This is a genomic window from Ensifer sp. BR816 (assembly GCF_000378985.1).
Classification (GTDB): domain Bacteria; phylum Pseudomonadota; class Alphaproteobacteria; order Rhizobiales; family Rhizobiaceae; genus Sinorhizobium.
The window spans coordinates 2409006-2521710 of record NZ_KB905370.1 but is presented as its reverse complement, the minus strand read 5'-3'; the positions used below and the strand labels follow the sequence as shown (position 1 = coordinate 2521710).

Annotated in this window: 101 protein-coding genes, 1 tRNA gene and 5 pseudogenes (1 of these 107 running past the window's edge); 61 read left to right on the top strand and 46 right to left on the bottom strand. The window is 60.5% G+C overall.

Annotation, left to right across the window (positions count from 1 at the left end; translation table 11 throughout):
* The 4 genes and pseudogenes from RHIBR816_RS0112190 to RHIBR816_RS34020 all read left to right on the top strand — a co-directional run.
* Positions 1 to 513 carry the final stretch of a nickel/cobalt efflux transporter gene (locus tag RHIBR816_RS0112190; RefSeq protein ID WP_018236825.1) on the top strand. Its footprint begins 732 nt before the window's first position, so only the last 513 of its 1245 coding nucleotides appear in the window; the start codon falls outside the window, past its left edge; its stop codon occupies positions 511 to 513.
* A 13-nt stretch (positions 514 to 526) separates the two neighbouring features.
* Positions 527 to 1849: an MFS transporter gene (locus RHIBR816_RS0112185; RefSeq protein ID WP_018236824.1), complete on the top strand. Its 1323-nt coding sequence runs from the start codon at positions 527 to 529 to the stop codon at positions 1847 to 1849.
* The gene (locus RHIBR816_RS0112180; protein ID WP_018236823.1) at positions 1846 to 2280 is read left to right on the top strand and encodes a YqaA family protein; all 435 of its coding nucleotides are present in this window, start codon (positions 1846 to 1848) and stop codon (positions 2278 to 2280) included. The genes RHIBR816_RS0112185 and RHIBR816_RS0112180 overlap by 4 nt, the downstream gene beginning before the upstream one ends.
* Before the next feature lie 4 nt (positions 2281 to 2284).
* Positions 2285 to 3006: pseudogene (locus RHIBR816_RS34020) on the top strand (nickel/cobalt transporter).
* 49 nt (positions 3007 to 3055) lie between these two features.
* On the opposite strand, the gene RHIBR816_RS0112170 reads toward RHIBR816_RS34020, so the two are convergent.
* Both RHIBR816_RS0112170 and RHIBR816_RS35270 read right to left on the bottom strand, forming a co-directional pair.
* Positions 3056 to 3427, bottom strand: coding sequence for a hypothetical protein (locus tag RHIBR816_RS0112170; protein ID WP_018236822.1), 372 nt, complete (start codon positions 3425 to 3427; stop codon positions 3056 to 3058).
* A 196-nt stretch (positions 3428 to 3623) separates the two neighbouring features.
* Positions 3624 to 4310 carry a TetR/AcrR family transcriptional regulator gene (locus tag RHIBR816_RS35270; RefSeq protein WP_198294141.1) on the bottom strand — a complete coding sequence of 229 codons (687 nt, stop codon included), beginning with the start codon at positions 4308 to 4310 and terminating at the stop codon, positions 3624 to 3626.
* A gap of 77 nt (positions 4311 to 4387) precedes the next feature.
* Here RHIBR816_RS35270 and RHIBR816_RS35265 point away from each other — a divergent pair, with 77 nt between their 5' ends.
* The 4 genes from RHIBR816_RS35265 (at position 4388) to RHIBR816_RS0112145 (ending at position 8884) form a co-directional block, all read left to right on the top strand.
* Positions 4388 to 5224 (top strand): class I SAM-dependent methyltransferase, encoded by an 837-nt coding sequence (locus RHIBR816_RS35265; RefSeq protein WP_157628159.1) that lies wholly within the window; start codon positions 4388 to 4390, stop codon positions 5222 to 5224.
* A gap of 179 nt (positions 5225 to 5403) precedes the next feature.
* Positions 5404 to 6225, top strand: coding sequence for a sulfurtransferase/chromate resistance protein (locus RHIBR816_RS0112155; RefSeq protein ID WP_018236819.1), 822 nt, complete (start codon positions 5404 to 5406; stop codon positions 6223 to 6225).
* Positions 6218 to 7633 (top strand): chromate efflux transporter, encoded by a 1416-nt coding sequence (gene chrA / locus RHIBR816_RS0112150; RefSeq protein WP_018236818.1) that lies wholly within the window; start codon positions 6218 to 6220, stop codon positions 7631 to 7633. Before RHIBR816_RS0112155 ends, chrA begins: the two co-directional genes overlap by 8 nt.
* 36 nt (positions 7634 to 7669) lie before the next feature.
* Positions 7670 to 8884, top strand: coding sequence for an MFS transporter (locus RHIBR816_RS0112145; protein WP_018236817.1), 1215 nt, complete (start codon positions 7670 to 7672; stop codon positions 8882 to 8884).
* 250 nt (positions 8885 to 9134) lie between these two features.
* Here RHIBR816_RS0112145 and RHIBR816_RS0112135 read toward each other — a convergent pair whose 3' ends face one another.
* The 4 genes from RHIBR816_RS0112135 to RHIBR816_RS38370 all read right to left on the bottom strand — a co-directional run bounded on the left by RHIBR816_RS0112135 (position 9135) and on the right by RHIBR816_RS38370 (position 11920).
* Complete coding sequence (locus RHIBR816_RS0112135) at positions 9135 to 9347, bottom strand: hypothetical protein (RefSeq protein ID WP_018236815.1); 213 nt, start codon at positions 9345 to 9347, stop codon at positions 9135 to 9137.
* Positions 9348 to 9489: 142 nt separating this feature from the next.
* Positions 9490 to 10668 (bottom strand): hypothetical protein, encoded by a 1179-nt coding sequence (locus RHIBR816_RS37940; RefSeq protein WP_198294140.1) that lies wholly within the window; start codon positions 10666 to 10668, stop codon positions 9490 to 9492.
* Positions 10665 to 11447, bottom strand: coding sequence for a hypothetical protein (locus RHIBR816_RS37935; protein WP_198294139.1), 783 nt, complete (start codon positions 11445 to 11447; stop codon positions 10665 to 10667). The genes RHIBR816_RS37940 and RHIBR816_RS37935 overlap by 4 nt, the downstream gene beginning before the upstream one ends.
* Positions 11441 to 11920: a hypothetical protein gene (locus RHIBR816_RS38370; RefSeq protein ID WP_018236814.1), complete on the bottom strand. Its 480-nt coding sequence runs from the start codon at positions 11918 to 11920 to the stop codon at positions 11441 to 11443. The genes RHIBR816_RS37935 and RHIBR816_RS38370 overlap by 7 nt, the downstream gene beginning before the upstream one ends.
* 133 nt (positions 11921 to 12053) lie before the next feature.
* Between RHIBR816_RS38370 and RHIBR816_RS0112120 the strand changes: the two genes are divergently transcribed.
* On the top strand, positions 12054 to 12305 hold the full coding sequence (locus RHIBR816_RS0112120; RefSeq protein ID WP_018236813.1) for a WGR domain-containing protein: 252 nt from the start codon (positions 12054 to 12056) through the stop codon (positions 12303 to 12305).
* 86 nt (positions 12306 to 12391) lie between these two features.
* Here RHIBR816_RS0112120 and RHIBR816_RS0112115 read toward each other — a convergent pair whose 3' ends face one another.
* The 4 genes from RHIBR816_RS0112115 to RHIBR816_RS0112100 form a co-directional block, all read right to left on the bottom strand.
* On the bottom strand, positions 12392 to 13006 hold the full coding sequence (locus tag RHIBR816_RS0112115; RefSeq protein WP_026186907.1) for a hypothetical protein: 615 nt from the start codon (positions 13004 to 13006) through the stop codon (positions 12392 to 12394).
* A 250-nt stretch (positions 13007 to 13256) separates the two neighbouring features.
* Positions 13257 to 13715 (bottom strand): transposase, encoded by a 459-nt coding sequence (locus tag RHIBR816_RS0112110; protein WP_018236811.1) that lies wholly within the window; start codon positions 13713 to 13715, stop codon positions 13257 to 13259.
* Positions 13716 to 14070: 355 nt separating this feature from the next.
* Positions 14071 to 14673, bottom strand: coding sequence for a hypothetical protein (locus tag RHIBR816_RS0112105; RefSeq protein WP_026186906.1), 603 nt, complete (start codon positions 14671 to 14673; stop codon positions 14071 to 14073).
* A 109-nt stretch (positions 14674 to 14782) separates the two neighbouring features.
* Positions 14783 to 15757 (bottom strand): 3'-5' exonuclease, encoded by a 975-nt coding sequence (locus RHIBR816_RS0112100; protein WP_026186905.1) that lies wholly within the window; start codon positions 15755 to 15757, stop codon positions 14783 to 14785.
* A gap of 229 nt (positions 15758 to 15986) precedes the next feature.
* Here RHIBR816_RS0112100 and RHIBR816_RS35890 point away from each other — a divergent pair.
* Positions 15987 to 16381: pseudogene (locus tag RHIBR816_RS35890) on the top strand (MucR family transcriptional regulator); the annotation flags it as partial.
* Positions 16382 to 16479: 98 nt separating this feature from the next.
* On the opposite strand, the gene RHIBR816_RS0112095 reads toward RHIBR816_RS35890, so the two are convergent.
* The 4 genes from RHIBR816_RS0112095 to aspA all read right to left on the bottom strand — a co-directional run bounded on the left by RHIBR816_RS0112095 (position 16480) and on the right by aspA (position 22503).
* Complete coding sequence (locus tag RHIBR816_RS0112095; protein ID WP_018236808.1) at positions 16480 to 17808, bottom strand: sigma-54 dependent transcriptional regulator; 1329 nt, start codon at positions 17806 to 17808, stop codon at positions 16480 to 16482.
* The gene (locus RHIBR816_RS0112090) at positions 17805 to 19604 is read right to left on the bottom strand and encodes an ATP-binding protein (protein ID WP_018236807.1); all 1800 of its coding nucleotides are present in this window, start codon (positions 19602 to 19604) and stop codon (positions 17805 to 17807) included. Before RHIBR816_RS0112090 ends, RHIBR816_RS0112095 begins: the two co-directional genes overlap by 4 nt.
* Positions 19605 to 19741: 137 nt before the next feature.
* Positions 19742 to 21022 (bottom strand): dicarboxylate/amino acid:cation symporter, encoded by a 1281-nt coding sequence (locus tag RHIBR816_RS33995; protein WP_018236806.1) that lies wholly within the window; start codon positions 21020 to 21022, stop codon positions 19742 to 19744.
* A gap of 62 nt (positions 21023 to 21084) precedes the next feature.
* Complete coding sequence (gene aspA, locus RHIBR816_RS0112080; RefSeq protein ID WP_026186904.1) at positions 21085 to 22503, bottom strand: aspartate ammonia-lyase; 1419 nt, start codon at positions 22501 to 22503, stop codon at positions 21085 to 21087.
* Positions 22504 to 22945: 442 nt separating this feature from the next.
* Here aspA and RHIBR816_RS0112070 point away from each other — a divergent pair.
* The 4 genes and pseudogenes from RHIBR816_RS0112070 to RHIBR816_RS35885 all read left to right on the top strand — a co-directional run.
* A pseudogene (locus RHIBR816_RS0112070) lies at positions 22946 to 23359 on the top strand (GSU2403 family nucleotidyltransferase fold protein); the annotation flags it as partial.
* Between the two features lie 153 nt (positions 23360 to 23512).
* On the top strand, positions 23513 to 23794 hold the full coding sequence (locus RHIBR816_RS0112065) for a type II toxin-antitoxin system RelE/ParE family toxin (protein WP_026186903.1): 282 nt from the start codon (positions 23513 to 23515) through the stop codon (positions 23792 to 23794).
* A gap of 27 nt (positions 23795 to 23821) precedes the next feature.
* Positions 23822 to 24121: a HigA family addiction module antitoxin gene (locus RHIBR816_RS0112060; protein WP_026186902.1), complete on the top strand. Its 300-nt coding sequence runs from the start codon at positions 23822 to 23824 to the stop codon at positions 24119 to 24121.
* Between the two features lie 124 nt (positions 24122 to 24245).
* A pseudogene (locus RHIBR816_RS35885) lies at positions 24246 to 24404 on the top strand (IS6 family transposase); the annotation flags it as partial.
* On the opposite strand, the gene RHIBR816_RS0112055 reads toward RHIBR816_RS35885, so the two are convergent.
* Positions 24382 to 25161 (bottom strand): ImuA family protein, encoded by a 780-nt coding sequence (locus tag RHIBR816_RS0112055; protein ID WP_018236800.1) that lies wholly within the window; start codon positions 25159 to 25161, stop codon positions 24382 to 24384. The pseudogene RHIBR816_RS35885 and the gene RHIBR816_RS0112055 sit on opposite strands and share 23 nt — an antisense overlap.
* Before the next feature lie 170 nt (positions 25162 to 25331).
* Between RHIBR816_RS0112055 and RHIBR816_RS38365 the strand changes: the two genes are divergently transcribed.
* Together RHIBR816_RS38365 and dinB are read left to right on the top strand one after the other, a co-directional pair.
* Positions 25332 to 25598, top strand: a complete 267-nt coding sequence (locus RHIBR816_RS38365; protein WP_084811057.1) for a hypothetical protein — start codon at positions 25332 to 25334, stop codon at positions 25596 to 25598.
* On the top strand, positions 25595 to 26686 hold the full coding sequence (gene dinB, locus RHIBR816_RS0112045; protein WP_018236798.1) for a DNA polymerase IV: 1092 nt from the start codon (positions 25595 to 25597) through the stop codon (positions 26684 to 26686). Before RHIBR816_RS38365 ends, dinB begins: the two co-directional genes overlap by 4 nt.
* Here dinB and RHIBR816_RS0112040 read toward each other — a convergent pair.
* Positions 26683 to 27180 (bottom strand): SOS response-associated peptidase family protein, encoded by a 498-nt coding sequence (locus RHIBR816_RS0112040; protein WP_018236797.1) that lies wholly within the window; start codon positions 27178 to 27180, stop codon positions 26683 to 26685. The genes dinB and RHIBR816_RS0112040 overlap by 4 nt on opposite strands.
* A 57-nt stretch (positions 27181 to 27237) precedes the next feature.
* On the opposite strand from RHIBR816_RS0112040, the gene RHIBR816_RS0112035 reads away from it, so the two are divergent.
* The 4 genes from RHIBR816_RS0112035 to RHIBR816_RS0112020 all read left to right on the top strand — a co-directional run bounded on the left by RHIBR816_RS0112035 (position 27238) and on the right by RHIBR816_RS0112020 (position 29626).
* Positions 27238 to 27828, top strand: a complete 591-nt coding sequence (locus RHIBR816_RS0112035) for an SOS response-associated peptidase (protein ID WP_018236796.1) — start codon at positions 27238 to 27240, stop codon at positions 27826 to 27828.
* A 182-nt stretch (positions 27829 to 28010) separates the two neighbouring features.
* The gene (locus RHIBR816_RS0112030; RefSeq protein ID WP_018236795.1) at positions 28011 to 28445 is read left to right on the top strand and encodes a pyridoxamine 5'-phosphate oxidase family protein; all 435 of its coding nucleotides are present in this window, start codon (positions 28011 to 28013) and stop codon (positions 28443 to 28445) included.
* 224 nt (positions 28446 to 28669) lie between these two features.
* Positions 28670 to 28984, top strand: coding sequence for a PepSY domain-containing protein (locus RHIBR816_RS0112025; RefSeq protein WP_018236794.1), 315 nt, complete (start codon positions 28670 to 28672; stop codon positions 28982 to 28984).
* A gap of 36 nt (positions 28985 to 29020) precedes the next feature.
* Positions 29021 to 29626 (top strand): general stress protein, encoded by a 606-nt coding sequence (locus RHIBR816_RS0112020; RefSeq protein WP_018236793.1) that lies wholly within the window; start codon positions 29021 to 29023, stop codon positions 29624 to 29626.
* 49 nt (positions 29627 to 29675) lie between these two features.
* On the opposite strand, the gene RHIBR816_RS0112015 is transcribed toward RHIBR816_RS0112020, so the two are convergent.
* A complete protein-coding gene (locus tag RHIBR816_RS0112015) occupies positions 29676 to 30698 on the bottom strand; it encodes a GlxA family transcriptional regulator (protein ID WP_018236792.1) in 1023 nt (340 codons plus the stop codon).
* A 469-nt stretch (positions 30699 to 31167) separates the two neighbouring features.
* Between RHIBR816_RS0112015 and RHIBR816_RS0112010 the strand changes: the two genes are divergently transcribed.
* Positions 31168 to 32382: a M24 family metallopeptidase gene (locus tag RHIBR816_RS0112010; protein WP_018236791.1), complete on the top strand. Its 1215-nt coding sequence runs from the start codon at positions 31168 to 31170 to the stop codon at positions 32380 to 32382.
* Positions 32383 to 32452: 70 nt separating this feature from the next.
* Complete coding sequence (locus RHIBR816_RS33985; protein ID WP_157628158.1) at positions 32453 to 33328, top strand: LysR family transcriptional regulator; 876 nt, start codon at positions 32453 to 32455, stop codon at positions 33326 to 33328.
* On the opposite strand, the gene RHIBR816_RS0112000 is transcribed toward RHIBR816_RS33985, so the two are convergent.
* From RHIBR816_RS0112000 to RHIBR816_RS0111985, 4 genes are read right to left on the bottom strand one after another with little or no spacing between them, the layout of a single operon-like run.
* Entirely contained in the window at positions 33329 to 34138 is an 810-nt protein-coding gene (locus RHIBR816_RS0112000; protein WP_018236789.1) for an ABC transporter permease, read from the bottom strand. It abuts the gene before it with no gap.
* Between the two features lie 5 nt (positions 34139 to 34143).
* Positions 34144 to 35391: an ABC transporter permease gene (locus tag RHIBR816_RS0111995; RefSeq protein WP_018236788.1), complete on the bottom strand. Its 1248-nt coding sequence runs from the start codon at positions 35389 to 35391 to the stop codon at positions 34144 to 34146.
* A gap of 2 nt (positions 35392 to 35393) precedes the next feature.
* Positions 35394 to 36530, bottom strand: coding sequence for an ABC transporter ATP-binding protein (locus RHIBR816_RS33980; RefSeq protein ID WP_018236787.1), 1137 nt, complete (start codon positions 36528 to 36530; stop codon positions 35394 to 35396).
* Positions 36531 to 36541: 11 nt separating this feature from the next.
* The gene (locus tag RHIBR816_RS0111985; protein ID WP_018236786.1) at positions 36542 to 37585 is read right to left on the bottom strand and encodes an ABC transporter substrate-binding protein; all 1044 of its coding nucleotides are present in this window, start codon (positions 37583 to 37585) and stop codon (positions 36542 to 36544) included.
* 569 nt (positions 37586 to 38154) lie between these two features.
* On the opposite strand from RHIBR816_RS0111985, the gene RHIBR816_RS0111980 reads away from it, so the two are divergent.
* Positions 38155 to 39228 carry a GSU2403 family nucleotidyltransferase fold protein gene (locus RHIBR816_RS0111980; RefSeq protein WP_018236785.1) on the top strand — a complete coding sequence of 358 codons (1074 nt, stop codon included), beginning with the start codon at positions 38155 to 38157 and terminating at the stop codon, positions 39226 to 39228.
* A 352-nt stretch (positions 39229 to 39580) separates the two neighbouring features.
* Here the strand turns inward: RHIBR816_RS0111980 and RHIBR816_RS0111975 are convergent, their stop codons facing one another.
* From RHIBR816_RS0111975 to RHIBR816_RS0111965, 3 genes are read right to left on the bottom strand one after another with little or no spacing between them, the layout of a single operon-like run.
* Positions 39581 to 42049 (bottom strand): ImcF-related family protein, encoded by a 2469-nt coding sequence (locus RHIBR816_RS0111975; RefSeq protein WP_018236784.1) that lies wholly within the window; start codon positions 42047 to 42049, stop codon positions 39581 to 39583.
* Positions 42050 to 42081: 32 nt separating this feature from the next.
* The gene (locus tag RHIBR816_RS0111970; RefSeq protein ID WP_245262578.1) at positions 42082 to 42927 is read right to left on the bottom strand and encodes a M15 family metallopeptidase; all 846 of its coding nucleotides are present in this window, start codon (positions 42925 to 42927) and stop codon (positions 42082 to 42084) included.
* 35 nt (positions 42928 to 42962) lie between these two features.
* Complete coding sequence (locus RHIBR816_RS0111965; RefSeq protein ID WP_018236782.1) at positions 42963 to 43733, bottom strand: PP2C family serine/threonine-protein phosphatase; 771 nt, start codon at positions 43731 to 43733, stop codon at positions 42963 to 42965.
* A gap of 119 nt (positions 43734 to 43852) precedes the next feature.
* Here RHIBR816_RS0111965 and RHIBR816_RS0111960 point away from each other — a divergent pair, with 119 nt between their 5' ends.
* On the top strand, positions 43853 to 44599 hold the full coding sequence (locus tag RHIBR816_RS0111960) for an OmpA family protein (protein WP_026186898.1): 747 nt from the start codon (positions 43853 to 43855) through the stop codon (positions 44597 to 44599).
* A 39-nt stretch (positions 44600 to 44638) separates the two neighbouring features.
* Here RHIBR816_RS0111960 and tssH read toward each other — a convergent pair whose 3' ends face one another.
* Positions 44639 to 47371: a type VI secretion system ATPase TssH gene (gene tssH / locus RHIBR816_RS0111955; protein WP_018236780.1), complete on the bottom strand. Its 2733-nt coding sequence runs from the start codon at positions 47369 to 47371 to the stop codon at positions 44639 to 44641.
* 161 nt (positions 47372 to 47532) lie between these two features.
* On the opposite strand from tssH, the gene RHIBR816_RS0111950 reads away from it, so the two are divergent.
* The 18 genes from RHIBR816_RS0111950 to RHIBR816_RS0111865 all read left to right on the top strand — a co-directional run bounded on the left by RHIBR816_RS0111950 (position 47533) and on the right by RHIBR816_RS0111865 (position 69772).
* Positions 47533 to 49623 (top strand): serine/threonine-protein kinase, encoded by a 2091-nt coding sequence (locus RHIBR816_RS0111950; protein ID WP_018236779.1) that lies wholly within the window; start codon positions 47533 to 47535, stop codon positions 49621 to 49623.
* Positions 49624 to 49723: 100 nt separating this feature from the next.
* Positions 49724 to 50872: an ImpA family type VI secretion system protein gene (locus RHIBR816_RS0111945; RefSeq protein WP_026186897.1), complete on the top strand. Its 1149-nt coding sequence runs from the start codon at positions 49724 to 49726 to the stop codon at positions 50870 to 50872.
* Positions 50873 to 50875: 3 nt separating this feature from the next.
* Positions 50876 to 51412: a type VI secretion system contractile sheath small subunit gene (tssB, locus tag RHIBR816_RS0111940; protein ID WP_018236777.1), complete on the top strand. Its 537-nt coding sequence runs from the start codon at positions 50876 to 50878 to the stop codon at positions 51410 to 51412.
* A 3-nt stretch (positions 51413 to 51415) separates the two neighbouring features.
* Positions 51416 to 52924 (top strand): type VI secretion system contractile sheath large subunit, encoded by a 1509-nt coding sequence (gene tssC, locus RHIBR816_RS0111935; RefSeq protein WP_018236776.1) that lies wholly within the window; start codon positions 51416 to 51418, stop codon positions 52922 to 52924.
* Between the two features lie 29 nt (positions 52925 to 52953).
* Positions 52954 to 53403, top strand: coding sequence for a type VI secretion system tube protein TssD (locus tag RHIBR816_RS0111930; protein WP_018236775.1), 450 nt, complete (start codon positions 52954 to 52956; stop codon positions 53401 to 53403).
* Positions 53390 to 54154 (top strand): type VI secretion system baseplate subunit TssE, encoded by a 765-nt coding sequence (gene tssE, locus RHIBR816_RS0111925; RefSeq protein WP_026186895.1) that lies wholly within the window; start codon positions 53390 to 53392, stop codon positions 54152 to 54154. The genes RHIBR816_RS0111930 and tssE overlap by 14 nt, the downstream gene beginning before the upstream one ends.
* Before the next feature lies 1 nt (position 54155).
* Positions 54156 to 56030, top strand: a complete 1875-nt coding sequence (gene tssF / locus RHIBR816_RS0111920; protein ID WP_018236773.1) for a type VI secretion system baseplate subunit TssF — start codon at positions 54156 to 54158, stop codon at positions 56028 to 56030.
* Complete coding sequence (tssG, locus tag RHIBR816_RS0111915; RefSeq protein ID WP_018236772.1) at positions 55994 to 57061, top strand: type VI secretion system baseplate subunit TssG; 1068 nt, start codon at positions 55994 to 55996, stop codon at positions 57059 to 57061. The genes tssF and tssG overlap by 37 nt, the downstream gene beginning before the upstream one ends.
* Positions 57055 to 58302 (top strand): type VI secretion system-associated FHA domain protein TagH, encoded by a 1248-nt coding sequence (gene tagH, locus RHIBR816_RS0111910; protein WP_018236771.1) that lies wholly within the window; start codon positions 57055 to 57057, stop codon positions 58300 to 58302. The genes tssG and tagH overlap by 7 nt, the downstream gene beginning before the upstream one ends.
* Positions 58302 to 58760: a type VI secretion system lipoprotein TssJ gene (tssJ, locus tag RHIBR816_RS0111905; RefSeq protein WP_018236770.1), complete on the top strand. Its 459-nt coding sequence runs from the start codon at positions 58302 to 58304 to the stop codon at positions 58758 to 58760. Before tagH ends, tssJ begins: the two co-directional genes overlap by 1 nt.
* A 16-nt stretch (positions 58761 to 58776) precedes the next feature.
* The gene (gene tssK / locus RHIBR816_RS0111900) at positions 58777 to 60111 is read left to right on the top strand and encodes a type VI secretion system baseplate subunit TssK (protein ID WP_018236769.1); all 1335 of its coding nucleotides are present in this window, start codon (positions 58777 to 58779) and stop codon (positions 60109 to 60111) included.
* A 4-nt stretch (positions 60112 to 60115) separates the two neighbouring features.
* Positions 60116 to 61435 carry a type IVB secretion system protein IcmH/DotU gene (gene icmH, locus RHIBR816_RS0111895; protein ID WP_018236768.1) on the top strand — a complete coding sequence of 440 codons (1320 nt, stop codon included), beginning with the start codon at positions 60116 to 60118 and terminating at the stop codon, positions 61433 to 61435.
* Between the two features lies 1 nt (position 61436).
* The gene (tssM, locus tag RHIBR816_RS0111890; protein WP_018236767.1) at positions 61437 to 64964 is read left to right on the top strand and encodes a type VI secretion system membrane subunit TssM; all 3528 of its coding nucleotides are present in this window, start codon (positions 61437 to 61439) and stop codon (positions 64962 to 64964) included.
* Positions 64946 to 65491 (top strand): type VI secretion system-associated protein TagF, encoded by a 546-nt coding sequence (tagF, locus tag RHIBR816_RS0111885; RefSeq protein ID WP_018236766.1) that lies wholly within the window; start codon positions 64946 to 64948, stop codon positions 65489 to 65491. The genes tssM and tagF overlap by 19 nt, the downstream gene beginning before the upstream one ends.
* Positions 65491 to 66591 carry a DUF2169 domain-containing protein gene (locus RHIBR816_RS0111880; protein WP_018236765.1) on the top strand — a complete coding sequence of 367 codons (1101 nt, stop codon included), beginning with the start codon at positions 65491 to 65493 and terminating at the stop codon, positions 66589 to 66591. Before tagF ends, RHIBR816_RS0111880 begins: the two co-directional genes overlap by 1 nt.
* Positions 66588 to 67619, top strand: coding sequence for a 3-oxoacyl-ACP synthase (locus RHIBR816_RS0111875; RefSeq protein ID WP_018236764.1), 1032 nt, complete (start codon positions 66588 to 66590; stop codon positions 67617 to 67619). Before RHIBR816_RS0111880 ends, RHIBR816_RS0111875 begins: the two co-directional genes overlap by 4 nt.
* Before the next feature lie 5 nt (positions 67620 to 67624).
* Positions 67625 to 68599, top strand: a complete 975-nt coding sequence (locus RHIBR816_RS0111870; RefSeq protein ID WP_018236763.1) for a PAAR-like domain-containing protein — start codon at positions 67625 to 67627, stop codon at positions 68597 to 68599.
* A gap of 117 nt (positions 68600 to 68716) precedes the next feature.
* On the top strand, positions 68717 to 69772 hold the full coding sequence (locus RHIBR816_RS0111865; RefSeq protein WP_034815235.1) for a hypothetical protein: 1056 nt from the start codon (positions 68717 to 68719) through the stop codon (positions 69770 to 69772).
* An 8-nt stretch (positions 69773 to 69780) separates the two neighbouring features.
* Here RHIBR816_RS0111865 and RHIBR816_RS0111860 read toward each other — a convergent pair whose 3' ends face one another.
* Genes RHIBR816_RS0111860 through RHIBR816_RS0111850 form a run of 3 tightly spaced genes read right to left on the bottom strand, consistent with a single transcriptional unit; the run spans position 69781 to position 72873 of the window.
* Positions 69781 to 70128: a hypothetical protein gene (locus RHIBR816_RS0111860; protein WP_018236761.1), complete on the bottom strand. Its 348-nt coding sequence runs from the start codon at positions 70126 to 70128 to the stop codon at positions 69781 to 69783.
* Positions 70128 to 70553, bottom strand: a complete 426-nt coding sequence (locus RHIBR816_RS0111855; RefSeq protein ID WP_026186894.1) for a DUF6484 domain-containing protein — start codon at positions 70551 to 70553, stop codon at positions 70128 to 70130. Before RHIBR816_RS0111855 ends, RHIBR816_RS0111860 begins: the two co-directional genes overlap by 1 nt.
* Before the next feature lie 13 nt (positions 70554 to 70566).
* On the bottom strand, positions 70567 to 72873 hold the full coding sequence (locus tag RHIBR816_RS0111850) for a type VI secretion system Vgr family protein (RefSeq protein WP_018236759.1): 2307 nt from the start codon (positions 72871 to 72873) through the stop codon (positions 70567 to 70569).
* 389 nt (positions 72874 to 73262) lie between these two features.
* On the opposite strand from RHIBR816_RS0111850, the gene RHIBR816_RS0111845 reads away from it, so the two are divergent.
* The gene (locus RHIBR816_RS0111845; protein ID WP_018236758.1) at positions 73263 to 75401 is read left to right on the top strand and encodes a caspase family protein; all 2139 of its coding nucleotides are present in this window, start codon (positions 73263 to 73265) and stop codon (positions 75399 to 75401) included.
* A gap of 39 nt (positions 75402 to 75440) precedes the next feature.
* On the top strand, positions 75441 to 75965 hold the full coding sequence (locus RHIBR816_RS0111840) for a hypothetical protein (protein WP_018236757.1): 525 nt from the start codon (positions 75441 to 75443) through the stop codon (positions 75963 to 75965).
* Here RHIBR816_RS0111840 and RHIBR816_RS0111835 read toward each other — a convergent pair.
* Together RHIBR816_RS0111835 and ligD are read right to left on the bottom strand one after the other, a co-directional pair.
* Positions 75916 to 78177, bottom strand: a complete 2262-nt coding sequence (locus RHIBR816_RS0111835; protein ID WP_026186893.1) for a glycosyltransferase — start codon at positions 78175 to 78177, stop codon at positions 75916 to 75918. The two genes, RHIBR816_RS0111840 and RHIBR816_RS0111835, sit on opposite strands and share 50 nt — an antisense overlap.
* A gap of 1233 nt (positions 78178 to 79410) precedes the next feature.
* On the bottom strand, positions 79411 to 80388 hold the full coding sequence (gene ligD, locus RHIBR816_RS0111830; RefSeq protein WP_084811055.1) for a non-homologous end-joining DNA ligase: 978 nt from the start codon (positions 80386 to 80388) through the stop codon (positions 79411 to 79413).
* 140 nt (positions 80389 to 80528) lie between these two features.
* On the opposite strand from ligD, the gene RHIBR816_RS0111825 reads away from it, so the two are divergent.
* Entirely contained in the window at positions 80529 to 80834 is a 306-nt protein-coding gene (locus RHIBR816_RS0111825) for a hypothetical protein (protein WP_018236753.1), read from the top strand.
* A 4-nt stretch (positions 80835 to 80838) separates the two neighbouring features.
* Here the strand turns inward: RHIBR816_RS0111825 and RHIBR816_RS35870 are convergent, their stop codons facing one another.
* On the bottom strand, positions 80839 to 81012 hold the full coding sequence (locus tag RHIBR816_RS35870) for a DUF3606 domain-containing protein (protein WP_018236752.1): 174 nt from the start codon (positions 81010 to 81012) through the stop codon (positions 80839 to 80841).
* Positions 81013 to 81454: 442 nt separating this feature from the next.
* Here RHIBR816_RS35870 and RHIBR816_RS0111815 point away from each other — a divergent pair, with 442 nt between their 5' ends.
* From RHIBR816_RS0111815 to RHIBR816_RS0111795, 3 genes are all read left to right on the top strand, one after another.
* On the top strand, positions 81455 to 82993 hold the full coding sequence (locus RHIBR816_RS0111815; protein WP_018236751.1) for a M10 family metallopeptidase: 1539 nt from the start codon (positions 81455 to 81457) through the stop codon (positions 82991 to 82993).
* Between the two features lie 704 nt (positions 82994 to 83697).
* Positions 83698 to 83886 (top strand): hypothetical protein, encoded by a 189-nt coding sequence (locus RHIBR816_RS0111805; RefSeq protein ID WP_026186892.1) that lies wholly within the window; start codon positions 83698 to 83700, stop codon positions 83884 to 83886.
* Between the two features lie 920 nt (positions 83887 to 84806).
* On the top strand, positions 84807 to 85052 hold the full coding sequence (locus RHIBR816_RS0111795; RefSeq protein ID WP_018236747.1) for a membrane protein: 246 nt from the start codon (positions 84807 to 84809) through the stop codon (positions 85050 to 85052).
* 1 nt (position 85053) lies between these two features.
* Here RHIBR816_RS0111795 and RHIBR816_RS38995 read toward each other — a convergent pair whose 3' ends face one another.
* The 4 genes from RHIBR816_RS38995 to RHIBR816_RS0111770 form a co-directional block, all read right to left on the bottom strand.
* Positions 85054 to 85368, bottom strand: coding sequence for a class I SAM-dependent methyltransferase (locus RHIBR816_RS38995; protein WP_157628157.1), 315 nt, complete (start codon positions 85366 to 85368; stop codon positions 85054 to 85056).
* 320 nt (positions 85369 to 85688) lie between these two features.
* On the bottom strand, positions 85689 to 86159 hold the full coding sequence (locus tag RHIBR816_RS0111780) for a hypothetical protein (RefSeq protein ID WP_018236745.1): 471 nt from the start codon (positions 86157 to 86159) through the stop codon (positions 85689 to 85691).
* 34 nt (positions 86160 to 86193) lie between these two features.
* A complete protein-coding gene (locus RHIBR816_RS0111775) occupies positions 86194 to 86487 on the bottom strand; it encodes a type II toxin-antitoxin system mRNA interferase toxin, RelE/StbE family (RefSeq protein WP_018236744.1) in 294 nt (97 codons plus the stop codon).
* Positions 86484 to 86792, bottom strand: a complete 309-nt coding sequence (locus tag RHIBR816_RS0111770; RefSeq protein ID WP_018236743.1) for a type II toxin-antitoxin system RelB/DinJ family antitoxin — start codon at positions 86790 to 86792, stop codon at positions 86484 to 86486. Before RHIBR816_RS0111770 ends, RHIBR816_RS0111775 begins: the two co-directional genes overlap by 4 nt.
* A gap of 270 nt (positions 86793 to 87062) precedes the next feature.
* Here RHIBR816_RS0111770 and RHIBR816_RS0111765 point away from each other — a divergent pair, with 270 nt between their 5' ends.
* The 3 genes from RHIBR816_RS0111765 (at position 87063) to RHIBR816_RS0111755 (ending at position 88241) form a co-directional block, all read left to right on the top strand.
* A complete protein-coding gene (locus tag RHIBR816_RS0111765; RefSeq protein WP_018236742.1) occupies positions 87063 to 87728 on the top strand; it encodes a DUF433 domain-containing protein in 666 nt (221 codons plus the stop codon).
* Positions 87725 to 88138: a DUF5615 family PIN-like protein gene (locus RHIBR816_RS0111760; RefSeq protein ID WP_018236741.1), complete on the top strand. Its 414-nt coding sequence runs from the start codon at positions 87725 to 87727 to the stop codon at positions 88136 to 88138. The genes RHIBR816_RS0111765 and RHIBR816_RS0111760 overlap by 4 nt, the downstream gene beginning before the upstream one ends.
* A 26-nt stretch (positions 88139 to 88164) precedes the next feature.
* Positions 88165 to 88241 (top strand) — tRNA-Ile (locus RHIBR816_RS0111755).
* A gap of 338 nt (positions 88242 to 88579) precedes the next feature.
* Here the strand turns inward: RHIBR816_RS0111755 and RHIBR816_RS0111750 are convergent.
* Positions 88580 to 89434: a DMT family transporter gene (locus tag RHIBR816_RS0111750; RefSeq protein ID WP_018236740.1), complete on the bottom strand. Its 855-nt coding sequence runs from the start codon at positions 89432 to 89434 to the stop codon at positions 88580 to 88582.
* 204 nt (positions 89435 to 89638) lie between these two features.
* On the opposite strand from RHIBR816_RS0111750, the gene gcvA reads away from it, so the two are divergent.
* Positions 89639 to 90547, top strand: a complete 909-nt coding sequence (gene gcvA / locus RHIBR816_RS0111745) for a transcriptional regulator GcvA (protein ID WP_018236739.1) — start codon at positions 89639 to 89641, stop codon at positions 90545 to 90547.
* 509 nt (positions 90548 to 91056) lie between these two features.
* On the opposite strand, the gene RHIBR816_RS0111740 is transcribed toward gcvA, so the two are convergent.
* The gene (locus tag RHIBR816_RS0111740; protein ID WP_018236738.1) at positions 91057 to 91389 is read right to left on the bottom strand and encodes a hypothetical protein; all 333 of its coding nucleotides are present in this window, start codon (positions 91387 to 91389) and stop codon (positions 91057 to 91059) included.
* 302 nt (positions 91390 to 91691) lie between these two features.
* The gene (locus tag RHIBR816_RS0111730) at positions 91692 to 91937 is read right to left on the bottom strand and encodes a hypothetical protein (RefSeq protein WP_018236736.1); all 246 of its coding nucleotides are present in this window, start codon (positions 91935 to 91937) and stop codon (positions 91692 to 91694) included.
* Between the two features lie 139 nt (positions 91938 to 92076).
* Here RHIBR816_RS0111730 and RHIBR816_RS35860 point away from each other — a divergent pair, with 139 nt between their 5' ends.
* The 4 genes from RHIBR816_RS35860 to RHIBR816_RS37920 all read left to right on the top strand — a co-directional run bounded on the left by RHIBR816_RS35860 (position 92077) and on the right by RHIBR816_RS37920 (position 97332).
* Positions 92077 to 92244 (top strand): hypothetical protein, encoded by a 168-nt coding sequence (locus RHIBR816_RS35860; protein ID WP_018236735.1) that lies wholly within the window; start codon positions 92077 to 92079, stop codon positions 92242 to 92244.
* 1123 nt (positions 92245 to 93367) lie between these two features.
* Positions 93368 to 94123: a DUF2726 domain-containing protein gene (locus tag RHIBR816_RS37925; RefSeq protein WP_018236734.1), complete on the top strand. Its 756-nt coding sequence runs from the start codon at positions 93368 to 93370 to the stop codon at positions 94121 to 94123.
* A gap of 110 nt (positions 94124 to 94233) precedes the next feature.
* Entirely contained in the window at positions 94234 to 95142 is a 909-nt protein-coding gene (locus RHIBR816_RS0111715; RefSeq protein WP_018236733.1) for a hypothetical protein, read from the top strand.
* A gap of 285 nt (positions 95143 to 95427) precedes the next feature.
* A complete protein-coding gene (locus RHIBR816_RS37920; protein ID WP_018236732.1) occupies positions 95428 to 97332 on the top strand; it encodes an adenylate/guanylate cyclase domain-containing protein in 1905 nt (634 codons plus the stop codon).
* 70 nt (positions 97333 to 97402) lie between these two features.
* Here the strand turns inward: RHIBR816_RS37920 and RHIBR816_RS0111705 are convergent, their stop codons facing one another.
* From RHIBR816_RS0111705 to RHIBR816_RS0111680, 6 genes are all read right to left on the bottom strand, one after another.
* Complete coding sequence (locus tag RHIBR816_RS0111705; RefSeq protein WP_018236731.1) at positions 97403 to 97825, bottom strand: type II toxin-antitoxin system VapC family toxin; 423 nt, start codon at positions 97823 to 97825, stop codon at positions 97403 to 97405.
* Positions 97822 to 98076, bottom strand: coding sequence for a type II toxin-antitoxin system Phd/YefM family antitoxin (locus RHIBR816_RS0111700; protein WP_018236730.1), 255 nt, complete (start codon positions 98074 to 98076; stop codon positions 97822 to 97824). The genes RHIBR816_RS0111705 and RHIBR816_RS0111700 overlap by 4 nt, the downstream gene beginning before the upstream one ends.
* Before the next feature lie 646 nt (positions 98077 to 98722).
* On the bottom strand, positions 98723 to 99793 hold the full coding sequence (locus RHIBR816_RS0111695) for an ABC transporter ATP-binding protein (RefSeq protein ID WP_018236729.1): 1071 nt from the start codon (positions 99791 to 99793) through the stop codon (positions 98723 to 98725).
* Positions 99794 to 99818: 25 nt separating this feature from the next.
* On the bottom strand, positions 99819 to 100667 hold the full coding sequence (locus RHIBR816_RS0111690) for a carbohydrate ABC transporter permease (RefSeq protein ID WP_026186890.1): 849 nt from the start codon (positions 100665 to 100667) through the stop codon (positions 99819 to 99821).
* Positions 100660 to 101598 carry a carbohydrate ABC transporter permease gene (locus RHIBR816_RS0111685; protein ID WP_018236727.1) on the bottom strand — a complete coding sequence of 313 codons (939 nt, stop codon included), beginning with the start codon at positions 101596 to 101598 and terminating at the stop codon, positions 100660 to 100662. Before RHIBR816_RS0111685 ends, RHIBR816_RS0111690 begins: the two co-directional genes overlap by 8 nt.
* 75 nt (positions 101599 to 101673) lie before the next feature.
* Positions 101674 to 102978: an ABC transporter substrate-binding protein gene (locus tag RHIBR816_RS0111680; protein ID WP_018236726.1), complete on the bottom strand. Its 1305-nt coding sequence runs from the start codon at positions 102976 to 102978 to the stop codon at positions 101674 to 101676.
* Between the two features lie 216 nt (positions 102979 to 103194).
* On the opposite strand from RHIBR816_RS0111680, the gene RHIBR816_RS0111675 reads away from it, so the two are divergent.
* The 3 genes from RHIBR816_RS0111675 to RHIBR816_RS0111665 are packed head-to-tail and all read left to right on the top strand — an operon-like array spanning position 103195 to position 106211.
* Complete coding sequence (locus RHIBR816_RS0111675; protein ID WP_018236725.1) at positions 103195 to 104400, top strand: ROK family transcriptional regulator; 1206 nt, start codon at positions 103195 to 103197, stop codon at positions 104398 to 104400.
* Positions 104401 to 104442: 42 nt separating this feature from the next.
* Complete coding sequence (locus RHIBR816_RS0111670; RefSeq protein ID WP_018236724.1) at positions 104443 to 105543, top strand: Gfo/Idh/MocA family protein; 1101 nt, start codon at positions 104443 to 104445, stop codon at positions 105541 to 105543.
* Positions 105544 to 105569: 26 nt separating this feature from the next.
* Complete coding sequence (locus RHIBR816_RS0111665; RefSeq protein WP_018236723.1) at positions 105570 to 106211, top strand: ThuA domain-containing protein; 642 nt, start codon at positions 105570 to 105572, stop codon at positions 106209 to 106211.
* 1649 nt (positions 106212 to 107860) lie between these two features.
* On the opposite strand, the gene RHIBR816_RS0111645 is transcribed toward RHIBR816_RS0111665, so the two are convergent.
* Complete coding sequence (locus tag RHIBR816_RS0111645; protein WP_026186889.1) at positions 107861 to 109381, bottom strand: EF-hand domain-containing protein; 1521 nt, start codon at positions 109379 to 109381, stop codon at positions 107861 to 107863.
* A 190-nt stretch (positions 109382 to 109571) separates the two neighbouring features.
* On the opposite strand from RHIBR816_RS0111645, the gene RHIBR816_RS0111640 reads away from it, so the two are divergent.
* A complete protein-coding gene (locus RHIBR816_RS0111640; RefSeq protein WP_018236718.1) occupies positions 109572 to 110072 on the top strand; it encodes a hypothetical protein in 501 nt (166 codons plus the stop codon).
* A 340-nt stretch (positions 110073 to 110412) separates the two neighbouring features.
* Here the strand turns inward: RHIBR816_RS0111640 and RHIBR816_RS35830 are convergent.
* A pseudogene (locus RHIBR816_RS35830) lies at positions 110413 to 110722 on the bottom strand (IS481 family transposase); the annotation flags it as partial.
* 385 nt (positions 110723 to 111107) lie between these two features.
* Here RHIBR816_RS35830 and RHIBR816_RS0111620 point away from each other — a divergent pair.
* Positions 111108 to 112394, top strand: a complete 1287-nt coding sequence (locus RHIBR816_RS0111620; RefSeq protein WP_026186888.1) for a diguanylate cyclase — start codon at positions 111108 to 111110, stop codon at positions 112392 to 112394.
* Positions 112395 to 112705 lie beyond the last annotated feature (311 nt).

The window sequence follows — 112705 nt, the reverse complement described above, 5'->3', positions numbered from 1 at the left end:
GACTACGACCTCGCCTTTGTCGAGGGACACGGCCACGATCACATCCACCAGGAGGTTCAGGGGCTGCAGGTTGCGACCGGCGGCTATCAGGACGCCCATGAGCTGGCGCACGCCAACGACATCCGCCGCAAGTTCGCCGATCGGAACGTGACCACCTGGCAGATCATCGTGTTCGGTCTCACCGGCGGACTGATCCCTTGCCCGGCTGCCATCACCGTGCTTCTGCTCTGCCTTCAGCTCAAGGAATTCACGCTGGGCTTCGTCCTGGTGCTGTGCTTCTCGATCGGCCTGGCGCTGACCCTCGTCACCGTCGGCGCGGCGGCGGCCCTGAGCGTGCGCCACGCGACGAGACGCTGGAGCTGGTTCGGCTCGTTCGCCCGCCGCGCACCTTATTTCTCCGGCGTCCTGATCGTCGCGGTCGGCATCTATGTCGGTCTCCAGGGATGGTCCGCCCTGTCGGCCCAGGCGGCGCAAGGCTCGGCCGCGACGTCCCCCCTCACTGTGACCCAATGAACCTGGGCCTGTCATGCTGCAAGTTCTTGGCAACCGCACGTACCGCCACCTCTTCCTGGCCCAGGTGATCGCACTAGTCGGAACCGGCCTCGCCACCGTCGCGCTCGGGCTTCTCGCCTACGATCTGGCGGGGGCCGAGGCCGGGGCGGTGCTCGGCACGGCGCTCGCCATCAAGATGATCGCCTATGTCGGCATCGCGCCCGTCGCCGCTGCCTTCGCCGAACGGCTTCCCCGCCGCGCGATGCTGGTCTGCCTCGATCTCGTGCGCGCCGCGGTGGCGCTGCTGCTGCCGTTCGTCAGCGAGGTCTGGCAGGTCTATGTGCTGATCTTCATGCTGCAGTCGGCGTCGGCCGCCTTCACGCCGACCTTCCAGGCGACCATTCCCGACGTCCTGCCAGACGAAAAGCAATACACCCGCGCCCTGTCGCTCTCGCGCCTTGCCTATGATCTCGAGAGCGTCGCAAGTCCGATGCTGGCCGCCGCCCTGCTGACCGTTGTCAGCTTCCATAGCCTTTTCGCCGGCACCGTGATCGGCTTCCTCGCTTCGGCAGCCCTGGTCGTCTCGGTCGCGCTGCCGAGCCCGAAGGCGGCGGAGCGGCGCGGCATCTATGACCGGACGACGCGGGGCCTGCGCATTTATCTCGCCACGCCGCGGCTGCGCGGCCTGCTCGCGCTCAGCCTCGCGGTCTCGGCGGCCGGATCGATGGTCATCGTCAACACCGTGGTGCTCGTCCAGGCGGATTTCGGGCTCACCCAGCGCGCGACGGCCATCGCCCTTGCGGCCTTCGGCGGTGGCTCGATGATCGCGGCGCTGCTGCTGCCACGCCTGCTCGACAAAACGCCGGACCGGACCGCCATGCTGGCGGGTGCCGCGGTGCTCGTCGCCGCTCTGTTCGTCGGCGTGTTCGTGCCTAGCTTCGCGCTGCTGCTGCCGCTGTGGGTGGCGATCGGCCTCGGCTATTCGCTGACGCAGACGCCATCCGGCCGGCTCCTGCGCCGGTCGTCCCATCCGGAAGACCGGCCGGCGCTTTTTGCGGCTCAATTCGCGCTGTCGCATGCCTGCTGGCTGATCACCTATCCGCTCGCTGGATGGCTTGGCGCCAGGATCGGCCTGCCGGCGACCTTCGCCACCCTCGGCGTGATCGCCGCAGCGGCGATCTTCGTCGCGACACGCCTGTGGCCGGCGCATGATCCCGACGAGATCGAGCACGTTCACGAAGAGCTTGCCGGGGACCATCCCCACCTCGTCGGCGCGGCGCGTGTCGGTAACGGCCACAAGCATAGCCATGTCTACGTGATCGACAGCCACCATCCCGACTGGCCCGCCGAACGATGAGCGACCTCGCCGCATACGCGGGGCTGTTCACGGTGGCGCTTGCCGCCGCCACGATCCTGCCGATGCAGTCGGAGGCGGCGTTGGCGGGCCTGCTGGTCGCCGGCTACTCGCCATGGCTGCTCATCACCGTGGCGAGCCTCGGCAATGTGCTCGGCTCAGTGGTGAACTGGCTGATCGGCCGCGGCATCGAGCGTTTCCGGAATCAGCGCTGGTTTCCGGCAAGCGGAGCCGGGCTGGAGCGCGCTCAACGGTGGTATCACCGTTATGGCAAGTGGTCGCTGCTCCTGAGCTGGTTGCCGATCATTGGCGACCCGCTCACCGTCGCCGCAGGGGTCATGAAAGAGCCACTAACGCACTTTGTGCTGCTGGTGGCGATCGCCAAGATAACACGCTATCTGGCCGTGGCGGGCGTCGCACTGAACTGGGCATGAGGCTTTGCTGCAGACGATCGTAGACATACAGCGGGACATCTATCTCGCCTTCGCCGAGCACATCAAAACCTTCGCGAATGGCGGCGGCTGGACGGCCTTTCTCGCCTTCCTCCCCATGGGCATCGTCTTTGGCGCGGTGCATGCGCTGACGCCTGGCCACAGCAAGGCGGTGCTGGCGACCTATCTGACCGGATCGTCGGCAGGCATGACCCGCGGTCTCACGGTGTCGATCGCTCTGTCGGTTACGCACGTCACCATGGCCGTGCTGATCGCGCTGTTCTCGCTGCCGCTGGTCTCGGTCATGCTCGGCAGCGCCGGTTCGGCCCCACTGCTCGAGGACGTGAGCCGCGGCCTGCTCGGTGTGATAGGAGCCTGGATGCTCTGGAGCGCCCTGTTCCGCCCGCCGCATTTCCACGGCGAGGGGGAGCACGTCGCTGTCGGCTTCATGGCGGGGCTGATCCCCTGTCCCCTGACATTGTTCGTCATGTGACCTTCGCCATGTCGCGCGGTGTACCCGAGGCCGGCATCATGTTCGCTATCGTGATGATGACCGGGGTGGCGCTGACACTCTCCAGCGTCGCGCTGGCGACGGTGTTCTTCCGGACGCGGATCGAGAGGCTGCTTGCCACCAGGCATAATCTCCTCGCGAGGGCATCGAAAACGGTCGAGGCCATCGCTGGAGTCATCCTCGTCGCGGTGGCAATTCACGAGATTTTCATGCGGTGACATGGGCGGTCGCCCTGCCGCCGAGGCCCAAATGGCGGCCCAGGAAACGTCACTCTTGTGAGCGGCGGAATTTCGCGCCCCAGTCCAGAAGCTCCTGCTTCGTACGTGCGACGCCGGCCGCGCAATCGCTGAGACTTGGGTGAAGCCTCTGAGGTGCCGTCTCAACGCTGGCAGCCATTTTTGCCACGGTCGCCATGGCGACGTCGGTCGGCACTCCGGTTAGACGGACGGAATTTTCAGCCGCGACGAGCGCGTCCTTGTAGCGCGAAAGACCGGTGAGGTTGCGGCAGACGTACGTCTGCTCCATATGCCGGAACGACGCTCGCATCAGCCCGTTCACGGCCTCCTGATAGGGATCCGCCAAAGCTGGGATAGCGGGCGCTAAGACGGCCAATACCGCCATGATGCTGGTCAAATTCATGTCGCCGCCCCCGGTGCTCTATGACTTGGAATATCGGATGAACCGAATTCCGAATATGCGACTTAATAATGTCAAAGCGCCATCGGTGTGCACTCCATAGCCTCGCCGATCTTTGGGCAACTCCCTTATCGGCCATTTTTCCCGACTCCCTGATGCTTTTCCGCTCACTTCGATGGCCGCTTGCGAGCATGGCGGTTTAGCTGCCGCCATCGTCACGGGCGGCGAGAGCCGTGCCTACCCCATCGAAGGCCAATTTCTGGAACATCCGGTCGACCTCTTGCGGAGGCAGTCTTCCATCTCCGTCAAGCCACCAGTGCATGACCTCGAAGAACGCGCCGGTAACGAAGCGCGTGGCGATCTCAAGCCTCACCCGATCTTTGCCACCATCAGCGATGCCCACCAGTTCGCGGCGTATTTGCCCGCTGACCCAGTCGCGGATCTCTTGCGGTATTTCGCGCTTTGCCCCGCCCATCAGCCCCCGATGCATCTCCCGCGTTGCATAAGCATGCGCAAATGCCGGCCCGCTGAAGGAGAAGCTCTCAAAGTCTCGCATCGAATGACGCTCGGCACCGCCCGCCTGCAGGCTCTTCATGTGCTCGTCGATCGTAGCCTTTCTCAGGCATTCCTTGTCGGGATAATGCGTGTAGAAGGTCGAGCGTCCGACATCGGCTTCCCTGCAGATGTCCTCGACGGTGACCGCTCCATATTCTTTTTCGGCAGTCAGCTTGAGCAGCGCCTGTTGCAGGCGGCTGCGGGTTCGGGCGACGCGGCGATCGATCGATCCGGCGGCCACTGAAGGCGTCCTTTTTTGGTCACAAGACACCCACCTGTCCAGTATTGGGCGCTGTGGTGCGATGCGGCCAGTAAAACCAATACTGGACACGCCGTCCAGTATCTTATGCTGCCGCGGACAATTCGAAGCTGGCAGGAGACGATGTAATGCACAACGGATTTTTCGAGATGTTTCATGGACGGCGTCCGCTGTGGGCGGTCGTTGCCATCAAGCTAACGCTCGTGATCGCGGCGCTTGCACTGCTGGGGCAGGCACATGCGATCCTCTCCCTGGGAGTTCCTGTTCTGCTGCTTCATGTCGGCGCACTCGCCGTCATCGCCGTCTTGGTGATTTGGCCCCGCGCTCACCGTTCTCTGACCGCCACCACCGAAACATCGACTACCGGAGCGGCGAAGACGCCGCACATTGGCATCCTGCTCCACTCCGCCGCCCTCTACGACATCCTGGCCTGGTTTCTGACCTACGGTCGCGAGCGCGCCTTCCGCGAAAAGATGCTGAAGTTCGCGAACCTGAAGCCGGGAGAAGCGGTCCTCGATATCGGCTGCGGCACGGGCACCGTGGCGCTGCTTGCCAAGCAGAAGGTCGGACCGGCGGGGCGCGTGGACGGGGTCGATGCGTCAGCCGAGATGGTCGCGCGCGCCACGGCAAAGGCGCATCGAGCGGCGCTTAGCGTCAGCTTCACGACTGCAACCGCCCAGCAACTGCCGTACGAGGACGGGGTATTCGACGTCGTCCTCAGCACGCTGATGTTGCATCATCTGCCGAAGGCAGGCCGCGCGGAATTCGGCAGAGAAGCCTTGCGGGTGCTGAAGCCGGGCGGCCGTGTGCTGATCGTTGACTTCGCAAAGCCGGCGCGCCGGAAGCGCTTTTTCCGCTTCCACCGGCACGGCCACGTCGATCTGGATAAGGTCGCGACCGATCTCAGCCAGCACGGCTTCAGGATCGCCGAGCAAGGTGACGTCGGAGCCAAAGGGCTTCGCTACCTGATTGCGCAACCGGCTTGAAGAGCGCGGTCCGTAAACGCGCTCGCCCCTTCGTCAAATTCACGTGCTGACGGACCGATCGATCCGCCTTGACAGCGCCGGTCAAAGCGAGCAAAAAATCGCGCATGGGGTTGCGATCACCCCACGAGGCGACAGCCGAAGCATCGCGTCCATTCAACCGCTCACCCGGAGGACGCGCCATGTCGTCACTTCTTGAAATTTCTCCTGACAAACTCGCCCGCCTGATCGGCACCCCGAAATGCCCCGCGCTCATCGACGTCCGCATTGACGAGGACTTCGAGGTGGACCCGCGCCTGGTGCCGGGATCGGTCCGGCGCGACTATCGCAACGCGCAGGACTGGGCTGCGGAGATCGATAGCGACTCCGCCGTCGTCATCTGCCATCGCGGCAAGAAGCTCAGCTATGGCGTTGCCGCCTGGCTGCGCAACTATGGCATAGCCGCCGACGTGCTTGATGGCGGCTTCGAAGCCTGGGAGGAGCGCGGACATCCGGCCGTGCCCGTCTCCGCGATACCGGAGCGGGACGCCAGCGGGCGCACAATATGGGTGACGCGAGCGCGGCCGAAGATCGACCGGATCGCCTGCCCGTGGTTGATCCGCCGCTTCGTCGACCCGCGGGCGGTCTTCCTGTACGTGTCGCCTTCCGAGGTCGAAACGGTCGGCGAGCGTTTCGCCGCCACTCCCTTCGACATTGATGCTGCCGTCCGCTGGAGTCATAGGGGCGAGCTTTGTACCTTCGACGTCATGGTCGAGGAATTCGGCCTTGCGACGGAACCGCTGCGGCGGCTCGCGACCATCGTACGAGGCGCTGATACCGCCCGCCTCGACCTCGCCCCAGAAGCGCCGGGCCTGCTCGCGGCATCGCTCGGCCTGTCGCGGATGTATGCCGACGACCTCGAACAGCTCGAGGCAGGGATGCTGCTCTATGACGCCTTCTACCGCTGGTGCCGCGATGCCACCGAGGAAACGCATAACTGGCCGTCGCCGAAAAAGGATGCCTGAGATGACCGAGATCGCCGACAAGGCCGCGCCGGATGCGGCCCGGCAGCCCTACAGCCACGGCATCCCGTTCAGCGAAGGCGTCCGCGTCTGGCTGAGGGTGGCGGCCTTGAGCTTCGGCGGCCCGGCCGGGCAGATCGCAGTGATGCATCGCATTCTCGTCGACGAGAAGCGCTGGATCGGCGAGCACCGTTTCCTGCATGCATTGAACTACTGCATGCTGCTGCCCGGACCGGAAGCGCAGCAGCTCGCCGTCTATATCGGCTGGCTCCTGCACCGAACCGCCGGCGGCCTCGTCGCCGGCACGCTCTTCGTGCTGCCGGGTTTCCTCGCGATTCTAGGGCTGAGTTACGTCTACGCCGCCTTCGGCAATGTCACGGTCGTCGAAGGCCTGTTCTTCGGCCTGAAGGCAGCGGTGCTCGCCGTCGTCGTCCAGGCGGTCTTCCGCATCGGCGGCAAGGCGCTCAAGAACCGGCTGATGATCGGCATTGCCGCGGCGGCCTTCATCGCCATCTTTTTCTTCCGCGTGCCGTTTCCGTTGATCGTCCTCGCCGCGGGTATCATTGGCTATATCGGCGGCCGTTCCGGTTCGCCGCTCTTCCGGATCGGCGGCGGCCACAAGGCCGGGACCGGTCCGATCCTCAAGGACGAGGATTCGATCCTTGGTGAAGAGACGCCGATCCATGCCCGCCCGAACCTCGCCTGGTCGCTGCGGGTGTCGGCGGTGTTCCTGGCGCTCTGGCTCGTGCCGCTGGCGCTCATCACGGCCTTCCTCGGCGTCGACAACGTCTTCACCCAGATCGGCATGTTCTTCAGCAAGATGGCGGTCGTCACCTTCGGCGGAGCCTATGCGGTGCTTGCCTATGTCGCCCAGGAGGCAGTCCAGCATTACGGCTGGCTGAAACCCGGCGAGATGCTGGACGGTCTCGGCATGGCCGAGACGACGCCAGGCCCGCTGATCATGGTGGTCCAGTTCGTCGGCTTCATGGGAGCCTATCGCGATCCCGGATCGCTGAACCCGATGACCGCGGCGACGCTCGCGGCGATCCTCACGACCTGGGTGACCTTTGTCCCCTGCTTCCTCTGGATCTTCCTCGGCGCGCCCTTCATCGAGCGGCTGCGCAACAACGTGGCGCTCACCGGCGCGATGTCGGCAATCACCGCCGCTGTCGTCGGGGTGATCCTCAACCTCGCTGTCTGGTTCGGCCTGCACACGCTGTTTTCCGAGGTCGTAACCTTGAACCTTGGCCGGTTCTCGCTCGACGTGCCCGTGCTGAGCTCCCTGGTTCTGCCGTCGCTGGTGCTGACCGTGGCAGCAGGGCTTGCAATCTTCCGGTTCCGCGCGTCGGTCATCGCGACGCTGCTGGCCTGCGCCGTCGCCGGCATGATCTGGACGCTGATGATGTCGTAACCGCTAATGAAGCCCAGCGCAGGAGGGCGCCGCGCGATGGAAGTCGTGAGATCCGTGCGAAGCACGCATCCGGCAACATACCTTTTCGGAGCCCGCGCCTTACGCGACTTCGGCGACGGCTTCGTCGCGATCCTGTTGCCGGTCTATCTGCTCGCTCTCGGATTCTCGCCGCTGCAGGTCGGCGTCATTGCGACGGCATCGCTCTTCGGCTCTGCGCTGTTGACGATTGCCGTCGGCTTCCTCGGCGCGCGCCACGATCTTCGCTGGTTGCTTCTGGCCGCCGCCAGCCTGATGACGGCCACGGGCGTCGCCATGTCCCTGGTACACGATTACTGGCTGCTGCTGGTCGTCGCCTTTGCCGGCACGATCAACCCCTCGGCCGGCAGCGTCAGTGTCTTCGTGCCGCTCGAGCACGCGGCGCTCACCCGCGAAGTGAGCGATGCGACGCGAACGATGATGTTTGCGCGCTACAGCCTCGTCGGGGCGCTCGCAAGCGCCGCCGGCGCGCTTGCGAGCGCGTTGCCGGATTTCTCATCCGCGATCGGGCTCGACAGACTGACCGCAATCAAGCTGATGTTCGTGCTCTACGCGCTTGTCGGCATTGCCGGCGGCCTTCTCTATGTCCGCATACCAAAGCGCCTCGTCGGCCACGAGACCGCCAAGACTGGCGCGCTCGGTCCCTCGCGTGGCATCGTTCTGAAGCTGGCAGCCCTGTTCAGCCTCGACGCCTTCGCCGGCGGCTTCGTCGTCCAGTCGCTGCTCGCTCTGTGGCTATTCGAGCGGTTCGATCTGTCGCTCGCGCAAGCTGGGGTGTTCTTCTTCTGGGCGGGCGTGCTGTCGGCGTTCTCGTTTCCTGTCGCCGCATGGCTGTCGCGGCGCATCGGGCTGATCAACACGATGGTGTTCACCCACATCCCGTCGAGCATTGCCCTTCTGCTGGCGGCATTCGCACCCAGCTTGCCCCTGGCGCTTGCCCTGCTGCTCATCCGGTCGGCGCTCTCGCAGATGGATGTGCCGACGCGCTCTTCCTATGTGATGGCGGTCGTCACGGAGGCGGAGCGGGCTGCGGCCGCGAGCTTCACTTCCGTGCCGCGCAGTCTGGCGGCGGCGGTGAGCCCCGCCCTTGCAGGTGCTCTTTTTGCCGCATCCCATCGTTCTTCGCCGCTCATCATCTGTGCTGCGCTGAAGATCGTCTATGATCTTCTGTTGTTGCTGCAGTTCCGGCAGCTCAAGCCACCTGAGGAACGGTAGACCATTCGATGGTCGATACCGTGGCACTCATGGCCCAAACGAGCGATCGTTTTGGCCATTAGTAAGAGTTCGACTGGATCAGATGGACTTCCGCCTTGGGTAAAGTTCACTCGAGGGCGATGAACGTCTGCAGTGCCGGTAATGCCGACCTTCAATACTTCGCGAGCGAATTGCTGGTTTCCACCCAAAGCAGTCAGGTGGACGATAAGATCGGCGCGATTGACGCCGATCTCGAAAAAAGAAGTGAGCTTTAGAAGGGCCAGAAACCGGCAAGATAGGATGCGGTATCATTCAGCCAAATCATCGTGTCGCGATACCAGGCCATAGCCGAGTCATAGACGACCTGGACGACGCCTAAAAACATCACAAACACGATAATTACACCCAAGAACTTCCCGAATCCTTCGTCGCCTTTTGGGTCGTTGCTCTGGATGACGTATTGTTGGCGGTTATCGTTCAGCATATCCCTTTAACTTTCGCGGTCGTCGCGGTCGCCTTCCCTCTGTTCGATCTGTTCACGCTCCAGCTCCTCGAGTCGAGGAATATGCTGTTGTGCGGGATCTGTCCGTGTCGTTTCTCCGCTACGCTGTGCGGCTTCCCTATCCTTATTTAGACGATCTTGCAGGCGATTTGTAGCATCGACCGTCGATGCAAGCTCGTGAGCCTGGCCCGTCTCGTTGTCGCTCGGCTGCCGATCTTCCTCGTCTGCCCGCAAACCGCGCTGTTGTTCGTCGGCAGTGTCGACTGCTCGGCGCCTTCGCTTCCTCCGGACGATCCGATATGTTTTCCGACTGATCGATCGCGCGTTGCAAATCAGGGTCTTGCTCGGCAACTTCTCGAATGTAGCTGTTACCTTCGATAGCCAATTGCGCAGCTCGCTCAATTGCCTGATTGAGACCGTTCTGGAATCTTTCCTTGCGGTCCGCCGAAAACTCGCCGACCTCGATCCGATCAAGTCCCTCTCGGTAGTGCTCGATTTCGATCATGGCCACGTTGCCGGCCTCAACAACAGCCTCGCCGTGCTTGGCGACCGCAGCGTCCCACTCGTCGTTGGCCGGATCACGCGGCTCGCTGCGAGGCGCTTCGCCACTTTGCTCCGCCAATGCCTCCTTGCGCCGCTCGTAGAGGTCCACCAGCTCACGCTTCTGATTGACGAAATCGCGGGCGAGGCCGGCTATCTCGTCAAAGTCCGCCCGATCGTCTGCCGAGACCGACCGCTCCAACTTGAACAAGGCCGTCTCGACCTTCTTCTCGTAGGTCTCAAACTCTGCTCGTGACATTTCGCGCAATTCCTGACCCTCCAAAACCATCTCCTGCAATGTAGCCAAATTGATGCGGAAGTTCGATCCAAAATCCGCGCGAATGACAGTTCCACTCGTCTCCGTTTGTGCAGTCGAAAGCCCGGATTCTAAGTATTCTCGATGCTGCGCGGCATAGGCCGCGACTTGGCGGTCGGCACCCGCAAGGGCGACCCTCTGCCAGGTTTCCTGCGCCTTTATGATGTACTGCCGGCTCCGATCGCTCTTCGCGACCGTGCGTCGGCCGCTACGCTTGGCGTCGTATCGCGCCTGCGCAGCCTCGCTCGTCCCGACATGCTCTGTGCGGCCTTCGCGGCTCACCGGCCGGACCTGAGTGCGCGTGAATGCCGGCGGGCTGGCAAACTCGCGCCGGTCGGTCATTTCCATCTCAATGCCCTGCTCCCGCGCCTTCTCTGCCATGACGGATCGCCATTCGCGAAACACGGCAGGTGTCGTCTCGATGCGATCACCGAAATCCGATTTCATCGCCACGATCGCATGGGCATGCACATGCGGACGCTTCCCCCCTCCCCTGCCTCTTTGGGGTCACTCGCCGGATCGTGCATAGCGAAGACGTACCGATGCCCAGCAAACTGATGCGCCAGGAAGTCGCGAACCGCACCTTCGAACGCGGCAACGTCGGTTCCGGCCCGAGCCGACATGATGACGTGCATTACGTCGCGGCTCTTGCGACTGTGGAGCTCGCCACGCCATTCCTTCTGCACCAGATCGCCCGCGACCTTCTCATCCGCTATCGACTGGCCGCGATCATCGCGAACGTCGTCATGCCGATCGACCAGCCCACGCAAGCGGCTGGTGCCGAACTCGACGCCATTTCCGTAGCCATGAAAGGAGAACTTCGCCGCAGCCACGCCGGCGGCCGCGCTGGCGTCGTATCGGCCCTGGATGATGCCGGCCGCCTTCACGTCGCCCGTTAGCCGCTCCCCCTGCCCGCTTCGCAATACGACAAGCCCCCGAACGGTCACGGAGCCGGGGTCATTTTTCGCGACCACATAGGCATACCGCCGGTCGCCAAAGCCGCTCGTCAGAGTGCTCCTCACCTGCTCGTGCAATGCCTCGTCCGATGCAAAGCCGGACCCCGCGATTTCGACGGAAAAGCTCCCAATGTCGCGGCTTTCGGCGCGGTTCTGAAAAAGGTGGTCCCAACCGCCACGGATGCGCGCCAATTCCTCCCGCCCCTCGAGGATCCTGCCGCTTTCATTCTCGACCTTCAGCTCGCCGCCACGGGACACATAATTCAGCATCGCACCGACCCGAGCACCGCCGCCATATGACGCCATTTTAACGACTGCCGGCTGGCTTCCCTTTGCGACGGCTGCAAGCCGTGTCTCCATCGGCCGGTTTGCTGCCGTCGCTGGCTTCGCCTGCGCTCGAGGAGCCCCCTCCCCTTCGATGCGGATCCATGAACACCCGAAGCGCCGCCCGAGCCGCCGCCACCTGCAGCGCCGAGCTGAGCCAACTGCTTCAGGCGCCTCCGCATCTCTTCTATACGCATGTCTTCGAGCAGAGCCGCCATGACCAGCCGGTCATCGCTGGTCAACATCGGCCGAACCCCCGCCCCCTCCAGAAGCAGCGACCGGAAAAAGCTGGACACCGTCATGTCGGCGTCCTCGGCGGCCTTCTCGATCGCCGCATGTTCGTGACCCGTAACGCGGACATGCACAGTGCGTTCTTTCTTTGTCGGCTCCAGAGGAGCATTGAATTTCACGTCATCCATTTGGCCGTTGGCCCCCTACTGGCGCTTGCGTCAGATGATCGAGGGCTCGTCCCTCGATTGCAGGATCGATCAGCGGTGATCGATTCATAAATGTCATTGGACGGCGAATCCTGGAGCGGCCAAGCTCGCGGGCATGACCCAGCACTGGTTCCGCCTGTATGTTCAGCGAATTGACGCGACGAAGAACATGGCGCGCTTTTACATGATGTCGATCGAACCGGATCTCTTCGGCGGCGCTTCGCTCGTCCGCCATTGGGGCCGGATCGGAACTCGCGGCAAACAGCGCGTTGATCTATTCAAGGATGAGCGTCAGGCGATCGGGCACTTCCTTGTCTTGGCTCGCCGGAAGCGAGCGCGCGGTTACAGGCCGCAACCGGGCTGTTGATCTCGATATGGCCCGGCCCGCGCGCCGTTATCCGCGAAACTCGCGCCTCAGCGGAATCTTCGCAAAGACGCTATGGTTCGACCGCGCTATTCGGCATCAAATCGCTCAAGCATCTTCTTGAGCCGAAGGTTCTGTGCACGAAGCTGATCAGCCAGCAACCTCTTGAGCCGCTTGTTGTCTGCGTCAAGGGCGGCAAGTTCGTCGAGAGAGATCAGATTGTCGACAGCCCCCTTCGGCGCCCTTAGATCCTGGTGCTCACCCGTCGAATTGCGTGCGATCGTCTGAGCGGGGGCACGCTTGACGCGTTTACGCGCGGTGCTCGGTGGCGCCGGTCGGATCTGCAAGCGCGGGTCACTTTTCTGCACCTGCGCGACAGCCTCGGCGGCCAGAGGGTCGGCCTCAGACCGCTTCGGCGTTTCAAGCTCTGCGCTGTCGGTCGATGGTGTCGCTGCTCGAGCAATTTCGACAGCGTCTGCGGTTTCGCCGGCAGACTCTGCAGTGATCGGATCAGAGGGCATTGCTTCACTCGAGCCAGGTGTTCCGGGTGCTTCATGCTCAGTGAACAGATGTGGGGTTTTCTGTTGAATTTCGCGGGCCAGAGCCTTTAGGTCTGTATCTCCCCAAATCGAGTTCGTCCGCGCCGCTGACTGTCGTCGCCCCGATTTGAATTCAACAACGAAGCTCCGTGGCGGCGTCTTCATCTACTTCTCAATCCTAAGCAAATTGTGAGAGCAACGCCGACCGGCGCCATTGCATTCTGCTGGCGCACCAATACAGCCCTTCCCCGCGTGCTTCAACTCATCGCCAACGCGGAGCTGGCGTGCTTCACCTGGAAAGAGCGGGCGGACAGCAGGGACTTTGGTTTGCGCCCCAATGTCAGCTGGGGCAAGCTCAAGCATCTGGCGTAACACGGAGGCGCAAAAAACGTCGCCCTGCGCTTCCCGGTCCCGATTACTTCAGACCGAGCCTCTTGCGCAGGTCGGCATTTTCCGCCCGCAACTTCTCCGCCAGTTGTTTGCGGAGCCTCTGGTTTTCCTCTTCAAGCTGGACAAGATCTGCCAACTCATCGGCCAGAACGGGTTTGGTGCCCCTCGTGACCTTTTTTTCCAGGGGCTTGGCAGCACCTTTCCACTGATAGTACGTCTGCTCCGATATGCCGGCGCTCTTGATCGCGTCCTTGAGCGTGCTGCCTCCGGTAACTTGCGTCTCGATCAGCTTGAGCTTGTCGTTTCTCTCTTCTTCGCTATACCTCCTGGGTCTAGCGGCCGACGCCTTGGATGCAGCTTGCACCGGTTCGGCAGCCGCTTTCGGACGCCGTGGCGACCTTTGCTTCTTAGCCGTTGGTGCTTTCCCTTCTGCGTCCTTCGCTACAGTCGAAGCAACTGGTCCTGTGTTACTCTCGTCAGCCATCAGCAATCCCTCCTCTGGTGATTGCCTGTTTTCGGCTGAGTGCACCACAGAGTCAACACAACCATTAGCGTCCTGCTTTACGGATAGTTGATGTTGGGCTTGTGCCTGAAGCATGACAATCGTCGGCGGGTGAAAGCGAACGCGCCAAGAGTATTCGCCGTAACGGCTCAGGACAGCCCCGCGACAATACTTCAGCCCAGATCGTCGCAAAGCCCTGCTTGATAAGCCCTGATCAGTTTGGCGGCGAGGTCGCGTGCTTAGCAGGCTCTCGAACTCAATCAATAGTATGGCGGCCAGCGTTTTGCCGCCGAGCAAGGATGACGCAAGCGCGCACCTATCGGGAGGGTCGCCTAGATCAGGAACCTTCAAATCGCTCGAGCATCTTTTTAAGCTGAGCGTTTTGCAGATGAAGCCTTTGGGCTAGTTCGATTCTCAGCGTTTTGATTTCTTCGTCGAGTATTGCCACTTCATGGAAGAACAAATCCCGTGAAGACGGGGGTTGCACGCTTCGACGGTCCTTTGCGGCGGCAGCGCTCTGCACAGCCAGGTCGGCTTTGGCTCTCTTGCCGCGTTTTCGATGCTTCTTTCGCGGTTTTCTTTGCGACCTTGTGTTCGTGCTTTTCGGCGCCAAGGAAGTCACTTCTGCATCCGAATTGTCAGTTTCAAGGCGCGCAGGTGTTTGAGCCTCTTCAGCATAGATCGGCGGGGTTAGTGCCGGCGCGACATCGTCGTCGCCTTTCGCCTGATCGGATGCGACCGGCCCTTGATCAATCGAGACGTCCTCATTGTGACCAGTTGGGCTGGCAGAAACCGCCGAATTGGGCGGAATTGCAGACGTATTCTCCACTTCGCTCTCGAGCGCCTTGGGATCGGTGTCATTCCGAATCGAACTCTGATGCGCTTTCGCCGACGGTCGCCGTGAGGTCAATTGGGCGAGGAATTTCCACGGTGCTTTCATAGTGTTCCAACCTCGAGCCAGCCGAACTGGGGTACACCGCTGACCTCATGATGAAGTTCGGCTTTCCACAACAACCGGCGTCCGAGCCTGGGCGGCAAAGCCATCCCCATCAAGCCTTATATCGATCAAACGCCGTCAGTCTTTTGATCGGTGGGTCGGCCTCTTCCCACCGGTAGATCTCCGACCTCAGGAAAGCGAGCTCCGCGGCGAGCTCCTCCTCATTGATTTCGGTCCACCAGGATTTCGGACGGCCGTCACTGCCATCCGACCAGCGGTATCCCCGAGCCTTCAGATGATTTTTCATGTCGAAGGGGCTGTGCTCGGCGAAGATGCGCACGCGCGAGCGTTGGCTTGTCTCGAGCAGTTCCGCAAAAGCGCTTGGCTCCGTTACCCCGCCGGCGCCGGCGAGCACCTCGAACAGAGCAAAACAATCGTCGACGGCCCGATGACCATCGTGGAAGTATCCGCTCTGGCCAATCAGATAGCCGAGCTTGGTACCCTCGAAACCGCGCGTCGCCCAATCGACTTCCTTGACGGAACAGGCCCATGCCTTGCCGGCGAACATGCTGGAGAATGCCTCGCAGAACGGCCGATCGAAACCGGCATTGTGGGCGATGACGAGATCGGCCGGGTCGACCAGGGCTCCAAGCAGCCCGACATCGATCATCTGCCCTGCAACCATCTTGTCGGAAATCCCTGTGAGGCGGGTGATTTCAGGGGGGATCGGGACAGTCGGCTGCCGCAGGCCGCCGTAGACACCGGTGACGTCGCCGATATGGCCCTCGTCGTTAAAGGTGAAGGCAACTGCGCCTATTTCGATGATCTCGTCCTTGTTGTGGTCAAGACCCGTTGTCTCGGTATCAATGATTACTCCATGGCGAGGAAATCCCGGCCGCGGCTTGTCGACGATCTGGCGGGCGACAAGCTTGCGCAGCACGCGATAGCTGCCGCTCTCCTCCAGTAGCCGGGCCATGCTCTCGTCATCGAGGTGCCTCGGCTCGCGCAGCCTCAAGGGCCGTCGCAGCTTCACAACGACATCATCGACCTCACGCGGCGAGGGAAACATGTCTAGCTGAGATGCCATGGGCCTCCATTGTCCTCGGGCTTCGGCGCACTAGCAGAGCGCGGATCATGCGTCAGGATAGAAAGCGATCCAGACGCTGGCAACGCATGCAGCCAGCAGAACGGGACACACAAGCCAAAATGCCCAGAAATTTGTCAAAAAACGACGACGCCGTCCGCCTTCCTTCCGGCCGAAATACCTGCTCGTTGAGCGAACCCGTCTGAGCGGCAGGCGAACAAAGGTGGCGATGTTGAGCGAATCACGTCCGAGCAATTTGGAGCGAAAGCTGGAGCTGACAAGCCGGATCGTCGCGGCCTATCTGAGCCGCAACGCCGTTTCTGCCAGCGATTTGTCCAGCCTTATCCAGCAGACGTATTCCTCGCTGAGCGGCACATCTCCGCCACATCAAACTTAGACGGCCGTTGAAGAACAGCGCGCCCCGCCGTGCCGATTAAGAAGTCGGTGACGGTCGATTTCCTCATCTGCCTGGAGGATGGCAAAAAGTTCAAATCCTGAGGCGCCAACCGATGGTAAAGTACGGCCTCACTCCAGAGCAAATCGTGAGAAGTGGGGCTCCCAGCCGGCTACCCCATGATTGCTCCTAACTATGCTCGGCATCGGTCTACCGGGCTGGGCAAGAGACGGCTAGAGCACGATCCAAAGCCGGCACTCCCTCGCAAGAGGATAGGCTTGGGAAACCACCGCTATGTCCTCTTATGCGCGTTTCGGTGGCCGTTCGTCAGTCACGCCAAGCCGTATTTGCGGATCTTGTCGTGCAGGGTCGCCTTCGGTACGAGCAATTCCTCGCTGACGCGAGCCAGGCTGTTGCCGTTGCGGCTAAGAGCGTCGGCTATAAGGGCGCGTTCAAACTCTTCGACATATCTTGCCAAGGGCCGAGAGGGGGTGTTCGTCGCCTCGCGGAATGGCGGGAAGCCCGCTGCTATGCCCAGCACGCAGCGTTCAGCGACATTGCGCAGCTCTCGGACGTTGCCGGGCCAATGGTGGGCGAACAATCGCTGGGTTCGCTCGACGTCGGGCGCGAGCTCGCCTCGCTCGTGGCGGGATGCCGCCTCCAGGGCAAACTGCTCGAACAGGAGGCCAATGTCCTCGCGCCGTTCGCGCAACGGCGGCAATGGCAGCATCGCCACGTTCAGACGATAGTATAGGTCCGGCCGGAACCCTCCTTTTTCGGCAAGCGCTGCCAGGTCGACCTTGGTCGCCGCGATGACACGGCAGTCGACGGGGATCGGGCTGTTCGATCCAAGGCGCTCGAGCGTGCGCTCTTGCAGGACCCGAAGCAGTTTGACCTGCATGGCCATCGGCATGCTTTCGATCTCGTCGAGAAATAGCGTCCCGCCGTTGGCGTGCTCGATCTTGCCTATCCGCCGTTTGGCGGCACCGGTGAAGGCACCAGGCTCATGGCCAAATATTTCGCTGTCGAACAGGTTTTCCGGCACACCGCCGCAATTGATGGCGACGAAATTACCGCTGCGTCTCGGACTGGCCTCATGCAGGCATCGCGCCACAAGCTCCTTGCCTGTTCCAGTTTCGCCCTGGATCAACACATCCGCCGCGCTGTTGCCAAGCTCGCCGATGAGGTGGCGCACCCGCTCTATGGCGAGTGAACGACCGATGATGCGAGCCGCGGTCGATTGTTGGCCCAAAAGCTTGGCGCGCAGTTCGCGCACCTCGAGCGTCAGCCTGCGTTTCTCAAGTGCCCGGCGCACGACCTCGACGAAATAATCGGGGGAGAAAGGCTTCTCGATGAAGTCGTGCGCTCCGTCTTTCATCGCCTGAACCGCCAGCGAAACATCGCCATGCCCGGTCATCAACACCACCGGCAGGTCGCGATCCTGCTGGAAGAGATCGTGCATGAGCGCCATGCCGTCATCGCCCGGCAGGCGGATATCGGTGAGGACGATGCCTGGATAGTCGGCGGAAACGAGCCGTCGTGCCTTCTCGGCGCTTTCCACCGCTTCGACATCCATGCCTTCGAGCTCGAGTGTCTGTTGGCACCCGAGGCGGACATTCGGCTCGTCCTCGACGATTAGGACCTTGAGGTTGTCGCTCATGGTGTATCTCCGATACCGGTTGCGGGAAGAGCGACGGTGAAAACGGCGCCGCCCTGGGGATGGTTCGCGCCGGTCAGCGTTCCACCGAAATGATGCACGATTTCCGACGAAATGGCCAAGCCGAGCCCAAGGCCCCTGTTGCTTTCCTTGGTCGTGAAGAACGGCTCGAAGAGGTGTTCGCGCACATGCTCGGGCAGGCCCGGCCCGTTGTCATGGACGTCGATGACGACGCGCGTGTCCTCGCGCCGGCCGCAAAGGCGGAGCGTCGGTGACGCGGTGCCCTCGATCGCGTCCAGTGCGTTGGCAATGAGGTTGACCATGACCTGCTCCAGGCGGTTGGCATCGCAGAGTGCTATCACTTCATCCGCCTCAATCTCGGTAGACACGGCCACGCCCGCGCGGCGCAGGCCCTGGTCGAGCAGGAACAGCGCGTTGTCGACCGCGCGTCGCACGTCGACCGCACCCACCGTGCCCGGGGATTTGCGGGCGAAGGACTTGAGCTGGTTGGTGAGCGTGCCCAACCCGTCGACGATGCTGCCGATGCGATCGAGATTGCTTTCGGCGGTCGCGACATCGCCGCGCCTAAGAAATTTGACCGCGTTGCCGGAGAGCGTGCGCAGCGCCGCCAGAGGCTGGTTTATCTCATGGGCAAGGCCGGCGGAAATCTGACCGATCGTGGCCAGCTTGGCGGCATGGACGAGCTCGTCCTGGGCGGCACGCAACGTCCGTGTCCGTTCCTCCACCTTGCGCTCCAGTTCGTCGTGCGCGCGCTGCAGCGCCTCGCGTGCCCGCAACCTGTCGCGCAGATGCCGCCGCCGTTGGTCGAGCAGCACCAGCACGATGCCAACGAAGGCGCTGGCGGTTGCGGCAAGCGCTGCACGAGTCCAGGCGATGGTGCCGATTTCGCCGGCGGGGGAGAGCACCGTCAGCGACCAGCCGGTCTCGGCCATCGGGGCGGTCTGCGCCAGAAAATTGCCCGACAGCTTGGAACCGCCGTCCACCTCCGCCGATGGCGCGAGCCGCACGAGGGCGGCAGTTTCACCGAGAGCCTCCTCATGCCGCAGGCCGAGTGAGGGAAGCGGGCGAGCATTGTATTGCAGGCCGCGCTCGAGCCGCCGGCGTTCTGCATCCGGCAGCGGGCGCAGCGTGGTGAATTTCCAAGATGGGACGGATGCAAGGATGACGACGCCGTTCTGGTCCGTGACGATGACGGGCACCTCGACGGTCGCCCACGACTGTTCCAACTGTTCGAGGCTGACCTTGACCACAGCCACGCCAACGACCCCGCCATTCGCGAGCAAGGGCGAGGAAAGATAGTAGCCAGGCTCGCCAACGGTAGTGCCTATACCGAAAAGCCGTCCGGGCCGGCCCCGTATGGAATCGTTGAAATAGGAGCGATAGGACAGGTCTTCGCCGATGAAGCTGTCCGGCCGGTTCCAGTTGCTGGCGGCGACCACATGTCCTTGCCGGTCGAGCAGGTAGATCGAGAGCGTACCCGCCCGCTGGTTCAGCTGCTCAAGATAGCGGTTGACGGTGTCGGTGAGCGGTTTTCCGTGTGCGATCAGGTCGATTACGTCTCTCTCCAGCCCGAGAGTGGCGGGGAAATAGGCGTATTTGTCGATCTGCCTGTTCAGGCTGGTGGCGTAGAGCTCGAGCCGCTGCGTTCCCGTTCTTTGCAGTTCGGCAAGCCCCAGGTTCTCGCTGATGCGAAAGCCCGCAATGCCGACGGCAAGCGCCATGGCGACTAGACCGGGAAGCAGCAAACCGTATTTGCGAATGAGAGAGGCGATCGACATGGGAATGAATGGAAGCGGATGCGCACGCCGCAGCAGTGTTGTTGACCCGGTTCCCTACCACATCCGATGAGACCGAGCGAGCATGCGGTGATCTGCCCGCCTTCTCAGCGGCGGGCAGATCTTTGTTGGGCGCCGGCCTATTCAGCCGCAACCAGTCCTTCGCGCGTGCGCTCTTCCGCTTCGTCAGGAATGTCGAGCGCGTTTTCCCACTTGGCAACGACCGTGGTGGCGATCGCATTGCCGAGCACGTTGGTGGCGGTTCGCCCCATGTCGAGGAAATGGTCGATACCCATGATTAAAAGCACCCCTGCCTCCGGCAGGTTGAACATCGGCAGCACGGCGGCAACGACGACCAGCGCGGAGCGCGGCACACCGGCGATGCCCTTGCTCGAAACCATGAGCACGAGCAGCATGACGATCTGCTGCTCCATGGTGAGCGGCAAGCCATAAGCCTGGGAGATGAACAAGGCGGCAAAGGCCGTATAGATCATCGATCCGTCCAGGTTGAACGAATAGCCGAGCGGCAGGACGAAACCGATGACGCGCTCCTTGGCGCCGAAGTCTTCCAGCTTCTCCATCACGCGCGGGTAGGCCGCTTCGCTGGAGGCGGTGGAAAAGCCGACGAGCATCGGCTGGCGCACTTCCCGGACCAGACGGAATACGCTTGTCCCGAGCACGAGGAAACCGGCGCCGATCAGCACGGCCCAGAGCACGACGAGCGTCGCGTAGAAGCTGCCGACGAACTTGCCGTAGACCATCAGGATCCCTAGGCCTTGGACGGTGACGACATTGGCGACGGCGGCAAAGACGCCGACCGGTGCGAAGCGCATCACGTAATCTGTCACCTTCAGCATGACCGGGACTGCGCCTTCGATCACTTCGATGAGGGCGCGCGCCTTCGTGTCCTTCAGACTACCGAGCGCAAGACCAAAGAACACCGAGAAGACGAGGATCTGCAAGATCTCGTTGTTCGCCATCGCCTCGAAGATGTTGCGCGGGAAGACGTGGGTGATGAAGTCCTTGAGATTGAGCGACGTCGTCTTCAATTCGGCCGAGGCCGATACATCGGGCAGCGGCACGCCGACATTGGCGCCGGGTTGGAAAAGGTTCGCAAAGACGAGGCCAATCGCCAGCGACGCGAGCGAGGCCATCAGGAACCAGCCGAGCGCCTTGCCGCCGATGCGCCCGACGGTGCGGGCGTCCCCCATGCCGGCCATGCCGGCAACGAGGGTCGTGAAAATCAAGGGCGCGATGATCATCTTGATCAGCCGCAGGAAAATGTCGGTCACCATCGCGAAATAGCCGGCGATGTCTTTCGCCGCAGCCGGGCTGCCCGACAGCACGTTGCAGCCATAGCCGACGATGACGCCCAGGATCATTGCGATGATGATCCAGGTCGTTTGCTTGTTTATCTTCATGATAGTCTCCTTCCTCCCCCGCCGGATTCATCCGGCGGTTTTTGATCAACAATCTGGATGGTTTAGCTGCGCGCCATGATCGGGCGCGGCTTGGTAAGCGACTCGGGGTGCAAGGCCTCGGCTAGCGCTTCGGGCGTCATCAGCCCACGCGCCTCCACCAGTTCGGCGACGCCCCTTCCGGTGCGGTGCGCTTCCGCTGCGACTTCGGTGGCATTGGCATAACCGATGATGGGATTGAGTGCGGTGACGATGCCGATCGAGCCCAGCACGCTCGCCTCCAGGCGCTCGCGGTTCGCAGTGATGCCATCAACACATTTGTCGGCAAGAATCAGGCACCCCCGGCTGAGGTGGCCGATGCTCTTGAACAGGCTGTGGGCGATGACCGGCTCGAAGGCGTTGAGCTGCAGCTGGCCCGCTTCGGCGGCGAAGGTCACCGTCAGATCGTTGCCGATCACCTCGAAGGCGATCTGGTTGACGAGTTCCGGGATCACCGGATTGACCTTGCCGGGCATGATCGACGAGCCGGCCTGGCGGGGCGGCAGGTTGATTTCGCCGAAACCCGCCCGCGGGCCGCTGGAGAGCAGGCGAAGGTCGTTGCAAACCTTGGACAGCTTGACCGCGACGCGCTTCAAGACGCCCGAAAGCTGGACGAAGCTGCCGCAATCCTGCGTAGCTTCAATGAGATTGGGCGCAGTGATGACTGGTACGCCGCTGATCTCCGAAAGCAGCCGGCAAACCAGCGGCGCGTATTCGGGATGGGCGGTGATGCCGGTGCCGATCGCCGTTGCGCCGAGGTTGATCTCGCGGATCAGCAAGGCAGCCTCGCGCAGCCGCTGTTCGTCTTCGGCCAGCATTACCGCATAGGTGGAGAATTCCTGCCCCAGCGTCATCGGCACCGCGTCCTGCAGCTGGGTCCGCCCCATTTTGAGGATGTCGTGGAATTCGTCCGCCTTGCGCTCGAAGGCTGCCCGGAGATGGGCCATGGCATCGATCAAACGGAAAATGCCGGTATAGGTCGCAAGCTTCAGCGCCGTCGGATAGACGTCGTTGGTGGACTGGCCAAGGTTGACATGTTCGTTCGGGTGCAGGTGCCGGTATTCGCCACGGACGTGGCCCAGAAGCTCCAGCGCCCGGTTGGCGATCACCTCGTTGGCATTCATGTTGGTGGAAGTACCGGCGCCTCCCTGGATGACGTCCACGACGAATTGGTTATTGAGCGCACCGCCTGCGATTTCCCGGCAGGCGGCAACAATCGCCCCGGCCCGTTCGGCGTCGAGCTGCCCCAGTTGCAGATTGGCTCGCGCGGCGGCCATCTTGATTTGCGCGAGGGCACGGATCAGGTCCTGATAGTGGGAAATCGGAATGCCTGTCACGGCGAAGTTTTCAACGGCGCGCAGGGTGTGAACACCGTAGTATGCGTCCATGGGGACCTCTCGGTCCCCAAGCAGGTCGTGTTCAATACGGCTCAAGGCAACAGTCATTTTGGGCTTGCTCCTCTCCATCCACCCGCTGTTGAGCGGGCTATTGGCTGAAGAGAGCAACACGCGTGCCAATTGGAACAGGCGCGAGAGCCGCCGCTAAGCCATTGAAGTAGAAGTACCTTTGTTTGCCCTGCCGTACGGCTGTATTCGGTTTTCCGGATAGAAGAGGGGCAAGCGCGTTAGGAAATCCGAATAAGCCTCCGGCCAGTTTGGCCGACCATGTCGCTATGCTCGAGGCTGGAATTCAATTCGACTTGGTCAAGGTCGCTCTCGAGCTCGGTGAACAGATGTGGGGTATTTCTGTTGAACTTCGCGTGCCAGAGCCTTGACGTTGGCTGACTTGACAAAAACAGAGAAGTTACAATGTTTTTCACATACACATTATAACGGACGTGGTTATAATGTTTTTACAATTACATTATAACCGAGGCTGGCGAGGACGATGAGAGATATCGATCTTGTATTCCGCACGATGTTCGCGGAACTCGTCCAGCAGACATTGGACGCGCAATGGCAGTCGGATTTTCCACTCGAGGGGCGCTTCGTCATGGTTCCCGTGAAGGGCAAAAACTATTTCTATTTCGACATCCCAACTCCCGAGGGCAAGGACAAGCGGAGCTATGTTGGCCCCGCTGCTGATCCGGAGATCGAAGCGCGTGTCAGGCGACATCGCGAGATCAAGGGCAACATCAGGGAGCGGCGACGTTTGGTTTCCACGCTTCTTCGCTCGGGCGGCATGCAGGGTCCCGATCGCTTCGCTGGCGATGTCACCAAGGCGCTCGCGGATGCGGGTTTCTTTCGCCTACGTGGCGTTCTCGTCGGATCGGTCGCCTATGGCTGCTATTCGGGCGTGATCGCCAATCCCTCGCCTTGAACAGAATTGAACCGAAGATCGTCCATTTTCGGATGGCGTAAAAAGGCCCGCGATTGCGAATCTGTATCGGTCCATGATACATATTGGTTGACTTTCATCAGTATCACCATATGATACAAGCATGAAGAGCCAGACGTGATCAGGTCATTTAAGGACGCCAAAACCGAAGCCGTTGCGCGCGGCAAAGCACCAAAAGGCTTTCCTTCAGACATCATAAGGTCGGCCGTTCGTAAATTGACGATCCTGAACAGTGCTGCCGCTCTCGACGACCTGCGTTCCCCTCCGGGAAATCGACTTGAAGCGCTGAAGGGCGATAGAGAAGGCCAACACTCGATCCGGATCAATGATCAATGGCGCATATGCTTTGTATGGACAGATGCCGGTATCGAAGACGTCGAAATAGTTGACTACCATTAAACGCCAGCGTGGCACAGGGAGCTTGAGATGACCCATACCCTTCCGCCGGTCCATCCGGGCGAAATCCTCCGCGAGGAGTACCTACGTCCCCTTAACATGAGCGCTGGTGCCCTGGCGAAAAAGCTCAATGTTCCTCGCACCCGCATCGAACGTATAGCGGCGGAGCAAACACCGATCACGACGGATACCGCTTTACGCCTCGCCAAATATTTCCGCACAACGCCGGAGTTTTGGATGAACATGCAGACCAGCTTCAACCTCAAGACAGAGGAAAGAGCACTTCATCGCGAACTGGAGTTGATCCCGGAAATCGATAGAGCTGCATAGCCTGACCCTGTGGCACATTCCAGTCGATACATTATGCGATCCAAAACGCACAAATCGCGAACAAGCACAGCGCAGGGCACTGTAACGTTAACTGGCGGTCGATTTCCGCCTGCGATGAATGGGCATGAGGAACATTGCCCGTAATCGACTTTATCGCCGCCACCGATTTCCCGCTAATGTGATTGCCCATGCGGTTTGGCTGTATTTCCGATTTCCCCTCAGCCTGCGAATGGTTGAAGACCTGCTAGCAGCCCGTGGCATCACCGTCTCACATCAGACGATCCGTCTGAGCGGGATCGGCGCGCCTGATCCGGTCGGTCGGCAGTGTCGGAAGAAAGACAGATACGACCCTGGCCTTCGCATGCTCCGATAATGAATTCTCCTCCCTCGCCCGCCCTGACCCGCATGAGTTCTGCCAGCCATCGCGCCCGACCGACACCCGGGACGGGAAGCGGCTCGGACGGCAGCACCGAAATCCGCCAGCGCGTTGCCGCGGCCGTCGGCATGCCGAAATCGGAGGCTTCCGTCTGGCGCCGCCAGCGGCGGATCACCAGGCCCAATGTCCCGGATTTTTCCGCCGCAAGCTGCAGCCGGCGCGAGGCCGTCATCGGCAGGGGCACCAGTTCGGCAACGACGGCGCCGAGGCCGCCATAGCGCAAAGCCTCTTCGAAGCTTGTGAGCACCGTCTCTTCCCTATCGCACTCGACGAAGATGACACGGTCGGGATGAAGCCCGACCTGGGCGAGTGCGGGAAAGAACAGATCGAAGCGGGTGAGGCACCAGACCACATTGCCAGTGGTCCGGGCCGCGATGCCTCCGATGAAGAGCGCCGCCGCCGCGCCGTCGATCGCGCCGTTTCCACCGCCGGCAACTTCATGCAGGGCGCCATAGGCCAGGCCGCCTCCCGGCAACTGCCCGTCGATCTCGCCAACCCCGAACGGCAGGACGCTGCGACGGCGCGAGCCCGGGCCTTCCAGGCTGGCGATTTTCTCGCGCAACGCGTCGAGAACGGCATTTGAAGTGGCGACGGCTGCGGTCATGATCTCCTTTACGGCAACCCGTTTTCGGCTTGAGAAGCGGGAATATGTTCTGTATTTGTTCTCCAAGGGAAAATGAGTCCGCATGTGGCGCGCGGAAGTTGAGCGGAAGCGCTCATCGAAGAATTCCGTAAACGGATTCAATTTGATGGCGGGAGTAGGAATTTTTTCGCATGCACCGACGGCAGGCTGTGAATGATGTAGCCCCGAAACTCGAGGATCATCGTGAGCCGGTAATCGAATTCATCTGTCGCCGATGCGATCGCCATTGCGCGCTCGAGCGCAAGCTCCTGGTGAAAGCGTTTGGCGCCGGTGTGAGCTTCGCGGTACTTCGCCGTCGAATGGCTGTAGGGTGCGAGCGCATGCAGACGCCGGAGGGTGACAGATGCGGCGCGCACTTCCCATGTTTGGCTGAGGACCTTTTGGAAGCTAGGCGATGACAAACGACGAAGGCAGCGAGCGGCCGCGCAAGATCGTTCACATCGACATGGATGCCTTTTATGCGTCGGTCGAGCAGCGCGACAATCCGGAACTCAGGGGCCTGCCGGTTGCCGTCGGCTATCCTGCCGCCCGCGGCGTCGTGGCGGCCGCCAGCTACGAGGCACGCAAGTTCGGTGTTCATTCGGCGATGCCTTCGGTGACCGCGAAGCGCAAATGCCCCGACCTCATCTTCGTCAGGCCGCGCTTCGACGTCTACAAGGCCGTCTCGCTGCATATCCGCGCGATCTTCGCCGAGTACACACCGATGATCGAGCCGCTCTCGCTCGACGAGGCCTATCTCGACGTCACCGAAAACCTGAAGGGCATGGAAATCGCCACCGAGATTGCCGCGGAAATACGGGCGAAGATCAAGGCGACGACCGGGCTCAACGCCTCCGCCGGCATTTCCTACAACAAGTTCCTCGCCAAGATGGCAAGCGACCTTAACAAGCCGAACGGCCAGGCGGTCATCACGCCGAAGAACGGCCCCGCCTTCGTCGAGCAGCTTCCCATCAAGAAATTCCATGGCGTAGGCCCCGCAACGGCCGAAAAGATGCATCGGCTGGGGATCGACACAGGCGCCGATCTCAAGGAGCAGACGCTCGAGTTCCTGGTGGAACATTTCGGGAAGTCGGGACCGTATTTCTATGGCATCGCCCGCGGCATCGACAATCGCCAAGTCAAGCCGGACCGGGTGCGCAAATCCGTCGGCGCGGAAGACACGTTCTCCGAGGACATTCACTCCCTTGAGCCGGCACGTGAAGGTCTTCAGCCATTGATCGAGAAGGTATGGGGCTACTGCGAGGCCAATGAGATCGGCGCCAAGACCGTGACGCTGAAGGTCAAATATGCCGACTTCAGCCAGATTACCCGGAGCAAGACGGTTGCGGCACCTCTGCAAGCGATCGCCGATCTCGAGGAGGTGGTCGGCCTGCTACTCGCGCCGATTTTTCCGCCGCGCAAGGGAATCCGCCTGCTCGGCGTCTCGCTGTCATCACTGGAACGGCAGACCTCTGGAGTGGCGCCGCAATTGCAGCTGGCCCTTTAGACCGGCAGTGTCGCCTGGACAGGATTGATCGAATGGCGCTTGACCCGGAATGTCCCTGCCGGCAGCGGGCGAAGGATTTCGTCCTCAGGCACAAGCCCGTCGAGCCACGCCAGGCGTTGATCTCGTGTCAACACAGACATCTGCCGCTCGTGAAACTGCACGAGATCGGCATTCGCCCCGATTGTCAGGATGGCATAGGCCTCCGGCCAGTTCTCGATCGCCGGCCGCCAAATCCCCGCGAAGTAGAACCAGTCACCATTGGCGAGTGAGAAGCTGAAGCTCCTATGGCGAAACTCCGAGGCCGGCACCAGGCAGCGGTGGGTTGGAAATGTCCGTCCCTCCGACCGAACGACGTTCACGGCGCGCGTATCGCCGTCGCGTGGACGCAGCCCCCATGGCAGCTCCACCATCTCCACATCGCCGTCATGGCGCCTTATGATCACGCGGCGCTCGTCAAGCGGGGCGTCGGACTGGAAAACGGTCGCACTCATCATAGATAGAACATACCAGGAACGCCATTGAGAGACAATCAAAGCTGAGACGGAGGACGCATGTGCAATGATTATCGGCTGATGGTGGATGTCGCCTCAATCGTCGAGGACTTCGCCGATCTCAAGATCAAAATCCGTTTCGGCGAAGGCGCGCCGAACCTGGAAGCACGCGAGGACATCAAGATCACCGACCTCGGTCCGATTGTCAGGACGGTCGACCGGGCCCGCGATGAGGCCGAGCTCGTGCAGCGGCGCTGGAGCTGGCCGGGGCCGAACAATCGGCCGGTGTATAATTTCCGGTCGGAGGGGCGGGAGTTCACTTCCAATCGCTGCCTGATCGTTGCGGACGGGTTTTACGAGTTCACCGATCCGAAGGACCCGAAAAAGAAGCGCAAGGACAAGTGGCTGTTCACCAAGAAAGACGAGCCAATCTTCTGCATCGCCGGCATCTGGCGCGAGACGGCGGCCGTCGGGCAGGCTTTCACCATGCTGACCATGGAGCCGGGGGCGGACATTGCGCCGTACCATGACCGGCAGATCGTCATCCTCGAGCGCAACACATGGGCGGATTGGCTCGATCCGTCGGTTTCAGCCAAATCTCTGATCAGGCCGCTTCCCGCAGGCACGCTGTCTGTGGAACAGGTCGGCTAAGCGATCGGGACTATCCTCTGACGGTGCGAACACAAGCGCCCGCAGCCCTACAGTGGTGGAGACACGACATCCCATCGCCGAGCTCGCAATCACGCAACAGCGGAACCTTTCGGCCTGGGCCACATTCCCTATCCGAGGTACGCCTCGCCAAGAGTTCTCCTTAGTTCCGAACGAGGTCTGCCATGACCACAATGACGCTTTCCGATATCGCCAAGAAGCTCAAGAAGATCGATTTTTGCATGTTGGCGACGAAGGCGGAGACGGGTGCGATTTCCCATCGCCCGATGAGCAACAATGGCGATGTCGAATATGATGGCGACTCATGGTTCTTCTCCCATGACACTACCAACAAGGTAGCCGACATTCGTCGCGATCCGGGGGTGACCTTGTCGTTCACCGAACCGCCAGGCCTTCTCGGAAAGCCCGGGATCTTCTTTTCCATTGAGGGACGCGCGACAATAATCCGCGATAGAACACAGTTTCAGGAGCATTGGGTGGAGGGGTTGGAGCGCTGGTTTACCCAAGGTGTCGACACGCCCGGCCTCGTGCTCATCAAGGTGCACGCCGACCGAATTCAATATTGGGACGGCGAGGAAAACGGCATCGTCCAAGTGTAAGCGACACTTTCGGGCCAGTGGGAGAGTCAAAGCCGGCCCAGTGAATTCAGATAAGCTTCGGAAGACGTCCCATTCTGCCAAATCCGGAGGCTATTGGCGGGGGTCGCCCGTGGAGGGCACCGACTACGCCTGTCACCCGAGGCGCAAAAGCGCTCGGGAACCAATCCCGCGTTCACGAGTTTTTTGCGCGAGGATCAATCCCGGTCTTCGAAAGAGGTAAACACATGAAAAATTTGACTGTTGTCGCAGCAGCGCTGATTGGCGCTGCGGCCACGGTGGCGTTTGCGCAAACCACACCATCTTCGGAGGGCAGTACGCCAGCGATCGCAACCCCCGACACGCAGAACCCGGCGGCGCCGGTCGAAGGCGCCAACAGCTTTACCGAAGCTCAGGCGAAGGAACGGATCGAGGCAGCCGGATACGCCGACGTCACGGGACTGAAGCTCGACGACAAAGGCGTGTGGCAGGCGACCGCCATGAAGGACGGCAAATCCGTGTCTGTCGCTCTCGACTATCAGGGCAACGTGACGGCGCAGTAGCGCGCGGACGTCCTGTAACCGAAAGGGAGAACTAAAATGAGAACCGTAACAGGGCTATTTGACGACTACGCTGACGCGCGCAATGCGGTCACTGACCTGGAAGCGGCAGGCGTGCCCTCCGATGATATCAGCATCGTCGCAAACAACATTGCCGACCGCGACGCGACAGACAGTTCCGACGCAGCCGAGGGTGCCGGAACCGGAGCCGGCCTCGGCGCCGTTGGCGGCGGGGTGGTCGGCCTGCTGACCGGGCTTGGCCTGATGGCAATTCCCGGTGTTGGACCGGTTGTGGCGGCAGGATGGCTGGCGTCCACCGCTGCCGGGGCGGCAGCCGGCGCGGTTGCCGGCGGCGCAGCCGGAGGGTTGATCGATGCATTGACCGATTCGGGTATCGATGAGGAAGACGCCCATGTCTATGCCGAGGGCGTGCGCCGCGGCGGCACCTTGGTGACCGCCAGGGTAGACGACAGCCTTGTCCCCAACGCGGAAGCGATCCTCGAGCAACGGGACCGGGTCGATCCCATCGCGCGCCGCACTCTCTACGCCGAGGAAGGATGGACGCGGTTCGACGACAACGCCGACCCCTACACGTTGGACCAGGTTCGACGCGAGCGCGAGCGCTACCGCGCGATGATGCCGTAGCGGCACCCCGCTTACCAAATCGCCCCTATCCGCCCCTCGGAAGGGGCGATTACGACATGCCAAGCGATACACGTGCTGCGGAATCTCTGATCTCCGCGGGCGTTCGGCCGTACGTCCGCCGAAACTCCTTGGTAAAATGCGAGGTGTTCACAAAGCCGACGTCGAGCGCGACCTCGATGATGGGCTTCTTGCTTGTCAGCAGGATGTGCCTCGCCCTGTCCAATCGCAGGCGTCGGAAAGCAAGAGCGGGAGACATGCCCGCCTTCTCGGAAAACAAGCGTTCGAGCTGGCGGCGCGACAAGCCGACGGAGGCTGCAAGCTGCTCGATGGTGATCCCACCTTCGAGATGCTGCTCCATATTTATCAGAGTGGCCATGACACGGTTGTCGTTAACGTAGTCGTGCAGCGGCTGCCGCGTCTGGATATCGAACTGCGACCGGGCCTTTTCGATCTGCAGGACTTCGAGCGCGTTGCGCTCGGCGTCCCGGCTGATGTGCCGCCGCACCAAGGCAGCCGCAAGATCGGCGGCACTGCTTCCCCCCGCACAGGAGCCGCGCTTGCGGTCGAGATTGAACAGCCGGTCCGGTCGGACGTCATGATCGGGAAATCGCTCGCGAAACTCGTGGTAGTGAAGCCAGCTCACGCAGGTCTGGTGTTCCTTCATCAGGCCTGCCTCCGCCAGAATGAAGGAGCCGGTGCACAGGCCGATCAACGGAACGCTTTTCGAAGCCGCCCGCTTCAGAAACCGGATTGTTTCATGGTCGACCGGCTGCTCGACACTGAGAAGTCCACCAACCACGGCAATGTAATCGAACTCGCCGGGATCGACGAAGTCCGATGTAGGAGCGACCTGGACGCCGCAGCTCGAGGTGATCAGGTGCCTCGTGCTGCCGAGGACCTGCCAATCGGCGAGGACGCGGCCCGATCGGTCGAGCTGGTCACTCGCAAGCCGGAGGGTATCGACGCACAGGGCAAAGGCCGACAGCGTGAACCACCGCGAGAGGATGAATCCGATCTTCAGGCGCTGCGCCTGCGGGGCGGCTCTGGCCGTCGATGACTGAACGTCTCCCACTTTAATCCTCTGATCCTTACAGCCCCAGTCAACGGACAGCAGGGAAAAAACGGCGGCCCAAACGCGTAACGGAACAATTTCGATAGCATCACCGCAGACTTGTCGGGTGCTCGAGCGGATAGAAGCTCCGAGTACGTCCTCGAGCACTTTTGCGCCGGGCGCTTCAACGACGATCCGCGCCTTGAGATAACAGTTTGCAGCCAAGGAAGAGCCTATGATGCGCAATGCTGCGGCGCAAATAAGTAGGTATCATGCGGACATGAGCGACGCTTATTGATCAGCGTCTCGGGCTTCTGACCAAGGCGGCTGCGCCGAAAGTGGCCTTCTTTCGAGATCGCTGCCTCCCCTTATGGAACCATTGAAACTTCTAATTTTCCAGCGACGACGAAGATTTCTACCCTTGCGCCTCGTCAAACGGCGGATTGGCCGCGGTGGAAGGAGTTTTCAAATGAACGTGTTTGCGAGAGGGATGCCGAATCAGCTTCTTCGGCTGCAGGAGATGCACAACGGTGAAAAGGTTCAGCCGACATTCTCATCTGATGAAATGATGCGGCGGCAGAACGCGATGCGCCGCATTCTGGAAGAGCTGAAGCTCGACGCGGCGATTCTGACCTCCTACCACAACGTCTGCTACTTCTCCGACTTCCTCTATTGTTCATTCGGACGGCGGTATGCCTTCGTCATCACCCCGGAAAAGGCGACCTCTGTTTCCGCCGGCATCGATGCCGGCCAGCCCTATCGCCGTACCTTCGGCGACAACATCACCTACACGGACTGGCAGCGCGATAATTTCCTCTATGCCCTGCAACAGCTCCTGCCGGCGGTATCCCGTATCGGCATCGAATTCGACCAGGTGAACCTCGATCTTCGTCGCCTGCTGGAAGAGGCCTTTCCGCTCGTCGAATTTGTCGATATCGGCTCGCCGACTATGTGGCTGCGCACGATCAAGTCAGAGGAAGAGATCACGCTCATCAAGGAGGGCGCCGCGACGGCCGATATCGGCGGAGCCGCAGTGGCGGAGGCCGTGGGCGAAGGCGTTCCGGAATACGAGGTGGCGCTTGCCGGTACGCAAGCTATGATCCGCCATATCGCGAACCGCTTTCCCCACGCCGAGCTGATGGACACCTGGGTCTGGTTCCAGTCCGGCATCAATACGGATGGCGCCCACAATCCCGTGACCTCGCGCCGTGTCCGCAAGGGCGACATCCTTTCGCTCAACTGCTTTCCGATGATCGCCGGCTACTATACGGCGTTGGAGCGGACGCTATTCCTCGATCATGCCAGCGATGAGCACCTGCGCATCTGGGAAATCAACTGCGCCGTCCATCGCCGCGGGCTTGAACTTCTCAAGCCCGGCGCGCGCTGCGGCGATGTGGCGGCGGAACTCAACGAGATCTATCGCGGCCACGGCCTCCTCGGCTATCGCTCCTTCGGCTATGGGCACTCCTTCGGCGTGCTTTCGCACTACTACGGCCGCGAGGCGGGGGTGGAGTTGCGCGAAGACATCAACACCGTTCTCCAACCCGGCATGGTGGTCTCCATGGAACCGATGCTGACCATCCCGGAAGGCTTGCCCGGTGCCGGCGGTTACCGCGAGCATGACATCCTCGTAATGACCGAGACCGGCAGCGAGAACATCACGGGCTTCCCCTTCGGCCCGGAGCATAATATCCTTCCCGCCTGACCCGTCCGCGGGCAACTTGAAACGGGCCGCCCGATCGGCCCGTTTCCTTTTGGAAGCGGTGCCGACCTCCGTGAGAAACATCCCGACCGACCTTCTTCGCACCTTCCTCGCCGTCATCGACCTGCGCAGTCACACGCGCGCTGCCGAACAGCTCGGCCGCACCCAGCCGGCGATCAGCCTGCAGATGAAGAAGCTTCAGGAACTGCTCAACGTTTCCCTTTTCGCCAAGGATGCCAGTGCCCAGCCGACCGAGGCTGGCGAGTTGGTCGCGAGCTATGCCCGACAGATGCTGGCGCTGAACGACGAGATGGTGCTGCGCCTGTCGAGGCGCGACCAGCACGGCAAGATCCGCCTCGGCATTCCGAACGACTATGCCGACCATTTCCTGCCGAGACTGATACCGCGCCTTGGCCGCAGCGGTCACGATTTCCGCTTCGAGGTCGTCTGCGATCTTTCCCATATCCTGCTGCAGGGCCTGCGCAACGGCCTCTACGATCTCGTCGTGGCGATGACGCCGGACGGGCCGGCGGAAGGCGCGTTCATGACCTGGAAGGAGCCGCTCGCCTGGGTGGGCGACAGCGCGACCTCTCTGGTGACGGACGACAATGCCAATCTGCGCATCGTCTGCTACCCGGAAGGCTGTCTCTACCGGCGGGCCATGCTGACGGCCTTGCAACGTGAAGGGCGCGGTTACGACCTCGTCTACACGAGCCCCAGCCTTGCCGGCCTCGAGGCGGCCGTCGGCTCCGGTTTCGGCAATACAGTGCTTGCCCGGCGCATTGTGCCGGCAAAGCTCGCAACGCTCGACGACGCCCTCGGCCTCCCCAGGCTCGCGGACGTCGTCGTCGGTATCTATCTCAGCTCCGACCGCAAGCGCTCTGCGGTGGCCGAGAGCTTCGCAGCGCATTTCGCCGACGCTTTTCTCGCCGACACGCGGGACGGCTGATCAGGCCCGCCGCACGCGGCGGATGAGGTTCAATGCCACGAACAGCGCGATGGAGACGGTGGTGAGCAGGCTCGCCGCAGCCATGATCGTTGGGTTAATCTGATCGCGGATGCCGGAGAACATCTGCACCGGCAACGTGCGCTGTTCGGCACCCGTGAGGAACAGCGCGACAATCACCTCATCGAAAGAGACTGCGAAGGCGAGGAGCGCGCCGGAGATGACACCCGGAAGGATGAGCGGCAGCGTCACGGCGAAGAACACGCTGATCGGCCCGGCGCCGAGGCTCGCGCCTGCCCGCGTAAGATTGGCATCATAAGTGGAAAGCGCCGATAACACCGTGACGACCACGAAGGGAATGGAGAGCGCCGCATGGGCGAGCACCAGTCCGGTTCGCGTGTTGGTGAGCCCCAGTGAGCCGAAGAACATGTAGGCGCCGACGGCGACGATGACGACGGGCATGATCATCGGCGAAATCATCAGTGCCATGACTGCCTTACGGCCGGGAAAGCCGGGCCGGCTGATGCCGAGGGCAGCGAGGGTGCCGAACAAGGTGGCGAGCGCCGTGCTCAAAATCGCTGCGACGAGGCTGTTGAGGAGGCTTTGCATCCAGCGCGAATTCCCGAAGAAATCCGCATACCAGCGCCAGGAGTATTCCTGAATCGGGAAAGTGAAGAAGGGATCCTTGGAGACCGATAGCGGAAAGACGACGAAGAGCGGCCCGATCAGGAAGACGAGCACGGCGACGGCGAAGGTGACGACGGCGAAGCGGCAGAGCCGTTCGCTGCGGGTCGCGTAAGCGGGAAGCCACATGGTTCTTATCCGAGTTTGATGCGCTCCGCGCCGAAAAGGCGCAGGAACAGGAAATAGATGGAAAGCGTCATGACAAGGAGCAGGCAGGCGAGCGCGGCGGCCATGCCCCAGTTCAGGTCGCGGTTGATGTAGGTGGCGATGAAATTCGACATCATCTGATCGCGCGGGCCGCCGACGAGCGCCGGCGTGATGTAGTAGCCGAGAGACAGGATGAAGGTCATCAGGCAGCCGGCGGCAACGCCCGGCAACGTCTGCGGTGCATAAACCCGCCAGAAGGCGAAGTGCGGCGGGGCGCCGAGCGAGCGCGCGGCCCGCATCTGCCCTTCCGGAATGGACTTCATGACACTGAGGATCGGCAGGATCGTGAAGGGCAGTTGGATATGCGTCATCGCCGTCACGGTGCCGAAACGGGTAAGCATCAGTTGGAGCTTTTCCGTGGTGAGGCCGAGCGCCAGAAGCGCCTGGTTGATCACCCCGTCCGTCTGCAGCAGCACGACCCAGGCGGTGGTGCGCACCAGCAGCGACGTCCAGAGCGGCAGCAGCACCAGCAAAAGCAGGAAGCCAGCGATGCGTGCGGGCGCCAACGAAATGACATAGGCCGTGGGAAAGCCAAGGACCAGCGTCGCAACCGTCACGAGGCCGGCGATCCAGAGCGTGCGGCCGAGAATGTCGAGAAACACCGCCTGGCTATCCGGCACCCGTTCGATACTGCCGGCGGGGTTCTGTCCGAAGTCGACGGAGGTCAGCAGGTAATACGGCGTCACCGGACTGGCATTGCGCTTGATGATCGCCCAGAGATCGGGGCTCGCCCAGGCGGGATCGAGTGCGGCGAACTGCGGGGCGAGAGCGCCTTCTCGGAATTTGCCGAGCTGACGGACCACGGACATGATGCGGCTGCGCATGCCAGCGCTTTCGTAGTTCAGTCGCTTGCCAAGCGAGGCGGCCGTGTTCCCGTCCTTCGCTCGGGCAAGGTCGGCCGCGAGCGCGGCAAAGACCTCTTCGCCGGGTGTCGAACGTCCGTCCCAATCCTTCAGCGCGGCGATGGTTTGCGGCAGGACCGTGCGGACCTCCGGATTGCGCACGGCGGTCGTGAGGAAGACGCCGATGGGCGCGGCGAAGGTGACGACGAGGAAGAACAACGCCGGCAGTGCAAGGCCCAATGCCTTGAGACGGTTCGGCCGCTCGGCCCGACGCAGCGCTGCTCCGAGGCTGGCAGCCGAAGTGGGCGCCACGAGAGACATGGTCTGTGTCATGGTTACCTCGTCAGCGTTCGGCAATCGGCGGCGAAACAGGTCATGGCGATCCGACTTCCCGGCATGATCTCTGCGCCTTCCGGGGCCGGTACGGCGGCGACGAGGCGCTCGCTGCCGAAGGCTTGCAGCGTCAGGCGTACTCGGTCGCCAAGGAAGGTCCTGTCGAGCACCTCGGCGGCAAAGCGGTTTTCCGCGTTCTTGCGGTCGGGACTGTCGAGGCCAAGCCGTTCGGGTCGCAGGGAGATTGTCAGGTTCGAGCCCGCCTGGCCGGGGGGGCTGGTCGTTAGGAGACGGGTCCCGTCCGGCATCCGCACGACGCACAAGCCATTCTCCACGCCGGCGAACTCGCAGGAAAGCGTGTTGTTGTCGCCGATGAAGCCGGCGACGAAGCGGTTTTCCGGCCGATCGTAGAGGGTCACCGGATCGGAGAGCTGCTGGATTCGACCCTCGTGGAAGACGGCGATGCGATCGGACATGGTAAGCGCCTCCGACTGGTCGTGCGTCACGTAGACCATGGTGATACCGAGGCGCTGCTGGATCCGCCGGATCTCCACCTGCATGTGCTCGCGCAGCTGCTTGTCGAGCGCGCCGAGCGGCTCGTCCATCAGGATGAGCTTTGGATTGAATACCATGGCGCGGGCGAGCGCCACGCGCTGCTGTTGCCCGCCGGAAAGCTGTGTCGGGCGGCGCTCGCCAAACCCGGCAAGCTTAACCATGGAAAGCGCCTCCTCGACGCGGCGCTTTGCTTCCGCCCCCCTGACGCCGTGATAGCGCAGGGGAAAGCGGATATTCTCAGCGACGGTCATATGCGGAAAGAGCGCGTAGTTCTGGAAGACGAAGCCGATGTCGCGGCGTTCCGGCGGCAGGAGTTCCACTGCCTGTCCTTCGAGCAGGATGTGCCCGCTCGTCGGTTGCTCGAAACCGCCGAGCATCATCAGCGTCGTCGTTTTGCCAGAGCCGGACGGTCCGAGCATCGTCAGGAACTCACCCCGCCGCACGCTCAAGTTCAGGTCCTCCACGACGAGCGTGCGTCCGTCATAGGTCTTTTGCACATGTTCGAAAGCGACCATGGTCTCGGCAGCGGTTCGGGGTGACGGCTCGTCGTCGAGCCGCCTCCTTTCCAGCGTCAACGTGTTCATCAACCCGCCTCCTAGTTGGAAAGCCAAGTGGTGAAGCGCTTCCTGATCTCGTCGCCATGGTCTGCCCAAAAGGCGTTGTCGAGCGTGAGGGAGGTCGTCAGGTTATCCCGGCTCGTCGGCAGATTCTTGGCGTCTTCCGGCGCCACTTCGGTGGCCGCCGTCGCGCGTACCGGGCCATAGGGAATGTATTTTGTGATGCCCGCCAGGATTTTGGGCTCGACGGCAAAGCGGATGAAGTCGAGCGAGCCCTCGATGTCGTTCGCTCCCTTGGGGATGACCCAGTAGTTCGAATCGAGAATCTGATTGTCCCAGACGATACCGAACTTGCGGCCCTCCTTGTTGGCGCTGAAGATGCGGCCGTTCCAGGCCGTCGTCATCGTCACCTCGCCGGAGGCAAGCAGTTGCGGTGCCTGCGCGCCCGCCTCCCACCAGACGATCTCGTTCTTGATCGTGTCCAGCTTGGCGAAGGCGCGGTCGACGCCCTCCGGGGTCGCGAGTATAGCGTAGACGTCCTGCGGGGCGACGCCATCGGCCAGCAATGCGAATTCCAGATTGGTCGCCGGGTTCTTCCACAGGCCGCGCTTGCCGGGGAAATTGGCAAGATCGAAGAGGTCGGCAAGCTTTGTCGGCTTTTTCTCCAGCCTCTGCTCGTCATAGGAAAGTATCGTCGCATAGACGATCGTGCCGACTCCGCATTCCGATGTGGTGCCGGCGAGCCATTCCGATTTCGGTCCGACCTTTTCCCAGTTGATTGGCTCGAAGATACCCTCATCGCAGCCCTGCAGCAGGGTCGGCGCGTCGACGTCCACGACGTCAATTGTCGTGTTGCCGCTGTCGATCATCGCCTTGATCTTGGCGATCTCGCCGCCGTACTCCTGCTCGGATACCGCCCGTCCAGTCTCCTGCGAGTAGGCATCGAAGATGGCCTTGCGCTGGGCTTCCTGATAGGCGCCGCCAAAGCTCATGACGGAAATCGGTTCGGCGGCCATCGCGTGACCGAGGGTCAGACCATAGGCGAGCGTCGTCGCTGCCAGAAACATGCGTTTGCTGAACATTGAAATTCCTCTCTGGAGACAGATTTACGTGCCCGTCGCACTGCCCGTCTTGATCGCGGGCTGTGAGGAAAGCCTATGATGCGCAATGCTGCGGCGCAAATAAGTAGGTATCATGCGGACATGAGCGGCGCTTATCGATCAGCGTCTCGGCGAGCCGTCGAAGCTTCCAGTCACCCTAGCTGTGAACGTTCAGGATTTGTGGGCATAGTGACTGAGTGGTGTTGTTTGCTTTTTGCCGAACGTGCGAAGGCAAGCGATTGCTGACTTCAGAAGAGCTGTTCCGTGGCTGGTGAAGGTGAACTTCGTCCAATGGCGACCAGACTCTTCGAGGAGCAGCTCGAGTGTGTGCCGGAAACCAATAGAATGGACGAAGCGCCAATTCCTTGCGGACCGGACTGCGGCTATCAAAACCTTGCACTTGGAGCGCGGAGCGAGGACTCGGTGGGGCGTTTTCTCCAGGCAGGCGGCTTGACAGAAACCCGGGAAGTTATAATGTTTTCCCAGAAACGTTATAACCGGCGAAGTTATAATGTTTTTGCAAACACATTATAACCGAGGCCGGCGGGACAATGAGAGATATCGATCTTGTATTCCGCACGATGTTCGCGGAACTCGCCCAACAGGCATTGGACGCGCAAAGGCAATCGGATTTTCCGCTCGAGGGGCGCTTCGTCACGGTCCCCGTGAAGGGCAAAAACTATTTCTATTTCGACATCCCAACTCCCGAGGGCAAGGACAAGCGGAGCTATGTTGGCCCCGCTGCTGATCCGGAGATCGAAGCGCGTGTCAGGCGACATCGCGAGATCAAGGGCAACATCAGGGAGCGGCGACGTTTGGTCTCCACGCTTCTTCGCTCGGGCGGCATGCAGGGTCCCGATCGCTTCGCTGGCGATGTCACCAAGGCGCTCGCGGATGCGGGTTTCTTTCGCCTACGTGGCGTTCTCGTCGGATCGGTCGCCTATGGCTGCTATTCGGGCGTCCTTGGCGTCCGCTTGCCGACAACCGCGACGCAGACCGGCGATGCCGACCTGGCTATGGATTTCGCGATCTCGCAAGAGGTCGATGACAGCCTGCCACCGATCCTGGGAATCTTGCAAGCCATCGATCCGTCGTTCCGGGCCGTGCCGCATCAGGCCGACAAGGCGCGCGTGACAGCATTCGTCAACCGGAGCAATTACCGTGTCGAATTCCTGACGGGCAACAGAGGGTCGGATGAATACGCGGGCAAGCCCTCCCCTATGCCTGCCCTCGGCGGCGCCTCGGCGGAAAACCTTCGGTTCTTGGACTTCCTGATTTACGAGCCTGTCAGGACGGTGCTGCTGCACCGGGAGGGCGTGAGTGTCAACGTGCCTGCTCCAGAACGATATGCCGTCCACAAGCTCATCGTGGCCTCCAGACGTCTGACGGACGCGCTCGCGAGGGCGAAGCGGGACAAGGACCTGCTACAGGCGGCAACACTTTTCGAGGCCATGCTGCAAATCCGGCAGGGCGCCGTTCTGGCGGACGCATACCAGGAGGCATGGGATCGAGGGTCGTCATGGCAGGAGGGGCTTGCGGCCGGCATCGCCCTGATGCCTGCGAGTGGCAAGGAGGCGCTTGCAGACGCTCTCGGGGTCGCCATGGACGAACTCGGGAAAGGATAGCAGTCGGCAATAGACAGCCGCGGTTCGACCGGCAATCTGATTGCACCGAAGGTAGATTTCAGGCTTGGCGCCCGTTTTGCTGAGTCCGGTTCAACTTCACCTGCTTACTGGGTAGATCCGCGTGACGAGCCGCCCAAGTAGGCATGCCTGCGCCGTGTGCCAGTCGATACATTTTGCGATCTTTTTAGCCTGAACTTAAACATAGCTCGCGACAAGTTGCCTTGACATCCCTTGAGCATGTCCCCCGGAGGACAATCGCCACGCAACCTCACCGCGCCAGAATTTCGCCAAGTCGTGGATCAGTGCCTATCCCTTGATCAACCGATCAAGCCGGACTGCACAGCTTGGAAACTCAAGGTTGAAGAGTGAGCGGACAGGTCAAACCCCGCAGAAGTGCACGCGCAGCTATGGGATTTGCAGCGCTGCCGAAAGACATCTGAAGATAGGCCCGAGCGCCCTTGCCGCGCACATCAACCAGGAAGCGCCGGCCGCCCTCACGTGGCCGCAAATGTGCCCCGTCCAGGAAGCGCAAAAAGCCCCATGGACCGGGTGCGCTCTTCTTCTCGACCACAGTGCCGATGTCGAAGGAAATTTCGAAGCCTTGCGCGGGTGAGGGCCCCGGCCAGTTCAACCTCACGGCGTCGCCCGACGTGACGACCGGAGCATGAGCACCGCCAATCGAAATCGTTGCCGCTCCTCGTTGAGCGAGCGCCTCCAGCGTTACCGATACGTCAGGCGTCGCTCCCTGGCCAAAAAAAGCGCCTCCGACGGCAAGCGCCCTTTGGAAAAAGATAGCGCTTTCGGGTGTGTAGCCAGAGAGGCGCGCTTCCGGCTTCCAGCGCCACGGAGTCGTGGACGTGTCCATCAATTGCGCCAATTGCGCACGATAATAGCTCCCCACAGAGCCGTCAGGTGCGAAGATTCGTGCCACTGCGGCAAGGTCCGCGTCGGGGCCATCGAAGAAAGGATACCGGCCACTCACGACCGCCTGACAGGCGGTCGCGATCTCTGAACCCCATGGTGTCTTTGGTTTCTCCTGTGGTCTCTCTTGGGCTCTCTCCTGCGGGACTGACTCCGAAGTCGCCTCGGGCTCTTTTGGAGCAGCCGTCTGGGCAATCACATCCTCTACTATCTGCACCAGAAGAAGGGGGGCTTGCTGCAATGCTACGATCGAGTTGGCGCGCTCCTGGGCGTCCATGAGCGGTTTCTTTCCAAGCTCGGCATTTGCATCGAGAACGGAAAGGGCCACGTTCAACGACACAAAGAGATGGGAGATCTCCGACATCCGCCCCTGTTCGACAAACTGTATGGCCGGCCCCAATGCTGCTGCGACGCGAAGCTGGTTGGCATGGCTTCGGTTGCGGTCGGTGCCCCCCGACTGACGCCAAGCCTCCCGGATCAGCGCCGAAAGCGGTGAATTGCTGGCGCTTAGCGCACCGCTGATCAGTACGGCGGTGGGTTGATCGGAGAACGGCCGGACGCGAAGATCACCGAGGTAGTTGGACCATTCTTCCAACGTGCGTTTTTGAAGGAGATCCATCACGACCTCCGTCGTTGTCGTCCCCTCAGCCGCTAGAAGCGTTGCAGCCTGCGAGCTCGCCCGCTCGATCGCCTGCTTTGCGCCGCCGGAGCGCGCATAATTCCATCCAGACTCCGTATACAGGCCCGATATCTCGCGTTCGATCGCCAGACCTGAACTGTGTATCAAAATCGAGTCAAGGCCAGGGACTACCTCGTCAAGAGACCATGATGGGAGTTCCGCCGCCTCCTCAGCTCGGATCAGTTCCAGCAAGGCGCGCTCGCTCGCCAAGCCTTCAGAAGCGAACTGGCGTGCCTGGGCGATCGTCTCCGGATCCGCAGATGGGATGGCCGGCGGGGCCCTGGACATAGCGGCAACATGCTGGGCGAGATAAGCGAGTTCGGGGAAGGTCCGGACCCGGTCGGCGACCCAGCCGGCCAGAAAACGCGGCTGCCAGTCCGATGTACCCTTCAATATCGACCAGGCCCGCAGGGAATCGTAGAGCGCATTGGCGTCCCCTTCCGTGGCGAGCGCAACTGCAAGTGCCTCGGCGAGGGGCCCTGCAGCAAGTGCATCCGCCGCCTCGCTGTAGCGGCGACGGGCGGTCGCACCAGGATCGACACTCTCAACAAAATGAATAACGCCGAGCGGTGAGCTCGGCGCATTCTGCTCAACGAGGCGAACCGCTGCGGCGAAGGCATCAAGCTGAGCAGCGCGCGCGGCCGGGGTTGCGGCAATGCCCGCTTCGATAACGCGCTCCACGTCGGGCAATTGCGCTATCAGCTGCTCGCGGAACCGCCATTCGGCCCATGCTGCCCAAGCCACCAATATTGCGAAGAAGCACACGACGCCTAAAAATACCAGGCCGCGATCTGCTCGCGTTCTATGCTTCTCACCCGCCGAATGTGCGGCTTGAACGGCCTCGTCGCAGTGACCAAGGAAACGGGCGAGATCGCGCCGTGCCGGACCGCCCCTCGCCGCCTCCGCCGCCCGTTCTGCGAGACGTTTTGAACCAAGGCTCCGGCTGATTGGAAGCGCGGCCGTAAAAGCACGCTCCCATTGCCGCACTGGCAGCGCCGGATTGTTGCGCGCGCGGGCATCGAGCAAAGTGACGAGCGCGTCGCGTGCGTCCAGGAGCCAGTCCGGCGGAACGTTCATTCGGCGGGCTTCGATCTCGAATGCAGCTACGAGTGTGCGTGCGGTTGCTGCCAACTCGTTTGGGTCCGGCCGTTTCTCGCTTTCGGCGCGCTTTGCGAGCGCTAGCAGCGGCTGAGCCAATTCAGGAAGAACGTCCGCTCGCATTCCATCCTGACCGGGCGATCGGACATGATCTTTCACAGCTTGCCCTCTGCGGCCCATTTGCGAAGCAGCGCTTCGCCGACCTCGAAATGCATGGAATCTTCGCGACTGTAGCCGGCACCCCAGTACCAGCCCGCGTCGTTGAAAAACTCTGCAAGCACGACGAGGCCGAACTGCGTGCTGCCATCGCCCATCCTGTCGAGGTTCCTCTTGAGCGTCAGGTCGACGGCTGCCCCCCAGGCGTGCGAGGATACGGACTTGGCAGAACCGCGCACATAACGTGCGCAAAGCGCACCAGCCGTTCCGATCGCAGCATAGATGTCCGGCTCTTCCTTTTTCAGGCGCTCCAATACCTGGCCCAAAGACTCGAGCGCGGGCCTAATCATCGTCAGTCGGAAGTTTCCAAAATTGCGGGTCGCCAGAGTTCTGACCAGTTTCGGATTGGTCACCGGCTGGCAGGCTGTGGAATAACTGGTTCGCGGCTCGCCCAGGATTTCGCGGAGCACCCCCGGCTTCGGACGGAGGATGCCGTCATTGAAGCGCTTCTTTGCCAACTGCATGGGTTCCGTCAGGTCTTCAGTTTCCTGTGGCGGCGCCATGCCGCCGAATTGGTCCAGCGCGGATGACTGCTCGGTCGCAGGTTGGTCGGGCGGCGGCGCTGGCTGCGTGGGCGGAACGGGTTCAGGGCGGGGGGCGGCCGCCAGTTCTGCAAGCTCTCTCCTGAGTGCGCTTAGTTCGGCGCGCAGCGCCTGAATTTCTCCGTCCTGCTGGGCAAGCTGTTGAGTGAGCCGGTCTATCTTTGCAGCATTCGGATCCGGCTCTACGTTGCGAAGCAGGTCAGCGACGAAGGCAAAAGTCGCCGCCGCAAGAACGATGCTCATGCCGATGACGAGGGCTGCAATCGGGTTCATTGGCCTCAAGGCGCTGCAGCTCCGTCAATGCGAACCACAACCACAGAGACGTTGTCCGGAGCACCGCGATCGAGAGCGGCGGCGACCAGCCGTCGACAGGCAGCCTCAGGCGTCGATACCGATTTCACGCATGAGGTGATCTCCGCCTCTGCAACGCAGTCGGTCAAACCGTCGGAACAAAGAATCAAAATGTCCCCCGGCTCCAGCGCGACCTCGGTCGTGTCCACATCCAGGCGATTGCCAGCTCCGATTGCCCGAGTTACGACATGAGCTTGCGGGTGCTGCCACACTGCGGCTGGCGCGAGGTGTCCGCCATCGATAAGTTCCTGCACAACCGAATGATCGCGTGTAAGCTGCGACAGCTCCCCTCCTCGCAAGCGATAGGCCCGGCTGTCTCCCACCCAAGCGATTGTCGCTGCCTGGCCGTCGACGATCGCGGCCACTACTGTTGCGCCCATCTGCTCTACATTGGCAGAGGCTGCCCATCGCCGTATTTCGGAGTTGGCTGCCTGGAGTGCTCCAACGAGATGAGCAGACGTAATCGGTGCGTGGGGGAGCAATGCAAGCTGCTCGATGACCATGTCAGCAGCGACATCGCCATGGCCATATCCGCCCATTCCATCGGCAACGGCCCAAAGTGCGCCGGAGGGATCAGTGAGAATTGCGTCCTCGTTGCTGTTGCGCACTTGACCGGTGTGGCTCAGCCCCGCTCCTTCCGGCCTCCCCAGCCGGTTAGGTACACGCGTCGATGAACCGTCCCGCGAATCCTGGGTCATGAGCAGATGAACCCTCTCATTCGCTCCATCGCGAAGCCGTTACCTGAACAGTTGCCCCCCAAGTTATCCTATAGTAATTTTGTAGACGGCGAAACCTCCTCGCCAAAGGGAGCCTTGAGATGATGCGCCTGCCGGCAGCGAATCTAGCGGTGTTTCTTGCTCTATTCTTCGTTCCACAAAGTGTCTTGGAGGCACAGGAACTCACCGATTCTACGCTGAAAGAGCGCTTTCAGCGCCAAATTAAGTTGTTCAAGGCTGCAGAGGCATCAAAGCTTGGAGCCACGCGCGGCCTGGTTCTTACCAACCCCGGGCCAAATGCAGCGGCCACGCCGGTGGCAATCGACGCGACGGGTGAAGCAAAAGTCGCTCCGCCATCCCCTCCTGCCACTCAGGCCCAAAGCATCCAATCCGGTCCCGATGAGAGCGAAGTAGCTCAGCCTCCGGCAACCGCAGCAAAGGACTCGTCGCCGACATCGGCAGTTACGGCCGAGACGACCACCGATCCGCAGACCTATTGGAAGCTGCCGTCTTCGGACCAGATAAATGTGCGCGTGAACTTTGCCTTCGATTCCGCCGCCATCGCCCTGGATCAGAAGCCGGCGCTTCGCCAGCTTTGCAGAATCATGGAGGAAATGGACATCAAGCTCGTCCGAGTGATAGGGCACACCGATGCCGTCGGAGGCGCGGCTTACAATCAACAGCTGTCGATGCTGCGCGCGAAGGAAGTGACACGGTTCTTCGCCGACGAATGCCACATTGCTCTCGAACGCCTGGAGGCGGTTGGCGTAGGCGAGCAGTTTCTTCTCAATTCGGGAAACCCGAAGGCCGACGAGAACAGGCGCGTAGAGTTCCAGGCAGTTAGCTAAGGACGCGGTCGCAACAAAAGATCGTCAGCAATGCTGCCGCTATTCGAACGCGTAGGTGAAGCCTTCCGCAGATGCGCCGACCGTCACCTTGGACAGGCGTTTGCCTTCGAGCGCCGAATTCAAAACGCCTTTACTCAAAGCCGGCAGAAGCGAGTTGGTCAGGATCGCGTCGATCATGCGCCCCCCCGATTCAACCTCAGTACAACGCGCCTTGACTAATTGCAAAACGCCATCTTCGATAACCAGCTCAGCGTCATGGCTAGCGCGCAACCGGCGTGCAATCTTGCGGAAGTGATGTCGCGTGATTGCTTCAATCATCAGGTCTGAGAGCGGATAATAGGGCACGACGATAACCCGGCCGAGGAATGCCGGCGGGAATACCTTCAGCAATTGCGGCCTCAGTACGACTTCTAACTCCTCAAGCGGAGGCCGCGTCCGGCCGCTGTCGGTCAGCTTCATGATAGCCTCCGAGCCGACGTTCGACGTCAGAAGGATGAGCGTGTTGCGGAAGTCGATCCGCCGCCCCTCGCTGTCGTCCATCATTCCTTTGTCGAAAACCTGAAAAAAGATTTCGTGCACATCCGGATGCGCCTTCTCGACTTCATCGAGCAGAATGACTGAATAGGGTCGGCGTCTGACGGCTTCGGTCAGGACGCCCCCCTTGCCATAGCCAACATAGCCGGGAGGAGCGCCTTTGAGAGTGGAAACTGTATGCGCCTCCTGAAACTCCGACATGTTAATGGTGATCAGATTCTGCTCGCCGCCAAAGAGGGCCTCGGCGAGAGCCAGAGCAGTTTCCGTTTTACCGACGCCGGATGGGCCGCACAGCAAAAAGACGCCGACGGGCTTCTCGGGAGAACCCAGTCCGGCTCGGCTGGTCTGCACCCGCCGTGCGATCGCTTCCATCGCCAGGTCCTGACCGACCACCCGCTCTGCCAAAACGTTCGCTAGCTGTAGTGCCTTTTCGGTCTGGCTGGTCAGCATTCGTCCCACGGGTATACCCGTCCAATCCTGTACCACTGAGGCTACAGCATTCGTGTCAACTGAAAGCAGTATGAGCGGCGTTTCTCCCTGTAACTCAGCAAGTTCCCCCATAAGTACCCTGAGCCGCACAAGCTCCGACTTCTGTTCAGCGCTCGCTCCAACGCTACCTTCCGACGGGGCTTGATCCCCATGGTCGGATGCCGCGGCATTCTCGCCTTTCCCCTCGCTGGCCAATGCATGGTCGAGCTCAACTCCCTTTCCGCGTAGCTTTGCTCGCAGCTCGAGAATTTCGGATACGATCGATTTTTCTTGTTCCCAGCGAGCCTTTGCGACCAACAACTCGGATTCCGTTTCGGCGAGAACGGCTGCCACCTTGGCCTGACGCTCCTGAACCTCGATGCCGATCACGGCCTCACGCCCGATGATCCCCTTCTCGATTTCAAGTGATTGCTTGCGCCGCAGAAGGTCTTCGACTTCCGCCGGTGTCGCGTGCTGCGATACAGCCACACGCGCACAGGCGGTATCGAGGAGACTGACCGCCTTGTCAGGCAGCTGGCGCGCCGGGATATAGCGATGTGAAAGATTGACGGCCGCCTCGATCGCTTCGTCCAGAATCTGCACTTGATGGTGTTTCTCCAACACGCCTGCCACACCACGGAGCATTACGACAGCGCCGTTCTCATCGGGCTCTTCGACTTTGACCACCTGAAAACGCCGTGTCAGCGCGGGGTCTTTTTCGATGTACTGCTTGTACTCGGCCCATGTCGTTGCAGCGACCGTTCGAAGCTCGCCGCGCGCCAACATGGGCTTGAGAAGATTTGCCGCGTCTCCTGTTCCCGCCGCACCGCCTGCCCCGATCAGCGTATGAGCTTCGTCGATGAAGAGGATAATAGGACTTTCCGATGCCTGAACTTCATCGATTACTGTCTTTAGTCGTCTTTCGAACTCACCCTTGACGCTTGCCCCCGCCTGCATCAAGCCGATGTCGAGCATGTGGAGCGACACCCCTTTTAGCGGTGGCGGCACATCGTCGGCTGCAAGCCGCAGAGCAAACCCTTCGACCACAGCGGTTTTGCCTACACCTGCTTCGCCCGTCAGGATCGGATTGTTCTGTCGCCGGCGCATGAGAATGTCGACGATCTGCCGTATCTCTGGATCGCGGCCCAGGACCGGGTCAATTTTTCCGTCGCGTGCACGCCGAGTAAGATCCACGGCATATTTCGCCAACGCAGAGTCAGAACCTGCCTGACGTCTTTTCCGGGATGGTTCCGGCGTCTCTTCGTTTCGGGCGCCTTCAAGTGATCCAGCGAGCACGTCATCGGACCGAGCGACGATCGAATCCGCATCGATCCGATCGAATTCAGTGCTAATCTTCGAGAGGAGACCGTCAAGCACCGGCACCTTCCTGCAGGCTAACAGGACATAGGCTCCGCGCACCTCTTGAGATCCGAACTGCAGGCTGGCCAGGCTCCAAGCCTCCTGGATCGCGTGAAAGATGTGATCGGAAAATTCCTCGATGGAGGTCGCGCCATAGGGAAGCTTGTCTATCGCTCTTGCCATTTCCGCGGCAAGACGGCCGAGGTCGACGCCCGCGTCCCGGAGGATCAACTGAAAATCGGCGCGGTCGACAAGCGTCAGTTGTTCAATCCAGTGAACGAGTTCGACATAAGGGTTGCCACGAAGCTTGGCCGCGTCCGCCGCTGCCTTGAACGCGCGCAGGCATATCGGGTTGAGCTTGCCGACCAGTTCCTTGCGCTTGAAGCTTGGAGAAGACATGTTCTGCTGCATGTCGGTCGGGCTCCTGCCGGTGTTTTGGAATAGGTGCCTCTAGTCTTGGATCACTAGTCACAGCGTGCCACATTATAGTATTCTTGACAAATAAGCAGGCAGCGCGTTCTTGATGAGTATTGTGGTCGCTGGTTTCCGTTGGGTGCGTTTGGAGACATGATATGCTCGATCCACTGCCCGGGGACATCTTTCGCAAAGGCCAGGTGCTCAACAACACTTATGAGATTGAGGGTGTCCTGGGCCGCGGCGGGACGGGCGAGGTCTATCGAGCAAGCAACCGAATTACCGGCCGTGTGGTGGCGATCAAGGCTTTGAAGCGCGAACTGTCGGCAAATGCCAGTTATCTCGAGCTCATGAAACGAGAGGAAGAGGTGCGCAGCATCTCGCACGACGCGGTCGTTCGCTACACCGACTGCAGTCAAACGGGCGACGGCCACGTATACCTGGTGATGGACTACATAGCAGGCACCCCCCTCAGCGAATGGCTCGAGCGCGGTGGGGCTTCTCCCCGAGATCTGCTGGTGGTGGCACACAGGGTGGCCGAAGGACTTGTCGCAACGCATGAGCGCAAGATCGTCCATCGCGACCTTTCCCCGGACAACATCGTCCTGCGTGACGGCAGACCGGAGGAAGCCGTCATTATCGACTTTGGCATCGCGAAGGACAGCACCGCAGGTGCCCGCACGATCGTCGGCAATGACTTTGCGGGTAAGTACGAATATGCCGCGCCAGAGCAGATGCACGGTCAGGCGGAGCCACGCTCAGACCTTTATGCCCTGGGAGCATCGCTGCTCGCAATTTTTCGCGGGAAGATCCCGGACGTCGGAAGGAGCCCGGGCGAGGTCATTCGCCATAAGGAACGCCGGCTGGATACCTCTGGCGTACCAGAACCGCTCAAGACCTTGATTGACGATCTTACTCAGCCCGAGCCTGCCCACCGGCCGCCAAGCGCCGCCGCCGTCGTCAAGGAAATGGGGCGGTTGCTGCAGCCCGGCCTTGACGATGCGCAGAGGGGGCGCTTCGAAAAAGCAACCGGGAGACCATGGCTCGTCATCCTGCCCCTCGGGACGCTGGCAGCAATCGCTGGGCTTTGGCTTTCTGGGGCATTTGAGGACTTGTCGAGAACGGCCCTCCCGCTCGCGACCCCTTACAAGCTAGTTGCCGGTGTTGATGGAAAAGGACGAACCACGCTCATCGGCTTTGCTCCTGATGCCGACCAGCAACAGGCAATCCTTTCGAACTTCAAACAAACGGTCGGGCGCGCACCACCCGACGGCACCCTTACTCTTGCTGACGGCGCTCCGTCTGAACGATGGGCGCAGGACTTGGCTGCCTTTTTTGCGCTCGCCGCCCCGTTGGACGAGTGGAAGCTGGAAGTTGCTGATCGAACGGTTCGCCTTACCGGACTTGCGGGCGATGTCAAAGGACGCGAAGCCGCGGTAACCCGATTTGCTGCGGCTGCCAAAAAGGCCGGCTATGAGCCGGTCCTACGTATCGCCGCCGGTCCCCGCGATCTGTCGCCGGATCAACTGAAATCCCTGCTGGTGCCGTTGCAGACCTGCGGACCACTCGTGATTCTGCCTCCGCAGACGGGTACCTACCCCCTTGGCGCGATGGTATCTATCCGGGGAAACGTCGCCTCCAGCAAGGACATCCAGGCCGTTCAACAGGCGCTTGCCGCGCATCTTGGGGATCGCGAGCAGCACTTCGACGCCACAGTGCTCAACACCCAGCTATGCGTCGTTCAGGAGCTGCTGCCGGATGCAAGGCAGGGTGCGATGACAATCGTCCTCGGATATGGCGACAAGTCCGAACCGAACATGTCCGGCATCTATTCGGTTGGCGATAACCCGGTCATCGACGTGCTGGCGCCGGCCACGCTTGACGAAGGCTACTTGTGGGTCGCAATCGCCGACGTCACCGGCAATCTCTTTAACGTTCTTCCGAATATCAAGAGACCCTATCATGCGCTTGCCGACCTCGGAACCGTGTCTGAGGGAATGCGAACGATCCGGGTTGCCTATCCGACGGCCGAAGGTGCAGTCGATCCAGCGAAGCTCTCCTTCGCCGTCGACAGCACATTCGGCAGAAGTCTGATAATTGTTTTGCAGACGAACGAACCACTTTTCCCTGAGCTTCGACCCACAACCGAGTCCACCAAGTCCTTTGCCGAAGACCTGCGTGCGGTGATCGCCGCAGGGCGTGTCTCGGTCCTGTCGATCGCCACCCGGCTCATCGATACCAGAAACTAGAAATTCACTCGCCATCGAGTGACGTGGAAATAGAACTGCTTGAAAAACTGTGGTAAAAGTACCTTGAGAGTAGAACATTAGTTGGTAACGGGGGGATCTGTTGTTCGACTCAGCTCTCTGGCTAAGTCCACTGAATGGCAGTAACCCCTCTGGCGAAAGCTTGCGGAATGATGGGCGATTCCACGAACTGGAACGCCTCATGCAACCTCAAATCGAGATCAGCCGAGACGAACGGAACAACCCCGTAGCAAGGGCCGAAGTTCCCGTCGACTGGACAAACGTCCTTCGGAAATCGGAGGAGCTGCGTCAGCACGGGCGGGATCTGCGGCTCCTGGTGATCGTCACTCGCGCCCTTGCAAACGAACAGGGTTTTGCCGGCCTGGCCTCGGGACTTGGCCTGATCGCCCGGACCTTCGACTTGCATTGGGAGACAATGCATCCAGAACTTCGACCGGACTCCACTCCTCGGGATGCGGCGCTGCGCCGGACCAACGCGCTTCTCCAGCTTCAAAACGACAAGGATGGGTTATTGGGCGACCTTCGGAGGGTGACCTTTTTTGCGCCCCACGGTATTGGCCCATTCACCGGCCGGGATTTGGAGCGCGGATCGATCGACACCCGAACGGCTCTTGCCGAGGCTGCACCCGGACTGAGCGAGGCAGAGAAATCGTCACTCGTAAGCGAGCATGACCGCTTATTGGATCGTATGAGAATAGGCTGCGCGGCATTTGCGGAGCAATCCTCGGCCGAAGCGGCCGAGCTTATCACCAATGCACGTGCTGCAGCGGTTGCGTTGGGAGAACTCGAAGCATCGCTTAACCGACAGATGGGCGGTGAAGTGCGCTTCACATTGTCGGATTTGGACCGGTTCCTTCAACGCGTAATTTCGACGCTCGAGCGGGCGCAACCCGGCGCGCGGCGGGAGGTCGCAAGCGAGGAAACCGTCGTTCGTGACAAGACACCTTCGCAAACGAGCTCCGGCGCGGATTCGACCTACACCGGACCTGCTGCAGTCTTTCCGTCGCGACTTGGCTCGCGCGAGGAAGTCACAAGGTGCATCGACCTCGTCATTGACTTCTACGACCGCACCGAGCCGTCGAGCCCCATTCCTCATCTGGCGCGCAGAATTAAACGCATGGTGCCGATGAATTTTCTGGAACTGATGGAGGACTTGGCGCCCTCCGGTCTGAAGGAGTTCCGGCTCCTGGCCGGTGTGCCAGAAAACAAGAAATCTCGGGACGAAAGGTGACCTATGAGCGAGACTAAGGCGAAGGTAATTGAACGAAACCGGGCGCCTCGCGTCCAGATCGCCTATGAGGTGGAAACATACGGCAGCCCGACAACGATCGAATTGCCGTTTGTAATGGGCGTGATGGCCGATCTCGCTGGCGCCTCCCAGACGCCAGAGGCGCGCAAGTCCATACGGGACCGCGCTTTTGTCGAGACGGACGCAAACCGGTTTGGCCGTTTCATGGAGGCCCTCAGCCCGCGCGTCAAAGCGCGGGTGAAGAACACTCTTCCTCAGCCTCCCGGCGAAGAACGCGATGAAGAGCTTGCGGTAGACCTGAACTTTACGAGCATGGCCGATTTCACGCCGGATCGTGTTGCCGAACAAGTTCCGCAGCTTGCCGAACTGTTGAGGATGCGCCGCCAGCTCGAGGAACTGCTCGGCTTCATGGATGGCCGCATCGACGCGGAAAAACGCATCGCCCAACTTTTGAACAATGAGCCCCTCTTAGGAAAGATCGCCGACCAGGCGATCGAAGATAGCAGCAAGTCGGAGGTCTGAGCCATGGCCGAACAGGAAAAAGCCGCCGCTGCTGGTGTGGCGGAAGCGGTGGGAGTCGACCTCGGGGAATTCAGCGAGCTGTTAGAGAAGGACTTCAAGGTCAAGAAGGATGACAGCGAGAAGCTTCAGGCCCTCGTTCGAAATCTGGCGCTTGCCGCGCGGTCCCGCTCGGATTCGGCTGTCATCTCGTCGAACGCAATCAAGTCAATCAAGTCCTTGATCTCTGGCATCGACAAGCTTCTGACCGAGCAGGTCAACCAGATCCTCCATGCGCCCGAAGTGCTCCAGATGGAAGGGACGTGGCGAGGGTTATGGTACCTCGTCAATAACACCGAGACGGATCAGAAGCTGAAGATCCGCGTCATGAACATTTCGAAGGAGGAACTGGCCGATACCCTTGAGGATTACGAAGGCCAGATGTGGGATCAAAGTCCCATCTTCAAGAAAGTCTATACCGACGAATACTCGATGCTTGGTGGCAACCCGTACGGATGTCTGATTGGCGCCTACGAGTTCTCAAATCACCCAAAGGATGTTGCTCTCCTTCGCAACATGTCCGGCATCTGCGCGTCGGCACACACTCCCTTCATAGCGGCCGCCTCCCCGCGTCTGTTTCGTATGGAAAGTTGGCAGGAACTGCCGAACCCGCAGGACCTGCAACAAATCGTGTCGTCTCCAGCCTATGCATCATGGCAGTCACTGCGCGAGAGCGAGGACTCTCGGTATATCGGACTAACCATGCCCCGAGTGCTGGCGAGACTGCCTTATGGAGCAGAAACGGTCCCCGTGAAGGGTTTTGCCTTCGAAGAAGAGGTTCAGGGCGACCATCACCGATATGTCTGGATGAACGCGGCCTTCCCGATGGGAGTGAACATAAACCGCAGCCATAAGCTCTTCGGCTGGGGGACCCAAATTCGGGGTGTCGAAAACGGAGGCGCCGTCATCAATCTTCCGGTCCATACGTTTCCCACCGATGACGGCACGGTAGCGATGAAGTGCCCGACAGAGGTCGCAATCGACGATCGGCGCGAGGCCGAGCTCGCCAAGCTCGGGCTGATGCCGATCCTGCATCGCAAGAACACCGATATAGCCGCCTTCATCGGAGCCCATTCGCTGCAGGACGATGAGACGCGAGCGGGCCGGCTGGTCGATCCGGACGCTCAGGCCAATGAAAGGTTGAGCGCGAACCTGCCTTATCTGTTCCCGGTTTCCCGGTTTGCCCATTACCTGAAGGCAATCGCCAGGGACAAGATCGGCTCATTCAAGGAACGCGCCGACATGCAAATCTGGTTGACGGAGTGGATCAATCGCTACGTTCTCGCCAATCCCGCCTTTGCCGATGAAAAGGCCCGCGCAAAGAGGCCGCTCGCGGCAGCCGAAGTCCAGGTTGACAGCGTCGAGGGCCGGCCGGGCTGGTACAACGCCCGGTTCTATCTGCGGCCACATTATCAGTTGGAAGGCATCAATGCTTCGCTCCGGCTCGTTTCGGAGCTGCCGTCTATGAAGTCGTGAAAACACCAGAGAGCTGATGGAGGTTATTCATGAAAATTGATGGATTTCTAAAGGTCCCCGACATTGCCGGACCGAGCATCCGCGATGGCCACGAAGAAGAGATTGAAGTGCACGGCGTAGAGTTTGAAATGCAGGCTCCCTTCGATCCCAATTCGTTGTCGAGGAGGGGCCGCGTCAGCCTGGGCATGGTGAATTTCATCAAACACTACGACAAATCCTCGCCGTATCTGAAAAAGGCTCTCTTCGACAACACGCTCCTCGACGAAGTCAAGTTTTCAGCGAGAAGAACGATCGAAGGCGAGACAAGCGACTATTTGGTCATAACCCTAAAAGACGCGTCGGTGACCAGCTATGTCATGAAGCCGAGCGAGGAAGAGCCAGACCTCATCGAAGAGCGAGTCGGCTTCGCTTACAAGAACATCAATTTCAACTACGACGATAAGGACGAGGTCGAGATGGATGTCTATGTCGGCAAGTGAACGCTGGCAAAAGAACGGATTTGGAAGGGAAGCGAGACCTCCCGGGGGGAACCTGCGAGCGACGCGCGAGGCAATCCAGCCATCCTTGTGGGATCGGCTGGTCAATGACCTGCCGGGGCTGAGCTCGGAAATCAAGCAGCTTCGGCAGGCTTTGCAGAACGAATTAAATGGCGAACGGCTCGATGCGTTGATTGCCGGGGGTATTCGCCAAATCGACGCAGCTACAGATTTGAGCGTCGAGCAAAAAAAGAGCCTGCACCGCCTGGTCTCGCTGGATCGGCGCCGGGCAGAACTTGAAAGCCGCGGCGTCGTCGTTTCGAGCGATGTGTTGCGTGAAGCAGTTCGGCGAGACATCGAGGCGCTCTTTAATGCCCAACGGTTCGAATCCTCGCCACTCTTGACTGACTTCGAGGTCGATCAGGCTGGTGACAACCCTCCCTCGCTCGAGGATTTTCCGGAAGTTCGCCGCAGCGTAATCAATTATGGTGTGCCGCCCTTCTCCGGCCGCTCGTCTCGCGACTTTGACCGCGACGAACTGGCCAAGGAAATCAGAAGCGTGCTTGCGGCATTTGAGCCTCGACTAAAAGAAAGCGCAACAAAGGTGACTGTCAGTCTCGGCGACAGGGCCACCGGTCTCAGGATCGACATTGATGCGCTGCTGCTCACCGCGCCGGCGCCAGAGCGGCTACGGCTTCGAACCGTTCTCGATCTCGACAACGGTTCGGCACGCACCGAGATCAAGGACACCTGACATGGATCGAGTCTTCCTGGAATATTATGAGGAAGAACTCACACATATCCGCGCGCTCGCCGCAGAGTTTGCGGACATGCATCCCTCGATCGCCCGCAATCTTTCCCTCGATACGGTCCCCTGTCCCGATCCCTATGTCGAACGCCTGCTCGACGGTGTGGCCTATCTTGCCGCTCGCACCCGCCAGAAAGTGGATGCCGAGAGCGCACGTTTCTCCCGAAGCGTGCTCGAGAATTTCTATCCCGATCTCGTCTGCCCGGCGCCGGCAATCGGTATGGCTTTGCTGAAGCCCGGCCAGCAGGTCCAAACAATGGCTGCGGGGCACCTCGTAAAGCGAGGGACACGGCTGATTTCGAGTGCCCGGCCCGGAATTTCGACACGATGCATTTACACCACAGCACAGGACGTGGTTCTCTGGCCGCTCACGATAAGCTCGGCCACCTACATCCAGGATCGAAGCGCCCTCGCGGCGGCCGGAATAGGCCCGATCGGCGGACAATCCGGCGTGGCCGCGTTGAGCATCGTTTTCAGTCGAACCGGCAAAGGCAGACTCAGCGATTTGTCGCTCGATCACCTCGATCTCTATTTCGCTGAAAAGAGCAAGGCACCCTCGCTTTTCGATACGATCTTCGGTGCCTGTTGTGCCACCGGCGCTCGCCCGGAAGGCCGTGATAATCCGCTGAGCGCACTCGCCGAACCGGAGATGGTCGGAATCTCGGACGACGAGGCGCTTTTGCCGCGCACGCGCGAAACTTTCGAGGGCTACAGGCTTCTGCGCGAATACTTCGTCGCGCCAGAGAGATTCCACTATGTGCGGGTGAGAAGGCTGCAACCGGTCGTTCGTCGCTGTGGGGCTTTGCTTGAACTGGTGTTTCTCCTGCGGCGTCCCGCCCCCGAGCTCGCTAATATGGCGACAACTGATCTCGAGCTTTTCGCAACGCCAATCATCAATTTGTTCGAACGCAACTGTAACGTCATCGAACTCGATCCGAGGCGCACACGACAGGTGCTCCATGTCGATCGGACCCGTCCAAGCGATTTCGAAATCTACCGCCCAGTCCGTGTCGAAGATGCTGACGTCGGTGGGCCGGACGCCGAGATCCCGGCGCTCTTCAGCTTGGGCCAGAATCGTGGGAACGGCTTTGTATATTTCACCGAACGCCGCCCGCGGCGACCGAACGAGGACGAGCTGCGCCGGGGACAAACCCGAACCTCTTATAGTGGTGACGATGTCTTCGTGACGCTTTCGCGTCCCTCCCACGCAAAGGCGGCGCGGCCACCGAAACGAATCGAGGTGACGGCGCTCTGCACAAATCGTGACCTGCCTATCTTGGACGACACACCGTCGCTCTCCCTTGAAAGCGGCGATCCGGTCGAGAGTATCCGGCTTCTCGGAGCAGTGCGGCCGCCGGTGCCTTCCATTCCGGCCGCGCTTCCGGCCGGAGCTGTGGATGCCACGCGGGCTGATGAACTAGCCTGGAGGCTTGTGGCGCAGCTCTCGCTCAATTTTCTCAGCCTGGCAGAGGAAGGCCGCGGGGTGGACCCGCTTCACGCCATACTTGAGCTTTACGCGCACCGCGGAGATCCGAGCCTCAGCCGGCATGTACGCGCGATTGCACGAGTGGAGTCGCGGTCTGTGATCGAACGCCTCCCCATTCCGGGTCCGATGTGCTTCGGGCGAGGCACCGAGATTACCCTTCATATCGATCAGTCTGTGCTTGCCGGGCACAGCGCGTTGTTACTCTCCGGCCTGCTGTCAAAGCTTTTTTCCCGCTATGCATCTATCAATGCGTTCGTGCGAACCCGCGCGCGAGTGATCCAGAAGCAGGAGGATGTGCCATGGCCAATGACGCCGGGCAATCGCAACCTGATCTGAGTAAGGACGCCAAGCCGCTCCCGACGGAGTTCGACTTTTTCGAGCTCCTCAGGCGCCTGGAAGAGGGCGGAAGGTTCTTCGGCCAAGCCGGCCGACCGGATCGGGAGCCAGCACGGCTTGGACAGCATGTGCGGCTCGGCTTCGCGGTACAGGACGTCACAAACGTTGAAATGGCAACCGAAAAGGCGCCAGCCAGGGTTACAGTGACAAATATCGGGTTACTCGGACCAGAAGGTCCGATGCCCCTCTACTTGACGCGTTGGGTACTGGATCGTCTTTCGCAGCGCTGGTTCGCAACGGCCGACATGCGTGAGATCAGCGATACGACCTTTCTCGACTTTGTGAATATTCTCCAGCATCGAATGATTGCGCTCTTTTACCGCGCGTGGGCGGACGCTCATCCGGCCGTGCAGGTCGGCCGTCCGGGCGGCGGGCGCATTCGCGCACTACGGGCGGCATTGGCAGGTCTTGGCCTCATTGGACAAGGACACAGTGAGCCTTCCGGGGTTGATCAAACCAAGCTGCGTCATGCGCCTGCGCTCGCCAATCAAATAGAAGGGCCCGAGAGACTCACTCGATTTCTTGTCGATCTCTTAAAGGTCCCGGTTCGCCTTCGGGAATTTGTCGGCACCTGGAGCACGATGCCGGCGCGGCTTCAGTCCCGGCTTGCCGACGCCCATGTTCGACTTGGCCGAAGTGCCACAATCGGCCCGCGCATCTTCCAACGCCAGCAGAGAATAGAACTTTGCCTGGGGCCGCTGACGCTTGCCGACTACATCGCCTTCCTCCCCGGCACCGAACGGCGCGAAACTTTGAAAACGGCGATCGGGGACCTGGTGGGATACGGGCTCGACGTCGACGTCAGGCTCGTGCTCAAGCGAGACGAGATTCCTCCGGCACGATTGGGAGAAGCGCGGATCGGGCACACGGCGTGGGTCGCTCCACGGAAAGATCGCAGTGACGCAGAAGATCTATGCATGCGCACGGTCAATGGCTGGCGGCCCGGAATGCTGGAGGCTGCCGAATGCTGATCCTTACTCTCGAGCAATCGCCCCAGCTGCAAGCCGTTCGCCAGATGAGCCTCGTCGAGGGCGAGCTTGTCATTGGACGCAGCGCGGAGGCCGATTGGCGGCTGGATGATCCCGACATGTATGTCTCGAGGGCTCATTGCACGATCAAATGCGTTCGCGGTCAGTATCTCGTGACCGACACCTCAAGCGGCGGGCTGTTCATCGACGGCTCGCGAACACCACTGGGGGCGGGGAATTCCGCCGCACTGCATGATGGGGCACGGCTGCAACTCGGCAATTATGTCATCCGCGTCGACGTTCAAGCCACTCCTGTGGAGCGGGTTCCTGAACAGACGGCGTCGCCGCCCATAGGCTTTGAGAAGGACACGTTCTTCTCCGAGCGCAGCGAGCCGCCGCCACCTCCCCAACGGCCGACCGGGTTGCCGGATCCATTCGAACAACCCGCCGAAACGCCACACGAAAGTCATGCAGTAAAACGCCCACCGATGTTTGACGATCCATTCAGCCTTGATCCTGTATCGGCATCGGGCCAACACGAGCAGTCCTGGGATTTTCCATGGTCGAGCCCACCACCGCAGCCGGCCGTCTTTGAAACCCAGGCCGCGGCGACACCCGTGCCGGAGCAGCATGCGAAGCCGGCCCCGACGGTGGCGGCTCCCTCCGAGCTCGAACTGCGGGAAGCCTTCCTGCGCGGGCTGGGGCTGAGCGCCGAAGAGTTTCCGGCCTCCGACCCGGCCGCCCAGATGGAGAATTTCGGCCGAGAGTATCGGATGATGCTTGAAGGACTGATGCATCTCCTGCGCAAGCGTGCCGAGGAAAAGAACGAGGCAAGGGTCGTTCAGACAGTCGTCGGAGCATCCGATGTCAACCCTCTCAAATTCCTGCCTACCGTGGACGACGTTATCGCTACTTTTTTGGCCCAGCGTAGCGTGGGCTTTCTTCCTCCGCAGGCAGCGATCAGCGGTTCCATCCGCGACCTCGCCCACCATCATGTGAGAACATGGCGCGGCGTCCAGGCGGCGCTTGCGAGAATGATCGAACGCTTCGATCCGGCGGCGCTCGAGGGCGAGCTGAAATCGCGCTCTGCGCTGGACGCCCTGCTCGCCGGTGGACGGCGGGCGAAACTCTGGGAGCTTTATGAGAGCCGCTATCGAGAAATTGCCAAGAGCGCGACGACGCGCTTCCTCGGCGAGATCGGTAGCGACTTTCGGGACGGTTATGAAGAGAGGGAGAACGACTGATGCTGCATCGACGCGACTTTCTCATGGTGATCGGCGCGACAGGCCTGCTATCGGGCTGCATGAGTGGTCCGCCGAAATCCTCAACCGTGACCGTTGCGGTGGTGGGACAGGCGGGCATGAATCTTGCCGCCGACGGCGGGGAGCGTCCAGTCACCCTCTTGATCCTCAGGCTCAAGGATGTTGGAAAATTCAACGCTGCGGATAGCTTTGCTCTGCAAGATCCGTCTACCGCACTCGGCGCAGACCTTGTCGGATCTGATCAACTGACGATTGCCCCTGGCAAAACCGCCTCAAAGACAGTCGCGTTTCCCCCCGAGGCCACCTACCTCGGTGTTGTCGCTCTGTTCCGAGAATCTGGTGGTCGCACCTGGCGAAGGACCGCCCCGATCAAACCCGAATCGAGTGTGACGGCGAATGTAATCCTCAACCGCGGCGGTATGACGCTCGCGCTCGCCTGAATGGAGGGCGTTCAGCATGACGGACGCGAACAAGGTGGTATGGCTGGAGGGACTGTTCCTCCGCACGCAGCATTTTCAGCAGCAGGATCGTTATACCGAAGCCTTGATGCGAGGCGCGCTGCAAGCCGGTCGGCTCCAGACCTTCGGCTTCGCATCTCTCACGCTCGATGCCGCACAACTCGAAGCCGGACGGGTCGCCGTGTCGTCGGCCCGGGGCATTTTTCCGGACGGCACCCCGTTCGCGATACCTGAAACCATGGACGCCCCCACACCGCTTGCAATAACGCGCGACATGGGCGCCGGTGCGGTGCAGCTCGCTCTGCCGGTGGAGCCTCCTGGCGAAGCGAGCTTCGATCCTGCTCACCGGGAACCGACAGGAGCGCGATATCGGGGGCGGATCGAGTGGATCCGCGACGCCGTCCATGGCGGCGCCGATCCTGAAGAGATCGAGATCGCCCGACCGCAAGCCCTGCTTCTGTCGCCGGCTCAGGCGGCGGGCGGCTACACGGCAATGCCTGTGACGAGCGTCAACGGACTGCTCGCCGATGGAAGCGTTGCGGTCGCTGAAAACTTCCTGCCGCCGGCGCTGACGACCGGTGCTGTGCCCTTTTACGGCAAGCTCCTGCAGGAGGTAATTACCGGCCTCGACCGCATCGCGGAAGCGCATGGAAAGATGGTGCTCGGCGGCGCCGGCCGCAGCGTGGAAAATCTGCTAGTGCTCGATCTCGCCAACACGGCTCGACCCCGATTGGCGCACATGCTTCCACAGGAGGTCTTTCATCCAGCCGAGCTTTTTCTCGAGCTCAGCGGCCTGGCTGGACGAATGGCGACCTACGGATCAGGTTCAAGGCGACTGACGGAGCTTCCAACTTACGAGCATATGGCGCCTGGCCCCGCCTTTGCCGCGCTGGCAGACACCTTGCGGTCTCTTATTTTGAGCTTGCGTTATGTCGAGCCGAAGTCGCGGGCGCTGCCCGTCGTGAAGCATGCGACCAATGTATGGAAGGTACGCATCGACAACCCCGAACTGCTGACGACGAGCCGCATCGTTATACGCGTCGGATGCGATGTCTCCGAGGAAGCGCTCCGCAAGATCTTTGTCGACCAGGTGACCGTCGGTGCCGCGGACGAATTCGAGGCCCTGTGGAAGTCTCGACTCCCTGGCATTCGCCTCAAGCCCCTTCACTCGCAGCCGCGGGAAATTCCATATGACGGGGACCGTCTCTGCCTGGAGCTGGATCAGCGCAGCGAGCATTGGGAATCACTTCTGCGCTCGCCCGGCTTCGTGATTGGCGTCTCCGGTATTTTGCCCAGCGAGCCGCAAGTAGACTGCTATTCGGTCAGCAGGTAGCGCCATGGCAAGTGAGGACCCATTCGGCCTTTCGGAAGATCAGGGCCGCACGCGTATCCGTCCGCCGCCGGGGGCGATACGAACAATCCCGACCGGCCCCTTGACGAGGCGCGCGCGATACCATCCCAACACGCTGATCAATGCCTTCGCCATGCTGCTGGAGTTTGCGCCGGAGCTTGAGAATGCCTTGCCGCCGGGCAACCCCGAAGCGCTCAGAACAAGGCTGATGGAGGAGCTGGTCACGGCGCGCGATGCCGCCGTGGCCTCCGGAGCGAACCTCGCACGGGCAGACGCGGCCGCCTGGGCCGTCGCCTCACTTCTCGATGACCTGGCGCTCAACACGCCCTGGGGAGGCTCCAGCGCGTGGCCGCGCCAGCCTCTCGTCGTAATGCTTCGCGGGGACGTGGATGCGGGCGCACAGTTCTTCGCCCGGTTGGAAGAGCTGGAACGCCACCCCGGCCGCGACCGTGAACTGCTCGAGCTGCACTACTTCTGCCTGGCGCTCGGCTTCCGGGGCAAATATCGCGTGCCGGGGCGTGCAGGCGACCGTTCTCTGAACGCCGTGCGCGCCGCAGCTGCCCGCTTCCTGAGAGACGCGGACGGCGAGAGTTCGAAGCTCTCGCCCCGGTGGGAGGGCGTCATGGCAGCCGACGAACCGTCCCGCTTTGCCATTCCGATCTGGGTGCTCGCAGTCGTGGCGGTGATGCTAGCGACTGCAATTTACGTACCGCTATCGATGCGGCTGGGTGCCAAGGCGGAGGAACTGGCGACCCTCGTTCGGGCGTTGCCGCCGCCCGAACGGGCCGAAATCTACCGACCGAACAAGCGCACGCCAGCGCCGGATGCGCCACCTGTGCAACCGGTCCTCTTCGAGCTCTTGCCCGAGTTTCGGACCGCGGCGCCCGCCGCGCTGCGGCCTGCCTTGAAGGGAAATGAAACCGCCTCTTCGGTCACACTCCTGCTTCAATCCAGCAATCCGGAGCTTTTTCAGTCTGCCCGGGCCGAATTGACGAAAAGCTTCGAACCGCTCGTCGCCTCAATTGCCGCTGTTCTCAAGGACAATGCTGAACTGATCGGAAGTGTCAGGATCGTCGGCCACACCGACAATGTTCCACTGCAGGCTAGCAATCCCTTGGCAAACAACCAGCGCCTGTCCGAAGCCCGCGCCTCGACGATTGCCGCTTTGCTGGTCGCCAGCGGCGTGCCGGCCGAAAGCCTGCGCTCGGAAGGACGTGCGGCGACGCAACCCCTGGCCAAGAACGATACGCGCGAAGGTCGAGCCGCCAATCGCAGGATCGAGCTTCTAATCACAAAGAGGCTCTGAGATGAAATTCTTCCGATTTCTCTGGGCCGTCCTTACCTCGCGCTGGCTCTGGACTTTCATCGGCCTGATCCTGCTGTCACTGATCATCTGGATATTCGGCCCGATCGTCAGTGTCGGAGAGAGCGCTCCGTTGGCATCGGAGATGATGCGGCTGATCGTGATCGGCGTTCTGCTCCTTCTGTTTCTCATCTGGTGGATCGCGGCGCAGCGCCGGGCACTCCGTGCCAATCGTATCTTCGTATCGGAAATCGCGGCTCAACCGGAAGCGCCACCGAGTCCGGCAGAAGATGGCATTGCCGCCGTGGGCGCAAAATTTCGGGAGGTGATGAGCGAACTGAAGCGTCGCAAAGTGGGGGGTCGGAAGTTACTGAGGGAAATGCCCTGGTACGTGATTATAGGCCCGCCGGCGACCGGCAAGACCACTGCGTTGCGGCAGTCGGGACTGAGTTTCCCTATCGACCTCACCGACGATTTGCACGGGGTCGGCGGGACCCGCAACTGCGACTGGTTCTTCTCGGAAGAGGCCGTACTGATCGATACCGCCGGGCGCTACGTTCAACAGGAGAGCCAGCCCGAGGTCGACGCAGCCGAATGGCTGGGCTTCCTCGATCTTCTGAAGAAGCACCGGGGCCGTCGCGCCTTGAACGGCGTAATCGTGGCGCTCTCTGTCGAGACGCTTTCGGAAGGCGATGCGGCCATCCGCGCACATGGCCGCCAAATCCGCAAACGACTGACCGAGCTTCAGGAACACCTGAAGATCCGCTTGCCAGTCTATCTGATGCTGACCAAGGCGGATCTGATAAAGGGCTTCGAGACCTTCTTCGGGGGGCTCTCGACCGCCGATCGCGAGCAGGTGTGGGGAGCGACCTTCCCGCCTGGGGCACGCATCGACGGCAGTGACGTCTCACGGGAATTCGCGGCGCTGACCGGTGTACTGGAACGGCGCCTCATTCCGCGTCTCGAAGACGAGGAGAACCTTGCCGCCAGGGCGGAGATATTCCGTTTCCCCGCTCAGGTCGAGACCCTTTCCGAGCCGGTTCGTGTTCTAGTCGAAACCGTGTTCGGTGAAAGCCGCTACGCGGAAAGCGCCTGGTTGCGCGGTATCTATCTTACCTCCGCAACGCAGGAAGGTACGGCAATCGATCGGCTGACGGCCGCTCTCGCATCCTCCTTCGGCCTGCCGGCACAGCCGGTATCCCCCATGCCGCGGACCGAGAAGCGCAGCTTTTTCCTCAGGGACTTGCTTTCGAAAGTAATCTTCAAGGAAGCGGGGCTCGGGACTTTCGATCCCGCCGCAGAAGAACGGCGTATCTGGATATGGCGCGGCGCCGTTGTAGCCGCAGCCGGATTGGTGCTCGTCGCCGGTCTGATCTTCACGATCTCCTATCGAAAGAATTACGCGGCTCTTGCTGCCCAAGCAGAACAGCTCGAGGCTTTGCAACTCCCGCTCACCCCGGTTGCTGCACGTCAGGCGCCACTTGAACCGCTCGATCTCGACATGGCGCTCGAGGCTGCCACCGAGGTTTCGAATGCCCGTAGCGAGCCGCCGGCTGGAATTGCGGCCTTGATCGGCCCTTCCGCCGCAACCGAGATCAGGCAGGCTCAGGCTGACGCCTATCACCGCGCTTTACGCAATATACTGGAACCGCGAATGGTTGCGCTGCTCGAGGCAACGATGTGGCGCCAGATCCGCGACCCGGAATTCCAGCTCGGCGCACTTAAGACGTATCGCATGATGACCGGGCTATCGCCGATGGACTCCGAATTCGCCGAGCAGTGGTGGACGGACCGATTGCCTGAATTCGCGCCCGTGCCGCCATTCCGGACCGAGATGGCTGCCGATCATCAACTCGCCGCGATCGCCAATATGGCTGCGGATCAAAGTCTGATCTCTCCCGATGAGGCGCTGGTAGGTGAAGCATTGCGCAGTATCTGCTCGATTCCACTGCCAGTGCGCGCCTATAACGCACTGCTCTCCGATCCGGAGGTTAGGGCGCTGAAGGAATGGATCCCCGCGGATCATGTCGGCCCGAACGGACCGAAGGTTCTCGCTCGCCGCTCGGAGAAGACCTTTAGAGTAGGCATCAGCGGGGCCTTCACCTATGACGGCTTCCATAACGTGATCCTCGCCAGGCTGGAGGACGTGGCCGCGCAGGCAGCGCTCGATCGTTCCGTCTTTGCCGGCGGCTGCTCGGAAAGCGCTAGCCCATCGGTCGCTTCGCTTGCCCAGGATATTCTCAAGCTCTATTACGACGACTACATCTCGCAGTGGGACAGCTTCCTACGCGATGTTCGGCTCGCCCAACTGGGAGACCTGCAGACGGCAAGCGAGAATCTCAAGGATCTCTCCAGCGCGGACTCCTCGATGAAGCGGCTGCTGAACGCCGTCGTGCATGAGACGGAACTTACCCGTTCCGAAGCCGACGGTGGCGGCAAGGCACCAGCCGGAGCATCCAAGCTCCTATCGAAGCTTGGCAAGATCGGCAAGCTCGCCAAAAAAGGCGTGAAGCTGATGCCCACTCCGGGCTCTAAGTCTGAAGTGGATCTCTCGGGCGCATTGGTCGCCGAGCATTTCAAGCCGATCAAGGGCGCAATCGCCGAGGTCGACGGCCAACCTCCAGCACTCGACGATGCGATCGCGGCCCTGACTGCGCTTTCGAACATGCTGCAGACCGTGTCGGCAAGCCCTGATGCCCAGGATGCAATCAAGCGACAAGGCGGCTTGGCCGAACTGACGGGGGCTGTCGCAAAGCAGGCCTCGACCCTGCCCGACCCGCTCGACGATTGGCTGGCGGGCATCGCCGGGGACACGAGCGGTCTCACAACGGAGGCGGTGACCTCGGAGCTCAATGCCATCTGGCGCGCCGACGTGCTGCCCTTCTGCCAAGCCGCACTCACGAACCGCTATCCGTTCGTTCCTGAGAGCGCAATCGATGTCAACGTCGTCGACTTCGCCCGTATCTTCAGTCCCGGAGGACTGATCGACAGTTTTATAAATAATCACCTGGTCAGCTATATTGACGTAACCCGACACCCTTGGAAGTGGCGCGCCGACATCCGGCTAGATTCATCGGCTCTGGCGGCTCTGGAGCAGAGTCGGCTGATCCGTGACAGTCTCTTCCCCGGAGGCGCCGGACCGATCTTGACCTTTACACTCGAGGCAAAGGACCTTTCGCCGACCGTTGGCCGCGTAACACTGAACGTCGATGGACAGAGTCTCTCCTATTACAACAACCCAACCCGACCGCAGCCGATGACTTGGCCAGGAAAGGACGGAACCGGCGTTATCACCCTTGCCTTCCAGCCGATCGACGGTTCGCCGGAGGTCATGGTCAGCGAGACGGGAAGCTGGGCACTACTGCGGATGCTGCGTGCCGGCCGCTTGACCAGGACCGAACTTCCGGAACTCTACCGGCTGCGGCTTGCAGCTCAAGGTCATTACGCTGACTTTGAACTCCGGGCCGCGAGCGTTGCTAATCCATATGACCTGAAAATGTTCGCGAGGTTTACGTGTCCGACGCGGCTTTGATCCTGCCGGGATTCTTCGGGAAGCTGCCGTCGACCGGAGACTTCGTCACGCGCGGCCTACCGGCCTCGTTCGTTAGCGCATGGGATCGCTGGATCAGCCGACATCTGGTTCACCGATTTTCGCACAATTCACCGCAGGCGCACCCCGTTCTGCGGTTCCTCATCGGGCGCGAGGTCTTCGGGCCCATGACCGGCGTTGTGATGGCCAGCACCGACCGTGCGGGCCGGCCGTTTCCGCTGACGATTGCTGCGGCACCTCCGGTTGCAGTAAGCGATATTGCGACTGCTGCTCATGAGTGGTTCGATGCGCTGGAGGCAGCTGGAACATCGGCCTGCGCAGGTCAACTCGACGGCGACGGCCTCGCGGCCCACCTAAGCTCGCTTCCCTTTCCAGCGGTCCCGGCCAAGGGCAACCTGGTCCGGCGCATGGTGTTCTGGGTTCGGGGGTCCGAACCGATTGAGGTCAATCCGGACGAACCCGAACTGACCCTCCGCGAACTCCTTTGCGCAGATCTGAGGTGCGGCTGATGCAGATCTGGAACCAGACCGGCTTCCCGACTGAATTCACGATGGCCATGGACAAGGCCGGGCACGAGTACATCCTCATCGTCGTCAAGGGGACATTCGACTTCCCCGAGACGCCGGGCGGTCCTTTGCGCAAATCATCCGAGCAGGTGCCGCTGGTGATGGCCGACAGTCATACCGGCAAACCGGGTTTTTCAGCTACTCTCTGGGAGACGGACTTCGCCTTCCGCAAGCCGCTCTGCGACGTAATCGCCAACGGGTGCGCCTATGCGCCGGGGGCGCGTCCCGCCGAGCGTGTCCGGGTCGGGATCAAGCTTGGTGACTGGTCAAAGGCCTTCGACGTGGTGGGGGAGCGCGAATGGCGCGCGCGCGGGCCGCTCTTTGCCGCAACGGCACCGCTGCCCTTCCTTCGCCAGCCATTCTCCTACGATACGGCCTGGGGCGGCAGCGACCGCCTCGATCCCGATGACGATCTTCCCGCCAGCTACCAGCTCAACCCCGTTGGCACAGGATGGGCGCGGCCGAATAACCAGCATCTTATTCCCGGACTGAAATTGCCCAACACGCAAGCCATCGGCGAGGAGATCCGCTCGCCTTTCGGCGACTACCGGCCAATGAGCTTCGGGCCGTATGGACGTGGCTGGCCTGGCCGCGTCGAGCATGGCGGAACCTATGACGACAACTGGACTGAAAAAATCTTTCCCTTCCTGCCGCCGGATTTCGACGAGCGCTATTTTCAGATGGCGCCAGCCGATCAGCAGATAAACTCACCAAAGGGTGGCGAAGAGGTGGTGCTGGTGAACCTGACCCCCGCTGGCCGCGAGAGCTTTCGCCTCCCCAACACCAGCTTGCCAATGACGCTGTTCAGGGGATCTGAGGCAACCTTCGAGAGCTCGATATTGCCCGACACTGTCTTGTTCGATCTGGAGCACCGGCGCCTTTCGCTGGTGTGGCGGGTTTCGCAGCGGATCCACCGGACAATCCTGGACTTCAGCGAATGCTGGGTTGGGCCGCCGACGCAATCCATGCTGCGGGCACGTGCGACGGGACGACGCTACATCCGCGCCAATGGGATAGAAGAAATAGAGGACGAAGCGGTTTGAGCATCCCGATCGACATCGTCTCCATCGGCATGGTGACAGCCGTCGGCCTCGACGCCCCTTCCGCTTGCGCGGCGATGCGGGCCCATCTGGACGGCTTTCAGGAGACGCGCTTTCTGGGATCTGGCGGCGATTGGCTGATCGGTGCTCCGGTGCCTTTGCCACGCAGCTGGATCGGCGAAAAGCGCATGGCCCACCTGGCGGCAGGTGCCATCTGCGAAGCCTTCGAGTCAGTGCCTGAAGCCCGCGGCAAGACCGCGCTCATTCTCTGCCTTGCCGAGGAGGGCCGACCCGGCCGCCCTGCGCCCGATGGCACGCGCCTCCTCGACTGGATTGCGCAGATCGCGGAATGTCCACCGCACGGCCGCTCAAGGATCGTTGCCCACGGGCGCCCCTCGGGACATGTCGCCCTCGAGCAGGCGCGAAGGATGCTCACTGCCGGCGAGGCTCCTTATGTGATGATCGCCGGTGTGGACAGCTATCTGACGGCAGGGGCTGTTAGGCACTACCTCTCGGATAATCGCCTGCTGACCCTGGACAATCCAAATGGCTTTATTCCCGGCGAGGCCGCCGCCGCCACCCTCTGCGCGCGCCACGGGGGCGGTCTCATGCGCCTCCTCGGCCTAGGCCTTGCCCGCGAGACCGCCTACATCTACAACCACGCCGACCTGCCCTTTCGCGGCGATGGCATGACGAGCGCATACCGCGCCGCCCTCGCCGAGGCAGGCATGGAGATGAACCGCATCGGCTACCGGATATCCGACGCCATCGGCGAAAGCTATTTCTTCAAACAGTCTGCACTTGCGTCGCTGCGACTGGTCAGGGGCCATCACGGCTTCCAGGATTTCTGGAGCCCCACCGAAAGCGTCGGCAATGTCGGGGCCGCCGTAGTCCCGATGATGGCGGGAATGGCAATGACGGCAGCGCGCAAGGGTTATGATGCGGGCGAACCGGTTTTGATCGAAGCCTCGGGCGACGATGGCGCCTGCGGCGCGGCCGTGTTCACCACCGGCAAGACCAGACGGAGATAGAATAGATGACGGTTTTCGCGAACGGGCTGGAGGTGTCCTGCAAGGCGCAAGCAAACAAGGTGATCGCGGCGTTTCCCTATGTCGCTTTCACGCCGCCGCAGACCCCGGCCACTCCGCCCGGCGTGCCCGTGCCCTACCCGACGTTCGGTATGGATTCGGATACTGACAAAGGTACGAGCACGGTCAAGATTGGGGGAGAAACTGTCAACCAAAAGAACAAATCCTACTATTCAAAGTGCACCGGAGACGAGGCGGGCTGTGCGCCGAAAAAGAACATCATAACTTCGAAGATTACAGGCAAGGAATACGCGCACGCCTGGTCCAATGACGTGAAGATGGATGGGGAGCCGGTCAACCGCTTCTCGGACATTGCCTCGAACGACCACACCTCCCCGCAGGGTGGCGGACCGCCGATGATCCGCGCGGGCAGGCCGGGAACGAAGGCTAACGCCGGCATAGAATGCATGGTCGGCAGCTACGACGACATCGCCGCCAAGTGCAACGACGCAGGCGGCGAGGCACATCACATCGTGCCCGACAAGGCCTATCGCACGGGGACAAGAGACCAGGCCGACGACCCGAAGAAGCGCGTTGCCGGCGCGCCTACACTGGGCGAGGGTGTCTGCATCTGTCTATCGCCGAAGAACCACGACAAGATCCATGAAGCGGAACGCGAGGGCATGGACGCGATCGGCAAGGCGGGGGCAGTCGATGCCAAGGGCAAGCCGCTCAAGGGCGAAGCGCTAAAGAAGAAAAAGGAGCAGCTGAAGAAATCCGGCGAGTGGGGCACGGGGACCTCGGAGGAGGTCCACGACGTGGCCAAGTCCACGCTCGACGAGCTCGATCTCTCGCCGGAATGCATCCGCAAGGCAAAGCGGGCTGTCACCAAGCAATCCAAGACGCTCGACGGCGACCAGACGCTGCGGACGTCAAACGCGCTACCCAGCCGGGCCGCCAAAGGCCGCATGATGAATCGCTAGGGCATTTTGCAGTGGGGCGGAATCACCTGACGTCGCACAAATGCGGCAAAAACAAATAGGTAGAGCGGTGGCGCGAACGCATGTGAGCGCATTGCGCTCTGGGAAGGAGCGAAGCTGATGATCAGGATATGGGCGGGGCACGCAGTGTCGCGACAGCAGTTCGCGATCTCGATTGGCGAGCTAAGAGACGAAGACCCTCAGAGCATCGTCCTCATGTACAACGAAGGCCGCGAGATCTTGTGGGGTTATGCGGAATTACCGCGTACGATCAAGTCGATCACCTCCATCGTCGACCCTGGCGACGGCAAGCCGGTCTTCGTTCCGATGAGCAATGAGGGAGACGTATACTTCCTGATCGGCGACATCCCGGTCGAAAAGATAGAGGGCGCCGGCGTGCTAAGCGATGACGCTGAAGGCTATGGAGCAATGTCGCGGATCGCGAGCGACAATGGCCGGCTCTATGCCTGCGGTTACGGTTCGCAGCTTTATGAGCGCCGGCAGCAGGACGACTGGGTGCGCTTGTGCGATTCCGACATGCCGGGGGTTGACGATTGCGCCTTCTTCGGAATGGCGATCCGCCCTGGCAGCGGTCCTCTGGCGCTTTGCGGCCAGAAGCGGGTCCAGTACAACGATCCTACGGCGGAGCAACAGGCGCAGATCGACCGCGCACGCAGGAGCGGCGATGCGGAGGGCGCCGATGCTCTCCAACAACGGTTCCGGACGATCCGCGTGCCGCCGTCAGCCGCGCTATACCTTCGCGATGGTGGGTGGACGGAAGCCCCGACGGACGCTCGCGGCGGCCTGAACGACTGTATCGTCATGCCCGGCGGTGACATCGTTGCGGTGGGTGACCACGGCATCATCGTGCGCGCAAGCGGTCTCAACGCAACGGAGGACCTCTCCTCCACCGGCCTGACCGACGATTTCTATACCATCAGCCCGTGGCAGGGCGAAATCGCGATCCTGGGCGAGGCGGGAATTCATGTCTTCGACACGGCGTTCGCCTACAGGCGGTCGATAGAGCTGCCCGCCGATCTTACAACGCCGAACCGCATGGACGTAGTCGGACGCGATATCATCCTCTTCGACTATGGCGGCGTCGCTGTCTTCAAGGAGGATCGTTGGGAGCGCATACCGATTCCCGACGACATGTGGGCCCTCGCCAGCGAATAGCGCTGTCCTCAGCGTCGCAAAGCCCCGTTTACCCTGAGATATTCCCTGACTTTCTCCAGGTCCAATTGCCTGATCGGGATAGGCTGTGCTGCCTTGAGCATTCGGATCACGAACAACTCGCCGGCCTCCGGGTATTCGGCGTAGCGCTCGCTGGCAATTTCCAGCCCGGCCTTCCCCGCCACGCGCAGACCGTCGAGATGCGCTTCCAATCGCTCGATCAACCGGTCGAGCCGCTCCTCGTCCATGTCGGGATTCTCATCCGGATGCAGCAGATGCCAGTCGTAGACCGTCCACAGGAATGCGGCCATTTCGGCATGCTGCCGGGCAATTTCGCGAAGGATGGGTACGGCGGCCATCAGTTGAGGTTCACCGATCCGCCACGAATGCGGTTTGCGGCGCTAGCGTGGCTGGTCACATAGGTGCCGCGGATGGTGATATGACCGTCTTTTTCCATGATGATTGTCGCCTTGCCGCAGCGAAGCTCGATGCGCTCGTCGCCGGTGATGCGCACGCGCTCGCCGTCCCGAACGACATTCGGCGTCGAAGTCTTGCGCGCCGGTTCGACGATCCGGCCAACAACGAGCGGCCGTGCCGGGTCTCCGCCCTCGAAGAGCAGCGCGACTTCGGCTCCGATCGTCACGGACGTCAGGTCGGCAAGGCTGCGCGCAGGCAGTGCGGTTTCGCGGGGATTGCCAGGAAAGACTACCAGCGGTGCGCCTGCCTCAAAGCCCAGCAAAATCCCGATCACCACGCCTTCAATACGTTCCCGAGTGTCGGACATCTATGATTGCCCCCTAGTTCTGATTGATCTTGCTGCCCTTCCAAGTGACCTCGCCCGAAGCCTTGCCGACAAACTTGCCATTTGCGTTGACCGAAACATCCTTGCCTTCGATCGTGATCGTGCCGTCCTTTTTCATTACGATCATTGCCGAGCCAGTCTTGATGGTGATTGCTTCGCCTGCCTCGATCACCAGCTTCTTCCCGACGTTCACACCACCATCCTGGCCAATTTCGACCAGGCTGCTCTTGGCAACCTTCACCGATCTCGCTCCGCCGATCTGCGTTGAATCGTCCGCAGCGATTCTCGCGCTGCGGCCCTTGCCGATCTCGCTCATCTGTCCGCCGCCGATCTGGACGCTCTGGTCGCTGCCAATTTCCCAGCTGTCAGACGCACCGATGTCATGGCTTTGGCTGCTGCCCACACTCACCGACCGCGTCGCGCCGATGGTGTTCATCTGTGCCGTCCCGACCGACCTGGTTTCCGTCGCACCGACCGAGTCGACGCGAGACGCCCCCACAGTCACCGTCTGGACGATGCCGATGGTCTGGGTGTGGTTGGAGCCGATCGTCTCGGTGGAATTCGAGCCGATGCTGATCGTTTCATCAACGCCCACGGTGAGCGAGCGATTGAGCCCGACCGTCTCGGTATCGTTGGAGCCGATATTGACCGTGCGGTCCACGCCCACCTTGGTCGTCTTGTTGTTGCCGACATCCTCGTCGAGGTTCACGCCAACAGAATGCTTGGCATTGTTATCAATGCGGTCCGATTGGTCGTGCTGGACCAGCTTGCTGCGGTCATTCTTGATCAGCAGGTTGTTGTCCTTCTGCGCCTGAAAATAGACTTCCTCCGATCCCGCCTTGTCCTCAAAGCGCAATTCGTTCCAGCCTCCTCCGCCGGGTGAGGAATTCGTCTTCAGCCCTGATTGAGTGGCATTTCCCGGTAGCTCGTAGGGAGGCATTTCCTTCCCGTTATAAACCCTGCCGGTGATGATCGGCCGGTCGGGGTCACCTTCAAGGAAGTCGATGATCACCTCCTGGCCGATGCGTGGGATCTGAATGAACCCCCAGCCCGCGCCTGCCCAAGTCTGCGAGACCCGCACGAAGCAGGAACTGTTCTGGTCTTTCTTGCCAAGTCGGTCCCAGTGGAACTGCACCTTCACGCGAGCGTATTTGTCCGTGAAGATTTCCTCGCCCTTTGGGCCGACGACTGTCGCTGTCTGCGGGCCACGCATGATCGGCCGAGGCGTGATGCGCGGCGGCCGGTAAGTCAGCGACGTGGGCGCGACCTTCAGGCTGGCGCGGAAGGTCTCCTCTTCCGCATAGGCGGCGGGCCGGTAGCCTGGGTCAAAAAGGCGGTACTCGGCGCGAAGCACGAGATATTCCGCGTTTTGATCCTTGCGAGGGAAGTCTTCGAGCTTGAACGTGCATCCCGAAGCGAGCCCGCGCACAGTGCCGGCGGCTGCGATCCGCCTGTGCGCAGCCTGGATTTCCTCGCGCCTTACGACGGCAACGGAATCGCCGCGACCGACGGTCAGGTGCGCGCCGGGATGACGGTAGTACTCTCCCTGTGATTCCGAATGACTGAAGGGCTGCGCCGATTGCGCCATCAGATCGGCGGCGGGCTTAGTGAAATCGTAGTCCGTGTGGGCATAGGTACCCGGGTGGACGGAGGTTGTCGCCACCCATTCGGTGATATATTCCAGGTCCCGTCGCACCGGTTCGCCTTCCGCGCGGAACTTGACCGTCGCATAACCGGGCGCAGGCTTCAGCTTGTTCATGGCATCGGCAAGGATAAGGGTGTGTTCGCCGTCGCCATACTCGAAGAAATACATGATGCCTTCGTGCTCGAGCAGGCGTTGCACGAAGTCCAGGTCGTTTTCGTCATACTGAACACAGTATTCCCGCGCCTCGTAGGAACCCTGCAACCGTTTTTCGAACTTGGCCGGCTTGTATTTAGAGAAGATCTCCTCGGCGATTTCCGGAACACTCATGTTCTGGAAGATACGACAATCGGTTGTGTTACCCAACAGCCAGAGCCACGGCCGCACCTCGGCTTCGTAGTATGCGAATCCTTCTTGTATGCGGATCAGGCGAAAATCCGTAATGAGCCCGCTGAACCAGCGTTTGGGATCCTGAGACTCACCCTCCACCGAGATTGGCTTTCCGAGGAGCTTTAGTGGGTCGACGTTCTCGTCGGAACTGACAAATCCCACGGTGAATGCAAAGCAGCGGCTGATTTCGTCATGGCCGATGAGATGCGTGAAGGTCAGCGTCCCGGGGTCTAGTGGCGTCCGGACGATTGTCTTGCGGTCTTCGGCCATGCGGAGAGTGCCCCCTGTCTCGTGACGCCGGCAGTCTTCGACAATCAACCTACCATAAAGACCAGTCGCCTCGAAAGACGCATGTCCTTGCACCGCTCTATACTCCCAGGTTGAAGTATCGACCTCGAATCTTCCCCTCAAAAATTGCAGGTGGAGTCATTTCTGTTCGACTTGGTTACTCTCTAGGACAGAGCCTGAGCGGCGAAACCTGGCTGATTCACGCTGGCGCACCGAGATCCGGCCAGAAAATGCAGCGGGGAACAACCTTTCACATTTGCAAACGACCCTGTTTTTTCCCGGCTGCGGAACTGCAAAATTTGCACTACTATGGCTATGCAAATATTCTCGCTAAGCAATCGAACGAAGCAGCAATTAGGCTGACGGCGCCAATGGCACAGAATATTTCTTCCTTTCGGCTGAAATGGACTTTCCTGCTTCCACTGGTGGCGCTTCTCTTAGCGGCGTTCTCATCGATGGCCTACGCGGAACGGCGAGCGGCTATCGTGGTTGGAAACGGCGAATACGAGTTTGCGCCTCTGGCAAATCCGAAAAATGACTCGAAGCTGATCGCCGCGACGCTGACGGAGCTTGGCTTCGATGTCCTACTTTTCTACGACGTCAAAAAAGCAGTCGTCGATGACCTCGAAAATGCAATCCGCACCCATCTTCTCGGCGCCGATATGGCTATCCTCTACTATGCGGGCCATGCGTTGCAGCACGAAGGGCGAAACCTGCTGCTGCCCGTCGATGTAAGAACGGGATCGCCGAAGGAGGTCATTGATGACGCCATCGCGCTCAATTCACTCATTGACATCGTGAAGGACGATCCGGTTGGCGTCAAACTGATCATCCTTGACGCCTGCCGCAACAATCCCCTCACCTCCCAAAAGGGACTGGGGGAGGGTCTGGCGAATATCGAGGCCGGCGCAGGCCAGGTTCTCATCGCCTTTGCCACAGGCGCCGGCGAAGTGGCTTATGACGGTACAGGCGTGAACAGCCCCTATTCTTCGGCGCTTGCGAATGCGCTTCAGCAGCCCGGACTCGACGTTTATGACACATTCAGAACAGTGCGCGGAGATGTGCGGCTCGCTACCAACGGATCGCAGATACCGTGGATCACTGGCTCGATTGAGACAAGGTTCGTCTTTCGCCCGGGCGACATCAAATCGGCACCGGAGGGCTCGGCTCGTAACGGGGAACTGACGCTCGATCGGGTGCTCTGGCACTTCATTCAGGACAGTCCCGACCCGACGGATTTCGAACGCTTCGTAAAGGCATTTCCAAAGAGCCAGCTTGCGGCGGAAGCGCTTGAACGAAGCAAACTCCAGATTGCTGCCTTGCATGAGCGTGGGCTATTTGTCACTGGCGCACTTGCTGCCACACCGATTTCCACCGAGACGCCCTTGAGTGCAAAGACTGCAGCCGCTGGTGAGGAGTTTGTTTTTCAGCAAGCCGGCGAACGCGCCGTAAGTGAGACTTTTCGTGTCTGGCCGCGCGAAATGCCAGCCACGCAAAGCGGAATGAAAACGCTTGTCACGGATTGCGACCTCTACGCAGCCGATCCAAACGACCCGCAACGCGTTGTACCTGGTGTCACAAACGGGCTCGTCAATGTCCGCGATGGGCTGCGAGCCTGTGGTTTCGCGCTTGCTGCAAATCCCACAAATCCGCGCCTGCAGTACCAGTTTGGCCGGGTTCTGGAAATAGCCCGGCGCTATGAATGGGCCGAACACTTTTACGGGCTCGCCAGCGAACAACAATACAGCGCCGCACTCGTCAACCTCGGATATATGGCGCGCGTCGGGATGGGTCGTGAGGTGGATTTCAAGCGTGCCTTCGATCTGTACATGAAGGCGGCGTCTCTCGGAAATCTCAGGGCAAGGACGAATGTCGGATCAGCTTACATACGTGGCCAAGGAGTGCCGAAAATCCCCGAGGAAGGGATCCTCTGGTACAGGCTTGCAGCATCGAGTGGCTGGTCGAATGCAATCAACGCGCTGGGCGACAGCTTCCGCCGCGGCACGGGTGTGAAGAAGGATGATATCGAGGCGACAAAACTTTATTCTGCAGCCGCCGATGCCGGGCAGATCGACGCGATAAATAATCTCGGCCGTGCCTATGTCAGCGGCTTGGGCGTGCGAAAGGACGTCAAACGAGGACTGGATCTGATGCTCCGTGCGACGGAGATGGGCAACCAGTATGCGCCACTCTACGCAGGGCGCCTTCTCCTGAAGGGAGACGGCAAGGTGCCCCGCGATGCCAATCGCGCACTTTCGTTGTTTGAATTGTCAGCGCGCCGGGGCTTTGAGGACGCCTATCTCGAGCTCGCCAAAGGTTACGCGGAAGGTTCCTTTGCGCGTGGAAAGCCGGACATGCGGCGCGCATATTTCAATGCAACGCTGGCAACCCGCTTCAAGGTCGAAGGGGCGGATAAAACGAGGACATCAGTTGGCGAGAAACTCGATGCCGCCGCACGAAAAGCGGTCGAGGAAGAGGTTGAACTATTTGTTCAGCAAAACGGGCTTTGAAATTGTATTTGTTATGACGTGGGTTTAGGAAGCACAGGAGTGGCCGTGCGGTGGATTATCGACAGAGCCGGCTCGTACTTTTCGTTGAGCAGGCCCAACAGAATTGTGAGCGCCAACGATTCTGTTGAGGAAGAGAGGAGCCTGAATTATCTCTTCCAGGACCCCACGCTCGAGGCAAATCCCAGAAGCTTGATCTCCGTCTTGGGCACAATGCCCGCCAATCTTGTCGAGATTCTTGACACGACGGTAAAAGCTTGCAGAGGCAACACCGAATTTCCAATTGTGGTACTGTCAGAATTGCGGGTGGATTTGATTGCTGCCCATTCCGCTCCGTTGGAATTCCTTCCCACGCATCGGCACCTACCATCAGTGCCACCGGAAAACTATGGCCGATACATTCGCCAGCGCTGGGCACTGATCCTGGCGAAATGGGACATTTCCAACGAAATTGCACTGTCGTCGAGCATCGATGAGTTTCTTACCGATCAGATCGGCGAAAACATCGTCCAACAGCTCACGTGCGAGCAATCGAGGCATGCAAAGGGCGGTCAGCGCGAATACTAAAAACAAGCTGCTCGATCAACTTCGCGGCGATGGCAGCACCATTGACGAAACTCAAGCGCGCTGACCGCCGCCGGACCTCGGCCCGAAAGTCATCGGAAAGCGCCAGGTCGAGGATTGTCTCTACGCGGTTCAACTCGGAGTATCGCAGACATAGGCCTAATCCCGCCGACTGGGCATAAACAGCGCGAAGATGCTGATCGTCCATTTCCGGCGCTTCATTGGGCACGAAAATCGAGGGGATTCCCCCAAAGACGCTTTCATGGAAGCTGTTGTATCCAGCGTTGGTCACCAGAAGATCGATCGCACTGAAACAGTCAGTCAGGGGATAAAGGCTTCTGCGTGGAACCACCGATCCACCATCGTCGGAAGGCCTGGCAAGGGGATTGAGGATCTGGACCGTTTGGATATCCCGTCTTGCCAATCGGGCGAGAAGGAGTTCGGGCAGGCCTGCAAAGTCGAAATTGCGCTGTGAGCCCAATTGTACTGCGACAGTGAAGCGGTCTGAATTGACGCCTAGTTTGGCGGCAGCTTCGCTCCGGGGCAAGCCCGCGCCCGGCTCCAAAAGAAGCAAAGGCGGAACGGCAACCGCACCTGGCAAATCGCGGGTCGGCCCGTGGTCCTCGTCATGGGCAAATTCGCCTGGCTCTATGACCATGTCGAACACGTCCTGGGAGTCCGGACTGAACTCATGATCAACGCGCCACAAGGCCCTACGTATCCAGATCCAGGACACATCACGACGGCTCTCAGCGACGGCAATTAATCCTGGAAATGGCCTATTGCCATCAAACACCACAGCTGAAACATCAAAGGCCTCCACGGCGCTCAGCAACTCTTGCACGTACGCCCTGTTCCAGCTTTCGTCCGTAACCCCCATCGCGAGGCCGCAGGGGATATAGTCTACCGCGTGACCTCGCGCAAAGACCAGGGCGGCTCCGGCCGATCTCGTAAAGAAGATAGGATCCACGTCATCAGACAAACGCTCAGCGATAGCCATCAGACGCGTGATGTGTCCTAGCCCGACCCCGTTTGTGGCCACGAAAAGAACCCGTCGCCTCGGACCTATCCGCCGGGGGGGTAAACGGACCGGTCTGTCATCTGCAGTATTTCTCTCTGAGTAAGGACTGCCCGTAGCTTGACTGCGTTTCAGGACCGGAGCCGTTGGCAGTTCCAGATCATCGTAAAGGCGTGCCATCCTTTGCGGATACTGATCGATCGCAAATTTTCTCCGGACGAGTTCTCGCGCGGCATTTGATTGTTGGACATAAGCTGAAGGCGAACCGATGAATCGCTCGATGACGTTTCCCGTTTCCGCAACATTGCAATAGGCGGCGCCATCTTCGAAAAGGCTCTCAAATGAGGGATCAAGCACTGTCACCAGACCGCTGGCCAGTGCTTCCGCGACACAAATGCCAAACGCCTCCACCCAATGCCTGCTGTGAAAATAGACGTAAAAATCCAGGCGCCTGAGAAAGTCGGGCACATCGTTTTCTGAGAAAGCAAGAATTTCCCAGTTCGAGCCTATCCAGTTCCGAAGCGCGTCCGGAACACCGCCCAGGACTTTAATGCTGAAATCATCCCGTTCCGGATAGGCTGCCCGCAAGTCATCCACACAATCAGGCCATTTCAGAGGGTTCTCCCTCGTGTGCCGTCCCAAATTAACGCGGTCTTTTGGAGCATCTCTCTGATGTTGGGGCCATTCGGCGAGGTCGACCATGTTCCATAAATCGTGCCGCAGAAGTGTGGGCCCTCTCGTGCCGAGTCCTTCGAACTGAGATCTGACTTTCGGACCAACAGGAGCAAAGGTGACCGGAACGCCGAAGAGGCGATCCAAAACACGCTCCACAACTGCGAGCTCATATTGCTGAATACGTTGACCGTCGAAAAGCGGATGATGAACCACACACACGACACGGCGAGGCCGTAAACGTACCGGCGAACGCGGCATTCGTTCAAAGACGGCAGGATGATGCGCCAGAAGAATGTCGCAGGTCGCCTCTTCCGATCCGGTCAGCCAAACAGTATTCGACTGGTCGATCACGGCCGCCAAGCGATTTTCGAAGACGCCAACGGGAGACTGCTGATGTCCTAGAAATGGCAGCAAACCACAGCTCAACCCCCAAAGTTTCGCTGCCTTTAATTCGGCTCTTAATGCGCTCGACGTCCCGCCCTGAAATCGTGGGTCAGCAGCATGAACAACATCAAAGTGCATCAGCCAACCTAGAGGATGTTTCCAACTCCGAGAAAATCATGCGGTCCCCCGTTTGCCGCTCGCAGCTCTCACGGAATTCGCAACCCGTGAGAACATCCTTGCCCAAGAGCTAGTAAGCTGTTCGTCCGGACCAGGCTCGCCGATACTTAACCGGCAAATTTCGTACGGCGACAGGTTGCTTTTGAACCGTTGTCTTCATCCTGCTCACGGCCGAGCCCGCGTAGCAACTGCGAGGATACCTCGCGAGGAAAGCCCTGTATGATTCGCGTGTATTGAGCCTTTGTGCACGGCTCCAGTCCGCAGATTCGGCGGCACTCGGAGGGGTGTTCTGACAGTTGCTTGCCTCGGGGGTCGGAGGTGCAGGAAACCGGAAGGATGGCACGCACGCCGTCAAAAAGACCGACAGGAGGACGGAAACACGTTTCAACAACACGAGACGTCTCCTTCCGATAATAGTAAATCTTACAGGTGCTAAAACTTGAAGATCGATAGTATAGAAAATGCATTCGGATAACAAGCGCCAAATCGTAAGTAATGCCACGATAGACGTCCTTACGTTGGCTGAGCATAGCGCAGATCAACCCCAGCTCGCTCCCTGACTCCGGCAAGGTTATCCCGCTCCGGTATAAAGCGTCGCAATTCGAATTGTAGCAGTAAAGAATTCACCGGAAGTTCATGTTCCCACTCCACGTTCTGGACGCGATCGCTACGATTTATGCCTTGGAGTCCCGTTGGCGGCATTTTGCAGCTCATATCGTGCCACCCCAGAGTGCTGAAACGTCACACGCAAGCGTTGCTGGCCAACATAACTCGACTCTGCCGCCTAGCATGTATTGTGGCGAGCTCAATATCGAAGTGCGTTGCGAACCCCACGACGTGGTCTGGTACGGGCATACGAGAATTGCCGAAGCAGACCCCAGCCCGTGATCGTTGAAGAGATTAAGCGCGTTTAGAATGGCGCGGAAATCTTTGTGATGAAGGCAGGCCTCCGACGGCGATTTCGATCTACACTGAGGTCCCAGCGCGGCTGGCAACTACTGGGCGAGCCGAACTCTTCGAAGCACGTTTCAGCCACGACGCGGAGCTCGAGCTCGAAGTTCCCGACGATACATTTTGCGATCTTCTGTAACGGGCGTTGCGTCAATCCCTTGTGAGCTTGATCCCTCGCCGAGTGAATAGAGTATTGACAGAGCCAGCCGCTCCTTTGATGCCAGCGCATGATCGCGTAGCAGGTTAGCCGAGCTCATATATCGTCCCCTCATCCGCCCTCTCCCTGATCCCCTTGAACGACGGATGCCTGAGCTTTCCCTCGTCCGTCCAGGCGCGGTATTCGATCTCAGCGACGAGCACTGGCTCCGTGAACACGGCGCCCCTGCGCTTCAGGTGAACGGCCGGCGAGTCCGTCGCGATCCGCTCGAGGAGTTCGCGCAAGTTGGTGGCTTGTTGGCGAGTCCATCCGGTTCCGCAGCCGCCAACATAGACGAGCTGACCGCCTCCCCGTGCAGCCAGCAGCAGTCGGGCGATCGCACCAGGACCGGTCGACGGTTCAAAACCGACGATCACAAAGCTGTCTCGCCGCGTGCAGGTGATCTTGAGCCAGTCGGGACGACGGCCGGAGCGGTAGGGGCGCTCACGGTGTTTTGCGACGATGCCCTCGATCCCGTGAGCGCAGGCGACGCGCAGCAGCTCATCACCGTCCGCGGACACCTCCTCCGAGAGGCGAATTGCGCCTCCCCGGTCGACGGACACGACCTGCTCCAGCAGGCGCCGCCGTTCCCGTTGAGGCATAAGGCGCAGGTCGCAACCATCGAGATATAGGAGATCGAAAGCAAAGAGAATGATTTCGCCGGGTTCGTGGGAGGCGGGTCGCCGGCCGAGCGCGCGCTGCAGCATGCCGAAGTCGGAGCGGCCCTCATCGTCGAGCACGACCGCCTCGCCGTCGAGGATGGCAGACTGTACTCCAAGCTGTGCCGCCGCGGCCGCTATCGGGGGAAAGCGATCCGTCCAGTCGTAGCCGCCGCGCGTGATGATCCGCACGCGACTGGACTCGATGTGTACGGCAAGCCGGTAGCCGTCCCATTTCACCTCAAATGCCCACTCAAGCCCGATAGGAGGCTTGTCGACGAGCGTAGCCAAACACGGATCTACGCGTGCCGGCATAGGATCCGGCGGAGGCATCTCGGGCGGCTTTTTCGACGATGCTCTGGCCATGCGCTCATTAACGCACAGCTTCGACAAACCGTCGCATTGACTGTTCGGATGAGGAGAACATATTCAGAACGCGAAGGCGAAGCGGCGCGCCATTCAGGACATGCGGGATATCGACAACCTCGAAGCGAGGAGGATCACGCATGCCTGAGAAGCTCAAAACACTGGCAGAGTTCACCCTGCCGCACATGGTCCTGAGCTGTTCTCAATGCGGGCGCCGCGGCCGCTACAACGTCGCTCGGCTGATTGAAAAGCACGGCGCCGGCATGCCGATCCGCGACTTTATCAACCTGATGGGCCGGCGCTGCGATCGCCGGATGCAGCTGAGAGAGCACCAGAGATGCGGGCTCGGCTGCGATGCCCTGGTCTATATGTTCATGCCAAAACCAGCCGCCGAGGGTTATGCCGAAAAACTTCAACAGGAACACACCGCGAAACCACCCGCCTGACCCGCTACTTCTTGCCGAGGTACTCCATCACCTTTTCCCGGCTCGGACCGGCGGCGCGGATCGCCTCCAGCGCCTTCTGCCGTGTGACCTTAGCTGCTTTGACGATATAGGCGACTTCGTGCTCCTGCGTCGATGCGAGCTTGCGGTCGCGACCCTGCTTCTTCGGATTGTCTGCCATGCTCTCCTCCATTCATGATCGAAGGATAGGAGCCGTTCGAAGTAAGGCAAGAGCATTTGGCGTGGCAATTCCAGGTGCTTGGCAAGGCGCGAACTGAGCGGGCGAAGCGCAAGCGATCTTGCTGGAATGAGCCACCTCTTGGCACAGTCTAGTCCACCGGGTCTAATGGACAGTCCGCGTAGCTGCCGTTAAAACCCGCAATCGTTGGCGGTGGTGGTGCAGCCGGAAAACTCCGCTACGATCCTATCGAGGCAGATGGACAGCAGATTGATAGCGTAAGCCGCGCGCTGATCAGCAAATCAGCGCGACGGTCCGCTTCGTTCCAATTTGGCTGAACTCGTTATGACGTTCGAAGGAACTCAGAGCCTATCATCGCCGGCACGGGTCCGCGTTTTCTAAGTGCGAGGCAAATGGCCCCGCGCTTTTGTGATGGGAATTTGGCATGAGCGGTACGGGCAAAACCGGGAAGACCTTGAACACGACCGGCAACAGTCTGATTGATGGCGTACTTTCGGGTTATGCTTGGACCGGGACGATCACCTATGCCTTTCCGACAGCGAAGAGCAGCTACAGCTATAGCGGTGAGAAGGATAACGGCTTTGCCGCGGTCTCACAGGCGCAGATAAACGCCGCGCTCTTCGCGATGGAGCAAACCTTCGGCTCGGCCGCCAATGACGGCTTCTCCGTCGAGGGCTTCACCAATGCCGACTTCACCTACGGAAGCGCAGCCAGCGCGACAATCCGGTTTGCGCAGTCGACCCTGCCCTCGACCGCCTGGGCGTATCTGCCGGGCGCCTATGCCGAAGCCGGCGACATCTGGTTTGGCAAGACCTATGCCGGCACCATCTACGACTACAGCAAGCCGGTTGCCGGAAATTATGCCTGGCACACGCTCATGCACGAACTCGGCCATGCGCTTGGCCTGAAGCACGGGCATGAACAAGAGGGAGCCTTCCAGCCTCTGCCTGCCCAGTACGATTCGATCGAATATTCGATCATGACCTATAGCGGCTATGTTGGAGCAGGCGAGGGTTACTACTACGAACAATACGGCGCGCCGCAAACGTTCATGATGGCCGACATCGCTGCGCTGCAGGAAATGTACGGCGCCGATTTCAGCACCAACAGCGGCGACACGGTCTATAAGTGGACGCCCAATAGCGGCGCGACGCTCGTCAATGGCGCAGTCGGCATAGCACCAGGCGCCAATCGCGTCTTCGCCACGATCTGGGATGGCGGCGGCAGCGATACCTACGACCTCTCGGCCTATACAACGGGCCTCAAGATCGACCTGCGTCCAGGCAAGGCCTCGACCTTCAGCATCGACCAGCTTGCCTGGCTCGGTGGCGGTTCCAACAACGGCTTTGCCGCCGGCAACATTTTCAATGCGCTGCTCTATCACGGCGATACGCGCTCGCTGATCGAGAACGTCAAAGGAGGTTCGGCCGGCGACACGATCACTGGCAACCAGGCGGCCAACAAGCTCTATGGCTATGCCGGCAACGACACGATGAACGGCGACTTGGGCAACGATACGCTCTACGGCGGCGGCGGATCGGATAGGCTCTATGGCAGCAGCGGCAACGACGCCCTAGTGGGAGAAGCGGGCAACGACGCACTCTATGGCGGGACTGGGGCGGACAGGCTCTATGGCGGCGCTGGTGCCGACACCTTCTCGTTCAGGACGTTGGCGGAAAGCACGGTCGCCTCATCTGGCCGCGATACTATCTATGATTTCGTCGCCTCGCAATCCGACAAGATCGATCTCTGCGCTATCGATGCCAACACGACGGCGGCCGGCAATCAGGCTTTCCTCTTTGTCGGCACCGCCGCGTTCAAAGGCAACATGGGCGAACTGCGCTACGACCTCGCTTCCTCCGGCACCTATATCTACGGCGACGTGAACGGTGACAAAGCTGTCGACTTTGCCCTCCGTCTCGACGATGCCGTCACCCTTCAGAAGGGCTACTTCGTGCTATAGACGGCCGGTGGCGAAAGTGCATGTTGTTCGCCACCTGACGGGGCCGAGCGGAGCAATCACCGCTCCACTGCGCCGCCGCTTGCAGCCAAAAGCCTGGCAATCTTCCGCTCCAGACGCTGCTGGTTTTCCTTTCAGGTCGAGGATGATGTCGCGCTGGCTGTAGACGCTCCCTTGCGCCTGCTTTACCTCATCGATCTGCCGTTGATGGGGCGGCCGGTCCTGCTCGCAACAGGATCGCCCGGCCGCTAGTCGTTACTGCGGGTTCTTCGGCGCGAAATAGGTCAGCAGGCCGATCGTGAGCGCGTAGAGCGCCAGATAGCCATAGAGCGCCACCAGCAGCTGCGGCAATGGCTTTCGACATGTTCATGATGATTTCCTTATTCCGATGCCTTGGGTTTACGCAGGCGAACGAGACGGTTGCATAGGCCGTGGCGGCCAGTGCGAGCGCATTGGCCGCGGTGACGCTACCCGGGTCGGCGCAGATGACCCGCACGCCGTCGTGGACTCCCACGTGTCGACCTGAGCTTTCTGACTGTGGTTGAATACTGCAAGGGCATTGGCCGATCTCCGGATGTCGGAGTGCTGGGACGAAGAAAGCCCCCTCACCTACGCGGCGGGGGAGGCGACGCCAATGCGTTGATTTGGCGGCTGTAGTTCGATTCATGCTATTCTCAAGGTCCGGCTACATTAGAGAGGTCGAACCCATGTGGCTCGAATTGCACGACAGCAACGGACCGATATTCATCAACATGGACACTGTTACCCACTTCCAGCGAATAGAAGGGCAGCGGCGCACTACCCTGTTTACCTTCGCGCCTAATAGCGGGACCTGCGTGACGCTTCAGGTTCACGAGGCACCCGACGAGATCATGGAAATGCTTTTGGAAGAGTAACGCAGGTCTGGCAGGTGGAACTTTAGTCCTTTTCTTCCATCCCCTCGGAGCCGTCCGAGGCCGATCGTGTGGCGCTCAAAAATCTGGCGCAGGATTTCGTGCTGAGGCGTCAGCGGTAGAAATTTCTCGTTCGCCATTGAGGTTGCAGAGCGGGACTCGGCTCTATGGCCTTCGCCCCCGCAGTCGAGGTTCGGCCGTGAGTCCTACGTGACGGGCAGAACGGACATCCATTGTAACACAGGGAACGATGACATTAGTCTGCGGCGGCTCGCGGCGGCGAAACGACTGCCCGCGTAAAGAAAAGGAGGGCGGCTATTGCAGCCACTGCAGCGCAGCGGGCAACATTCGTTTGGGCGGCGGCGAACTTGGTTGTACGCGCTTCAAAACCTGTTCAACCAGCTAAGCGCGCCACGGACGGCTACTCTGTGGCCGAGGGACGGATGGCAGGGGTTAGCGCCAGCACATACTTCAGCCAAAATGCTAGTCATCGCGATAGGAATACAGTTTCAGGAGCCTTAGTTTACGCAAGGTGTCGACACGCCCGGCCTTCGTTGTTGGACTGTGATGATGAACATTCGTGCTCGTAGAACGTTTCTCTTTCGAGTGAACGATGGAGGAAATGCAGTGAGTGCCGACCAACGTATCATCTTCTCGATTGCGCTTACTGCGGTGATCGCTATGGTCGCGGCGACCATGATCGGCATCCTCCTGGCCTGATATTCCTCGAGCAACGCCAGCTAGGATGAGCTGTCGTGAACGGTCCTACAGACGAACCCAAGCCTTCTCGGAATCCCCGGCATCTTCTTTTCCCTCGAGGACAGCGCGACAATTGGGGATGGCGAGGAGAACGGCATCGACAACCTGTAATCCGGAACCTCCTCGCCCGTTGACGGTTCCTCCTTCCCAGCAGGAGAAACAATATGGCCAAAGACGAACTGAGCGCCGGCTTCACCGGGACCCCGACCGAACCGCCCACCGGTGTCCGAAAGGTAGCGAAGACAGCCACGGACGCAGTGAGCCGCGAAGCAACCGCTGTGGTGGTCGGCGCCGCGGATCACCCATACACAGCAACCGGCTTGGCGCTCACAGTCGGCGCCCTCGCCTTCGCAATCGGCTTTGTTGTGGGTCGGTCGTCGGGCGACAGCGGGCGGAGGTACTGGCGTTAGATTACCGACCAGACGCGCTGCTGGTATGGGCGCAGGTGGTGACCGCGCCGGGCATTAGCAAGTCGGGGAAGAACTGCAATCCCTGTTGGCAAACGACAACATCGAAATGCTCTCCCTTGCGGAGAGGCAGGGCGCTCGCGTCGCCTTCACGCCAGTCGATGTTCGGAGTAATAGCGTGCGCCACAGCGAGCATGTCGGCACTGACGTCGACGCCGACGATACTTCCGCCGTCGCCAAGCCGTTCCTTTGCTACGCGCGCAACGATCCCGGTTCCGCAAGCAATGTCGAGGATGCGGTCGCCTTTCGATAATTTCACCTCATCGAGGGTGATTTCGGCAAATGGGCGAAAAGGGGGGCGACGAGCCAGGTCTCGTACATCTCAGGAAAGCTTGCCTTGTTGATAGCATGGCTGGGCAGACGCATTGGCGCCCTCATTTAATCTTCCGAGTTTTGATCCTGCGCCAGACGCCGGCTCTGAGCAAGCCAGAGCCGATGAGAGGAGCCGCTGCAAGGCTATCCGAGACAACTTTTCGCGCCCGCCGCGCTGGATCAGCAGCTTTGGAACAACCTGTCTGGGTGGGTCGACCGAAAGATCGCGGAAGTCTCGTCGCGAGGACTTGATCGCAGATAATGGCCTTAAAAGCGCTCACCACGCGGCAGGTGTTGCTCGCTGACTAACCGGGGATCGGCCCGGAGCATTTGGGAGTACCCGCTGGCACAGAACGCGATCTTGCTGCCCGAAGGCGAGTTCAAGCTGATCGTCCAACGCCAAAACTCGAAAGGTCGCACCAAACGCTCCCGAGTTACCCTAGCGATCGAGAGTTCACTTAACGCGGTCCGCCCCTCGCTGTCGCCGTGATCTATGGACAGTTGCAGATCAGCGACGTCGTGGAACATCAGCGTGGCTGGCGCCACGCGGAAGCGAGCCTCCCCGGGAGCTTCACAAAGCCACTCGACGATGAAGTCGATGTCGAACACCAAGTCGCTGCGCCAATCTTGCCTTTCCGGATCGCCAATATCGAACCGTATCCCGTAGATGAGATTGTCGTGCCATCGCCAGACGAGATCGTCGTCGCGTGTGCCATCATCCTCAGCGTCAGTTACCATCAGAGCAGTCCTCCCGGTGAGACAGCGGCCGCGTCTACTTGTCGTCAAGCTCGTCGGGCCACATCTGGGCGCCATGCAACACACGCAGAATACGAACCCTGTCCGCCATCACCACATAGGCAGCAATGTAAGGCGTGCGCGGGATGACAAGCTCACGCGTTCCGGCAACCCGGCCAGGCCGACCACTTTCGGGAAAGTCGAGAAGGCGACGTGCTGCGTGGGCGATCTCCTCGTCGACACGGATTGCCGCCTTCGGATTCTCGCTTTCAATGTGACTGAAGATGGTGTCCCGATCGTCAAGGGCGTACTGTGCCCAGACAAGCCTCATCGGTCACCCGCCACGGCCTTGTGCAAGGCCGCCGCCCGGCGCTCGCGAAAGTGCGCATCGGCATCAGCATCATCGACGTCGGATCGGGTGTCCGAGAGCGCCTGCAATACCTTGGCGCGGAACCAGGCATCATAGGCCTCACTATGGCTGACAAGTTCCAGCGGCAGGGCGCCTTCATTCGCCGTCCGGGTTAATAGGATTCGAACGGCATCAGAGACCGTCAAGCCCATGCTTTCTAGGACCGCCGTGGCGCGTTCTTTGACGTCGGCATCTATCCGAGTCTGGACCAGTGCATTTGAAACCATTTGCGAGTCTCCCTTCTCTGAGCGTCAGTGTAATGCACCTGAATGACAAATTCCAGAGTTACTCCGAAGTCTCGTCCGAACAGACTCGCATTCGACGCGTCGACCAACCGCAGTTCCCGACGATACATTATGCGATCCCAGACGCACAAAACGGGAACAGAGCGCCTCCTGAAGGCAGGCCCTCGTCTCTAGCTAGGCTCGGAATTCCTTGACAAGGCCTTGATATCATCGTTCGCGAGTTATATATTCCGACGTATCGGAAGATTTAATATGGAGGCTCACATGCCCGCAGTTGCGGAAATGCTGAAGGCGAGCGAGGCCGCCGTTGTCTCACGCGTGAGCCTACGCGACATCAATCGCGTCATCGATGAGCACATTCTGCCAGACGCCTTCGTCTCGCTCGACAATGGCCGTCACGTCCTGGCGGGGGCCTGTTCACTCATCGCCTTCTATTTTGAGAGCGCGCGCCGCCTCACGTCGGAGGAGCGACTGTTTGCTATCCGCACCGCAGAGGCCCGACTGGCAAAAGCGCGCACACTCCCCTGGGCGGCACTGTTGCGCGAGGACTGGACCGTGCACCACGAGTTTCTGACGATCGATCTTATGCCCTTTATGAGAGGCGCGAGCGAACGGCTGGACGACCTTGCCGCAGCGCGAGAGATCGTCACAGCCTCACCCGACATTCTTGGCGGTACGCCTGTCATCCGCGGCACCCGCGTTCCGGTCTATGATGTTGGCGCATCCGTAGCTGCTGGTCATGCGGTTGAGCGCATCCTGGAAGCCTGGCCTAGCCTGGACGCGGAGACGATAAGGCTCGCCTCTATCTACGCGGAAGCGAACCCCTTGCGCGGCCGGCCCCGCGTCTCCGGCGACATTCCCGGAGGCTCGGTCATCATCACGGATCGTCGCGTCCCCCGTCGCAGGAAGACGGGATGAAGTTTCTGATCGATGAGTGCCTCAGTCCTCAACTGGCAAAAATGGCAATCGAAAAGGGCCATGGCGAAACAAGCCATGTCGTCTGGATGAAAATGGGCGGCCTGAAGGACTGGGAGCTCAAGCCGATCATTCTTGAAGGCGACTGGACGTTTGTCACGAAGAACTCCGTCGATTTCCGGGGACCAAAAGACAAACCAGGCACCAAGGGACAATATGCCGACGTGGCCATCCATGCCGGGCTGATCTGCCTTAACGGCCCACCCGGCATGGACCTCGACATGCAGTCTGAGTTGTTTGAGCAGGCATTGATCGAGCTCGACAATGACGATGATCTTATCAATCGGGTGTTGGAGATTTCCCTCGAAGACGAAGACCTGCGCGTGCTTCGCTACGCTCTGCCGAAAGAATAGTTGCTGTCCCGGAAAACTCTCTGCTAGGGCCTGTAGCTCAATCGTTAGAGCCAGTCGGCTCATAACCAATTGGTTGCAGGCTCGAATCCTGCCGGGCCCACCATATCACCACAACGACGGCCTGATGCTGCCAAGCGGGCCCCAAGTTCTTCACATCACTTATCTTTCGATCCTAATGTCGCTCATGAGATGAACTGCTGAAGCACAGGATGGGAACAGCGGCCTGCGGCAAGACGGTGCAAGCCGCTGTCGGACGCTTAGGTCGCGAGGCAGGCCTCCCGCCGCGTTTCCGACCAGGCCTTATTTTTCCTGTGGTGCTGATGGAGACCCGAGGCGGCGAAAGCGGCCTTCACCGCATAAAAAAAGACCCGCCGAGGGCGGGTCAAATCGCTCGGGGAGTAACCGAGCGGGGGAATTCACGCTTAGCGGACGTCGGCGCTGCTAGCAGCTTGCTCGCTTTCCGGAAGCGGCCAGTCCCAGCCCGGCAAGAACGAGTCCCACCCCAGCTGCGAACATCAGACCCAATTTGTCACCGAAGAGAAACGCGCTGGCGCTGATCCCGAACACGGGTTGCAGATATTGGACGCTCGCCGCAACACGGGCCGGGACGACTTTCAAAATATAGAGCCATAGGATCAGCCCGGCCACGGTGACAACCACGCCGAGATAGGCGATGGCCGCAAGCGCCTCGACGGTTATATCGACGGTGTGTTGCGTCATCTCCCAGCCAGCGAGCGGTATCACCGTCAAAAGCCCAACGAGCATGTTCCATGCCGCTACCGGCATTAGGCCGTACTCCGCTGTCAGCTCCGCACTCCAGATGTAGTAGATTGCGATGCCGACCGCCGAGAGCAGCATCAACAAGACCCCGGAAGCCGTCGACCTCGACATGTCGTCAACGCCCGGTCCGCTTCCAACGGCCACCAGGGCAATACCGAAGAATGCAATCAAGAGGCCGCTCCATTGCAGCGGTGTCACCGTTTGCTTGAAGCGGATTGCCGCCAGGATGACCATGAACAACGGGATGGTCGCCGAGAGGATCGTAGCCACCGATGCCGATGTGCCTTGCACGCCGAACGACTGGGCGACATTGCCCAAAGTGATACCCATGACACCCAGGCCGACAATTCCGGGAATTGCCCTTTTGGGAATCCGGAGTTCGCGTCTTGCCAGGAACATCATGAGCGGCACGGCGACGATGAAGCGCAGCGCGGTGAAGGTCATCGGAGGAATGCAGCCCAGGCCCAACTTGGTGATCGGGATCGACAGCCCCCACATCAGGGCCAGCAGCAACATGGCACCCAAGCTCTTCGGCGAGAGCGAACTTGCTGGACCGAGCGGTGCAGGCATGACGACTGAATCAACGGAAGTGTTGGACATCTTTGACAGCTTTTCGCATTGGCGTGTGCGTGAGAGTGTGCCATCCATAAGCTGCGCGACACCCGCGCGACAAACCATTTGTTCTCACAGGATGTGTGATGTGGCATCACGTATGAACGCATGACCGACCATCTTCCGCCCCTGCAGACATTGCGGGCCTTCGAGGCAACCGGTCGACGCTTGAGCATGACGCTTGCAGCGCAGGAGCTTCATCTCACCCACGGGGCGGTGAGCCGACAGATAAAGGCACTCGAAGACCATCTGGGCGTGCCGCTATTCCGCCGCCTAACGCGAAGGATTGAACTGACTGACGCGGGTCATTCCTATTTCAGCACCGTGACGCGTCTCCTGTCGGAACTGCAGCGAGAATCCGCGGAGCTACGCCGCAAGAGCGACGCATCTCGCCTCGTTGTGAACTGCAGCGTCTCCTTTGCCAGCAAATGGCTGACACCCCGACTGCATCGCCTGATGGCCGATATGCCTGAACTCGACGTTCATCTCGAGGTCACCGATGCAGCCGTCGACTTCGCTGCCAGTCATGTCGACGTAGCCTTGCGTTATGGTGACGGCCGCTATCCTCATGCGGCGGCGGAGCGCATCATGAACGAAACGGTTTCGCCCGTATGCTCCTTGGAGTACCGCGAGAAGATGGGCGGGATTGATGTTCCGCGCGACCTGCTCAAGTGCCAACTCATTCATGAGATCGGAATGAACACCACCTGGGAGCGATGGTTCGCAATGATGGACCTGCCGTATCCAGGCACGCGGGGACCCGGATACAGTCATGGAAGCATGTCGATTGAGGCCGCCATTCGAGGGGCGGGCGTTGCCCTCGGGCGTAGCGTCCTTGTTGCCGAAGACCTTGCCGCTGACAGGCTGGTGTCACTGTTTTCCGACGCAACCCTTGAGGTCGAGTGGGGTTACGATCTGCTCTACCGCGTCGGCAATCAGGACCACCCGAAGATCCGAGCGTTTCGGAATTGGATGCTGAAAGAGGTGCGCGAATTCATGCGCACCATACAGACCTGAGCCAAAGTTCAGTGCACATTGCCTACTAGGTTACGGCCGGGATGCGGCGCCAAATAGCACCTTCCAGTCGATACATTATGCGATCTTCGAAGCACATAAAGAGAACTTCCGGAGATCAAAGCTGCTACAGCACGCGAGCAATCAGCGAAAGAAGTTGGCAACTGAAGCCTTAGAAAGCGCCGCTGCTGTTGAAGTCGGAAGCCGCTCCTTCGGGGTATCATGCGCCTGCAACGAAGGGCAAGAAAGCTAAGGCACGCGCATAATCGCAGAGGGCGGTTTTTAGTCACTTCGACGCACGGTGGCGGCGTAGGCACCCAAACTGGTACCGTGGCCACTGATCACCACGCGCATCCCGGGTGCTAGGTTCTTCCTGAGTTCATTTGGCACGCGGCAGAGACTTCTGGCACCAGATTACCCAAGGGCTGCCGTACCGTGTTTTCCTGGTTCACTCATTTGCCTTCAATGCTCGCGACATTATTCCCATCGACGCCCGAATTGGGCGGCGCCCCTCACTCACGCCGATCTGTACTATCAGGACGACCAGCCGTCGTGGCCTCTTGGAGCTCCTTCCACAGCAGATAATAAAATGGGTTGCCGGTCTTCTCCCAATGCTCCGGACCTGAGGCGTTGAACAACAGCGCGGACCCGAAGGATAGGAAGATCGAAAAGAAGATGAAGATCAAGGCGAAGACATTTGCAATAAATGCCGGTGCGAGGAGTGCTGTAATCGCGACGTTTTTCCCGGGGATCATCTCTTGGGCCACAGCACCTGACAACCAAAGTGCCGCGAAGGTCAAAATCAGGATAGGCGCTGCCCAGAGCGTTTGCTTTTTTGTCAGCATGGCACACTACCACCTGTTGGCGTCGCGTTGGCGTTCATCTACCGCTCGGCGCATAGCCTCCTCGCGCCCACATTCGTATTTCTCCATGTGGCAGCCGATCAACGACTGCCGGCGACCTTCATCCATGGTGGCAAAGACGTTTCTGAATTGGCATTCGACGGGCGATTTAGCTTTCGACAATCCGCTGCGGCCAATGAGCCTTGCGGCCGAGAGATACGTCAGCAATCCAACGAAGATCCCAACAGCGAGAGCGAAAGCCGTTCCTTGGTCAAGGAAGTCACCGAGGAGAGCCATAAACTACCTCAATCTCGAACGAAGCGCACTTTGTCGTGTCCCGCCAGCAGGAAGCTCCTATAGCCCGCCTCGCGTGCAGCCTTGTTTCCAGGACGGGATTGTGCAGGTTTGTTAGCATTCGCCCAGAACTGCGGGCGTCTGGCACTCGCCGGCAACGCAGCGCCGATGAGAGCTTCGATCTCCTTGAAGGTCAAGATGATCACAGAAAGACCCGATCTAGCCAGCCTGTAGGTAAGCCCCTCGTATTTCGACATCTGTTCCTCCTCGTTTTGTTCTAAGGATGGCGGATAGTGCAATGAAATCAAATACTCCATTTGGGCGGTGGCGCTAATCCTTGACTGCAACCATTGCTGTGAGACCCTTCTAGCTTCTGGTTGTAGTGCGTAGGAAACAATGACCTTCGACGATGACGTTGAGTTGGCGCTCGCGGCAGCCTGCGAGGAACTGCAGATGACGCGAGACGAGCTTATCCGCCTAATCATGCGCGAGTGGCTGGAGGGATACGGTTTTCTGCCCGTCCATGAATTGGACGAGGGCAGCGAAACGGAGGGGAGTGCGTAGGTGAGCGGTTTCACTGACGAAGAGCGAGCAGCCGAGATGAAGCGCCGTGACGATGCCATTAAACTGCGACACGCCCGAGACGCAGCTTGGCGTCATTCCTGGCTGCCGAGGGCAGACACAAGATGCCTCCACTGTGGCAATCCGATGAGTTCATGGGAGGCCACGGACCCCGAAATTCCCTTGTGCGACATCTGCCTCTGACGATGCGTACCCATTTCCATACGGGCGCACTGCTGGTGGGCCTTTGCGCCATCCTTTCGGGATGTTCGGACTTGGAGTGCTATCCTCCGATGCCGCCGCTGCTCCATGATTTACCGGCCTCGGGAGGCTGGTGGACCAACGGGTGCCCCCCTCCTCAGGGCCGGTTCTCTCGCCACTATAGCAGTGACAACGAAGCCATTTCGCCGAAGCTTACAAAACGAATCCGAGCGCGGTTCCCACTGGGGAGCGATGCGGGCGCTTTGGAGCGATACCTGCAGGGAGAGGGATTCCGGATCTCCTCGCCTTGTGGTGAGAGTGCTCCGAAAGTTCGGCTAGCTCAGTTTCGCCAGGAACCTTGCCTATATCCAATGGATGCCAAAATAGCTTGGGAGCGGGCGGAGGACGGAACATTGGGCTGGGTCAAAGGTAGCGTCTTCTACAAATAGCGGCATGGTCCGTGCCCCTCATCATGCTGCCGATCGCTCCTGCCGGTCTCGTCTTCGCCGCATGCATAAACCGCTGATAGGCGTAGCACGTGGCAGAGCTACCAGTTCAAACACCGTCGCAACATCCACCCGCTCCCCGAGCCCTTGAAACCGATAGGCACGGGGACTTCACGGAAGATATTTTTGCCGCCCTTGAATGGAGGCGTCTGCGCCTCCGGCAGGACCAGCAACTGCGGGAGTGGGCAGGCGTTCGAAAAGCGCTGCTGAGGATTTGTTCTGCCGGGACGGACTGCGGGTGGCGGCGATCGGTGAACGATTCCGGACCGGTATCACACCAAAGCCGTCTCAGATTTCTAGCCGCCGCTTTGAAAATTCCGTTGCTCGTAGCCACCGCGCGCCGGATTAACTCTTTTGTGTAGCTTTTGGTGGTGCGGCCACACGGTTACGATCTTCGCGCGAAATGCGGAGATGGAGGCATGCAGTATCGCCAAAGGTCGGTCCTTTTCACGGCACCGGGACTGATTATTGGAGCGCTCGCGGTGGGTGCTGCCGGCCCCGACGGCATGACCGTAGGCGACCTCCTTGCCGACCTTCAGGAACTGACCGAGAAGCCCCACCTTCTGATCGCCATTCTGTTTGTCGGCACCTTCGCTGGCATAACCGTTGAGCAATTCCTGTCCAGGATGCGAAGGGACGCATGGCGGGCGAGGAACCGCTCACGCTGGGAGAAGAAAAGTGCTGGAGCGAGCATTGTTTCTGGGCCTTGGCCTTCCAACACTGCTCTGGAGACATCGAAACAACGCGACGCTGCCGACCAGTTGCGGATCGTCATGAGCTCGAATTTCACAATTCAGCCGCTCCTCAACAAGAGCGAAGCGAGGTTATTCAAGGAACTCGACCGCATCGTGATCGGCTGCAATCCTGCCTGGCAGGTAATGGCCCAGGTTTCGTTGGGCGAGATCCTCCGCAGCAAGGATGCAGAGGCCTATCGTTGCATTAACTCGAAGCGGGTCGACCTTCTCCTGGTGGACGGTGACTGCCAGCCCCGGTATGCGATCGAATACCAGGGCGGGGCGCATCACCAAGGCGCCGCGGCCGCGCGCGATGCTGTCAAGAAAGAGGCACTCCGGCGCGCCGGGATCGGCTACTACGAGGTCGTTGCTGGCCAAACAACTCCGCCAGAGCTTAGGCGGTTGGTTGAGAAGTTGGTGGACAAGCCGAATGTCAATTAGCGCCTTGCCTCAGTCGACTGATTCTGCGCATCACCGGCCTACCTGCACCGAAGCAGGCACGGCCGCCCGCACAGGCAGCCTGCCCGACGGGTGATCACAGGGGGAGTAGAATGATGCCTGAATGGCCGGCTGCTTCAGATAGCACCGTAGATTTCGCGGCAGTTCGCCAAAACCTGTTTCCGGCAAGTCACGCAGCGATCAGCGACTGGCTTGCATTCCCCTGGCATCGTGACCGCAACAACCGAATCCAAGCGCACAAGGCGCATTCCTCGCAAGCGATCGCCATTGATGTGTTCGGCACGCTCAAGATGAGCATCGATCGCGACCGCGTCCTCGACGCCATTGCGCGGCATGTCGGCGTGACACCCGGCGGTCCCTGGTCCTTAACCCTTGAGTGGACAGATGCCGAACGGCTCTTGGGAGAGACCCGGCCAACACAAGTCGATGCCCTTGCGGTTGGTTCAGATGCGGTACTGGTCATCGAATGCAAATTTACTGAACCGGGAGGGAAATGCAGTCAAACCGCCGCGTCACGCACCAGGGAGCCCCAGTGCAATGGGAGCTACACCGAGCAGCTCAATCCGGCCAACGGCGTCCGCTCGCGCTGCACCCTCACGGGCAAGGGAATTCGCTACTGGGATTACATCCCTCAGGTTTTCGCCATGGACCCGGCCGCCGATCATGCGCCCTGCCCTTTCGCCGGCGACGGCTGTCAATGGATGCGCAACGCGGTTTTGGCGGCAGCAATTGGCACGCACCGCAACCTCCACACCGCCGCAGTTGCCGCCTTTGCCGACCATCCAAGTTTTCCGACGGCTCGGAAGGCAAAACTGGGGCTGTTCGATGTCAGGTTGAGCGGCCAGGCCGCAATCACGCCGATCTCCTACCAGGAGATCATCGACATCGCTCGCCAAGTGGGTCTGGATCAGCAGCTTTGGACCGATCTTTCTGAGTGGGTCGACCAAAAAATCACTAGTGTCGCATCGCGGTCGTCTGAGACTGTCGTCGTCACCGGCTAGCAGACGCAGCGATTTGCTTCACTCCTCATTTTTTGCGGATTTTCACACGACCCTGCTGCGTGCCCGCATCCGGTTCCGGACGATGCATATGCTTTCAGAGCCCGGGGGAGCATAAGCGGCCAGTGGGCAGTTCCCAGTCACCGGCTACTGCCGAAGCCTGTCGCTGGGCTTCGAGCACGGGATGCCACTCGTGAAGTTCATTCCAGACGTTCGCCCCAATAGACACCGCAACTGGCCGCCCCTACTATCCTCGCATAGAGGTCGCCAAAAAAACGCCGGGAGAACATGGCTGAGGAGAGCGTTCAACGCCGTCTGGCCGCCGTACTGGCCGCCGATGTGGTCGGTTACAGCCGGATGATGGAGCTAGATGAATCTGGGACGCTTGAGCGGCTCCAGAGCAATCGGCAGACGTGTCTGCTCCCCCTGGTTCAGAAACACAGTGGCCGCGTCGTCAAGCTTATGGGTGATGGCTCGCTCGTGGAGTTCCCAAGCGTAGTAGCAGCCGTCAGTTGTGCCTTGGAAATCCAGCATGATGTCGAAGCAAGCGACCTGGACTTACCGGAAGCGCAGAGAATCCGCTATCGGATCGGCGTCAACCTCGGCGATCTCATAGTTGAGGGGGACGACCTCTACGGGGAGGGCGTCAATGTGGCGGCTCGATTGCAAACGTTGGCCAAGCCGGGAGGTGTTGCGATCTCGCAGACCGTCCACGATCATGTTGCAGGACGGCTCCCGGTGGTGTTCGAGGATTTTGGCGACCACATCGTCAAGAACAACGAACGGCCCATTCGGGTGTTTGGCGTCAGACTTAATGAGGCGAGCCGCGCTCCAAAAAGGTTGGACGTCGCGGGCGTGAAGGCGGAGACGCGACCCACGGTTTGCATACTACCCTTTGTCAATATGAGCGGTGACCCGGAGCAGGACTATTTCAGCGACGGTATCACCGAAGACATCATCATCGATCTATCGAAGGTTTCCGCACTCTCGGTCACTGCTCGCAACACTGCCTTCACCTTCAAGGGCAGGGCCGTAGACGTCTCTCAAGTAGCCCGTCAGCTGAGGGTCAGCCATGTTGTCGAAGGCAGCGTGCGCAAGGCCGCCGGCCGGGTGCGTATTGCGGCTCAGTTGATCGACGGCGCAAGGGGCGACCATGTCTGGGCCGAGCGCTACGACCGCGAGCTGAGCGACATCTTCGCGCTGCAGGATGAGATCTCGACGGCGATCGTCGAGGCGTTGAAGGTCAAGCTCTTGCCGACTGAACGCCGGGCAATCGAGAACCGCTCGACCCATAACCCTGAGGCCTACCAACTCTACCTGCTAAGCCGCAACTACCTGCAACATGACATAAGGCACGTGGAGATCGCGCTGCGGATTTGTCAGCGTGCAGTGGAGATTGATCCCAACTATGCTCGCGCCTGGGCGATGATCGCCCATTGCCAGGCCGAGCTCTATTTTGGCGGAAGATCGGACGAACGGGGCATGTCAGCCGCCGAAAAGGCGCAGTCACTGGATCCGACTTTGGCGGAAGCTCACGCAGCCAAGGGACGAATTCTGGCAGACCTCGGCCGTTATGATGAAGCTCTTGCCTTGCACAGAGAGTCGTTGCGCCTCGACCCGAATTCTTACGACGTCCAACACGGTTTTGGCCGGACTTGTATACGCCTTGGCCGTCATGCAGAGGCAATCGAACATTTCGAGCGAGCAGCCGAGCTTCTCGAAACCGACTACGTCTCTCCAGGTTTTGTGGCTCAAAGCTACGAAGCGCTTGGCAGGCACGGGGAAAGCATCTCCGCCGCACGTCGCGCGCTGGAGCGTGCAGAAAGGGAGGTCGCGTTGCGGCCCGACAACTCGCATGCGGTGGTGTGTGGCGCCCTCGCATTGGCTCATCTCGGAGAGTTCGAGCGCGCGAAAGAATGGGGCATGCGAGCACGTATCGTCATGGACCCGGACGACACACTGGACCGCTACAATCTGGCTTGCGCCGCGGCAAGAATGGGCGACTCCGATGAGGCTCTCGCCCTGTTGGAAGCTTGCATTCCCAAGATGACCGCCGAACTTGTCGAGTGGATGACGAACGACAGTGACCTGGCGCCACTGCATGCTGATCCGCGGTACCAGGCGCTAATCGAATTGAAAGCAAGGACCGAGAATGCCGAGGCTAGCGTAGCAACCAACAATCCTCCGCCTTGAACGGATTCGTTCCGGCGACCCAGCAATCGAGCTCGCCGGAACCGCCTGTATTCGGGTAGAACTGAAACGGTCAGCCTTGCCAGGGATCGACAATAACGACGCCGGTGCCTTCGAAGTCTCTGGTGTTTCGTGTCACAACGATCATGTCGTGAACCAGAGCCGTCGCCGCAATCAGCGCGTCGGCCTCATTACGCCGGTCGGGAATGTGCAGGTGAGCGCAACGTGTCGCAATTGCATCGTCAACCGGCAGAATACGGCCGGCAAATTCCGGACGCACATGACTGTCGAGCCAAGAACGCAACCGCGCGCCTTGTGCGGCGTCTCGGCGCTGGACCCCGAGTACGCCCCGCTCCAGTTCGAGAATTGTGATGGCCGAAAGGAAGAAGCGCGACGCATCTTCCGCTCCGATCCATGCGACGACATTAGCATCGGCTTTGCCGTCACCGATTTTGCGCAGTTCGGAAACAACGTTGGTATCGAGCAGGTATCTCAAGACAAGTCCACTTCGCGCGGACTGATTTCAACGCGCTGCGGCTCGAAATCGATCCCCGAGAGGCCAGGCATGGCGAGAGCCTCGACAAGACTGCGGTGCTTGCCGGTCAAGCGCTCAAATTCATTGTAGGTCATGAGCACATGGGAAGGCTTGCCGCGATCCGTGATGATGACCGGGCCGCTTTTTGCCGCCTTCTTGGCGCTACTCACGTCGTGGTTCAGCTCTCGGCTGGACAGGGTCGTAATACCCACGGCTCACCTCCATGTAGGTAGTTACCTACATATAACATCAAAGAAAGAAATAACAAGTCAAACAGTCGAAAGCCCCAGCGGGCGCATCAGAGGTGTCCGGCAAATTCGCTGAATTTGCACGCTGGCGAAACGGATAGTCGCGAATCGGGCATTCAAAACGCAGATAAAAATTCGCGTGGGATGCTCGACGGCATCGCTTTGTTTTCTATGCAAAACTTCTGCGGCTTCCGTTGTACACATGGTTCTGAAACACCCGAATCTGATAAAAGGGGGATAAAACGAGGACCGGCAATGCCGATTCACGATCCCTGCGCACTTCTAAACCGAAGAACGCACCGAAGGCGCATGGTTGGAATTCAAGGTCAATAACAAGGATCCACGCGAGATCGTGAAGACAATGCGGCGCTTCGGCAGGAGAACTCCCGCCTGTAGGTCGAGAATTACTTTTTCGGGGGCGCCAGCTTCAGGGGGGCTCGGTCTCACAAGCGCGAAGATGACCGCAGTACCAGCGCGTCCGCAGTCGCTTTGCAGATGGGGTGGTTGCCGTAACGGCATCGCAATGTGCCAAGCGACACACAGCCGATCCTGCAATCCAGCTCCACCGGTCCGAGGCGACAAGCGCGTCAAGAGCGAACGTACAAGTCGCTTACAATGCGGCTCCAGTGGTACGGTCGAAGACGTAGATTTGCCGCCGGTCAATGCCGGCCTGAAAGATCGCCCCGTGGTACGCGGGATGATCTTGGTTGAGCACTGCCATCATCTGTTCGCCAGCAAACTCAAAGAGCACGTGGGTCAGCGCCCCGGTTGGTTCGACGAGCAGTGTTCGACCAGAAATCGTGTTGGTCGCGCCGTCGGCGATGAAATGCTCCGGTCGAAGCCCAATCTTCACCGCCTGTCCGCGCCGCACCCTTCGCTCCGGCGCAATGCGGATCGCCGATCCGTCGCTGAGCCGCACCGCCGGCTCGCCGCCTTCGGCATCGACCGTCCCGTCGAGCACGTTCATGGCCGGCGAGCCGATGAAACCCGCGACGAAGAGGTTGGCGGGCGTGCGATAGAGTTCCAGCGGCGTGCCCACCTGCTCGATGCGGCCGCCGTTCAAGACGACGATGCGATCGGCGAGCGTCATCGCCTCGATCTGGTCGTGGGTCACGTAGACGGATGTCGTGGCGACCTTCTGGTGCAGCGCCTTGATCTCGGTGCGCATCTGGACCCTAAGCTTGGCATCCAGATTGGATAGGGGTTCGTCAAACAGGAACACGGCCGGATCGCGGACGATCGCCCGGCCCATGGCGACACGCTGGCGCTGGCCGCCGGAAAGCTGGCTCGGCTTGCGGTCCAAAAGCTCCGTCAGCGCGAGCATGCGCGCCGCCTCGTCCACCCGTTTTTCGATCTCAGGCTTGGAAAGGCCCGAGAGCTTGAGGTTGAAGCCCATATTCTCGGCGACCGTCATGTGTGGATAGAGTGCGTAGGACTGAAAAACCATGGCAATGTTGCGCTCGCGCGGCGTCAACGCGTTGACGACCTTGCCGCCGATCAGAACCTCGCCGTCGGTGATCTCCTCCAATCCGGCGATCATGCGCAACAAAGTGGACTTGCCGCAGCCAGAGGGACCAACGAGCGCGATGAACTCACCCTCCCCGACCGACAGCGAAACGCCGTGGATGACATCGAGCACGCCGTAGCTCTTGCGGATGTCCCTGAGTTCGACCGATGCCATGATGCTTGCTCCTTGAAAAGCGGGCTCAGGATTTCACTGCGCCGGCCGTAAGGCCCGCGATGATGTGCTTCTGGGCGAGGAAGAAGACGATGACCGTCGGCAGGATCGTCAGCGTGATGAAGGCCAGCACGAGCTGCCAGTCGGTGCCGAATTCGCCGCGATAGACCATGATGCCGAGCGGCCATGGATATTTCGTCTCCGTGTTCAGCATGATCAGCGGCAGGATGTAGCTGTTCCAGCTATGTACGAAGGTGATGATGCTGACCGTCGAGACGATCGGGCGCGAAAGCGGCAGGGAGATGTGCCAGAAGAAGCGGATGTAGCCGCAACCATCGACGAACGCAGCCTGGAAGAGTTCCTCCGGCAGGTTCCGGAAGTAGTTGCGGAAGAGCAGGATGCTCATCCCGAGACCGAAGGCGACCTGGGGCAGGATAACGCCCCAGTAGGTGTCGAGCAAACCGAGATCGCGGATGCGGATGAAGAGCGGCAGGATGGCGGTTGCCGCCGGGAACATGAGGCCGATCAGGAAGTAGTTCAGCAACTGGTTCGCGCCGAAGAATTTCACATGGGCGAAGGTGAAAGCGGCCATGGCCGAGACGATGACCGTCAGCACCACCGTCACGGTCGCAATGAACAGCGAGTTCAGCATCTGCCGCCAGTAACGGTCGCCGAAAAGAATATCGAGATAGTTCGACCACAGCCATTCGGACGGCAGGCCGAAAGGGTTGACGCGCAGGTCGCCGAGCGACTTGAAGCCGCCGAGCGCGGTCGTCACCAGGGGCATCAGCACGAGCATCGCCACCAGCGACAGCGACACGTAGAGATAGACGCGAGTGCCCGTGGTCATGCGAACGGAGGAGGTCGTGTCAGTCATGGCGCATGAAGATCCGTTTGTAGCCGAAGGCGAGCGTGACGCAGATGACGAAGAGGACAACGCCCACCGCGCTTCCGAGCCCCACCTGCATGCGGGTGACGCCGTAGGTGTAGAGGAAGGTCACCATGGTCTGCGTCGAGTTCGACGGCCCGCCGCCGGTGAGCGGCATGACGAGGTCAAAGAGCTGCAGCGAGCCGATGACGGCGAAGAAGATCGAAAGCCTTACGGTCGAGCCGAGAAGCGGCAGCGTTACGTAGCGGAATTTCTGCCAGCCCGTCGCTCCATCGATCTCGGCGGCCTCCAGCACGCTCCTGTCTACCGCCTGCAGGCCGGCGATGAACAGCATCATGTGGAAGCCGAAATATTTCCAGATGATGACCGCGAGCACCGCATATATGGCGAGGCCACGGTCGGCGAGCACATAGGGTGTAGTGACGCCGAAGAAACCGGCGGCCGCTGCCACCAGCCCGTAATCGCCGTCATAGACGAAGCGCCAGATGAGGCCGGCCGCGACGTCCGCCAGCACATAAGGCAGGAAGAAGGTCAGCCGGAAGGCAACGACGCCGGCAATCCTGTGCGCGAGCATCGTCGCAAGCCAGAGGGCGAGCGGAATCTGCAGCAGCACCGAAACGAGGATGATGATGCCGTTGTTGATCAGCGCCTTAGAGAAAGCCGCGTTGGTGAAGAGCACCTCGAAATTGCGCAAGCCCACGAATTGCTGCGGCAGCCCATAGCCGTTCCAGCGATAGAGGCTGTACCAGGCCGCCTCTCCCATCGGCAGGATGACGAAGACCGTGAAGAGCAGCAATGCGGGCGGCAGGAAAAGGATGAGCACCGGCAGCCGCCCGCGGACGGTCGGGCTCTTGTATCGCGCTTTCTTGCGGGTCGCCGTGGCCGGCACCGCGGTAATCGTCGCAGTCATGTCGGTCATCTCGTCCTCGCGCGGGTTCGTTGCAGATGGTCGACGGCTGGGCGACAGTATCTCCTGTCGCCCAGCGTCGCGGCACTACTCGAGTTCGCGTGCGTCCTGGATCATCCGGGCGCCTTCTTCGGAAGACATCTGGCCGGAGACGATCTCGACGGAAGCGTCGTTCACGACTCGGCCGACGGAGGGACCGAGATCCTGATCGAAATAGTTCTGGTGCCAAGTGGAAGTCGCGAGTTGCTCGGCGGCGGCGCGCAGCAGCGGATTGGCGACGCCATCCTCGGCGCCGACCGCCACCGGCACGATCATGCCGGTGCTTGCCATCAGCCGCTCGTTGTCCGCGTTGGTCAGATAGCGCAGGAAGTCGAGCGCTTCGGGCGGAGCGTTCTTGGTCACCGCCCAGCCGTTGAGACCGCCGAGCGTATCCGTGACGGCGCCCGCCCCTCCCTCGACCACCGGGAAGGGGAAGCGGCCGATGTTCTCGGGCGCGAGACCCTTGCCGTCGCCGGAATTGGCGCGCTGGGTGGCCTCGGTATGCTCGAAGCTCAGGATCATCGCCGCCTTGCCGTCGCCGAACAGGCCGAGCGTCTGCGGCCAGGTCGCGCCGAGGTAGCCTCCCTGGAACGGCTCGAGCTTGCCGAGCTCGGCGAGTTGTTCGCCGGCCTTGATGACCGCGGGGTGCAGGAAGCCCTCGGCCTCGTTGTTCTTGGCGTCCTCGAACACCTCCTGGCCGCCATTGCGCATCACCAGATAGCTCCAGTAGAAATGCAGCGGCCACTTGTCGCCGCCGCCACCGGCGATCGGCGTGATCCCGGCGTCCTTCAGCGTCTTCACCGCCTCCAGGAAATCGTCCCAGGTCTTGATGTCCTCGGCCTTGACACCGGCCTTCCCGAAAAGCTCCTTGTTGTAGAAGAAGCTGATCGTTCCCATTTTGAAGGGAACCGCATAAATTCGGCCGTCAAAGGTGAGCCCCGTGACCGCGGCGGGATTGTAACTCTTCTCCCAGGCCGCGCCGTCGGCGCGCATCGCCTCCGTCAGGTCCATGAGCGCGCCGGTCTCGCCCTGCTGCTTCAGCACGCCACCGCCCCAGCTATAGAAGAAATGCGGGGCGTCATCCGATTGCAGGAGCGTCGGCAGTTTGGCCTTGAAGGCCTCGTTTTCCAAGAACTGGAGCTGGATATCGACACCGGGATGCTCGGATTCGTACCTGGCGGCGATGTCCTCCCACTGTTTCAGATGAGCTGGCACTGTCTCCAGATGGAGCCATTTGACCACCGTCTCAGCGGATGCCGGACTGGTGCCGACGAGAAGCGTCATACCGGCTGCGGCGGCAAGCGCGGACAAATTGGCGGCGCGCACGGGCGCCAACCCGCGTTCAAACATCATCGTGATATCTCCTCCCAGGGGAAACGTCCTCACCAATTTTTCCCCAATGCGGATTAATTCAGATGAGATACGGCTGAATGTCAACAGGCATTGCAAATTTTTCCGGCATTCCGCTTGACAGAGAGCGCCAATTGCCCGTTATTTAATTCGTATTCCGGCAAAATAATCACCGGAACCCGCCAGACAGCCAATGAGCACGCGAGCATCCTCCAGATCATGAAGACCGCCGATCCCGAATTGATGCGCGCGATAAACCGCTTCAACGTGCTGGATACGATCCGCCGGCATGGCCCCATCTCGCGGGTGGAGATCAGCGAGCGCTCCGAGTTGTCGACCACGACCGTTTCGGCGATCACGGCATCACTGCTCGACGACGGCCTCATTCTGACGCGGCACGAGGGCGATATCCGCAACGCCGCCGCAAGGGGGCGGCCGCGCGTGATGCTGGAACTCAATCCGGATGCCGCCCGCGTCGTCGGCGCCAAGATCGCGGCCAATCGCATGGTCTTCGTCGTCACCAACTTCCGCGGCGAGGTCCTCTCCCATCTCACCCTGCCCATCCGGGTCGACCGCCAGCCCATCGCCGTCATCGCCGATCTGATCGAGGACGGCGTGCGCCGTTGCGTGGTCGACGCCGACCTTTCGCTCGACGACATCGATTCGATCTGCATTGGCCTTCCCGGGGTGATCGAACACCGCACCGGCCATGTCCGCTCAAGTCCGCTCTTCCGGGAAACGGAAGTCGACTTCGCGAGCGAAATGACGAGCCGGCTCAACGTCGCCACGATCGTCGAGAGCGACGCGCACGCCATCACGCTTGCCCATCACTGGTTTGGCCGGGCCCGCGATCTAAACGACATGGTGCTCGTTTCGCTGGAGCAGACGCTGGGGCTCGGCGTGCTGCACGGCGGCCAGCTTTTCCGTGGCGCCGGAGGCTTGAGCCACAATCTCGGCGACCTGGTGCTCGGGGTCGGCCAGAGCCAGACCGTTCGGCTCTCGACGCTTGCCGGCGAGAGCGCGATCCTCGGCGAACATCCGATGGACGGCCGCTTCGCCGAGGCGGTGCGCCTCGGACGCGGCATGGCGCACGCGCAGACGCTGATCGCGGCCGAGGACAATGCGCTGATCGCGGCGGCCTCGCGGGCGGGAGAGGCGATCGGGCTTGCCGTTGCCAACATCGTCACGCTGTTCGGACCGCCTCGCGTCGTCATCGTCGGCGCGAGCCTGTCGCTCGGCGCCGTTTTCGTGGACAGCATCCGCCAGGCCTATCAGAACGCGATCCCGCCCTCGATCCGCTCCGTCGCGGAGCTCGTCTTCGACGAGTCGGCCGACGAGACGTGGGCGCAAGGAGCAGCCGTCGTGGCGCTTTGCGAACTCTACGAGTCCCCCTGGGGGACGACCGGACCGGCGCCGGCGCTATAGCGGGCGCCGGTCTTTTGTGATTTCCATTTCCGGAGGAGACTGATGGAAAAACTCGGAATCGGCATCATCGGCTGCGGCAACATCTCGTCAGCCTATCTGAAGGCAATGGCGTCCTTTCCGATCCTCGACATCCGCGGCATCGCCGATCTGAACCGCAGCCTTGCCGAACAGCGTGCAGCGGAATTCAATGTCGAGGCCCGCGACATCGCCGATCTCCTCGCCGATCCCGCGATCGAACTCATCGTCAATTTGACGGTGCCGAAGGCGCATGTCACTGTCGCCATACAGGCGCTCGAGGCCGGCAAGCACACCTATTCGGAAAAACCGCTCGGCATCAATTTCGCCGAGGGTCTAAAACTCGCAGCGCTGGCGCGGGCGAAAGGCCTGCGCATCGGCGCCGCCCCCGACACCTTCCTCGGCGGCTCGCATCAGACGGCGCGCGCGATCGTCGATTCCGGCGTGCTCGGCATCCCCGTTGGCGGCACCGCCACCTTCATGTGCCCGGGCCACGAGCGCTGGCATCCCAATCCCGACTTCTATTACGAGATCGGCGGCGGACCGATGCTCGACATGGGTCCCTACTACATCACCGATCTCGTCAACCTCTTCGGTCCGGTCGCAAGGGTCGCCGGCTTTGCGGTGGCGGCGCGCAAGGAACGGACGATCACCAGCGAAGCGCGCAACGGCGAGCGCATTCCCGTTCATGTGCCGACCCATGTCGCCGGCGTGATGGCCTTCGAGGATGGGGCAATCGTGCAGATCGCCATGAGCTTCGACGTGGCGGGCCACAAGCATGTGCCGCTCGAGCTCTACGGAACGGAGGGCACGCTGATCGTGCCGGATCCGAATCATTTCGGCGGCCAGATCGAGCTTCTGAGAAAGGGCGGCGCCTTCGAGCCTGCGGCCACGACCGAGCCCTATGCGGACGGCAACTACCGCTCGCTCGGCGTCGCCGATATGGCGCACGCCATTCGCTCCGGGCGGCCGCACCGGGCGAGCGGAGACCTGGCACTGCACGTGCTGGAGGTCATGGAAGCCTTTGACAAGGCAGCGGAAACCGGCGCCCCCATCAGCATCACCACGAAGACCGAACGGCCGGCCCCCCTGTCGGAATCGCTCGTCGACGGCCGCATCGGCCGCTAGTCCAAGTTTTTGAGGAGGAGTTCGACATGCGCGAGGCACTGATCGTCTGGGGCGGCTGGAGCGGGCACGAGCCGCAGGAATGCGCCCATATCATCCGCGACATGCTGCAGGAGGACGGCTTCAAGGTCTATCTGGAGCACACCACCGAAGCCTTCGCCGATCCCTCGATCCACGACCTTTCGCTGATCGTGCCGATCATGACCATGTCGAAGATCGAGAAGGAGGAGGTTAAGAACCTGGCCGCCGCCGTCGAGGGCGGCGTCGGCATCGCCGGCTACCACGGCGGCGCAGGCGACGCGTTCCGTGAATGTGTCGAATACCAGTTCATCATCGGCGGCCAATGGGTGGCCCATCCCGGCAATATTATCGACTATCGGGTGAACATCACGCGCCCGGACGACCCGTTGATGGAGGGCATCTACGATTTCCCCTACACCTCCGAGCAATATTACATGCACGTCGACCCCTCGAACGAAGTGCTGGCGACGACGACCTTTTCCGGCGAGCATGCCTGGTGGATCGAGGGTGTGGTGATGCCGGTCGTATGGAAGAGGAAATACGGCAAAGGCCGGGTCTTCTACTCCTCGCTCGGCCATGTCGCGAAGGAGTTCGAAGTTCCGGAAATGCGGACGATCTTCCGCCGCGGCGCCAACTGGGCGGCGCGCTGAAAGACGCTAGACCGATGCCGCCGCTCTCGGCAGGTGGGAAAGTCACGTCGGGGCGGCCACAGCGTCCATCGTCTTCTTAAAGGCGGCGGCCATTCCGCACCGATCTGATCTTGCAACCGGACCAGCCGGTCAGATCGGGGCTGGTCGTCGTGCCGTGTACCAGAACATTCCAACCTTGCTGCCACATTTGAGCACAGATCGGGAACATCCTCGCAACAAGCCGCGCACGGAGTTCATGAAGAACGGCTCCGTTCGGCCCGTTCTCTGTTATCGGTCATCAACTTTCGGGGGGTCCGGTTCTAGCGTGAGTTCACAATGGGCGCGACGGCCACCGAATTATTCAGGGAGGCAGCTTCGATGGCACGGTTCTGGGGCACGTCGTTGTCCATCCACATGCTGATTTGGCTGGCATTGACCGCCGTGGCTTACACCACTGCGGGCCCGTACACGTTCGCAAGTTGCTGGCCCATCATCCCCATCTACTACCCCCCCTTCCAGTTCGCAATTATCGCAGTCGCTAGCTGCAGTTCGATAGTTCTACTGATCGCGGCCTATCGGCCGTCAATACGCGCGGGTTCTTGCTTTCTATTGGCGTGCCCGGAATGATCGTCTCGATCGGACTGCTCACTATCAGGGCAGCCACCTATGCGGCGGTTGGTCAGGTAAGCTGCCTCTAGCAACAACGATCTGACCGTCGAACCGCCTTTTCGTCATGGTGTGAGCTGTGACCACACAGCAGGCGGTGCGCAACGACCGCTCATGGCGCTTGTTTCGCATTCCTCGCAAGGCTGCGCACGGAACAAGAACGATGCCGTCTCCTGTCATGAACCTTTCCGAAGCTGCGAAGACATCGGCGCCGCTCTAGCGATCGGTACCGGCAAAATCCACCACCTGGGAGACAACTTCTGCATCTTTCCCGCCGAAGCCATGGTGGCCCAAGGAAGCGCATCCCCCCGTTCCTTCTGTGCCTCCGTCGATCCAAACAACCTTGCGAACTCGATCTCCAGCCCAAGCTCGGAAGTGGAGCCACAGCCGCCGGATTTGTAACACGGCAGCTGTCTCTACAATGATGGATCAACAAAGTTGGAGGCAAAAGAGAAGGATCATGAAGAATATCTGCAACGCCATCCAAGGGCCTTGAGAGAGCATTCAGCTCGCCAGACGCGAGAACCACCTTGTCAGGGCCTCGCGCCCTGCGCCAACGCTTTTGCCGTCCGTCGTATGGAACCCGTTCGCCGCGAAAGCATCCCTGTTCCTGATAATGGCACTGAGAGCTTGATCGGTGAAGGTGCCGTCCGGGCCCACATTCAGACGCTGGCTTCCTCCCGCCAGAAGAAGAAGGCTCCCTTTGGGGTCGCAACGCGCACCAAAATGTTGGCAACGCCATCAACGTAAACAGTTTCGCCATTGGAAACCGTGTGCCGGGCTTCCCCCTCGGCACGCGGTCGACCTGTGAAGGATGTTATGCAGATCACCACTGCCAGATAGCACGCACACGATTTGAAAAGTATCGTGGACCAGATCCCCTAGGCTATCGGATAGCCTTCGTTCGGCTGGAAAGGAGGTCGGCATAGGCCACCGGCTCCAAAAAACGGCCTTCCGAGAAATCCCGGAGCACGCGTCAGCGATTTGTAGGGAGATTGATTGAGCTATTCGGTGGGCTTGGTTCGCAGCGACCACGTCGAAAGCCAATCGCCTCGATCCTCCGAATAAACTTTTGAATGTCCCGGGGCGCCCTCCGGCTCGGGTAAGCCGCGCGAAAGAATGAAACGCACCGCGTGCGCGCCGGCGAGGCCTGGTGGGAATTGCGCGATTGGCTTTACGATCCGGTAGTCGCCATCTTCGCGAACAAGTGACCCTTCGGAAATCAACTGCAGCAGTCCCGCTTCTTGCGGCAACACCGCATAGCGCTCCACCCTGCCATTGCTTATCACCTGGTCGGGATCAATCGAAGTCAGCCCGCCGGGGCTGAACCGCAAGAGCGCATCGGCGGTTGCCTTATCCGCGTACTCGACGCCCCTGTCCCTTGCCGACGGCAGCCTGATTTCTACATCCCTCGTCCGCGGTCCGTCCTGCTGACCGAGAGTGTACTGGCTAACGATCTCGCTATGGCGTTCAGGCGCGATGGCCTCGATCATGTTCTCGGCGCGAGCCTTCTCGCCCTTTTCGTCTTCTATGACCAGCGGAAGACAATCCCTTCGGGCTAAAAAGCTCACTCTGGATCGCGGTAATCCCGTCACGCCGGGCTGGCCTTGCACTCCGCTACGGGGCGACACAACCGCAAAATGGCCGATGCGTTCGACTGCTCCCTTGAACTGCCAAATCATGGGTGCGTAGCTGGTCGCCAGGATGATCAACGGGCAGGTTCCCGGTGCTACAACGACCCCGACGGCTTCTGTTACTTTATTCTGCCCCGCAGTGGAGACGTTCGAAAGCGCTCCGCCTTCGTAGCCGCTGATGAAGATGACCTTCGCTGTCTCTGGGATGTTCGGAAAACCGCAGGACTTCGCCTTGCGCTGTTCCATGGCCTTTTGTTGCATTGCTCTTTGCCGGTCCGCCCGTAGCCGTTGCTCATCCGGGTCGATGATGCTGTTGCCGTTGAGATCAAACGAAGCAAATTCCGCGCGGGCCAAAGCCTCCGTTTCGTCGACGGTCAAGCGTCCATCACCGTTCGGGTCCCGCTCCAGCAGTTCCACAGCGCGCCGGACTTGCAATCCGCCAATATCCAGATTCGCGCGTGGGGTGTAAGAGATGACCTCGTCAAGGGTCAGCTTTCCATCGAGGTTGGTATCCATTTCGTCGAAGACGCTCTGAAGAGAATCTGCCGCGACGATATTATGGATCAGCCGCGGCCGCGCGTGTTCGAATTCCTCCCGGGTAACGACGCGATCGCTATCGAGGTCACGCGAAAAAATCGGCGTAAGATACTGAGCTCGTGCCGATGCTTTTGCCATCTTCTCGGCGGCATCGATGTCGCCGCGGTCGAGAACACTGTCGTCTTTTGCGACGGCGCGGAAGGATCTAAACAAGTCGGCGACAAATTGCTCCCGGGTTCCGGCTGACGTTTCCGTGTGGACCGCAAGCTTCGACGGAGAGGCGGCGCTAGGCTGTACAGCCATGAGGCTGATAACCGCCAGCGCCACATGGTAACGCTCTCCCTTGTCGAGCATCGTTCGCTCCGCCGCCTTCTGTATCCATTGTTTAACGTCCAAAATCGGGGACCCTTGACCACCCCGGCGATTCCGTTAACGCAACCTGGAGTACTAGTTGTACGCAGTGTATGAGCGCGAAAGGTTAACAGTCTGGAGGGAATGGCTCTGATTGAATGGCGAACGACACGGGTAGTGATGGCATGAGGTCATGGTGATCATTTCGGAAAAATTGAGTCGCCGACTTTTTGTTGCCGAATTAATTGTCTTCGCGTTGGTTCCGACCTTCGCTCTGGCTGCGTGGACAATTTTCGCCGGCCTTCCCGCAGTGTTCATGCTCCTTTTCGCCACCGCCATGCTTGTGGCAAGCATCCTCTTCGACATATCCGAAACGCCTGGGGATATGCTCCAACTGATGGCTCTTTCCGGCGGGGTCGCCATCCTGGCGGGCATGGGAGCGACTGCGCTCGTGAAATTCCTTTGGCTGTCGGCAACTTTCGTAAGAGGCGGCACGGCCGAGCTAAGCGAAAATAGGCCGGTCTTCTGGCGCAGCCTCGCATGGGCAGTCGTTCCACTGGTCGCCACCAACGCTTTCATCCCTGGAATGACTACGGTCCTGATGGATGAGAGAGCCTTCCGATTTCTGTCGTACGGTTTGACGCTGGGCGTACCTCTTTTCCATCTTTGGGCCGAGTTGCACTATCGCCGCTAAATAGGCTGGCCAGGACGTTTTCCGCCGAACAGGATGGAGACCGTCGTGGAGTCCCTCACTCCGCAGCTACCTATTTGCAAAGTTGCAAAAATCGGCGCGTCAGGGATGGGCCTCGCGATCACCCAGGCCATGCTCGCCTCTCATGGCGGCACGATAAGGCCGGCGGAAGCCGGCGGACGCGGCGCTCATTTCGAGATCACCCTGCCGGCTCTCGGGTGATCGAGCGACATCTCGATACAGCGGCGGCCCTTGGTAAGGCGAATTCCCGTTGATACATCACGATTCGAGCACAGAACGAGAACGCCGCTCTCGGCCACGCGTAGAAGCGGTCCGGGCCACGCTCCATGGCAGTGCGGTCCTGCTCGCGTTTTTTGAACTGGATGCCGTCGTCGGTGAGGATCGTGTGGATTTGGTAAGGAACCGCCTGGTTGAGCTGGCGCAGGAACTCGGCTGCGATCATCTTGGTTGCCCGCTCGTGCAACTCGACACAGGCGAATTTGCTGGTCCGATCGATGGCCACGAAGAGATAGAGCTTGCCCGCGGCGGTCTGCACCGGTGTGTCGCCGGAAGGCGACGATCACCGCCTCTTCCTCGATCGTGAGCACGGTCGAGGACGGATTCTTCGGCCCCGTCGGCAGATCGGCCACCGCTTACGATCATCCTTGATGCCTTGGAAGTTCTCCACACGTCTTGCAATCTCCGGATCATCTGCCGGACCGACATATTTGCGTGCTTTGTTTGACCGGGTCTCCTCGAAATACCAGTAATATCTTCCCTTCACAGGAACCCGGAGGAATTGCCCGACGTGGAGAAATCTGTCTCAAACGACGCATCAAGGCTACGCTGAACGAGTTCCGCGAACATCGTCCGGTACATCAGATCGATCGTCTTCATCAGCAAGGCCGCTACAAGTTTTTCGCAATTTTCTTATAAGTTGCACCGCGGTTTGCTGACGATACGTGATGCAAGGCAAAGCCATTCACAGATCGACTGCGCATTCTTGCCATCCACCCACCCGCCCCTAGATGCAAGAGCATGGACAAGCAGCGAGCATCAGGCGTTTCAAGCGCGAGTGTGGCTTCATCGCGAACAGCCCTTCAACGATTACCCCCTACAGTCGTCGCCGAAGTCGATCGTCTCCTTGCAGGACGCACACGCGACATTCGGCTGAGCGCGGAACTTGCTCGACTCTTCCGCGCGCGATCGTGGCCGCAGACATCGAAGATCATCCGCGCCTGGATGGTCTGGGTGGTCGTGCTCGACATTCTGACCCTGGCAGTCAATGCAGCCTTGCTCCCGTCTGAAGCCGTTATGTCCATGCTCCTACCAGCATCTATCCTGCCACCTGCTGCTCTCGTCACGGCGATCGTATTCCTGAGACCGCGAGGGATGTGGACGGAGGGTATTGCTCTCCACCTGGGCATGTTTCTGATCCTGTTTTCGGTCGCGCTGGTCGGCGTCAACACAGGTGGCGAATACTATGAGCGACACCTGACGATCATGCTTTTCGTCGCCGTGACCGCGATCATCATATTTCCCATTCCACTCGAGTGGTCGATGGCGATCGGCGCCTTTGCGCTCGGTCTCTATCTTGTCTTTCAGATGCAAAACCCCGAAATCGCCGCAGGGAATGCCTTGGCCGGTGCGCTTTTTTTCGCAAGCGGCGTGGTCGCAACCGTTGTCGCACGCCGTACTGCAGGCATCCTGGCGCACAAGACTTTTCTGCTCGAGCTGCGCGACCGGTCTCGCCTGGCCGAACTGACGGACGCCAATTCACGTCTTGAGCTGCTTGCGAGAACAGACCCGCTCACCGGTATCGCAAATCGACGCTGGATGATGGAAACGCTCAATCGTGTATGGAGCGACGGGATCGCACAAGCCCAGGGCGCGGCAATTTTGATGTGCGATATCGACCACTTCAAGCAACTCAACGACAGTCTCGGCCATGCCGAAGGCGATCGGTGCCTGGTAAAGGTCGCCGGCATCATTCAGAGCAGCATGCGCGACGATCGCGACCAGGTCGCGCGTTATGGCGGCGAAGAATTTCTCGTCCTTCTCCGGGACGCCGATGAGGAAGACGGCGTGGCGGTGGCCGAGCGAATTCGACGCCGCGTCGAGGCTGCGTCGTTGCCGAACCCCAGATCAACCGTCGGCGCCTATGTCACGGTCAGCATTGGACTGGCGGTCCTGAAGCACGGCAGCGAGGCGGTATCTTCAGAGGCGTTGCAGCGGCAAGCGGATGAAGCGCTGTATGAGGCAAAGAAAAATGGACGCAACCAGGTGATCCTTCACGTGCCAGTTTCCAAATCGGCCTCAACCTGAGCGCTTGGAAGGCCTCGCGCGCTTTTCACACTGGAATCTTAGCACAGTCCCTCACACCGTTGAGGCGAGGCAGCCCGGCGTTCGCAAACGCCGTCGGTAATCGGCACTTCACGTTTTGAAATGAACCGTCACTTAAAATGACTTCCTATTACGGATCAGCGCGGTCATGTAACGATTGAAGCTTGTCTGAGCCACCGCTCGACGACTAACGGACCTAGGACGAAGCCGCTCGCGCGGCACTGGCGCCCGTGGTGAGGGTGCAGGAATGATCTGAACGGCGTGCATTTGCAGGTGTGCGGTCCTGGCTGACG

Excerpts from the sequence above, each read along its gene's own strand:
- RHIBR816_RS0112185 (WP_018236824.1), top strand. The coding sequence starts at position 527 with ATGCTGCAAGTTCTTGGCAACCGCACGTACCGCCACCTCTTCCTGGCC.
- RHIBR816_RS0112180 (WP_018236823.1), top strand. The coding sequence starts at position 1,846 with ATGAGCGACCTCGCCGCATACGCGGGGCTGTTCACGGTGGCGCTTGCC.
- RHIBR816_RS0112170 (WP_018236822.1), bottom strand. The coding sequence starts at position 3,427 with ATGAATTTGACCAGCATCATGGCGGTATTGGCCGTCTTAGCGCCCGCT.
- RHIBR816_RS35265 (WP_157628159.1), top strand. The coding sequence starts at position 4,388 with ATGTTTCATGGACGGCGTCCGCTGTGGGCGGTCGTTGCCATCAAGCTA.
- RHIBR816_RS0112155 (WP_018236819.1), top strand. The coding sequence starts at position 5,404 with ATGTCGTCACTTCTTGAAATTTCTCCTGACAAACTCGCCCGCCTGATC.
- chrA (WP_018236818.1), top strand. The coding sequence starts at position 6,218 with ATGCCTGAGATGACCGAGATCGCCGACAAGGCCGCGCCGGATGCGGCC.
- RHIBR816_RS0112145 (WP_018236817.1), top strand. The coding sequence starts at position 7,670 with ATGGAAGTCGTGAGATCCGTGCGAAGCACGCATCCGGCAACATACCTT.
- RHIBR816_RS0112135 (WP_018236815.1), bottom strand. The coding sequence starts at position 9,347 with ATGCTGAACGATAACCGCCAACAATACGTCATCCAGAGCAACGACCCA.
- RHIBR816_RS37940 (WP_198294140.1), bottom strand. The coding sequence starts at position 10,668 with ATGAAATCGGATTTCGGTGATCGCATCGAGACGACACCTGCCGTGTTT.
- RHIBR816_RS37935 (WP_198294139.1), bottom strand. The coding sequence starts at position 11,447 with ATGCTGAATTATGTGTCCCGTGGCGGCGAGCTGAAGGTCGAGAATGAA.
- RHIBR816_RS38370 (WP_018236814.1), bottom strand. The coding sequence starts at position 11,920 with ATGGATGACGTGAAATTCAATGCTCCTCTGGAGCCGACAAAGAAAGAA.
- RHIBR816_RS0112120 (WP_018236813.1), top strand. The coding sequence starts at position 12,054 with ATGACCCAGCACTGGTTCCGCCTGTATGTTCAGCGAATTGACGCGACG.
- RHIBR816_RS0112115 (WP_026186907.1), bottom strand. The coding sequence starts at position 13,006 with ATGAAGACGCCGCCACGGAGCTTCGTTGTTGAATTCAAATCGGGGCGA.
- RHIBR816_RS0112110 (WP_018236811.1), bottom strand. The coding sequence starts at position 13,715 with ATGGCTGACGAGAGTAACACAGGACCAGTTGCTTCGACTGTAGCGAAG.
- RHIBR816_RS0112105 (WP_026186906.1), bottom strand. The coding sequence starts at position 14,673 with ATGAAAGCACCGTGGAAATTCCTCGCCCAATTGACCTCACGGCGACCG.
- RHIBR816_RS0112100 (WP_026186905.1), bottom strand. The coding sequence starts at position 15,757 with ATGGCATCTCAGCTAGACATGTTTCCCTCGCCGCGTGAGGTCGATGAT.
- RHIBR816_RS0112095 (WP_018236808.1), bottom strand. The coding sequence starts at position 17,808 with ATGAGCGACAACCTCAAGGTCCTAATCGTCGAGGACGAGCCGAATGTC.
- RHIBR816_RS0112090 (WP_018236807.1), bottom strand. The coding sequence starts at position 19,604 with ATGTCGATCGCCTCTCTCATTCGCAAATACGGTTTGCTGCTTCCCGGT.
- RHIBR816_RS33995 (WP_018236806.1), bottom strand. The coding sequence starts at position 21,022 with ATGAAGATAAACAAGCAAACGACCTGGATCATCATCGCAATGATCCTG.
- aspA (WP_026186904.1), bottom strand. The coding sequence starts at position 22,503 with ATGACTGTTGCCTTGAGCCGTATTGAACACGACCTGCTTGGGGACCGA.
- RHIBR816_RS0112060 (WP_026186902.1), top strand. The coding sequence starts at position 23,822 with ATGACCCATACCCTTCCGCCGGTCCATCCGGGCGAAATCCTCCGCGAG.
- RHIBR816_RS0112055 (WP_018236800.1), bottom strand. The coding sequence starts at position 25,161 with ATGACCGCAGCCGTCGCCACTTCAAATGCCGTTCTCGACGCGTTGCGC.
- RHIBR816_RS38365 (WP_084811057.1), top strand. The coding sequence starts at position 25,332 with ATGCACCGACGGCAGGCTGTGAATGATGTAGCCCCGAAACTCGAGGAT.
- dinB (WP_018236798.1), top strand. The coding sequence starts at position 25,595 with ATGACAAACGACGAAGGCAGCGAGCGGCCGCGCAAGATCGTTCACATC.
- RHIBR816_RS0112040 (WP_018236797.1), bottom strand. The coding sequence starts at position 27,180 with ATGATGAGTGCGACCGTTTTCCAGTCCGACGCCCCGCTTGACGAGCGC.
- RHIBR816_RS0112035 (WP_018236796.1), top strand. The coding sequence starts at position 27,238 with ATGTGCAATGATTATCGGCTGATGGTGGATGTCGCCTCAATCGTCGAG.
- RHIBR816_RS0112030 (WP_018236795.1), top strand. The coding sequence starts at position 28,011 with ATGACCACAATGACGCTTTCCGATATCGCCAAGAAGCTCAAGAAGATC.
- RHIBR816_RS0112025 (WP_018236794.1), top strand. The coding sequence starts at position 28,670 with ATGAAAAATTTGACTGTTGTCGCAGCAGCGCTGATTGGCGCTGCGGCC.
- RHIBR816_RS0112020 (WP_018236793.1), top strand. The coding sequence starts at position 29,021 with ATGAGAACCGTAACAGGGCTATTTGACGACTACGCTGACGCGCGCAAT.
- RHIBR816_RS0112010 (WP_018236791.1), top strand. The coding sequence starts at position 31,168 with ATGCCGAATCAGCTTCTTCGGCTGCAGGAGATGCACAACGGTGAAAAG.
- RHIBR816_RS0112000 (WP_018236789.1), bottom strand. The coding sequence starts at position 34,138 with ATGTGGCTTCCCGCTTACGCGACCCGCAGCGAACGGCTCTGCCGCTTC.
- RHIBR816_RS0111995 (WP_018236788.1), bottom strand. The coding sequence starts at position 35,391 with ATGACACAGACCATGTCTCTCGTGGCGCCCACTTCGGCTGCCAGCCTC.
- RHIBR816_RS33980 (WP_018236787.1), bottom strand. The coding sequence starts at position 36,530 with ATGAACACGTTGACGCTGGAAAGGAGGCGGCTCGACGACGAGCCGTCA.
- RHIBR816_RS0111985 (WP_018236786.1), bottom strand. The coding sequence starts at position 37,585 with ATGTTCAGCAAACGCATGTTTCTGGCAGCGACGACGCTCGCCTATGGT.
- RHIBR816_RS0111980 (WP_018236785.1), top strand. The coding sequence starts at position 38,155 with ATGAGAGATATCGATCTTGTATTCCGCACGATGTTCGCGGAACTCGCC.
- RHIBR816_RS0111975 (WP_018236784.1), bottom strand. The coding sequence starts at position 42,049 with ATGCGAGCGGACGTTCTTCCTGAATTGGCTCAGCCGCTGCTAGCGCTC.
- RHIBR816_RS0111970 (WP_245262578.1), bottom strand. The coding sequence starts at position 42,927 with ATGAGCATCGTTCTTGCGGCGGCGACTTTTGCCTTCGTCGCTGACCTG.
- RHIBR816_RS0111965 (WP_018236782.1), bottom strand. The coding sequence starts at position 43,733 with ATGACCCAGGATTCGCGGGACGGTTCATCGACGCGTGTACCTAACCGG.
- RHIBR816_RS0111960 (WP_026186898.1), top strand. The coding sequence starts at position 43,853 with ATGATGCGCCTGCCGGCAGCGAATCTAGCGGTGTTTCTTGCTCTATTC.
- tssH (WP_018236780.1), bottom strand. The coding sequence starts at position 47,371 with ATGCAGCAGAACATGTCTTCTCCAAGCTTCAAGCGCAAGGAACTGGTC.
- RHIBR816_RS0111950 (WP_018236779.1), top strand. The coding sequence starts at position 47,533 with ATGCTCGATCCACTGCCCGGGGACATCTTTCGCAAAGGCCAGGTGCTC.
- tssB (WP_018236777.1), top strand. The coding sequence starts at position 50,876 with ATGAGCGAGACTAAGGCGAAGGTAATTGAACGAAACCGGGCGCCTCGC.
- tssC (WP_018236776.1), top strand. The coding sequence starts at position 51,416 with ATGGCCGAACAGGAAAAAGCCGCCGCTGCTGGTGTGGCGGAAGCGGTG.
- RHIBR816_RS0111930 (WP_018236775.1), top strand. The coding sequence starts at position 52,954 with ATGAAAATTGATGGATTTCTAAAGGTCCCCGACATTGCCGGACCGAGC.
- tssE (WP_026186895.1), top strand. The coding sequence starts at position 53,390 with ATGTCGGCAAGTGAACGCTGGCAAAAGAACGGATTTGGAAGGGAAGCG.
- tssF (WP_018236773.1), top strand. The coding sequence starts at position 54,156 with ATGGATCGAGTCTTCCTGGAATATTATGAGGAAGAACTCACACATATC.
- tssG (WP_018236772.1), top strand. The coding sequence starts at position 55,994 with ATGGCCAATGACGCCGGGCAATCGCAACCTGATCTGAGTAAGGACGCC.
- tagH (WP_018236771.1), top strand. The coding sequence starts at position 57,055 with ATGCTGATCCTTACTCTCGAGCAATCGCCCCAGCTGCAAGCCGTTCGC.
- tssJ (WP_018236770.1), top strand. The coding sequence starts at position 58,302 with ATGCTGCATCGACGCGACTTTCTCATGGTGATCGGCGCGACAGGCCTG.
- tssK (WP_018236769.1), top strand. The coding sequence starts at position 58,777 with ATGACGGACGCGAACAAGGTGGTATGGCTGGAGGGACTGTTCCTCCGC.
- icmH (WP_018236768.1), top strand. The coding sequence starts at position 60,116 with ATGGCAAGTGAGGACCCATTCGGCCTTTCGGAAGATCAGGGCCGCACG.
- tssM (WP_018236767.1), top strand. The coding sequence starts at position 61,437 with ATGAAATTCTTCCGATTTCTCTGGGCCGTCCTTACCTCGCGCTGGCTC.
- RHIBR816_RS0111880 (WP_018236765.1), top strand. The coding sequence starts at position 65,491 with ATGCAGATCTGGAACCAGACCGGCTTCCCGACTGAATTCACGATGGCC.
- RHIBR816_RS0111870 (WP_018236763.1), top strand. The coding sequence starts at position 67,625 with ATGACGGTTTTCGCGAACGGGCTGGAGGTGTCCTGCAAGGCGCAAGCA.
- RHIBR816_RS0111865 (WP_034815235.1), top strand. The coding sequence starts at position 68,717 with ATGATCAGGATATGGGCGGGGCACGCAGTGTCGCGACAGCAGTTCGCG.
- RHIBR816_RS0111860 (WP_018236761.1), bottom strand. The coding sequence starts at position 70,128 with ATGGCCGCCGTACCCATCCTTCGCGAAATTGCCCGGCAGCATGCCGAA.
- RHIBR816_RS0111855 (WP_026186894.1), bottom strand. The coding sequence starts at position 70,553 with ATGTCCGACACTCGGGAACGTATTGAAGGCGTGGTGATCGGGATTTTG.
- RHIBR816_RS0111850 (WP_018236759.1), bottom strand. The coding sequence starts at position 72,873 with ATGGCCGAAGACCGCAAGACAATCGTCCGGACGCCACTAGACCCCGGG.
- RHIBR816_RS0111845 (WP_018236758.1), top strand. The coding sequence starts at position 73,263 with ATGGCACAGAATATTTCTTCCTTTCGGCTGAAATGGACTTTCCTGCTT.
- RHIBR816_RS0111835 (WP_026186893.1), bottom strand. The coding sequence starts at position 78,177 with ATGCACTTTGATGTTGTTCATGCTGCTGACCCACGATTTCAGGGCGGG.
- ligD (WP_084811055.1), bottom strand. The coding sequence starts at position 80,388 with ATGGCCAGAGCATCGTCGAAAAAGCCGCCCGAGATGCCTCCGCCGGAT.
- RHIBR816_RS0111825 (WP_018236753.1), top strand. The coding sequence starts at position 80,529 with ATGCCTGAGAAGCTCAAAACACTGGCAGAGTTCACCCTGCCGCACATG.
- RHIBR816_RS35870 (WP_018236752.1), bottom strand. The coding sequence starts at position 81,012 with ATGGCAGACAATCCGAAGAAGCAGGGTCGCGACCGCAAGCTCGCATCG.
- RHIBR816_RS0111815 (WP_018236751.1), top strand. The coding sequence starts at position 81,455 with ATGAGCGGTACGGGCAAAACCGGGAAGACCTTGAACACGACCGGCAAC.
- RHIBR816_RS0111805 (WP_026186892.1), top strand. The coding sequence starts at position 83,698 with ATGTGGCTCGAATTGCACGACAGCAACGGACCGATATTCATCAACATG.
- RHIBR816_RS0111795 (WP_018236747.1), top strand. The coding sequence starts at position 84,807 with ATGGCCAAAGACGAACTGAGCGCCGGCTTCACCGGGACCCCGACCGAA.
- RHIBR816_RS0111780 (WP_018236745.1), bottom strand. The coding sequence starts at position 86,159 with ATGGTAACTGACGCTGAGGATGATGGCACACGCGACGACGATCTCGTC.
- RHIBR816_RS0111775 (WP_018236744.1), bottom strand. The coding sequence starts at position 86,487 with ATGAGGCTTGTCTGGGCACAGTACGCCCTTGACGATCGGGACACCATC.
- RHIBR816_RS0111770 (WP_018236743.1), bottom strand. The coding sequence starts at position 86,792 with ATGGTTTCAAATGCACTGGTCCAGACTCGGATAGATGCCGACGTCAAA.
- RHIBR816_RS0111765 (WP_018236742.1), top strand. The coding sequence starts at position 87,063 with ATGGAGGCTCACATGCCCGCAGTTGCGGAAATGCTGAAGGCGAGCGAG.
- RHIBR816_RS0111760 (WP_018236741.1), top strand. The coding sequence starts at position 87,725 with ATGAAGTTTCTGATCGATGAGTGCCTCAGTCCTCAACTGGCAAAAATG.
- RHIBR816_RS0111750 (WP_018236740.1), bottom strand. The coding sequence starts at position 89,434 with ATGTTGCTGCTGGCCCTGATGTGGGGGCTGTCGATCCCGATCACCAAG.
- gcvA (WP_018236739.1), top strand. The coding sequence starts at position 89,639 with ATGACCGACCATCTTCCGCCCCTGCAGACATTGCGGGCCTTCGAGGCA.
- RHIBR816_RS0111740 (WP_018236738.1), bottom strand. The coding sequence starts at position 91,389 with ATGCTGACAAAAAAGCAAACGCTCTGGGCAGCGCCTATCCTGATTTTG.
- RHIBR816_RS0111730 (WP_018236736.1), bottom strand. The coding sequence starts at position 91,937 with ATGTCGAAATACGAGGGGCTTACCTACAGGCTGGCTAGATCGGGTCTT.
- RHIBR816_RS35860 (WP_018236735.1), top strand. The coding sequence starts at position 92,077 with ATGACCTTCGACGATGACGTTGAGTTGGCGCTCGCGGCAGCCTGCGAG.
- RHIBR816_RS37925 (WP_018236734.1), top strand. The coding sequence starts at position 93,368 with ATGCAGTATCGCCAAAGGTCGGTCCTTTTCACGGCACCGGGACTGATT.
- RHIBR816_RS0111715 (WP_018236733.1), top strand. The coding sequence starts at position 94,234 with ATGATGCCTGAATGGCCGGCTGCTTCAGATAGCACCGTAGATTTCGCG.
- RHIBR816_RS37920 (WP_018236732.1), top strand. The coding sequence starts at position 95,428 with ATGGCTGAGGAGAGCGTTCAACGCCGTCTGGCCGCCGTACTGGCCGCC.
- RHIBR816_RS0111695 (WP_018236729.1), bottom strand. The coding sequence starts at position 99,793 with ATGGCATCGGTCGAACTCAGGGACATCCGCAAGAGCTACGGCGTGCTC.
- RHIBR816_RS0111690 (WP_026186890.1), bottom strand. The coding sequence starts at position 100,667 with ATGACTGACACGACCTCCTCCGTTCGCATGACCACGGGCACTCGCGTC.
- RHIBR816_RS0111685 (WP_018236727.1), bottom strand. The coding sequence starts at position 101,598 with ATGACCGACATGACTGCGACGATTACCGCGGTGCCGGCCACGGCGACC.
- RHIBR816_RS0111680 (WP_018236726.1), bottom strand. The coding sequence starts at position 102,978 with ATGATGTTTGAACGCGGGTTGGCGCCCGTGCGCGCCGCCAATTTGTCC.
- RHIBR816_RS0111675 (WP_018236725.1), top strand. The coding sequence starts at position 103,195 with ATGAAGACCGCCGATCCCGAATTGATGCGCGCGATAAACCGCTTCAAC.
- RHIBR816_RS0111670 (WP_018236724.1), top strand. The coding sequence starts at position 104,443 with ATGGAAAAACTCGGAATCGGCATCATCGGCTGCGGCAACATCTCGTCA.
- RHIBR816_RS0111665 (WP_018236723.1), top strand. The coding sequence starts at position 105,570 with ATGCGCGAGGCACTGATCGTCTGGGGCGGCTGGAGCGGGCACGAGCCG.
- RHIBR816_RS0111645 (WP_026186889.1), bottom strand. The coding sequence starts at position 109,381 with ATGCTCGACAAGGGAGAGCGTTACCATGTGGCGCTGGCGGTTATCAGC.
- RHIBR816_RS0111640 (WP_018236718.1), top strand. The coding sequence starts at position 109,572 with ATGGTGATCATTTCGGAAAAATTGAGTCGCCGACTTTTTGTTGCCGAA.
- RHIBR816_RS0111620 (WP_026186888.1), top strand. The coding sequence starts at position 111,108 with ATGGACAAGCAGCGAGCATCAGGCGTTTCAAGCGCGAGTGTGGCTTCA.